We start from the raw sequence: 115,343 nt of genomic DNA, 5'->3' as shown, positions 1-115,343 counted from the left end.
CAGAAGCAGGCCGCGTCCAGCCCGTCGTCGGAGCCCGGCGTGCCATCCTTGCCGTCGAGCTGGCCCAGCATCTGCTTGACGCTGCGGTTCACCTGGCCCAGCAGCGCGGCCGGGTCGCGCGGGCCGTGCTCCTTGATGGCCTGGCTCAGGCTGCTGGTGGCGATCAGCGTCATGAAGGCGCCGGGCACGCCGTGGCCCGTGCAATCGGCCACGGTGGCAAACCAGCCGTCACCGTCCTGGCTGAACTGGTAGAAGTCGCCGCCGACCACATCGCGCGGCTCCCAGACCAGGTCGGCGCCGGGGCAGGCGCGGGCCAGGGCCTCGCGCGAGCTGCGCAGCAGCGACTGCTGGATCACGCTGGCGTATTCGATGCTGTGCATGATCTGGCGGTTGCGTGCCACCTGCATGTCCGCCACCGCGCGCATCAGCTGCAGACCGTTGCCCACGCCCGCGAACAGGCCGTCGCGCGTGATGATGAAGCCATCGGTCAGCGCCTTTTCGCCGTACTCCACGGTCTTCACGGTCAGGGTGTCTATGTCGGTGGAGGCATCGACCACCAGCGGCTCCTTGTCCATGAAGGCGATGCAGCTCTTCTTGCCGTACAGCTCCATGCGAAAGGGCTTGCTGAACTGGGACAGGAAGATGCTGCGGTTGATCAGGCCGATGGGGCGGTTGCCCTCCACCACGGGCAGGCTGATCAGGTCCCGGTGGCGCGTGAAGACCTCGAGCACCTTCTCGTTGGTCTCGTCGGCGGTCATGCAGGGAACGGGGGTACACAGGTCCGCAGCGCTGGGTGGGCGGAAACGTGGCCTGGAATCGCTCAGGTAGGCGCGGGACTCATCCATGGAAGGCACATCGCAAAATTGTTAAGGAATGTTACGTCTTCCTTGTTGCAGTTTTGTGACGCGCACGGCCCTGGTTGGCATGCACTTGTCTTGCGCATAACCATGCGCCAAAAGCTTCGTTGTGGCGTGGCAGGGCGGTTCCTAGCATGGGGGCTTCCACCCATGCAAGCACTGAGGAGAGACGCCGTGAACGCTGTCACCGAAGCCAGCCACCTGAGCACCGTGGCCCAAGACCTGGAGCAGGACCGGCAACAGCCGCTGCAGATCCAGCCCCTGTCCGGCCGCATAGGCGCCGTGGTCCACGGCGCCAGGCTGTCGGGCGAGCTGGCGGCCGAACAGTTCACGCAGATCCATGCGGCCCTGCTGCGCCACCGCGTGCTGTTCTTCCGGGGCCAGCACCATCTGACGGATGCATCGCACCAGGCCTTCGGGCGGCTGTTCGGCGAGATCGAATCGCACCCCACCGTGCCTGCCCCGGACGGCACGGCCTTTCTGGAGCTCAATTCCCAGCATGGCGGCCGCGCCGATTCCTGGCATACCGACGTCACCTTCAAGGCGGCCTTTCCCAAGGTCTGCGTGCTGCGCGCCGTCACGCTGCCCGGCCATGGCGGCGACACCGTCTGGGCCAATACCGTGGCCGCCTATGAGGGCCTGCCCGAGCCGCTCAGGCAACTGGCCGAGCAGCTGTGGGCCGTGCATGGCAACGACTACGACTACGCCGAGAACTTCCGCCACAACGCGGCCAGCCAGACCGAGACCGCAGGCCGCGCCAGCTACCGCAAGGTGTTCACGCGCAAGACCATCGAGTCGGAGCAGCCGCTGGTGCATGTGCACCCCGAGACCGGAGAGAAGGCGCTGCTGCTGGGCCACTTCGCCAAGCGCATCAAGGGCCTGCGCGCCAATGAATCGACGGCGCTGCTGCAGCTGTTCAACGAACGCATCATCCGGCTGGAGAACACCGTGCGCTGGCAGTGGGCGCAGGGCGACGTGGCCATCTGGGACAACCGCGCCACGCAGCACTACGCCATCAACGACTACGGCGATGCCCACCGCGTGGTGCGCCGCGTCACCGTGACCGGCACCGTGGCCACCAGCGTGGACGGCCGCCACAGCGTGGACATCACGGTGCCCGAGCCGCTGGCGGCCTGACTGCCCGTGCTATCGGGCAGCGCGCTGCCTGACCGCGTCTTCGTGCAGCGACTCGCTGAGCTGGTCCACGACGATGGACCACGACGCATCGGCCTTGAGCTGCTCGGCCAGGAACTGGCGCTGCGCATCGCTCCAGTAGGGCGCATCCACCACATCCACATCTGCGGCCAGCTGGTGCGCGCGGATGAAATAGGCAATGGCCTGGTCACTGGCATCCAGGCCCAGCTGCAGGAAGAGATTGGACATGCGTACGACGGAGTTGTTCATGAAGGCGTGTGGATGTGTGTGGGTTGAGAGGGCGCTATCTTCCCCGATTTGACCGGCCCTGCGGACCGGTTGTGTCGCGGTTGCGGCCCGATTGCGGCCCGGTTGCGGTCATTCGTTGCGCGGGTAGGTGCAGGCTGACAGCCTGCCGCGCTCCGGGCCAGCGTGCGCGCGGCGACCGCCCCACTAGCATGGGGCCATGAGCATTCCCGCCCCTGATTCCGCATGCCCGCCGACCTGATCGTGGCCCGCCCCGAAGGCCTGTACTGCGCGGCCGGCGACTTCTACATCGACCCCTGGCGGCCCGTGGACCGGGCCGTGATCACGCATGGCCACTCCGACCACGCGCGCGCCGGCCATGCCCATTACCTGGCCCATGACGACAGCGAGGGCGTGCTGCGCGCACGGCTGGGGGCGGACATCACGCTGCAGACCCTGCCGTATGGCGAAGCCATCGATCACCACGGCGTGCGCATCTCTCTGTACCCGGCCGGCCATGTGCTGGGATCGGCCCAGGTGCGGCTGGAGCATGGCGGCCAGGTCTGGGTGGCCTCGGGCGACTACAAGACCGAGGCCGACGGCACCTGCACCCCCTTCGAGCCCGTGCGCTGCGACACCTTCATCACCGAATCCACCTTCGGCCTGCCCATCTACCGCTGGCCCCGCCAGCCCGAGCTCATGGCCGACATCAACGCCTGGTGGCAGGCCAACGCCGCCCAGGGCCGGCCCTCGGTGCTGCTGTGCTATGCCTTCGGCAAGGCCCAGCGCATCCTGCACGGGGTGGACCGCCGCATCGGCCCCATCGTCGTGCACGGCGCGGTGGAGCCGCTCAATGCCGTGTACCGCGCAGCGGGCGTGGACCTGCCGCCCACGCTGCGCGTCACCGACCCCGGCGTGGATGCACAACTGCTCAAGACCGCCCTGGTGCTGGCGCCGCCTTCGGCGCAGGGCACGCCGTGGATGCGCCGGTTTCCCGGCCATGCCGATGCCTTTGCCAGCGGCTGGATGCAGCTGCGCGGCACGCGCCGGCGCCGTGGCGTGGACCGGGGCTTTGTCATGTCCGACCATGCCGACTGGCCCGGCCTGCAGTACGCCATAGGCGCCACGGGCGCCGAGCGTGTCTTCGTCACGCATGGCAGCGTGGCGGTGCTGGTGCGCTGGCTGCGCGAGCAGGGGCTGGATGCGCAAGCCTTCCAGACCGAATACGGCGATGAGGACGAGGCTGCCGCCGCCCAGGCTGCACCGGATGAGGCGCCCGCGCCATGAAGGATTTCGCCGCCCTCTACCGCGCGCTGGACGCCAGCACCGCCAGCCGCGACAAGCAGGCCGCGCTGCAGGCCTATCTGCGCGCCGCCGCGCCTGCCGATGCGGCCTGGGCCGTCTATTTCCTGGCCGGCGGCAAGCCGCGCCAGCTGGTGCCCACCAAGGTCTTGAAGGAGCTGGCGCGCGAGGCGGCCGGCCTGCCCGAATGGCTGTTCGACGAAAGCTACGAGGCCGTGGGCGACCTGGCCGAAACCATTGCGCTGCTGCTGCCGCCACCCGGTGACGCGCACGACCTGGGCCTGGCCGCCTGGGTCACGGACCACCTGCTGCCGCTGCGCGGCATGGCGCCCGAGGCGCTGGCGGACACGGTGCGCATGCAATGGGCACGGCTGGCGGCCGATGAGCGGCTGGTCTACTTCAAGCTGATCACCGGCGCTTTCCGGGTCGGCGTGTCGCGGCTGCAGGTCACGCAGGCGCTGGCGGCCGTCAGCGGGGTGGATGCCAAGCGCATCGCCCAGCGGCTCATGGGCTACACCCACATCGGCGCGCGGCCCGGGGCGGCCGACTACCTGCGGCTGGTGGCGGGAGAGGAAGAGGGCGATGACGCGCATTCGGGCGAAGCACGCGGCCACCCCTATCCCTTCTTCCTGGCCCATCCGCTGCAGTTGCCGCTGGAGCAGTTCGACGCCGTGCTCGGCCCGCCGTCCCAATGGGTGGTGGAGTGGAAGTGGGACGGCATACGCGCCCAGATCGTGCGGCGCGGCAGCGGTGACGCGCTGGGCACCTGGATCTGGTCGCGCGGCGAGGAACTGGTGAGCGAGCGCTTCCCCGAGCTGCAAGCCATGGGCGATGCCTTGCCTGCGGGCACCGTGATCGACGGCGAGATCGTCGTCTGGGCCGCGCAGCAGGGCGAGGCGCCCGCCCATGTGCGCCCCTTTGCCGACCTGCAAAAGCGCATAGGCCGCAAGACCCTGGGCCCCAAGCTGCTGCGCGAGCTGCCTGTGGTGCTGCTGGCCTATGACTTGCTGGAGGAGGGCGGCCAGGACCTGCGCGCGCTGCCCCAGCATGAACGGCGCGCAAGGCTGGAGCAGCTGGTGGCCGCCGTGGCGCATCCGGCACTGCTGGCCAGCCCCGTGCTGCAAGGCGACAGCTGGGCCGCCCTGGCCGAACTGCGCGAGCAGGCCCGTTCCCTGGGAGTGGAGGGCATGATGCTCAAGGCCCGCGATGCCGCCTACGGCGTGGGCCGCACCAAGGACAGCGGCGTGTGGTGGAAGTGGAAGATCGATCCGCTGAGCGTGGATGCCGTGCTCATCTACGCACAGCGCGGCCACGGCCGTCGCGCCAGCCTCTACAGCGACTACACCTTTGCCGTCTGGAACGCGCCGCCCGGCACCGAGGGCCGCGCCCTCGTGCCCTTCGCCAAGGCCTATTCGGGCCTGACCGATGCCGAAATGGCACGCGTGGACGCCGTCATCCGCAAGACCACGGTGGAGAGCTTCGGCCCCGTGCGCAGCGTGCGGCCCACCCTGGTGTTCGAGCTGGGCTTCGAGGGCATTGCGCGCAGCGCACGCCACAAGAGCGGCATTGCCGTGCGCTTTCCGCGCATGCTGCGCTGGCGCGAGGACAAGCCTGTGCAGGAGGCCGACTCCATCGACACGCTGGCGGCCCTGCTGCCGCATTCCGACCCTTGATCAACCCTTGACGCACCGCGCCATGGCCACCCGTTCCGCCCACCCCCTCGCCACCGCCTGGCTTGCCGCACGGGGCTGGAAGCCCTTTGCCTTCCAGCGCGCCGTGTGGAAGGCGCTGGCCCAGGGCCACAGCGGCCTGCTGCATGCCACCACGGGCGCAGGCAAGACCTATGCGGTCTGGCTGGGCGCGCTGCAGGCCTTTGCGCAGGCCTCCAAGGCGCCTGCCCAGGCCCCTGCCCAAGCCCCATCCAGCAGGAGAAAGTCCGCCGCCGCGCCCCTGACCGTGCTGTGGATCACGCCCATGCGCGCCCTGGCGGCCGACACGCTCAAGGCGCTGCAGACGCCCTTGGAGGCGCTGGCCCAGGGCCATCCCGCGCTGGCGCGCTGGACCGTGGGCGCACGCACGGGCGATACGGGAAGCGCCGAGCGCAGCGCGCAGTCGCGCCAGCTGCCCACCGTGCTGGTCACCACGCCCGAGAGCCTGTCCCTGCTGCTGGCGCGGGCCGATGCGCGCGAGCTCCTGGGCTCCGTGCGCCTGGTGGTGGCCGATGAATGGCACGAGCTGCTGGGCAACAAGCGCGGCGTGCAACTGCAGCTGGCCCTGGCGCGGCTGCGCGGCTGGAGCCCGCAACTGAGCGTCTGGGGCATGTCGGCCACGCTGGGCAATCTGGACGAAGCCATGCAGACCCTGCTGGGCCTGGACGACCATGGCCAGCCGCGGCCCGGCGTGCTGGTCCAGGGCCAGGTGGACAAGCGCCTGGTGGTGGACACCTTGCTGCCCGACCGGCCCGAGCGCTTTTCCTGGGCCGGCCACCTGGGCCTGGCCATGCTGCCGGCCGTGGTGCGCGAGCTGGAGGCCACGGCAGGCTCCACCCTGGTCTTTGTGAATGTGCGCTCGCAGGCGGAGCTCTGGTACAAGGCGCTGCTGGAGGCCCGGCCCGACTGGGCCGGCCTGCTGGCCATACACCATGGCTCTCTGGACCGGGGTGTGCGCGAATGGGTGGAGGCCGGGCTCAAGGCCGGCACGCTCAAGGCCGTGGTCTGCACCAGCAGCCTGGACCTGGGCGTGGACTTCCTGCCCGTGGAGCGCGTGCTGCAGATCGGCTCGGCCAAGGGCATTGCGCGGCTGCTGCAGCGCGCGGGCCGCTCGGGCCATGCGCCGGGCCGGCCCTCGCGCATCACCCTGGTGCCCACGCACAGCCTGGAACTGGTGGAGGCCGCCGCCGCCCGCGCCGCCGTGCGCGCGCAGCAGGTGGAAATGCGCGCCAGCCCCCGCCAGCCCGTGGACGTGCTGGTGCAGCACCTGGCCACCGTGGCCCTGGGCGGCGGCTTCGTGCCCGATGAGCTGTATGCCGAAGTGCGCCGCACCGTCGCCTACGCCGGGCTGGCGCCTGCGGTCTGGCAGTGGTGCCTGGACTTCGTGCACCGGGGCGGCCCCTCGCTGGCCGCCTATCCCGACTACCAGCGCGTGCGGCCCGACGCGGAGGGCATCTGGCGCATGCCCGACGCGCGGCTGGCGCGCAGGCACCGCGCCAACATCGGCACCATCGTCAGCGATGCCAGCATGAGCGTGCAGATCCTGCACGGCGCGCGGCTGGGCAGCATGGAAGAGAGCTTTCTGTCGCGCCTGTCGCCCGGCGATGCCTTTGTCTTCGCGGGCCAGGTGCTGGAGCTGGTGCGCATCGAGGACATGACCGCCTACGTGCGCCGCGCCGCCAGAACGCGGCCCACCGTGCCGCGCTGGGCGGGCGCGCGCATGCCGCTGTCCACCGTGCTGGCCGACTTCGTGGTGCAGCAATTGGCGCTGGCGGCAGCGGGCGACTACCACTCGCCCGAGCTGCGCTGCGTGCGCCCCTTGCTGGAGGTGCAGCAGCGCTGGTCGGCCCTGCCCACGCCCGGCACGCTGCTGGCCGAAACCCTGCGCACGCGCGAAGGCTGGCATCTGTTCCTCTACCCCTTTGCGGGCCGCCATGCACATACGGGGCTGGCCAGCCTGCTGGCCTGGCGCGCCGCGCAGGGCGAGACGGGCACCTTCTCCATCGCCGTCAACGACTACGGGCTGGAGCTGCTGAGCGCCACCGAGCGTGACTGGGCCGCCATGCTGCCCGAACTGCTGCGCGCCGAGCCGGTGCAGGCCGTGGCGGCGCCCGGACGTGTCTCTGCCACGGAGGCGGGCGCCACGCGCAATACCGCCAATGCCGACCGCCACTGGGACCAGGCCGCCGACGACGCCCACCTGGCGGGCGATGACGCCCGCCATGCCCTGCTGCACGAAGTGCTGGCCAGCCTCAACGCCACCGAGATGGCGCGGCGGCGCTTCCGCGAGATCGCCCGCGTCTCGGGCCTGATCTTCCAGAGCCACCCGGGCGAGCGCCGCAGCGCGCGCCAGCTGCAGGCCTCGGCCCAGCTGTTCTTCGAGGTCTTTCGCAAGTACGACGACATGAACCTGCTGCTGCGCCAGGCCGATGAGGAAGTGCTGAGCCAGGAACTGGACGTGGCCCAGCTGCTGGCCGCGCTGCGCCGCATGCAGGCGCAGACGCTGGTGGTGAGCGCGCTGCGCCGGCCCAGCCCGTTTGCCTTTCCGCTGATGGTGGAGCGCTTTCGCGAAAAGCTCACCAACGAGCACCTGGCCGACCGCATCGCGCGCATGCTGGCCCAACTGCACGAGGCGGCAGACGCCGGCGGTGCAGCCAGCGAGCCGCGCACGCAGGACCTGGTCCCGCCCGATCCGCCGCTGCGTCCACGGAAAAAACCCAAGGCAGACCAGCCCCCCGCCGTGGACGAGGATACGGCCGCCGTGCGCCGTACGCTGGATTTCTCGCTGCAGGCCACCGACGGCCCCGAGGCCGATGCCGCCAGCCGCCGCCCGCGCCGCGTGCGCAAGCCCTCGCGGCCCTTGCCGCTGCTGTAGAACCATTGCACCGCTGATGAAAGGCCACGCACCGTTGCCAAGTCCTTTTTCCCCCGACGCCCTGGCCGGCAGCCTGGGCATCCTCCTGGCGGGCGAGCCCGTCCACCTGCTGGCCCAGCACGCTCTGTGGTGGCCTGCCCAGGGCACGCTGTTCATTGCCGACCTGCACCTGGGCAAGGCCGCCACCTTCCGCGCGCGCGGCATTCCCGTGCCGGCCGGCACCACCCAGGGCAACCTGGACAGGCTGTCGGCGCTGCTGCAGGGCCTGCCGGTGCGCCGGCTGGTCGTTCTGGGCGACTTCCTGCATGCCGCGCAGGCCCGCACGCCGTCCGTGCTGGCCGCCCTGGCCGACTGGCGACTCCGCCACGCGGCGCTGGAGGTGGTCCTGGTGCGTGGCAACCACGACAGCCATGCGGGCGACCCCCCGTCCGCGCTGGGCATCGGCGTGGTGGACGAACCCTGGCGCCTGGGGCCATTCGCGGGCTGCCATTACCCCCAGGAGGCTCCTGCCTGCCATGTGCTGGCCGGCCATGTCCACCCCGCCGTCGTGCTGCGCGGCCCGGGGCGAGATGCGCTGCGCCTGCCGTGCTTTGCCGTCCATGCCGGCTTCACCCTGCTGCCGGCCTTCGGTCTGTTCACGGGCATGGCCAGCCTGCCGGCCGGTCCTGGCCTCCAGTGCTTTGCCGTGGGCGGCGGGCGGGTCTGGGCCGTTCCCGGTGGAGGGAGCGGGATGTAATCAGGCGTAATTTTCTGAAGGATCGTTGTTCCCTACAGTGCGCTTGCGCACGCACGGCGGGGCAGCAGAAAGCGCCGCAGCGCTTTTTTGATCCATCAGGGAGAGATGCATGGGCGTTCAACTCAACTTCGTCAATCAATCGAACGACGCAAACAACTCGCAGATCGTCATCTTCCAGAAAAACGTGGCCAGCGATTTCGAGGAGCTGGCCGTGGCCTGGCGGGTCATCAAGTACTGCGGCCAGGGCGACAACCACCCGTTCACCTTCCCGCTGGGCCTGCAGGTCGGTGCCAGCGACAGCTATGGCAACCACACGCCCCAGCTGGAGGCGCAGTTCGGCCAGCAGTTCCAGCTGTCCCTGAGCAGCAGCGGCGATCGCCTGGCGCCCGCAGGCTATGGCGCAAGCTCCAACGAAGTGCAGGTGCTCAACTCGCTGCCCCGGGGCGCCATCAATGCCAGTTGCTACAAGGACGGCCGGCTGCTGGCCGTCAAGACCGCGATTGCCCCCCAGCAAAAGGCCGTGTTCGAATTCAAGCCCACCATCTGGATCGGCGTGGTCTCGCAGATCGAGCAGGGCCAGGTCATGAACTCGGCCATCCTGGGTGACATCAACACCGAGATCTCCCTGCTGGGCATCTCGCGCGCCGACATCGTGATGCGAGGCGGCGGTGCGGGCGCCGGGTCCACGCCGTTCTCGTTCACGCTGGAGAACGTCGTGATGTGCTGAGGCCTGCCCCGCACCCCCGACTGGGGGGGGCAGACCCCCGGATGACGACTCCGTGACAGTTGTCACACCTCTGTCATGGAGGCGGCCAAGAATCCCGCACTTGTCCGGCCCGCGCAGGCCACTCCCCGCAGGTGCCCCACCCATCCATGACTGACGCAGCCTCCCCCCTGGCCCAGGCCAATGAAGACGCAGGCCTGATCTGCGGCTGGCGGTTTTTCTGCGACACGCAGCGGCGTGTGGAGGCCATGACGGCACAGTCGGCCGCGCAGTGGCTGGGTGCAGAGCGTCCGCTCACCGAGCCGGGCCGGCGCGACTTCCTGTGGCTGCACTTCAACCTGGCCAATACCCAGTCCCTGCGCTGGCTGCAGCGCCACGCCGCGCTGCCCGAAGTCTTCTACACCACGCTGCGCGAGGGCCTGGCCTCCACGCGCATCGAGCGCTCCGATGACTCCCTGGTCGCCGTGCTCAACGATGTGAATTTCGAGTTCAACTTCGAGTCGGCCGACATCGCCACGCTGTGGATCTGCCTGGACGAGCGCCTGGTCGTCACCGCGCGCACCCAGCCGCTGCGCTCGGTCGATGCGCTGCGTGCCGGGGTGCGCCAGGGCGACAGCCCCGCCAGCACGGCCGAGCTGCTGGAACACCTGATGCGCACCCAGGCCGACGTGCTGGTCAAGGTGGTGCGCGAGACCACGGCGCGCGTGGACGACATCGAAGACGCCATCATCGCGCAGCGCTACCACCATCCGCGCGCCCACCTGGGCCGGCTGCGCCGGCTGCTGGTGCGCCTGCAGCGCCTGCTGGCGCCCGAGCCGGCCGCGCTGTTCCGCCTGCTGCAGCAGCCCCCCGCCTGGATGGGCGAGGACGACCGCCGCGGCCTGGCCGCCGCCAGCGAGGAGTTCTCGCTCATGCTGCGCGACATGCAGACCCTGCAGGACCGCATAAAGCTGCTGCAGGAAGAAGTGGCCGCCGCCGTGAACGAGGACAACAGCAACAGCCTCTTCGTGCTGACCGTGGTCACCGTGCTGGCCCTGCCCATCAACATCCTGGCCGGCCTGTTCGGCATGAACGTGGGCGGCATACCCCTGGCAGAGCACGAGCACGGCTTCTGGATCGTGGTGTCCATCGTGATCGCCTTCACCGTCATCGCCGCCTGGCTGGCGTTTCGCAAGAAGCGGTACAGGGATTAGGGAGCGAGGGCCATCTGCCTGTGCGAAATGCGGTAGTTGCTGACCTATTGGGGTAATGAAAGTGCCGCGAACCCCAAACTCCAGGCCGAAGCGAAAGCATGGGTGAGACGAACCCAGGAAACGAAGGGTTGCGGCCTGGAAGCTTTGCTGTCAACCTCGCAACTAATCTCGCAAAGGAAGCCGGAAGATCCGGTTTTTTTCCTTATGGATCATTAGGTTGCCGTGGAGATGGATGTCGCAAGTACTGCCGCATGCAGGGCATTGCGAAGTCCCTCCCCAGTAGTCCGCGCCCTCAGGCCTCAACAGCTTTTGTTCCGGCCCCGAACGCCATCGCCCGCAGCCTGCCCAGCAGCGGCCACACCAGCATCAGCAGGGCCAGCGTGGTGATGGTGCCCGACAGGCCGTTGTGCCAGAAGATGCCCAGCTCGCCCTGGCTGGAGAGCATGCTCTGGCGGAAGGCGTCTTCCATGCGGTCGCCCAGCACGATGGCCAGGACCATGGGCGCCAGCGGATAGTCCAGCTTCTTGAACACGTAGCCGACCACGCCGAAGACCAGCATGAGCCAGATGTCCGTGGCGTTGCCGTGCACGGTGAAGGCGCCGATGGCGCAGACCATGAGGATCATGGGCGCGACGATGGAAAACGGCACGCGCAGGATGGCCGCGAACAGCGGCACGGTGGCCATGACGATGACCAGGCCGGCGATGTTGCCCAGGTACATGCTGGCGATCAGGCCCCAGACGAAGTCCTTTTGCTCGGTGAACAGCAGCGGGCCGGGCTGCAGCCCCCAGATCATCAGCCCGCCCAGCAGCACGGCCGCCGTGGCCGAGCCTGGAATGCCCAGGGCCAGCATGGGCAGCAGGGCCGAGGTGCCGGCCGCGTGGGCGGCGGTCTCGGGGGCGAGCACGCCTTCGGGGTTGCCCTTGCCGAAGCTGTCAGGGTCGCGCGAGAACTTCTTGGCCAGCCCGTAGCCCATGAAGCTGGCCGCCACGGCGCCGCCCGGCGTCACGCCCATCCAGCAGCCCACCAGGGCCGAGCGCAGCATGGTCAGCCAGTAGCGCGGCAGCTGGGCCCAGGTCCTGAACACCACCTTGAGGTCGATGGAGGCCTTCTTGCCCTTGAAGGCCAGGCCTTCCTCGATGGTCATCAGGATCTCGCTGATGCCGAACAGGCCGATCACCACCACCAGGAAATCAAAGCCGCGCAGCAACTCCGTTGAGCCGAAGGTCATGCGCAGGTCGCCCGAGATGGTGTCCATGCCCACGGCCGCCAGCAGCAGGCCCACGGCCATGGCGGCCACGATCTTGGCCTTGGGCTCCTTGCCCATGCCGATGAAGGAGCAGAACGTCAGGAAGAAGACCGCAAAGAACTCCGGCGGCCCGAACTGCAGCGCGAACGAGGCCACGACCGGCGCCAGGAAGGTGATCAGCATCACGCCCGAGATGGCGCCGATGAACGAGCCCGTGAAGGCCGTGGTCAGCGCCGCCCCGGCGTGGCCCTGCTGGGCCATGGGATAGCCGTCGAAGGTGGTGGCCACCGACCAGGCCTCGCCCGGGATGTTGAACAGCACCGAGGTGATGGCGCCGCCGAACAGCGCCCCCCAGTAGATGCAAGACAGCAGGATGATGGCCGAGGTGGGCGACATGCCGAAGGTCAGCGGCAGCAGGATGGCCACGCCGTTGGGGCCGCCCAGGCCCGGCAGCACGCCGACCACGATGCCCAGCAGGATGCCCGTGAGCATCAGCCCCGTGTTCTGCCAGGTGGTGACGGCCGCGAAGCCGTGCGCGAGGTATTGGAGTTCGTCCATGGTGTTGCTCCGTGGCGGCGACAGGGGTCAATAGCCGAGCCAGGCTTCAAGCGGACCCTTGGGCAGGGGCACCTTGAACTGGATCTCGAAGACGTAGAACAGCAGCACGCTGGTGAAGCTCGACAGCGCCACGGCCTTCCACCAGGGATAGCGGCCCGCAAACACCATGAAGCCCGTGATGAACAGCACCGAGGCCGCGTAGATGCCCAGCGGCGCGATCACGGCGATGTAGGCCGTCAGCGGCAGTAGCACCTGCGCCACGCGCCTGAGCTGCAGCCAGCTGGCGAACTGCTCCTGGCTGCGGTTGCGCAGCGCCTGCACGAAGACGGCGATGGCGCAGATGCCCAGCACGGCGCCCACGCGCAGCGGGAAGTAGCCGGCCTGCGGGCCGGTGTCGCTCCAGCCTGCGCCAATGCGCTGGTTGTCCCAGACCACGAGCACGGCCAGCGCCAGCAGCACGGCGGCCACGCCGTACTCCACATGGCGGCGTGACAGGCCGGGGGCCTGGGCTTCGGTGGCGGGGATGGATTCGGTGGCCGCGCTGGCGGGCTGGGCCGGGGCTGCTGCTGCTGCTGCCGCTGCATTGGAGGAGGGCGGGGCAAGGTGGATGGCGGTGTCCATGGCGCGGCTCCTCACTTGGCGGCGGCGGCCACGCTGGCCGACAGGAAACCGGCCTTCTTCATGATGTCGAGGTGGCGCGTCTCGTCCTTGGCCAGGAAGTCCACGAAGGCCTGCCCCGTCATGTACTCGGGCTTGAGCGCGTTTTTCTCCAGGTACTCCTTCCATTCGGGCGTGGCCACCACCTTGTGCATCACGCCCGCATAGAACTGCGCCTGCTCGGGCGTGGTGCCGGGCGGCAGGAAGAAGCCGCGCAGCATGGTGTATTGCACATCCAGGCCCTGCTCCCTGCAGGTGGGGATGTCCGACAGCGCCTGGCTGCCCGTGACCTTGGCCGTGTACTCGATGCGCTGCGTGTCGAACACGCACAGCGCCCGCACCTGGCCCGCGCGCCACTGCGCCATGGACTCGCTGGGGTTGTTGACGTTGGAGTCGATGTGCTTGCCCACCAGCTGCGTGCTGGCCTCGCCGCCGCCCTTGTAGGGGATGTAGGTGAACTTCACGCCGGCGGCCTGTTCCATGTTGGCCGTGATGATCTGGTCCTCGCGCTTGGAACTGGTGCCGCCCATCTTGAACTTGCCGCCGGCCTGCCGCGCTGCGGCCAGGTAGTCGGCAGGCGTCTGGTAGCCGGTCTCGGCATTGACCCAGAGCACGAACTGGTCCTGGGCAATCATGGCCACGGGATTCAGGTCGCGCCACTGGAAGGGCAGGGCCGTGGCCATGGGCAGGGTGAAGATGGCCGTGGAGGCCACCAGCAGCTTGTGCGGGTCGCGCGCCGAGGCCTTGACATCCAGAATGCCCTCGGCGCCGGAGGCGCCGGCCTTGTTGAGGATGACCACGGGCTGCTCGATCAGCTTGTGTTTGGTGACGATGGCCTGGATCACGCGCGCCATCTGGTCCGAGGCGCCACCGGCCGAGAACGGCACGACGAGTTCGACGGACTTGGCGGGCTTCCACTGCGCCCAGGCGGCAGGGGCTGAGAGGGCGCAGAGGGCGGTGGCGGCGAGGGTGGCGACGGCAGTTGCCGCCAGGCGGTTGCGGGGCGATGTCATGTCTCTTGTCTCCTGTTATTTCCTGGTATTGGTGCAATCCACGATCAAGGGGGCGAGCCATGTGCTCCGGCTCTGCCAAGGGGTTTCGGCGCGGGGCCGATGGGTTCAGGCGGCCTTGCGCAGCGCACCGGCTGCGGCGTGGGCAGCGAAGTAGTCCATGGACGCCTGCACGCCGCTGCCGGCCAGACGGATGCCGGACAGCTTCAGGCCCATCTCCACGCCCGCCACCATGGCCAGCAGCGTGAGGTCGTTGCTGTCGCCCAGGTGGCCCATGCGGAACATGCGGCCCTTGAGCTTGCCCAGGCCCGCGCCCAGCGACAGGTCGAAGCGCGTGTGGATCAGGCGACGCAGGGCGTCGGCATCCACGCCTTCGGGCGTGATCACGCCGGTGAGCACGGGCGAGTAGACCTGCGGATCGGCGCACTGGATGGGCAGGCCCCAGGCCTGGACGGCGGCGCGCACGCCGGCCGCCCAGCGCTGGTGGCGCGCAAACACCGTATCCAGCCCTTCGGCCAGCAGCATGTCCAGCGATTCGGACAGGGCGTACAGCAGGTTGGTGTTGGGCGTGTAGGGCCAGTAGCCGGTCTGGTTCATCTCCACCATCTCGTCCCAGGCCCAGAACGACTTGGGCAGCTTCGCGCTTTTGGCGGCCTCCAGTGCACGTGGCGACAGCGCGTTGAAGCTGATGCCGGGCGGCAGCATCAGGCCCTTTTGCGAGCCGCTGATGGTCACGTCCACGCCCCATTCGTCATGGCGGTAGTCGGCACTGGCCAGGCCCGAGATGGTGTCCACCAGCAGCAGGGCCGGGTGGCCCGCCGCGTCGATGGCGCGGCGCACGGCGGCGATGTCCGAGGTCACGCCCGTGGAGGTCTCGTTGTGCACCACGCATACGGCGCGGATCCGGCGCTCCGTGTCTTTGCGCAGCCGCGCCTCGATCAGCCCGGCCTGCACGCCATGGCGCCAGCCCGGCGCCTGGGGCAGGTGCTCGTCGGAGCCGCCATAGGACAGGAACTCGGTGGACAGGCCCAGGCGCGTGGCCATCTTCTGCCACAGCGAGGCGAAGTGGCCGGTCTCGAACATCAGCACATGGTCGCCAGGGCTGAGCGTGTTGATCAGGGCCGCCTCCCAGGCGCCCGTGCCGGAGGCCGGGTAGATCACCACCGGATGCCGGGTCTTGAAGACCTGCTGGATGCCAGCCAGCACCTTCAAACCGAGCTGGCCGAACTCCGGCCCCCGGTGGTCGATGGTGGGCAGGCTCATGGCCCGCAGGATGCGGTCGGGAACCGGGCTGGGGCCGGGGATCTGGAGGAAGTGGCGGCCCGTGGGATGGTTGTCGAGCGTGAGCATGGTGCGTCCCTTTCAAGGAAATGCCAGGTCGGTCTGCGGGGGAGGATGTTTGCGAATTTTTGCATTCAAAATTCATAAATGCCTTGGTGATAACCATGAATGCCTTGAGAAATGCTTGCGTAAAAATGAATGCAAAATTCATTCGACCAGGAGAGTCCATGGCGGAGATCATCGAGATTTCGCGGCTTGCCCTGCATGACCAGGTGGCGGCTCGGCTGCGCACCTGGCTGGTGGAGGGGCGCATACCGCCCGGTGCCAAGCTCAACGAGCGCGCGCTGTGCGAGCAGTTGCGCGTTTCGCGCACGCCGCTGCGCGAGGCCATCAAGCTGCTGGCCTCCGAAGGGCTGGTGGACCTGGTGCCCAACCGCGGCGCCGTGGCCGTGCGCCTGGGCGAGGCCGATGTGCTGCAGACCTTCGAGGTGCTGGCGGGGCTGGAGGGCATGTCGGGCGAGCTGGCCGCGCAGCGCATCAGCGAGCAGCAGCTGGCCGAGGTGCGGGCCCTGCACTTCGAGATGCTGGCCAGCCATGCGCGCCAGGACCTGTCCGGCTACTACCGGCTCAATGCGCTGATCCACTCGGCCATCAACCGCGCCGCCGCCAACCCCGTGCTGGCCGAGACCTATGGCCGCATCAACGCCCGCGTGCAGTCGCTGCGCTTTCGCACCAACCAGGACGCGGCCAAGTGGAAGCGTGCCGTCCAGGAGCACGAACGCATGCTGGAGGCGCTGCAGGCGCGCGACGCCGCCGCGCTGCGCCAGGTGCTGGTGGCCCACCTGGAGCACAAGCGCGACACCGTCATCGCCCTGCTCAAGGCAGGCCAGATCTACCCACGAACCATGAACGAATGAGAGCCGCCATGCTGATGGAATCCACGCACCGCCTTGCCGCTTCCCCCGACGACACCGTGCCCGCTCCCGGCACGATGCAGCCGCCCAACGAGGTCAGCCAGATGCTGGCGCGCCGCCTGCGCTCGGACACGCGCGGCCAGGTCCTGTTTGACGCGGCCTCGCGCGGGCGCTATGCCACCGATGCCTCCATCTACCAGATCATGCCGGTAGGTGTCTTTGTGCCCACCTGCGAGCAGGACATCGCCACGGCCCTGCAGATCGCCCGCGAGCTGAAGGTGCCCGTGCTGCCGCGCGGCGGCGGCACCAGCCAGTGCGGGCAGACCACGGGCGCGGCCCTGGTGATCGACAACAGCAAGCATTTGCGCAACATCCTCTCGGTGGACCCTGATGCAGGCATTGCCGAGGTCGAGCCCGGCCTGGTGCTGGACCACCTCAACGCCCGGCTCAAGAAGCTCGGCCTGTGGTATCCGGTGGACGTATCGACCAGCGCCCAGGCCACGCTGGGCGGCATGGCGGGCAACAATTCCTGTGGCTCGCGCTCCATTGCCTACGGCAACATGGTCCACAACGTGCGCGGCGCCCGCGCCTGGATGGCCGATGGCGAGCTGCTGGACTTCGGCCCCGTCGCCCAGGCCACGGGCCGCGCGGCGCGCATTGCACAGTTCGTGCACGGGCTGGCGCAACAGCACCGGGCGGAAATCCACGCGCACTGGCCCAAGGTCATGCGCCGCGTGGCGGGCTACAACCTCGACATCTTCGACAACCAGAGCGAGCGGCCCTACACGGCCGACGGCAGCGTCAACCTGGCCCATCTGCTGATAGGCGCCGAGGGCACGCTGGCCTACACGCGCTCGCTCACCCTGCAGCTCAGCGCGCTGCCACGTGCCAAGGTGCTGGGCGTGGTGAACTTTCCCACCTTCCACGCGGCCATGGACTCGGCCCAGCACATCGTGAAGCTGGGCCCCACGGCCGTGGAGCTGGTGGACCGCACCATGATCGAGCTGGGCCTGGCCAACCCGGCCTTCAAGCCCACCATAGAGACCGCGCTCATCGGCCGCCCGGCCGCCATCTTGCTGGTGGAATTCGCCGGCGACGACCGCGCCGCGCTGCTGGCGCGGCTGCGCCAGCTGGTGGAGCTGATGGGCGAGCTGGGCCTGCCCGGCAGCGTGGTGGAAATGCCCGAGGAAGCGGCCCAGAAAAACCTCTGGGAAGTGCGCAAGGCGGGGCTGAACATCATGATGAGCCTCAAGGGCGACGGCAAGCCCGTGAGCTTCATCGAGGACTGCGCCGTGCCGCTGCAGCACCTGGCCGAGTACACCGACGCGCTCACCGAAGTGTTCGCGCGCCACGGCAGCCGGGGCACCTGGTACGCCCATGCCTCCGTGGGCACGCTGCATGTGCGGCCCATCCTGGACATGCGCACCGACGGCGTGGTGCGCATGCGCGCCATTGCCGAGGAAGCGGCCGAACTGGTGCGCAAATACAAGGGCGCCTTCAGCGGCGAGCACGGCGACGGGCTGTGCCGCGGCGAGTGGATTGCCTGGCAGTTCGGGCCCGCCATCACCGAGGCTCTGCGCGCCATCAAGCAGCACTTCGACCCGGACAGCCTCTTCAACCCCGGCAAGATCATCGATACGCCGAAGATGGACGATGGCCGGCTGTTCCGCTTCGCGCCCGCCGACACCCCCCGGCCCTACCGGCGCATTCCCATCACGCCCGTGCTCGACTGGTCGGCCTGGAACGTGCAGGCCGACCCGGTCACCGAAGTCACCACGGCGCCCGGCACCGGCGGCGACGTCACGGGCGGCTTTGCCAAGGCCGTGGAGATGTGCAACAACAACGGCCACTGCCGCAAGTTCGACGCCGGCACCATGTGCCCCAGCTACCGCGTCACGCGCGACGAGCAGCACCTGACGCGGGGCCGCGCCAACACCCTGCGCCTGGCCATCTCGGGCCAGCTGGGGCCTGACGCCTTTACCAGCGAGGCCATGCACGACACCATGGACCTGTGCGTGGGCTGCAAGGGCTGCAGGCGCGACTGCCCCACAGGCGTGGACATGGCCCGCATGAAGGTGGAATTCCTGGCCCACTACAAGGCCCGCCATGGCCACACGCTCAAGGACCGGCTGGTCGCCCATCTGCCGCGCTACGCCGCCACGGCCAGCCGCATGCCCTGGCTGCTGAACCTGCGCAACCGCCTGCCCGTGCTGCGCCAACTGGGCGAAAAATTGCTGGGCCTGTCCGCCAGGCGCTCGCTGCCGGCCTGGCGCAGCGACACCTTCTGGCGCGCGCCCGAAGCACATACCTTTCTTGACCGCGACCAGGCCCTGGCCCGCGCGGCGGCCGGCGAGCGCGTGGCCGTGCTCTTCGTGGACACCTTCAACGGCACCTTCGAAAGCGAAAACGCCCTGGCCGCCGCGCGCGTGCTGCAGGCGGCCGGATATGCGCTGCACACCGCCAGCAAGTCCGCCAAAGAGGGCGGCGGCCACCACTGCTGCGGCCGCACCTACCTGGCCACCGGCATGGTCGAGCAGGCCAAGGCCAGCGCCGGTGCGCTGATCAACGCCCTGGCGCCCCTGGCCCGCGCCGGCATCCCCATCGTCGGCCTGGAGCCCTCCTGCCTGCTGACCCTGCGCGACGAAGCCCTGGTCATGGGCCTGGGCGAGCCTGCGCAGGCCGTTGCCGCCCAGGCCCTGCTGTTCGAGGAATTCATTGCCCGTGAAGTGAAGGCCGGCCGCTTTGCGCTGCCGCTGCGCGCCGCCGAGGCGCCCATCCTCGTGCACGGCCATTGCCACCAGAAGGCCTTCGGCGCCGTCAGCCCCATCCTCGACGTGCTGCGGCTGATTCCCGGCGCCCAGCCCGAGCTCATCGAAAGCTCCTGCTGCGGCATGGCCGGCAGCTTCGGCTACGAGGCCAGCCACCACCAGGTCTCCATGGACATGGCCGAGGCGGCCCTGCTGCCGGCCATCCGCCAGCGCCCCGAGGCCATCGTCGTGGCCGACGGCACCAGCTGCCGCCATCAGATCGCCGACGGCGCGGCGCGCGAAGCCGTGCATGTGGCGCGGCTGCTGGAAAGCCTGCTGGACGCCCGCTGACTGCCCGCTGACCGCCATCCTCCCTCCCGCACAACAAGGCACCCCCATGAAGCACAAGCCCTGCCTGGATCTCCAGGACATCAAGGCCATCGCCCAGGCCGCCGAGGCGCATGCCACGGCGCGCGGCTGGGCCGTCAGCATCGCCATCGCCGATGACGGCGGCCACCTGCTGTGGCTGCAGCGCCTGGACGGCGCGGCACCGGCCTCGGCCCACATCGCGCCGGCCAAGGCCCACGCCGCAGCACTGGGCCGCAAGGAAAGCCGGCTCTATGAGGAAATGATCAATGGTGGCCGCACCGCCTACCTGAGCGTGCCCGCGCTGCAGGGCCTGCTGGAAGGCGGCGTGCCCATCACCAGGGAGGGCCACTGCCTGGGCTCCGTGGGCGTCAGCGGGGTGAAGCCGGCCGAGGATGCGGAGGTGGCGCGGGCGGGGATTGCGGCGCTGGGGGCCGCGCCGCAGCGGTAGCGGCCCTGGGCTTCAGCGCGACTTGCGCGGCTGCAGGGCCTCGGCACGCAGCATGGCCAGCACGGCATCGCGCTTGTGGTGCAGGTGGGTGACCAGCAGCTCGCGCAGGGCCGTGGCGTCGCGTGCGCCCAGGGCCTCGATCATGGCCTCGTGCTCCTTGACGGCCTGCTTCCACTTGGCCGTGTCCAGGTTGGTGCGAAAGCGCAGGGACTGCACGCGGTTGTTGATGCGCTGGAAGGTCTCCGTCAGCACGGGGTTCTTGGCGGCGCTGTTCAGCGCCGCGTGGATGGCGGCGTTGAGCCGGTAGTAGGCAGACACGTCGGCGCGCGCCACGCTGGCCATCATCTCGTAGTGCAGGGCGCGGATCTCGGCGAATTCCTGGTCGGTGATGCGCTGCGCGGCCAGTTCGCCCGACAGGCCCTCGATGCCGGCCAGCACCTCGAAGGCGTGCATGACATCGGCCTCGCTCAGCTTGACGGCAATGGCGCCGCGGTTGGGCAGCAGGTCGGCCAGGCCTTCGGCGGCCAGCAGCTTGATGGCCTCGCGCAGCGGCGTGCGCGAGACGCCCAGCTGCTCGCACAGCTCGCGCTCGTTGAGCTTGGCGCCCGGGGCGATGCGCCCTTCGATGAGCATGGACCTCAAACGGTCCGCCACCTGCTCGTGCAGCGCCGCCCGCGATATCTCGATGATCTCCGCCATCTAGCGGTCTCCTTGGCTGTTCCTGGCTGGTGGATGCCCCCGCCACAGGCATTGCGCCATGCGGGGCGGCGCCGATGTTAGCCGAGTTTGCACCCCAGGCGGGCCTCCCGCCCGGCGCACGCGCTGTCCCTGCCAAGCACTACAGGCTTTTCAGCAGGGGCCTACGGCCTGCGGGCGTGGCTGCCCGCACCATGGTGCCGATCAGACACACCAACCAGGGACAACCAATGGCCAACGCAGCGATCCGGCTGCAGATCCAGGTGGATCTTGCTTATGACATCCGCGATCCGGCCGGGGCCGATTTCGTGTTCAACATCCATGCGGCCCACACCTCGCACCAGACGGTGGAGAACGAGCAACTGGTGCTCAGCCAGCCCGTGGAGCCCGACATTGCCACCGAGCCCGCCACCTCCACCCGCTTCATGCGCCTGCATGCCAACCCAGGCCCGCTGCACCTGACCTACACGGCCACCGTCTGCATCGCGCACCACCGCGAGGATCCGGCGGCGCTGGGCGAGGTTCCGGTGCGCTGCATCCCGCTGGAGGTCCTGCCGTACATCTACCCCAGCCGCTACTGCCAGTCCGACCGGCTGATGCAGCTGGCCTTCCGCAATTTCGGCCAACTGGCGCCGGGCTATTCGCGCGTGCTGGCCATACAGCAGTGGGTGCAGGAGCTGGTGACCTTCGCTTCGGCCACCAGCAACTCGTCCACCTCGGCCGTCGATACCCTGGTGGAGCAGGTGGGCGTGTGCCGCGATTTCACGCACCTGATGATCGCGCTGTGCCGTGCGCTGAACATTCCCGCCCGCATCGCCACCGGCACGGACTACGGCGCCGACCCTGCACTGGGCCCGCCCGATTTCCATGCCTACGTGGAAGCCTACCTGGGCGACAGGTGGTATCTGTTCGATGCATCGGGCACGGCCATTCCCATGGGCTTCATGCGCTTTGGCACGGGCCGTGACGCGGCGGACGTGGCCTTTGCCACCATCTTCGGCAACGTGGTGGCCATGGCCCCCATGATCCAGACACAGGCCCTGGAAGACGAGCACAGCCAACTGCCCCGGCTGTGCAGCGAGGCGCTGTCGACCACCGCGCCTTCGCCCGCCGTGCTGTCGGGCTGCGCATCGTTTGGCAGCACGGCGGACCGAAGGAGCTTCAGGCAGCTGCCTGCCTGAGCTGCCTGCGCTGTGAAAGGCGCGCGGCGGCGGTCCTCAGAAGCGGTGCGTTCCCGTCACCGCAAAGGTGCGCCGCTGGCCGTAGAAGCAGTCGCCGCGTGCCAGGCACTGCGTGATCTGCACCTTGTCGGTCAGGTTGACCACGTTGAAGGCCAGGCGCCATGGGCCGGCGTCATAGGACACCATGGCGTCCAGCAGGGTGGCCGAAGGCGTGTCCACCAGGCTGGTGCCCGTCCACTGCGAACCCGTGTAGCGCACGCCGGCGCCCAGGCTCCAGCCGCCGCGTCCTTCGCTGGCAAAGCGGTGGGTCAGCCAGGCCGATGCCGTGTGGCGCGGCACGCTGGTCACACGCTGGCCCTGGTCGCCGCCATTGCTGCGCGAAATGACGGCGTCGGTGTACGCATAGGCCAGGGTGGCGTCCCAGTGGCGGGCCAGGCTGGCGGTGAGCTCGGCCTCGAAGCCGTTGACCTTGACCTCGCCGATCTGCAGGCTGTTGAGCGGGTTGGCCGGGTCGGTGGTCTTGCGGTTCTTCTCGCGCAGCGTGTAGACGGCGGCAAAGGCCGACAGGCCCTGGCCCGGCGGCTGCCATTTCACGCCGGCTTCCCATTGCTCGCCGCGCTGGGCCTTGTAGGGCGTGCCGTAGACGTTCACGCCGCCCAGCGGCTGGAAGGACTCGGAGTAGCCCAGGTAGGGCGCCCAGCCACCGTCCATCTGGTAGGTGGCGCCTGCGCGCTTGGTCCAGGCCTTCTCGTCCACGGCGGAGGCGGGCCGGCCTTCGGTATCGGTCTGGGCGCTGTCGTGGCGCAGGCCCAGGGTGGCGGTCCAGCGGCCCCACTTGATCTGGTCCTGGGCGTAGAAGCCCAATTGCTTTTGCGACACGCCCGGCTGGCGCACCAGCTGCGAAGCCGTGGGCGGCGTGAAATTGCCGTAGACGGGGTTGTAGACGTCAAACGGCGCGGTCAGGCCGCGCCAGGTGGACTGGCTGGTGCTGTTGCGCTGCGCATCCATGCCGGCCAGCACGGTGTGCTCGGCCGTGCCCCAGCGCAGCCGGCCTTCGAGCTGCGTGTCGATCACCAGCATGCGCCCGCCGTTGACCTGCCAGGAGGCATCGCGGTAGACGCTGCGGTTGTCGGGGTTGAAGACCGGGCGCGCAGGGCGGCCCTGGCCGGGGATGGCGGTGAAGCTGGTGTAGATGGAGCGGTAGTCCACGTCGCTGATGGTGCGCCGCAGGTTCTGGCGCACGGTCCAGTCCGCGTTCAGGCGGTGGCTGAACAGGTAGCCCCAGGATTTGTTCTCTGTGTCGAACGAGTCCCAGCCGGGCTCGCCGATGAAGGTGCTGGTGGGAATCTGGCCGTAGGGGCTGGGCAGGCGCGTGCCCTGCCAGGGGAAGAAGCCGATCAGCGAGCCGCTCTTGTCCTTCTGGTAGAGCGCCTGCAGCGTCAGCGAGGTATCGGCGCTGGGCCTCCACGTCAGGCTGGGCGCGATCACCAGGCGGTCGTCGTTCACATGGTCCACCTGGGTGCCGCTTTCCCGGCCCACGGCCACCAGCCGGTACAGCCACTGGCCGTCTTCGGTGACGGCGCCGGTCAGGTCGGTGGCGATCTGCTTGCGCCCGTAGCTGCCCATCTGCACCTGAACCTCGCGCAGCGCCTCGGCCTGCGGGCGCTTGCTGGTCAGATTGAGCACGCCGCCCACGCTGCCCTGGCCGTAGAGCACGGAAGAGGGGCCGCGCAGGAACTCCACGCGTTCCAGCGTGTAGGGGTCGGGGCGGCTGGTGTTGTAGGTGCCGTAGGTGCGCAGCAGCCCGTCCTGGTACTGGCTCACGCTGCCGCCGCGTGCCGAGAAGCTGTCCACCCGGCTGTCAAAGTAGTTGGACACCACGCCCGCGCTGTAGGCCGTGGTCTGGCGCAGCGTCTGCACGCCCTGCGCCTCGAACTGGTCGCGCGTGACCACGCTGATGGCCTGGGGCGTCTCGATCAGCGGCGTGTCGGTCTTGGTGGCCGAGATGGCGCGCTTTGCGGTGAAGCCCACCACGGCTCCGGTGGGATTTTCCTTCTCGTTGCCTGCGTTCACGGTGACCGGGGCGAGCGTGGCCTCGGGAGCATTTTCAGGCTGGGCCTGCGCGTGGGCGGCGCCGCACAGGGCAAGCAGGGCGGCATGCGCAACTGCCGTGCGCGAGAGTCTTTGGATAAGCATGGTCAATGGTCGAGAGCTGGGAAACCTGTGCCGTGGGGCGTGCTCTGGGTGCGTCGGCGCTGCTGCCGGCCTGGGGCCAGCGGCGCAGCCTGTCATGGCGGGTGCGGATTTTAGAATGGCAATGAGAATGATTGCTTTTTCTTTTTAATTGTGTGTAGCATGCCACGCATTACTCTTGTTTTGATAGCAATGAATGCTTGTGGTGAAAGAGAGAAGAGGTCTTCTATGGACCACCCATGCCGCGTATGGATGTGGTTGCCGGCGGCGGCGGCACTGTGCTAACGATTCTTGCCTCAGCTTGCCAAAAGACCGTTGATTGCTCCGGCCACGGCCACAGTCCCAGGCGGGCCGTGGCGGGTGGTCTCTACACGCCCTGGCGCGCCAGCGTGATCGCCAGGCCGGCCAGCCCCGCGCCGACCACCACGGGGATCACGCCCACCTTCCAGCGCAGCAGCGCGGCCGCCGCTGCCAGGCCCAGCAGTGCGGACGGCCAGTCGAAGGGACCCGCCCATCCCTGGGGCCACAGCACGTGCCAGGCAAAGAACACGGCCAGGTTGGCGATGACGCCCACCACGGCGGCCGTGATGCCCGTCAGCGGCGCGGTGAAGCCCAGCCTGCCATGGGTGGACTCGATGAAGGGGCCGCCCAGCAGGATGAAGGCAAAGGACGGCAAAAAGGTGAAGAAGGTCACGACCAGGGCGGCGGCGGCGCCGGCAGGCAGCAGCGCATCGGGGCCGAACACCTGCGTGCTCCAGCCGCCCAGGAAGCCCACGAAGGACACCACCATGATCAGCGGCCCCGGCGTGGTCTCGCCCAGGGCCAGCCCGTCCATCATCTGCGTGGCCGTGAGCCAGTGGTAGTGGTCCACGGCGCCCTGGTAGAGGTAGGGCAGCACGGCGTAGGCGCCGCCAAAGGTCAGCAGCGCCGCCTTGGTGAAGAACCAGCCCATCTGGGTGAGCGCGCCCTTCCAGCCAAAGGTGGCGGCCAGCAGGCCCAGCGACAGCGCCCACAGCCCCAGGCTGGCCGCCAGCACCTGGCTGAAAAAGCGCCAGCGGAACCGTGCATGGGCCGGTGTGGGCGTGTCATCGTCGATGACGGCCGGGCCGTGGCTGCCCCCGCGCGGGCCGTGCCCGCCCGCAGGGGCGAAGTGGCGCGGCGCCAGCCTGCCCCCCAGGTAGCCCAGTGCGCCGGCCGCCAGCACGATCAGCGGAAACGGCAGCTTCAACGCGAAGATGGCCACGAAGGCCGCCGCGGCAATGCCCCACAGCCAGCCGTTGCGCAGGGTGCGCGAGCCCACGCGCCAGGCCGCCTGCACCACCAGCGCCGTCACGGCCGGTTTGATGCCATAGAAGATGCCGGCAACGGCCGGCACATGGCCGAAGGCCACATAGATCCAGGACAGGGCGATGAGCAGCAGCAGCGAAGGCAGCACGAACAGCCCGCCGGCCACGATGCCGCCCCAGGTGCGGTGCAGCAGCCAGCCGATGTAGGTGGCAAGCTGCTGGGCCTCGGGGCCGGGCAGCAGCATGCAGTAGTTGAGCGCATGCAGGAAGCGCCCCTCCGAGATCCAGCGCCGCCGCTCCACCAGGTCCTCATGCATGATGGCGATCTGCCCGGCCGGCCCGCCAAAGCTGATGCAGCCCAGCTTCAGCCAGTAGCGCAGGGCTTCGGCGCGGGTGGGCGGGAGGGGTGCAGCGGGTGCAGCGGGTGCATCAAGCGAACTGGGAGGCATGCCGCAAATGTCTCATACGGCAGCCGCCGCTGACGCCTGCCGGCACCCGCTCCGCACCTGTGCTGCGCAGACGCTACATCTGCCGGGCGGCCTGCTTGACCAGCTCCGGTTCGGCGCGGTAGCTGCCCGGGAACAGCTGCTTGAGCTGCTCCACCTTGGGCAGGTCGTTGATGACGATGTAGGGATGGCGCGGGTTCTCGGTCATGAAGTCCTGGTGGTAGTTCTCGGCCGGGAAGAAGCTGGGCTTGTCCTCCAGCCGGGTCACGATGGGCTTGCCGAAGACCTTGGCCGCGTCCAGCTGGGCCACGTAGGCCTGGGCGGTCTTGAGCTGCGCGGCGTCGGTGGCGAAGATGGCCGAGCGGTACTGCGTGCCCGTGTCCGGCCCCTGCCGGTTGAGCTGGGTCGGGTCATGGGCCACGGAAAAGTAGATCTGCAGCAGCTGCCCGTAGCTGACCTGGGCCGGGTCATAGGTGACCTCGACCGACTCCGCATGCCCGGTGCGTCCGCTGCTCACCGCCGAATACGAGGCCTGGGCCGCCGTGCCGCCGCTGTAGCCCGAGACGGCGCGCTGCACGCCCTTGACATGCTGGAACACGCCTTGCACGCCCCAGAAGCAGCCGCCCGCAAAGATGGCTTTCTGCGGCCCCTGGCCCGTGGCGGGCGCATCCTGCGCGGGTGGTGGAATGCGCACGGCCTGCTCGGCCGCCTGCAGGTTGCTGCCCTGCCACAGCAGGGCGCCGCCCAGCAGCACGGCGCTGCCGGTCAGCAGTTGGAGAAGGCCGCGGCGGCGGGGTGCGGCGGCGAGGGTGGAATCGTTGGTCATGGTGTCTCTCCGGTGAAAGTGAAGTGGCCAGGGATCAGCCAAAGGTGAAGGCATAGGCGGAGATGCCGGGGTCCAGGAATTCGATGCTGAAGGTGCGCTCGGCTGCGCCGCCGTCCTGGCGCACCAGCTGGTACAGGCGCTGCTCGGTCACGCTGCCGCTGCCGTCGGCGGCCACGTCCATGCCGCGCGAGGCGCCGGGCGCCTTGCCGTCGATCAGCACCTTGAAGCGCACGGGCTTGCCATCGCTGCCCGGGCCCAGCACCAGGTGCAGGTCGCGTGCCTGGAAGCGGTAGGTGATGCGGCCGTTAGCGCCGTCCAGCGTGGCGCTTTCCGGGCCCACCGTCCATTGGCCGCTCAGGCCCCAGGCGTTGAGCGGCAGGCGCTCGGGCGTGGCATAGGCGGTGGCCTGGTTGTGCACGGCGGCAGGCGTGGCGGCAAATTGCTCGGCGCGCTCATAGCCCAGGTAGGTCTCGTGCGAGCGCACGGCTGCCATGTCGGCGGGCTGCTGCACGCCCTTGGCCTGCACGTCGATCAGGCCCTGGTCCACCTGCTTCGATCCGGCTTCCTGCAGCAGTTGCTGGATCACGCGCTCGGACTCGGCATAGCCGCCTTCGCCAAAGTGGTGGTGCCGGATGCGGCCCTGGGCATCGATGAAGTAGTGCGCCGGCCAGTACTGGTTGTTGAAGGCGCGCCAGATCTTGTAGCCGTTGTCCACGGCCACGGGGTAGCTGATGCCCAGGTCCTTGATGGCCTTTTCCACGTTGGACAGCTTGCGCTCGAAGGCGAACTCCGGCGCATGCACGCCCACCACCACCAGGCCCTGGTCGCGGTATTTCTCGGCCCAGGCCTTCACATAGGGCAGGGTGCGCAGGCAGTTGATGCAGGAGTAGGTCCAGAAATCTACCAGCACCACCTTGCCGCGCAGTTGTTCGGCCGTCAGCGGGGTGGAGTTGAGCCAGTCGGTGGCGCCGTCCAGCGCAGGGGCCAGCCCTTCGTCCGGCAGGGCGGCGCGGGACGGGCCGCCGGCCATGCGCATGGCGCCGCCTGCGGCCATCATGGCCGAGCCCGAGCCCTCACCCCTGTCCACGGTGGCCATCATTGCGGGACCGGCCTGCATGGCCATGGCGCCACCCTCGGGCCTGCCGCTCAGGCGGTCCACCAGCCTTTGCTCCAGGCCGCCGGTGGAGGCCGTGGACACTTGCGCCAGCACGCCCGTGTCGAGCCCCAGCGCAATCGCGCCCACGCCGGCCAGCATGGCTGCGCCCAGCCCGCGCCGCACCCATTCGCCCGCACCCAGCATGCGCTTGAGCGCCGCAAACACCTTGCCGCCCAGCAGCAGGGCCGCCGCCATGGAGGTGGCCGCACCGGCCGCATAGGCCAGCAGCAGCAGGCTGGAGGTGGTGTTGGCGCCCTGCAGTGCGGCGCCCGTGAGGATCAGGCCCAGGATGGGGCCCGCGCAGGGCGCCCACAGCAGGCCCGTGGCCACGCCCAGCAGCAGCGAGGCGCCGGGGCGGGCGCCGCCGTCCGTGCCCTGCGCACGCTCGGAAAGGCGCGAGCCCGCCGCCACCAGCGGCCGCGTCAGCCGCTCGGACAGGCCGGGCCACAGCAGGGTCAGCGCAAACACGGCGACCAGGCCCAGGGCCAGCCAGCGGCCGTATTCATTGGCGGCCACCACCCAGCCGCCGCCCACGGCCGCCAGCGAGGCCACCAGGGCGAAGGTCAGCGCCATGCCCGCCAGCAGCGGCAGGCCGCTTTTGGCGAAGGGCTGGTCGGCGCGTGCAAAGACGAAGGGCAGCACCGGCAGGATGCAGGGGCTGACGATGGTCAGCACCCCGCCCAGATAGGCCAGGACGATCAGCAGCATGGCACGGCTCCCGGGTTCAGGCAGGCTGGGGCGTGAACGTCAGCGACAGGCCGTTCATGCAGTAGCGCAGGCCCGTGGGCTTGGGGCCGTCGTCGAAGACATGGCCCAGGTGTCCGCCGCAGCGGCGGCAATGCACCTCGGTGCGCAGCATGCCGTAGGTGCGGTCCTGGCGCGTGGCCACGGCCTTGTCCAGCGGCTGCCAGAAGCTGGGCCAGCCGGTGCCGCTGTCGAACTTGGTCTTGGACGAGAACAGCGGCAGCGTGCAGCCCGCGCAGGCAAAGGTGCCGGCGCGGTGCTCCTTGTTCAGGGGGCTGGTGCCGGCGCGCTCCGTGCCTTCCTTGCGCAGGATCTGGTACTGCTCGGGCGTGAGCCGGGCACGCCACTCGGCGTCGCTGTAGCTCACCTCGAAGATTTCGCTGGAGGCGGCGGCCGGTGCGCGGCGCGGGAACAGGCTGGCCGCCAGCACGGCGGTGGTGCCGGCGCCTGCAGTCCACAGAAGATGGCGTCTGGTGGTCATGGTGTGCTCCTGAAGGTTCTTTGCGTCTGAAAACGATGCGATGCCAGTCAGGTTAGGGCGGCGGCCTCCCGAAGTCTTCACGCAGAGTTCAAAGATTCGTGATAACTCCCGGTCCCGGTATTGCGCACAATGGCAGCCACTCCCGCCACTTCCAGGAAACCGCATCCGATGACCGCCACGCGCCGCGTACTTCTCGTCGAGGACGACGCCCATATCGCCGACCTGCTCACGCTGCACCTGCGCGACGAAGGCCTGGAAGTCATGCACTGCGCGCGTGGCGACGACGGCCTGCGCCAACTGGAGCGCGGCGGCTGGGACGCGCTGGTGCTGGACATCATGCTGCCCGGCGTGGACGGCCTGGAGATCTGCCGCCGCGCCCGCGCCATGGCGCGCTACACGCCCATCATCATCATCAGCGCGCGCTCCAGCGAGGTGCAGCGCATCCTGGGCCTGGAGATCGGCGCCGACGACTACCTGGCCAAGCCGTTTTCCGTGCTGGAGCTGGTGGCGCGTGTCAAGGCGCTGCTGCGCCGCGTGGAGGCGCTGGCCCAGAATGCCCGGCTGGAGTCCGGCAGCCTGACCATCGCCGGCCTGGCCATGGACCCCGTGGCGCGCGATGCCCGGCTTCATGGTGCCCGGCTGGACCTGACCCCGCGCGAGTTCGACCTGCTGTACTTCTTCGCGCGCCAGCCCGGCAAGGTGTTCTCGCGCATGGACCTGCTCAACGCCGTCTGGGGCTACCAGCACGAAGGCTACGAGCACACCGTCAACACCCACATCAACCGCCTGCGCGCCAAGATCGAGGCCGACCCGGCCCAGCCCGCGCGCATCCTCACCGTCTGGGGGCGCGGCTACAAGTTCGCCGAGGCGGGGGAGGGCGCCTGACATGAAGCTGCGCCTGACACTGACCCAGCGCCTGTCCCTGGTCTTTGCCGTGCTGCTGCTGGTGTGCAGCGGCACCTCGGCCTGGATGCAGTTGCGCGCCAGCCGCATGCACGAGCTGGAAGTGGTGCAGGGCCTGTCGCGCGACGTGGCCGAAAGCATTGCGCGCGACGCCCAGCTGACCGACGCCAACGGCCTCATGCCCGGCGCCGTGCGCAGCTTCTTCAACCAGCTCATGCTGGTCAACCCCAGCGTGGAGGTCTACCTGCTGGACGCCGACGGCCGCATTGCAGGCCATGCAGCCCCCGACGGCCGCGTGCGCCGCGAGCGCGTGGACCTGGCGCCCGTGCACCGGCTGCTGGAAGGCGGCACGCTGCCCATCCTGGGGGACGACCCGCGCAGCGTCGAAGGCCGCAAGGTCTTCAGCGCGGCACCGCTGCGCGTCAACGGCAAGGACGTGGGCTTCATCTACGTGGTGCTGCAGGGCGAGGCGCATGACCAGCTGGTGGCGCAGGGCTCCGCCAACTCGGTGCTCAGCACGGCGCTGTGGTCCATCGGCATGGTGGCGCTGCTGTGCCTGGTGGCGGGCCTGGTGGCCTTTGCGCTGATCACGCGGCCGCTGCGCCGGCTCACCGAAGAGGTGGCCGGCTTCGACATCCATGGCGCCCCCCCGGACATGCCGGCCCCCCAGCCCGGCGCCGCACAGGACAGCCGTGACGAGATCGCCGTGCTGGACGCGGCCTACCGCCGCATGGTGGCGCGCATCGGCGAGCAGTGGCGGGCGCTCACGCGCCAGGACCAGGAGCGGCGCGAACTCATCGCCAACGTCTCGCACGACCTGCGCACGCCGCTGTCGTCCCTGCACGGCTACCTGGAAACGCTGCTGCTCAAGGATGCCGTGCTCGACGCCACCGAGCGCCGCCGCTACCTGGGCATTGCCCTGGCCCAGAGCCAGAAGGTGGGCGAGCTGGCGCAAAGCCTGTTCGAGCTGGCACGCCTGGAGTACGGCTTTGTCCAGCCCGAGCCGGAGCCGTTTTCCATGCCCGATCTGGTGCAGGACGTGTTCCAGAAATTCGAGCTGCGTGCCGAGGCGCGCCAGGTGGCGCTGCGGGCCGACTTCCCGCCCCGCCTGCCCGTCGTCCAGGCCGACCTGGGCATGATCGAGCGCGTGCTGGGCAACCTGCTGGACAACGCGCTGCGCCACACGCCCGGCGGCGGCAGCATCCAGGTGGCGCTGGCGGCAGCGGGCAACGCCGTCGAAGTCACCGTGGCCGACACCGGCCCCGGCATCTCGGCCGATCTGCGCGAAGGCCTGTTCGAGCGGCCCTTCACCGTGGGCGGCGCCCGCCGCGGCGGCGGCCTGGGCCTGCGCATCGTCCACCGCATGCTGGAGCTGCACGGCTGCCGCATCGAACTGGTGGACCAGCCGGGGCAGGGGGCGAGCTTCCGGTTCGTGCTGCCCGCGGCCGCGCAGGCAACGGGCGCCGGCGCCCGGCCGCGCCAGGGCTGACGCGGATCGTGGGTTACCCTTGTGCACAGCGCGCCCTCGACGGCGCGGCATGCACAAGATCGTCAACACGCCCCCAAGGACCCACGCCATGTCAACGTCTGCCTCCCCGGTTCATCGCCTGCCTGCATGGGTGCCGCTGCGCTACACCACGTTCTGCCTGAGCCTGGTCGGCAGCGCGGGGCTGCTGGTGGCGGCGCTGGTGTGGGGAGGGCTGTGGTGGTGGCTGGGCTTTGGCGTGTGCGCCGCGCTGGCGCTGCTGGGCGTGCGCGACATGACCCAGGTGCGCCATTCGGTGCTGCGCAACTACCCCATCCTCTGTGGTCAAGATGTTTTTTGTAACATGAGGCTCGTACTGATTACTCAAAAGGTAAACCTAAAGAGTGCGCGAAGGCTACTCCCGGGCTGTGGAGCGGGTGTTGGGGATGCGCTACCTGTGGGTAACGCCGTGAGGCCCTAAGACTGCGTCGAAGTCGTATCGCTGACCAGCAAACCAGGCCGTGGCGTTCGCCAGGATGTCGCGAACATGCTGAATTGATGAGGTCGACGGCGCAGTCGGACCAAGTCCTCGCACTCGACGGATGGCAAGCCTTCTTTGCTGAGCAGCGGCTTGCCACTATCAATGTCGGGTTGACGGGCGCATCTGGTGAGGGACTGCGTGGTGTCATCGAACTTACTTCAGAGTTCGGACGGTACGCGTCCCACCCATAACAACTTTGCCATCTGCTGCCTGAGTCACACGGACCCGGTTAACTTTAAAACATAGTGGAATTGGACAGTTTTTTAGAGAAAATAGCTTGGTAAGAATTTCAGTTCATCAAAGGATTTTTTGGCTTATGGCGTGCTGCCTATCCATGCTTTAATCCTGCTATGCACGTAATCATTTGATATTCCTTCCTCAGCAGGGCAGATGATGAGATTAGTCCATGTATCTTTAAAAAATGCTGGCACGTCATCGAGGATGATGAAGTCCGATATTTTGTTGAGGGATATAAATTCTCGTATCGCTTCCTCGCGGCCCAGGCCAGGTTTTCCGATGGAACCTTCGTACCAATTTTCTATTGGTTTCAAAAGCTCGTGTAGTTCGGTATCGCTCAGAAATAATCGCCAGGAGCTTGATACGACTACCGATATATCCCCATGCCCGTTGAGCAGATTTGCAAGCAGATGAAGATGCTTAAACGTATCTGGCCAACCGAGGAGTATTTGCTTTGGCGTGAGTGGTGGTTTCGCTCCAGCTATCGCCTTTGGTGGGTGTAAAACTCCGTCGATATCTAGGAAAATGATTCTCCGCTTTAGCCGAGGATTTGGGGTCATTAAGCTCTCCTCGTTGCCTGTAGTTATTTTACTGATTGCTGGGCTCTGAGAGACGAGAGGGCCTTTAGAGCTGCTTCAATATATGTTCCTCCGCTTTCTCTAATGGTCGCGATTTCGCAAAAGCAAGTTCTGTCGATGACGGTGAATTTCGCGTTGTGCCTTTGTGCGTCGATGAGAACGTAGTAAGCCAGGCTGTCGAGAAAAGAGCCTGGGACGACCGTAGGGAGGTCCTGGCCGTCTGGGCCGAAGAAGAGAGCGAGTTCGTTGCTTGCACTGTCAAACATCGCGAACCGTCCGGGTCCGCACTCAACGTAGGGCAGCCCGCTGGACTTGACGTAAGCAAGTTCTAACGTTGCGAGGGCGCTTGCGGCAGGCGTGGCTGAGCCACCCAGGGAGGTGCAAGATTCCATGAGTAAATAAGTAACTGTTAATACATCAAAATAGTGTACACGTTTTTGGTGTAATCCTAAAACGTGTGCACGCTGGGCGCCCCTTAACTGTTAGACGCCGGACACCAGCGCATGCCTTTGCACACAACAGAGCACGAGTTCTTACTTGTCTTGCTTCGTGAGCGTCGAGCAAAGTCTGGAATGTCGCAAGTTGAGCTTGCAGAGCGTCTGGGAGTCACGCAGCAGTACGTCAGCAAGGTCGAGGGGGGGCAGCGCCGCCTTGATGTATTCGAGTTTTACCGGTGGTGCGAAGGTCTTGGGGTGAGCAGCCGAGAGGTCTACGAGGAGTTCAGCACTACTCTGGATGGACGCCGCACACTGAGGGATAGCTGGGATACCTGAGAAAGTTGCGCAGGGGTCTTAATAGCTATGGCTTGCTTTGTTCGCAGCCTAGTTAGCGTCGGGCGTCTCGACCGAGCCCTTGGAGCTTTGTATAGTCGACGAGGTGGCTGAACGCTTCGCCGTCTGGATGTTGGAGACGTCTGAGGGTGAGTTTTTACTTGCTGTCCTGCGCCCTGTCGCTCGCATTCGCTGCTCTGCGCGTGCAGTGAGCGTGAGAGGGTTGACTGTCGCAACCGGAGCCACGGTGTCCAACCAGGTCTCGCGCCCGAGAGCGCGGACGACACTCAGAAGCGTTTTTACGGTTGTACCGGCTCCGCCCTCAAGATTGCGCAAGGCGCGCACGCTTACGCCTGAACGAGCTGCAAGCGTCTTCTGGTCCAGGTTCTTATTCAATCGCACCCGCTTGAGCTTCTCGCCCAAGTCGACTTCCATCTCTTCAACGGTTCGAGTTACTAACATCTCTTGCTCCGTAACTGCCCTCAATCTGCCGCCTATCCCGTGAAATCCGAGATAAGTGCCCTTTTTGGGTGTTTTATTGTGCACCATGCCTTGGTCAAGCTGAAAGCTGCACGAAGGGTAGCTTAGCGATTCCTCCGCGGACATCCGTCGCTTAGATGCCCGTAACGCCTGAGCTGGTGGGGTAGCGTCTGCTGACGCTTCGTGGCGACGAAACTGGCAACCTGCCCGAGCGTCGGCGAAACGTTCGCTATAGACTTCGGCGCACCTTTCTCTCGAATTTGCCAGCTGGGCGACTGCCATGCCTTGGCATTCCCCATCATGCACACTCGTTCCCCGGTCCGAGGCATTGCAGCGTTGACCTTCGCGCTGACCTTGAGCCAGTTTTTCCGGTCATGTTTGGCCGTCATGGCGCCCGAGGTCCAACGCGACCTGCAGCTTTCGCAGGCAGGCTTTGGCATGCTGTCGTCGTGCTACTTCGTGGCCTTCGGCGTCGCACAGATACCTGTGGGCATTGCGTTCGACAAGTACGGAGTCGGTGCGCCCACGCGGATTCTTCTTGCTCTTGGCATTGCTTCGGCAGGCCTCTTTGCCCTTGCTCCCAACGGGTCGACCGCAATGCTTGCCCAGGTCGGTATGGGCTTGGCATGTGCGCCTGTCTTCATGGGATTGATGCACTATGCCTCTGAGGCACTGCCGCCTCACAAATTTGCTACCTCCGTCAGCCGCGCCAACGCTGCAGGCATGGTCGGTGCCTTATGTGCAACAGCTCCGCTTGGATGGGCAGTTCATGAGTTCGGATGGAGGCCGCCCATCTTCATTGCAGGCGTGTTGATGGCTGTAGCCTGCCACCTCGTCGCAACCCACGTTAAGGATGCCGGGCACGCCGATGCGCAGGAGGATGGCAGTGCTGCGATGCTTGCTTCGAGCGCACGCCTGCTGTTCGTCCCGGCAATGTGGACCTTAATTCCCATGTGTATTGCCTTGGCCGCAGGTACAACGTTCCGGAATGCGTGGGGAGGGCCGTACCTGGCAGATGTGTTCGGTATGCCTGCCGGAAGTCGCGGAGTTGCTTTGGCGGTGCTGAGCCTTGCGGCTTTGCTCGCGGCGATGGCGTTGCCTTGGTTCGTTCACCGCTTTTCCCTGCGCCAGACCGTGCTGGCCTGGGCTGCAGCTGCTCTGGTTGCAGGTAGCGCCTTGGCACTGATACCGAGCGTGGGCTTGTTCTTGGATGTGCCTCTAATGGCGGTGCTCGGCACCATCGGGGTTTTGCATCCATTGGTGATGGCCCATGGACGACTGCTGTTGGCTCCTGAGGTGCGCGGCCGTGGTCTGGGAATGCTCAATACGTTCGTTTTCTTGGGCTCAGGCGCCGCTGCTTGGGTGTTCGGACTTGTCGCTGATGCCAGCCTTGCGGCAGGCAGCTCGCCCTCCGCGGCCTACACCCGGATTTTTGCTCTAGCATCGGCCATGGTGCTCGTGGGCATCGTGGCCTACGCAGTCAGTCCGTCGCTAGCTCAGGGGGCAGCCTCACGACTCAAGTCTGCTTCCTGAGCGAGAAACACCTCATCCCGTTGGCAGAGATATGGTGCTTCGTAGTTCGGCAGGCGGAGGCTGATTAGGCTTTGCGCTTCTGACTGGCCTCAAACTGCCGCCAAGCCTGCTTCATCGCCTTAATTGCCGCCTCTGTAGCGAAGCGAGAGTTCAGGTAGGAGACGGCTTCGTCAGCTGACTGAACATTCACTGGGAATTTTGTGTCTCCTAGGACATCGGCTGCCAGGTCACCGACCGGAGAATCCTTGCCTTTGCGGCGTTCGAGCCAACGGTGGAATGTGCTCCGCGAGTTCTGAAAAATCACAGTCTCTCGGCGGGCTTCGTCCTCAAGCATGTTGTGAGCATTGGCAGGGCGCATGCGGGCTCTCCCGTTGGAAGGGAGATGCCATCGCGTCAAGGCCTCGAGTGCGCGTCCGAGTGTTTCCCTACGGTCATGCTTTTCGAAGAAGTGCTCCGGTGCCACGAACTCGTCGCAGCTGCGGCAGTAGAAGCGAGTCAGGTCGGCCTCGTGCTGGTCACCATGAAGGTACTGGCGATTTCTGCTTCCGACCACGACAGTTGGTGGCTCTGGGGTTGGGGGAGTAAGGGGTACGGGTGGAGCTGATGTCGCCCCCGTAGCCGCGGCTTTGCAGTGCTTGTGCATCAGTGACCAATTTGCATAGCCGTGCTTATTGGCCAAGCGGTCCTGAGCTTCGTACAAAGGGATGGACTCTTTGCGTTCAAGCCTTCTTGCTGCACGCCGCAGCTGTTCAAGACGAGCAAGAGTGAGAGGGGCAGCCATGGTTTAACTCCAGGGTCACCATAGAACGACGCGCCCACACATCGAGCCGTAGTGACCACAGGTCAAAACCAGGACTCAAAGAAGAAATTACGCTGTCGCGAACGACTTAGCCAGTGTGGGCGGGCGAGCCTGCGGAATGCTCATCCTATGAGTGTAGCCCTTGCTGAACCATCACAGCAAGTGGCTATACGACAGAGCTCATCCGTGATGAAAGGAGTCACTGCAATGGGAATATGGGCACACTGCAGTGCCCCCATGGCCTGGACCGAGGAAGTCAGACCTTCCCTCTCTGCCCTATTTGACGGTCTGCGTCAGCGCCTGGGCTGCCTGAGTGCTCTTTCCCGGCATCGGGCGCCACCTCTTCCAATCGCTTGATATGACCACTGCTGCCCAGCGGGTCATCGGCTTGGTTGGGTGGAAGTTCAGCCCCTGGACCTGCATCACGCATATTGCCTCCGTGGCCCAGCTTCTGCTCGATGTCGCTTGCCTCAGCTGCTCGCGACGTCTCGGTGGTAGTCGGCTTCATCGGTGAACTCACTCCATCATTTGTCGGTGGACTGCTTCAGGTGCTGCTCAACCGCCGCTGAACTCGTTCCCACTGCTTTCACCGCCGCCTTCAGCTGCTCCGGGGTCACGTTGAACTTCTTCGACCAGTCGCGCAGTTCGTAGTCTTCGTTCACATCGATGCGCGTGCGGTCTTGACCGCCGGTCTTGGTCTTGTCGTCAGACATATCGCTCTCCTAAGGCACGGGGCCCAATGCCACGCTGGAGTCGATGGTCGGTCTCATGCGTTCAGGGCAAGGCCAGTGTGGTCCCAAAGCGGCTGCCAGCCTGTTCCGACATGTGTGTTCCGAGGGGCAGTGACGTTTCAAAAACAGGGTAGCACTAGCACAGAGCCCCAGTGGTATGCCAGCTCATACAGCTGGTTCTTGGTGCCTGTTTGGCGCGTTATGAGGAGATTTTCTAGGATTAGATGCAGGCTTGACGCTAATAAATTCCTGAGATGTAACGGTGGTGGATGTGACGTCTTCCTTGCAGACAATGGTGCGCGCTTCGTGATACTGTATAAAAAAACAGTTCCCCAGCCATGCCCACCCTACCAAACTACGCTCAAGACGATGCTGCTGGCCGCAATGCTGCTTCCCTGCGTGCGTTGGTCCAGTCTTCCGGCCTCTCCCAGGTGGTCTGGTGCGGCAACGAGCTGGGTTCGCAGATTGTGGAGACGGTGTCTTCCGGGTGGCCCGAGTTGGACAAGGAGCTACCCGGTAGTGGGTGGCCGCGCCGCTCGGTCACCGAAGTGCTGACAGCCCAGCCTTCAGTTGTTGAGTGGCGGTTGCTTGCACCAGGTTTGCGCCCCATCATCGAAGCAGGTGGCCAGGTCGTTGTCATCGGACCGCCGCGCAATCCACACCTCCCTGGCCTGACCCATATGGGTCTGAACGACAGGCAGCTGGTGTGGATTAAGGCTGATGTCCCGTCTGAGCGGCTTTGGACCACCGAGCAGCTCATCAAGTCCAATTCTGCGGGGGCCATCATTGCGTGGTTGCCGAAAGCCCGACCCGACCAGTTGCGTCGACTCCAGGTGTGCTCTCAGGGCTGCGAAGCACCAGTTTTCTTGTGCCGTCCGGAGGCGGCACAGCACGAGTCGTCTGCTGCACCACTACGCGTGCAGGCATCAGCCGGTCTGGACTGGGAACTGAACGTGCAAATCCTGAAGCGCCGGGGCCCGCAGCAGGAACACTCCATGGTGCTTGCATCTGTGCCAGGTGGGCTTGCATCGGTCCTGACCCCAAGACTGCGCCGCCCGAGTTCACTCATCACTCCAGAGGTTCCCCATGTTGTGGGTCGCCCTGCTACTGCCTTCCGGCCCGCACACGTCGCCGCTTGATGACCAACTGCGTGGACTCTCGATGTATGCGCTGCAGTTTTCGCCGCGCACGGCCATTGTTGAGAACGCGGTAGTCGTCGAGCTGGAAGCGAGCGTTCGTTTGTTCCGTGGCAAGCGGGCCCTGCGAGACCGCATCGCTGCAGAGGTTCCCGCGTTGGGGGTTGAGCAGATAGCTTGGTCCTCCACCAGTCTGGCCGCATTGGCATGTGCTCGGGGTGGGCATGAAAACGGCATCAAGGGCGCGTTGACGACCCTTCTGGACCCACTGCCGATGGAGACATTGGCTGCGGTGAAGCCGCACCTGACAACGTTGACGCAATTGGGCTGCCGAACGCTTGGCGATGTCAGGGCATTGCCACGGGGCGGGATAAGCCGGCGTTTCGACAAGCAGCTTCTGACAGCGCTAGACCAGGCGTATGGGTTGCGCCCGGAAGCCCACAACTGGGTTGAAGCGCCGGAGGTTTTCAAAGCCCGTCTTGAACTCATGTCTCGTGTCGATTCCGCTCCGGCGCTTTTGTTCGGGGCCCGCCGACTGATGCTTCAAATGTGCGGATGGCTTGCTGCCAGAAATGCGGGTACGACCTCGTTCTGTCTGCGCTGGGTCCACGATGCCATGCGAGCACGCGACGCTGGAGACGGCGGCGAACTGACTGTGCGAACTGCAGAGCCCATGCGCGATGTGGAGCATCTATGCCGCCTGCTTGCTGAGCACCTCGCAAAAGTTGAGCTCGCTGCCCCCGCGGGCGACCTTGAGCTGGAAGCCTTGGATGTGCATCCTTTGGAAGAGCTCAGCCGGTCGTTACTGCCCGACCCGGTCCAGTCCGGTGAATCTCTCACACTGGTGCTCGAGCGAGTCGCCGCGCGGCTTGGCGCGGAGAAGGTCGTACGTCCTGTCGTTGTGGAAGACCACCGGCTGGAGTGGATGGCACAGTGGCAGCCCGCTCCCGAGCCACTTCCCAGGAAACGTGCACGCAGCAGCCGCTTCCCGCAGCCCAGCTTCATCCTGTCAGAACCATTGCGCTTGTCGATGCGCGGGGATAGGCCGATGTATCAGGGTGTGCTGCAGCTGCTTGCTGGGCCACACCGCGTCGAAGGCGGATGGTGGCAGAGGCTTGATAACGGCGGGGAGGAATACACAGGCAATGTCGCACGCGATTACTGGGTGGCTCAAAGTCCACATTGCGGCGTGCTTTGGGTCTTTCAGCAGCGGCTGGCCGGGGACCAGACCGCGTGGTACCTCCATGGAGCTTTCGCATGAGCAACAGCATCGATACGCGCGCGGGCATCCCGGCGTATGCAGAGCTGCGGGCTCTCAGCAATTTTTCTTTCCTCAAGGGAGCAAGCTGGCCGGAAGAGCTTGTGGAGAGAGCCAAGGCCCTTGGCTACAGCGCGATTGCGGTGTGCGATGAATGCTCTATGGCAGGGGCGGTTCGGGCCCATGTGGCCAGCAAAGAGCATGACTTGAAAGTGCTGCATGGAAGTCAGTTCCAGGTGGCTTGTGACGCTCCGTTCACTCTGGTCGTTATCGCCCGAAACATCGACGGATACGGCAATCTCTGCGAGTTCATCACCGCATTGCGGCGCAGCGCCGAAAAGGGCACTTACCGGCTGGAACTCGACGCCATTGAGCCATCGTCCCTCGAGGACTGCGTTGTGCTCGTCTCGCCCGACCGCGAATCGACCGACGCCCAGTTGGAGACCATTGCACGATGGCTGCTCAACAGCTTCATCGGTCGGTGCTGGCTGGCTGTGGAAATGCAGCGTGTGCTGGATGACGAGATGTGGCTGTATCGCATGCGTCTGGTGAGCGAACTGACAGCGATTCCGCTGGTCGCGTCGGGTGACGTCCGAATGCATCTTCGGTCACGCAAGATGCTCCACGATGTGATGACAGCGGCTCGGGTCGGACGCCCGCTCACTGACTGTGGCCTTGACCTCGAGCTCAACAGTGAGCAGCACATGCGCAGCCGTGTTTTGTTGGCACAGCGCTTCCCGGAAGACCTGCTCAACGAGACGTTACGCGTCGCGGAGCGCTGCACCTTTTCGCTCGATGAGCTGCGATACCAGTACCCCTCGGAGGTGGTGCCGGAGGGGCAGACCCCGGCGAGTTATCTGCGGCAACTCACATACGACGGCGCTGGCCGCCGTTGGCCAGGCGGCATGCCTGCGAAGGTCCAAGCCCAGATAGAACATGAGCTCGAGCTCATATGCGAGTTGAACTACGAGCACTACTTTCTGACGGTGGCAGACATCGTACGGTTCGCACAGTCTCAGGGCATCTTGTGCCAAGGCCGCGGGAGCGCTGCAAACAGCGTGGTCTGCTACTGCATAGGCGTGACGGAAGTGGACCCTGCTCGGATGAGCGTCCTCTTCGAGCGCTTCATCTCCCGCGAACGAAATGAGCCACCGGACATCGACGTCGATTTCGAGCACCAAAGGCGTGAAGAGGTTATTCAGTACCTGTATCGGAAGTACGGAAGAGACCGAGCCGCCCTGACCGCAGTCGTCATCAAGTACCGGGCGAAGATGGCCTTCAAGGATGTTGGTAAGGCTCTGGGCATACCGCTCGAGCAACTGGAAGCGCTAGCGTCAAACCTCGCCTGGTGGGATGGCAGCGAGGTCCTGGAGCAACGGGTTGCAGAGTCCGGCTTGGACCCCTCCAAGCTCGTGGTGCAGCAACTGATGAAGCTGACTTCCCAGCTCATCGGCATGCCCCGGCATATGAGCCAACACCCTGGCGGTTTCGTGCTCACGAAAGGGCCACTCAAGCGGCTCGTTCCCATCGAAAACGCATCGATGGAAGACAGGACCATATGCGAATGGGACAAAGATGACCTCGATGCGCTGGGGTTGCTGAAAGTGGATGTGCTGGCGTTGGGGATGCTGTCCGCTATACGGCGCTCCCTCGAGTTCGTCAGCATGCGAAAAGGCTACGCTTTCTCCATGCAGGACATCCCTGCGGAGGACCGCGCGACGTACCAGATGATTTCGCGGGCAGACACGGTGGGTGTGTTCCAAATCGAGTCGCGGGCGCAGATGTCTATGCTGCCCAGACTTAAACCGCAGTGCTTCTACGACCTGGTCATCGAAGTTGCGATAGTCCGGCCAGGCCCGATACAGGGCAACATGGTCCATCCGTACCTGAACAGGCGGCAGGGGAAGGAGCCTGTGGAGTACCCCAGCGATGCGCTGAAGGAAGCGCTCGGCCGGACCCTTGGGGTTCCCATTTTTCAGGAACAAGTCATGCAGGTAGCAATTCTGGCTGCAGGCTTCACCGCGGGCGAAGCAGACCAACTGCGAAGGTCGATGGCCGCTTGGAAGCGCAAGGGAGGGCTCCAGCAGTACTACGACAAGATAGTCACAGGCATGACGTCCCGAGGGTACGAGCGCGCCTTCGCGCATCAGATTTTTGAGCAAATCAAGGGCTTCTCCGAGTACGGGTTCCCTGAGAGCCACGCGGCCAGTTTCGCGCTGCTCGTGTATGCCAGCTGCTGGCTTAAAAAGCATCATCCTGCCGAGTTCCTCGCAGCTCTTCTTAACTCCCAGCCGTTGGGTTTCTATTCGCCGTCACAGCTTGTGCAAGACGCTCAACGACATGACGTGCAGGTGCGTGCGGTGGACGTGATGTACAGCGACTGGGACTGCACCCTTGAGGACCTTCCGGACCCTCCCGCCGTGCGACTGGGCCTTCGCCTCATAGATGGTTTCAAGGAAGCATCGGCCGCGCGCATCACGGCAGAGCGGGCACGGGGTCCGTTCGATGACCCAGAGGACTTGGCGCACAGGGCGAAGTTGGAACAACACGAGATGAAGTTGCTTGCGGGCGCTGATGCACTGCGAAGCCTCTCTGGCCATCGTCGCCAACAGGTTTGGCAAGCTTCGGCGTTGCGACGTGCGCCCGAGCTCCTGCAGGGGGCCCCGGTCGATGAAGACTTCCTTGAGCTGCCCGCTGCCCTTGAAGGCGAAGAGGTCGTCCACGACTACAACACCCTCGGTCTCACGCTGCGCAGCCATCCGATGCTGCTGTTGCGGCCCGAACTCGAAAAGCACCGCTTGGCCCGGGCCTCGGACCTTGACCGGGTACGTGCAGGGCAGATGGTTCGCTACGCCGGCATCGTCACGGTCCGTCAGCAGCCCGAGACAGCAAAGGGGACGGTGTTCATCTCGCTTGAAGATGAGACCGGCAATGTGCAAGTCATCGTCTGGCCACACCTCAAAGAGCGGCACCGAGCTGAAGTGCTGCGTTCAAAGTTGCTTGCGGTGTATGGGCGATGGCAACGCGAGGGCGATGTGAAGAACCTCATCGCTTTCAAGCTCAAAGACCTGTCGCACCTGCTGGGTGGGCTGTCCACGACCTCCCGCGACTTTCACTAAGAGAGGGGCGCGGTTAGCCGCGCAGCGTGACGATTTCTTCTGCGACAGTGGGATGCAAGGCGACTGTGTTGCGGAAGTCGCTCCACTTGGCGTTGGCAGTTAGGGCCACTCCAACCAACTGAACCATCTCGGCCACACCATCACCCAAGAGGTGTATGCCGACGACCCGGTCTGTGGGGCCGTCCACCAGGACCTTGATGAACACCTGGTCCTGAGAGCCAGCAAACGCCGGCCCCATTGCACGGAACTTGGATTTGAGGACACGCAGCTCGGGATACTTCTCTCGCGCGGCTTTCTCCGTGAGACCCACCACCCCAATCTCGGGCGTGGTGAAGACGGCGGTCGGCACCAGGTCGTAGTTCAATGGAGGCACGTCCAAACCGCCATAGAGGCGGTCGGCAAGCGCATGCCCTTCGCGGATTGCGACTGGTGTGAGGTTCATTCGGTTGGTGACGTCCCCGATGGCGTAGATGGACTCGACACTGGTACGCCCGAATGGGTCCACCATGATGGCGCCGTCAGCGCTGGTCTCCATGCCCACCGAATCGAGCCCCAGCCCTTCGGTTTTGGGCCGGCGACCTGTGCACAGGACGACCGCATCGACTTCCAGCATCTCTCCGTTGGATGCGGTGACCTTAAGCCCACCTGCCTGGAGTTCAATGCGCCGAACTTCCTGCCCATGCTGTATGCGGACATTACGTCGTGCGAGATGCTCGGACAACAGCGATGCAAGGTCTTCGTCAAAGCCTCGCAGCAAAGAAGGTCCGCGGACATATTGGGTTACCTGGCTTCCCAGCCCTGCAAAGATTCCAGCGAATTCCACGGCGATGTATCCACCGCCAACGATGAGCACCCGCTTGGGCTGCTCTGAGAGATGGAACAGCTGGTCGGAGGTGATGGCCAGTTCGTTTCCGGGGAAAGCCGGCACGTCAGGGCGTCCTCCTGTAGCCACCAGAATGGTGTTTGCTGTCGCGAGGCGATTACTCGAATGCAGCTTCACCGTGTGCGGGCCAACGATTTCGGCATGCTCAGAGAGTGTCTCTACGCCCGAGCCTTGGAGGTTGCGCTCGTACAGGCCTTCCAGCCGCTGGATTTCGACGTCCTTGTGGCCAATCAGGCGGCCCCATTGGAATTCGGGTTGTCCGGGGAGGGTCCAACCATAGGCCGCTCCCGAGGTGAACTGGTCAGCGTACCGACTGGCGTAGACCATCAGCTTCTTCGGAACACAGCCTCGGTTCACACAAGTGCCGCCAAAGTTCGCACTTTCTGCAATGGCTACGCGCGCACCGTGTTGAGCGGCGATGCGAGCGGCGCGCACACCGCCTGAGCCTCCTCCGATGACGAAGAGGTCGAAGTCTTTTTTATCCATGTCACTGTTCCTGTTTCGGTGGTGGCCAGGGCCGTCCGGTTCATTGGGGTCCGAAGACCTGCTGCATTTGTGCCCCTTGCGGGAAGCCGCTCAGCATTTCCACGGCACCCTGGGGTCCGCGATAGACAAGTGCTGGCGTACCTCTGAAGCCCAGCTCAGACATCAGCGTGACGTTTTCCCGCAGCACTTGCTTGGTCTCGTTAGAGATGGTTTTGAGGGCAGCGATGCCGCCCTTGTCGAAGTCACGTTCGTTCTGTTGAAGTGCTTCTTGCGGTTTCGGCGACGTGAGAATGGCCGCGGCCTTGGCTTCGCTGTCTGCACGGATAACGCCGACTAGGAGATGGCGCAGCTGAACCTTGCCGGATGACACCCAGGGACGGGCTGCAGCGGACAGCCGGTGGCACCAGGGACAGTTCGGGTCAGTGATGACGTAGATGACGCGCGGTGCATCCGCCTTGCCGTCCTGAATCCAGCGAGAGGACTCGAGACGCTTCAAGGCAAGCTCGCCTGCAGGTTTGCGCACGAGCTCATCAATGGCTTTCGTGTCCATCGGCTCGCCTGCTGCGGTGATGCGTGTGCCGACGATGGCATTGCCGTCCTTGCCGACATACACCGCTATCGGCTCCTGCCCTGCCAGCCCTGCGAAACCACGCAGTTCTCCGTTGACTTTGAATTCCTTGAGGCCGCTGACACCATTGGCTTCGATGGCGTTGAGAACGGGGGGGCGTGCCTGAGGGCCTGTAAAACTCCAGGCGGTGGAGGCGGCTGCAATGGCTCCGCATATCAGTGCGGAAATGACGTACTTTTTCATTTGAATTTGAAACCTTGTTGTTGGAACTCGATGTGCGCCAGCTGGTCAGGCGCCGGCTTCATCCAGCGCCTCGAGAAGCTGCTGTTCAGTCAGCTCTCCAATGAGCCGCTGTGCACGCCGTTCTTTTCCGTCGGGTCCTACCAAAAGCATGGTGGGAGGTCCCTGAACACCCCAGCGTTGCAGGAGCTCCTTGGAGGTTGCGTCATTGGCGGTGACGTCAGGCCTGAGCACTTGGAGCTGTGAAAGCCGTTCGACGACCTTGGGTGCCCTCAGGGCGTTCTTTTCGTTGACGTGGCAACTGATGCACCAGTCGGCATAGAAGTCGATGAGAGTCCATTGGCCTTGGGCGCTCGCCGCCGCCAGATGCCGGTCCACATCCGATATGCTTTGTGCGGCAATGAACCTCATTCCGGGCGCTGGGACGGCCGTTTGAGCGCCCAATTGGCTCAAGGGTGTAGCCAGCGACTGGGAGCCCATCGACGCTCCAATGAGCACCAAAAGTCCCCAGATGCCAGACAGCATGCCCAGAGAGCGAAGCATGCCCAACGCCCTCCCGTCCAGGGTGGGTGCGCTTGACGCCCAGCCAAACAGGCCCACGGCGGTGGCGACCAGCAAGCTCCCCCAGAGGGCCATACCAATGGACTCTGACAAGAAGCGCGACAGCATCAGAATTGCCATCCCCAGCATGACGTAGCCGAACGCTGTGCGAACGCGCTCCATCCATGGACCCGGCTTTGGCAACAGGCGGGCTCCGAAGCTTGCAATCAGAACCAAGGGCACACCCATGCCGATGCCCAACATGAACAAGGCGATGCCCCCCGTGGCAGCACTGCCGCTTTGGCCAACGTAAAGCATGGCGCCGGCAAGGGGCGCAGTCATGCAAGGTCCGACCAACAAGGCCGACAAGACCCCTAAGACCATGGCTCCAGGCAGGCTGCCGCCTTTCTGCCCTTGGCCCGCTGTATTCAACCGCTGTTGAACAACTGCGGGCATACGGAGCTCGAAGGCTCCGAACAGCGATATGGCCAGGACGACGAACAATGCGGCAAATGCAGAAAGCAGCCACGGCGTTTGCAAGGCAGCCTGGAGATTGGCTCCCAGCAAGCCAGCCAGCACGCCCATACCGGCATATACGGCGGCCATCGACACGGTGTATGTGCAGGCCAGTGCAAGAGCCCGTCGAGCCGACGCACCGCCAATCACGATGGTCGAGACGATGGGAATCATCGGCAGGCTGCAAGGGGTGAAGGCCAGGAGCAAGCCGAAGCCTAAGAAGACGGCTGCGCTGACGATGGGGTTCAGTGAGGTGAGCTTTTCAGCAGCCTCCTGCTCTTCGCTGAGCCTCGTGGGCGCGCTCTTTATTTTCGCTACGCTGTTATTGGCGGAAGGCGTAGCCGTCGAAGTATGGTCAGCCAAGGCCACCGTGGCCACTTGGGGTGGGTAGCAGATACCCGATGTGGCGCAGCCCTGCCAGTGGATGGTGACCTCTTGCGCAGCCGTGTTGACGAAGCCGATGCTTATCGATGGTGACTTGTAAACCTCGGTCTTTCCAAAGAACTCATCTTCATGAATCACCCCTGCCGGCAACTGCAGCTCGACCGGATTTCCGGCAGCATCCTCGGCCTTCAAGGAAGTCCGGTAGATGTAGTGGTTGGATGCGATATTCCCGGTTACCGTGGGCTTGGAGCCCACGGTTTGCACTGGCGTCAATGTGAATACATGCTCGGCGCTAAGCGGTTCTGGCGCACGCGATTGATGCGGCCAGCTTGACCAGTTGCTTGCGATTGACCCTGTGGTTCCCACCAGAAGCAGCAGTGAAAGCAGTGCGCTACGCAGCACCGAAATGCTCATGTGTTTTCCTTTGCTTAGGGCGGTTTGCAAGACGAGCTACTGTTGGATTACTTCAAGAACTCCATGAGCTGCCGCTCAAGGGTCTGTTTCGGCATCGCACCGCTGAACTGCTTGGCGACCTGACCGCCTTTGAACACCAGCAGCGCAGGGATTCCACGGATTTGGAAAGCTGCTGCCAGCTGAGGGTTCTCATCAACATTCACCTTGTAGACCGCCAGCTTGTCTTCGTTTTCAGCCGCCACTTCGTCCAGTACAGGGGCCAGCATTCGACAAGGGCCACACCAGGCAGCCCAGAAGTCGACGAGCACAGGTTTTTCAGATGCCAGAACGTCCTGAGCGAACGTGGCAGCGGTGGTTTGCTTTGCAGACATGGTTGTTCCTTCTGTTTACGGGAGGGGAGAGGGTGACAAGCGTTCGCTTACTGCGCTGGTCGGGTGGTACGCATAGAGATAAGGGCGACGCCAACTAAGGTGACGCCAGCAGACATAAGGCTCCAGGCAGATACGTGCTCGCCAAGAACCAGTGCCCCGAGCACTACGCTGAGCACCGGTACAGAAAGCTGAACAGCCCCTGCGCCGGTGGCGGTCATCTGGCTACGGACCCAATACCAGAGGACATAAGAAAGAGCCGATGTGATGGCTCCAGATAGAGCGGCGTACGCCAATCCGCTGAGGTCACCCTTTATGAAGCTCCAGGTCGGGAGAAGCCAAAGAACGGCCATCGGAACTGCGTAGATGAAGCTGTCTGCCGTCCACTGGACCGCATTGCCCGTGGCTTTGCCGCGCAGCGAATAGAGGCCCCATGCGATGCCGGCAACGGCCATCAACGCAGCGGAACCGAGCGTGGCGGACGAGCGCCACGGTTGAAGGAATGCAATCAGGCCCCCTAGTGCGAGCACGATGCCAAGCGAGCTGGTCCGCTCGCCCTTGCGGTATCCGGACAAAGCCATGGGAACCTGCGCCGCGGCGAAAAGAACGAGTGCACCTGCCCCAGTGCCTATGCCTCGGTAGGCGTATGACATAGCGATGGCGTAGCCGAAGAGAATTGCTGCCGAAGTCCATGCTTCACGCGCACCAGCTGCATGCATCAGGCGCATCTTCTTCATTATCAGAAGTACGACTGCACCTGCACCAAGACGTGCCGCAGTGAACGACGCTGGGTCGATGTGGGTCGTCTGAAAGGCAAGCCGAGTCAACAAAGAATTGGCTGCGAAGGCCATCATGGTGACCACCGTCAGCACGGTGAGCATTGGCAGGTCTTGCTTCAGCTGCTTCATGGCGTTGCCGGTCGCGCGCTCAGTTGCTCATGCTCAGGACCATGCGGAACTTGACGTCCCCAGACTTCATTTTTTTGTAGGCCTCGACGGCGTTCTCAAGCGGCATGGTTTCAACCATTGGGTGCACATCCGCCATGACGCTGAAGTCCAAGGTGCGTTCCGACTCAAAGGGCGTTCCGGTGATGGCTCCCTCAATAGAGCGCTCACCGACAACCATGAAACCCGGAGAGACGGTCAGCGGGTCTTTGCCCGCGCCCACTACCAAGAACTTGCCCTGTGGAGCCAGCGCTCCAACGAGCTTGGATGCCTCGGCACTGTGGGTGAGGGTAGTGAGAATCAACTGCGCGCCACCCATTTCCTGCAGTCGTTGCACAGGGTCTTCTTTGTGGGTGTCGATGTAGGCGTGCGCACCCAGACGTTTCACGTCGTCGGCGATGTCATCGCCACGGCCTACCGCGACAACGCGAAAACCCATTCGCCGTGCATATTGCAGGGCCAAGTGGCCGAGTCCGCCTATGCCTTGAATGGCGACCAGGTCTCCGGCCAGGGCGCCGGATTTGCGCATGGCGTTGAACGTGGCGATGCCGGCGCACAGAAGAGGCGCTGCCTCGACAGAATCTAGCTCTTCAGGGATGGAGACCAACCCTGTGCTGCGCGCAAGCATCATTTCCGCATAGCCACCATCGCAGCTGCTGCCAACAAAATGCTGGTTACTACACAGCTGGAAGATGCCGCGACGGCACATGCTGCATTCGTTGCAATGCCCGCCCAGACGGCCAACGCCCACGCGACGGCCTACAGACCAGTTGTCCGAGACATTGGGCCCCACCGCGACGATGCGACCAACGACTTCATGGCCTGGGATGCGAGGGCTGGGCAGGTCCGTCTTGGCGCCTTCAATGTCTGCTACGTCTGCGCCGCAGATACCGCAAGCTTCGACCTTCAGCAGAACCTCGCCGCTACCTGGATTCGGAATGGTGCGCTCTACCAATTCAAGCACTCCAGGTCGGGAAATTTGCATGGCCTTGAATGTGTTGCTCATAGGGGTCTCCAGGGAGTGAAGCTGTTGGGATGACTCAGAGAGGCGAAGCCGACTCGATTGACGAAGAGGCTTGGCTTGAAGGGGTGCGTGCAGCTAGCAGCGCGTGCACAGCGACTTGCGCGGCTTGGACGGCGCCGGCAACGTAGCCCGGGTAGGTCTGGGACCACTCGCTTGCGACTCCCGAAATGCGGGTTCGCCACGGACCTTCGTCCACCCGTGGGCTAGGCGGCATGGGATGTTGACCATCGGACTGTTCATCTGCGGATGTAGCCGTCAACGAAGACTGCGACCAGTCCACGAGCCACTCGGCTACGGGGTGGGCTGCCTTGGCTCCAAACAACCTCACAAATTGCGCGCGGCACAGACGCTGCAGGGCCTGCGATGAAACACGTTTGCGTGTGTGGGCAGGAACACCCAGAAAGCCAAACAAGGCGCCTGTTCCTTCGGGCAAGGATGCATCGTGGATTTCACCCATGGGCCCCGAGAAGCTGCGGGCCTCTCCGGAAAGGCCTTCGTCTCGCCAGAACGGTGTGGAATAGACAGCGAGGTATTTGGCGTGCGGAGCCATCCAAGTGGCAGTGTTGTGCCACTGGTCGAGTACGTTGGAAGGAAGCTTCGGCGTGAACTGGATGGTCGTCGCGGCAAGCCGAGGGGGAATCGCCAGCAGCACATGGTCGGCCGACAGGTATTCGATTTCGCCTGAGCCGGTTTGCACTTCAAGCGTGACGCCTGCGTCGGTGGCACTGATGGCTGTGACACGACGGTCCAGGTGAATGCGCTCGGAAGCAATGCTTGTGCTCAGTCTGTCTACCAAGGCAAGCATGCCGCCTTCGATGCGCATGGAAGGTGGGGAGCTTAAGTAGCCGGCATGACGTGTTGGAGCGGTCTCTGGTGAGCGTTCGACCATCATCCCCCCTTGTTCATGTTGGGCGTAGACCTTCAAGCGAAGACTTCGGACCAAGTCGTCGAGCTCAGGCTGCATGTGTGGCCAGAACCAGGCTGCCCCGAGGTCCAGACGCTCGCTGCTGCTTCGGGAAGAACGGTATTCTTCAGACCGGATTCGTCCACCCAGACGTTCGCTGGCTTCCAAGACCTGGTAGTTGGACACTCCAGCTTTTTCCAGCAGGTAGGCCGCGTAGATGCCGCTCAGCCCCGCACCCACGATGGCAATCGATTGGGTATTCATGACATCACTCGATGAAAGGAAGGTCACCCAGATGCCCTGTCTTGAGGTAGACCGTTGTGTCAGGGGCTTGGGCGTGGAGCTGGCAGTTTTCGCCTGGGGCAAGGCGTATCCAGCTACTCGGGCCGTGCAGCTGTGAGCCTTCGCGCAGGGCACCCGAGAGGACCAAAATCTCAGCCCCACCTCGCGTTTGGGTGGGCAGCAATGCGCCTTCGTCGAGTCGCACGAGACTCACTTGTTCCCCGTAACTGCAGTAGAGGTTGCAGACGCTGTGGTCAGCGCGTTGTTGCCAGTTTTTCGAAGAGCAGGTGTTGATGCGCAACGTGTCCTGCGTGACATGCATCTGCCGCAGCTTCACGAAAATCAGCGCTCCCTCGTCGCTATGAGGGCGGTGGGATGAGCCCGGAGGGTTTCTGAGATACCAGCCGGCTGGATAGTCGCCGCTGTCGTCAGAGAACGTGCCAGCCAGAACAAGAATTTCCTCACCCTGGGGATGGGCGTGCCGCGGGAATGAGGAGCCCCTGGCGTAGCGGACCAGCGATGTGGCGCGTGCATCCTCCGCTCCAATGCGGTCCAGCATGACGCGCTCTACACCGGATTGCGGCGAGGCAATCCAGTGCTGCTCATCGCTGGAGATGCGCACGGAGCGGGAGAAGTCGGAGTTGATTTGCATGGCGTCTTCGCGGCCGGCCTTGGTTCGAGGCCGGCTGCCCACTGGTTTTCAGGCGGCAGTCAGTGCGTCGTGCGCATCCAGCACACGTGCCGTGTAGGTCAGGGCTGCGCCGGCATTCAGGGAAATGGCCACGCTCAGCGCTTCGGAGATTTCGCCGCGCGTCGCACCGGCCTCGACAGCCTTCTTGGTATGGGTGGCGATGCAGCCATCGCAGCGGGTTGTCACCGAGACTGCCAGTGCGATGAGCTCGTGGGTCTTGGCATCGAGCAGGCCAGACTTGGCGACGCCTGCATCGATGGCCGACAGGGCGCGCATGACATCGGGATTGAGCTTTGCGAAGTCGCCGACGCGAGCGTGCAGGTCCGTGCGGAAGTTGTTCCAGTCTTTCATCATGATGGGTCCTTCAGGTTCGATGAGGGGTTAAGCAATTTGATAAATGCGGACTTCGGGCGCCGCATCGAGTAGGGGACCAAGCGCGCCCACAACGTCGGTGGTGAAGAGGGACGATTGGAGGTAGGCCTGAGCGTTCTCCACCGAATCGAAGCCATGGAGGACCTGGACGTCTTCATCGCGAACTAGGAGTTGTTTGGATTGCGCTCCCTTGATGTCTTTCAGGAACGCTGCTTTGAAGTGCTGATACACACCAGCAGCCGCGGGGCGGTTCGTAGCGGCGACTTTGAGAGTGATTTGCAGGTATGCCATTGCCGGTGTGCCTTTCGTCAGAACGAGTCCGAATGCTGTTGCTTTCAAATAAAGTAAAACTATCTGTAAAAAGTCTGCCCCTTCTTGAGTGGGCTGTCTTCTTGCAGAGGTCTACAGGAGGAGTACGTATTTTTCTTCCATTGGGAAGTTTGCGCAAATGTGATATTCTTTGCGTCTATTAAAGAAAAACTTTCTATACATGTCTTCGCCTGTCTATCTAAATGCGCTGCGCGCCTTCGAGGCTGCAGCGAGGCACCAAAGCTTCGCTGGAGCAGCCAAGGAGCTCAACGTCACCTCTGCTGCGGTAGGGCAGTTGGTGCGTGGGCTTGAGGATTGGGTAGGGGCTCCGCTGTTTACTCGAGCTCCAGGTGGAAAGGTTCGGCTCGTTCCTACGGAGGCTGCGCAACTTGCTTTGCCGGATATCCGCGCGGGGTTCGACCGACTAAGTCTGGGAATATCAAAGCTTCAGGAGGCGTCAGCACAAGGAACGTTGACCGTCACGGTGAGCCCGGCATTTGCCGCCAAATGGTTGCTGCCTCGCATCGAGAGATTTCATGTGGCATGGCCAGAGACTGATGTGCGTCTTGACACCAACCACAAGGCGGTAGATTTCGTTGCGCAGGGCATCGATATCGGTGTGCGCTACGGCTTAGGAAGCTGGGATGGGTTGACCGCTGAGAAGCTCATGGAAGAAGAGGTCTATCCCGTGTGCTCACCTGCGCTGCTGCGCAAGTCGCGGCTCAAGGCTCCTCAGGACTTGGCTGGACAGATGCTCATACATGACCTATCCATCGACTCAAGCACCGGCTTTGCTACATGGGAAGCCTGGTGCAGACACGCAGGCGTTTCCGGCGTGTCGACTGAGCGAGGCATGCGCATCAACAACTCTGCTGCGGTGCTCCAAGCAGCGGTCGATGGGCAGGGCGTGGCGTTGGCGCGTAGCGTTATGGCGTGCGATGACGTCGTTTCAGGCAGGCTGGTACGACTCTTTCCGGAGCAGCGCTTCCATTCCCCTCTTGCGTATTACGTCGTCTACAGGCCCGAGTGCATCTCCAAGCCGAAGCTGGTCGCATTCCGTGATTGGCTTTTTGCGGAGGCCAAATTTCGATGCCCGGATGATAAGTAAGACGGCATTAGCGCTGCCAGCTTGCTAGTAGTGCGCAGGCGATGCTTTCCGGTGTTGGGCCTTGGTAGGTTCCGCCGACCAGCAGTGCCCCTTCCTGTGCACTTAGCCAGAGTTGGGCCAACTGAGCCGCAGGTACTGTGTCTATCAGCTGGCCCTGCTTTTGACCTGCCACGATGACGTTCTCCAGCCAGGTCACGTTGCGCGTGAAGAAGTCCTTCACCTGCAGCCGAAGTGACTCAGGCAGCGAATTGCGTTCAGCTCCCAGGATGCCGCATGCGCAGAGTCGCCCTTCTTTACCTAGCGACTCTGAGAACAGGGCCGCGTGTCCTTGCAAACGTTCGGTCGCTCCGCCGAAGCTCGCTTCGATGTCCTCTAGCCGAGCACAGAAGCGATGTGTGTAGCGCTGTGTCATCACCGCTACTAGCTCATGCTTGGAAGGAAAGTGGTGGTAGATGCTCGGCTTGCGGATGCCCACCACTTGCGCGATGTCTTCAAAAGAAAAGCCGTTGAAGCCGAACTGCTGCACCAAGTCTTCAGCTGCATTGACGATGCGCTCTGCAGAAGGGGAGAGTTCGGAAAAGTGCTTCATTCTGGTGTGAATCTTGACAAGGGCGGTGGCTGCATTCTGCAGGAGCAGGCCTTCTCCGCCACTCGCCTAGTGCTTCAGGCCTGGTTACGACCGGCCATCACGCCGCCATCAACGTCCCATACCGCACCAGTGACCCAGCCAGCCTTGTCGGACAGCAGGAACGTGACGGCCTCTGCAACGTCCCGTGGCGTGCCGACTCGACCGATGGGGTGGAAGCTGTTGAATCCTTGCAGTGCGGTGTGGACCTGCTCCTTCGGGATGAATCCCTCGTAGATGGGGGTCTGTACCACTGCAGGTGCGACAGCATTTACGCGGATGCCGTGCTGCGCCAGTTCCATTGCCAGATGCTGCGTCAACGAATGCAGGCCGGCCTTGGCCATGGAGTAAGCCGACGACGGCGTGGCCTGAATGGCTTGCTTGCCCCACATTGAGCCGATGTTTACTATCGCGCCCTTGCCGCCAGCCGCCACCAACTTCTTCACCACGTTTTGGGTGATGAAGAAGAACGCTCGATTGAGCTGCTGGTACATGTCGTAGTCGTGGTGAGTGTGCTCCAGGAAGGACTTCGGGAAGAAGACTCCCGCAGCGTTGACCACGTGGGTTACGTCTGCGTGCTTGCCGTCAAGAAACGCAATCACGTCTTTAACGCCACTGTCGGTGGTGAGGTCAGCAGTCAGCGAGTCCACTTCGCCTACCGTTGCCAGTTCTTTGCCAGCGGCCTCTGTCTTGTCTGCTCGATGGCCAATGATGACCACCTTGCCGCCCCGCTCAAGGAACATGCGTGCTGTTTCAAAACCCATCCCACTGGTACCACCGACGACCAAGAGCTTCTTGCCTTCAAAAATTGCGTTCATATTTCTTCCAAACCTACTAGTAGGTAGGTGATGCGTGTCTGAAAAATGCGGCCGGGCCGCAGGGGCCAACTGATTTTGCGAACTGCTCAGTTGGTACGATGAACTTTAAAGAAAGACATGGTTTGTGTGTTAGCCAGTTTTTCTTCTTGAGATGGAAAGTTTTTGTTTCTTGTCTGCGGATGCAAATACATCCCTGGTTGCAAGGCCTGTTGAACTGAACTCCCACGCAAGTAACAGCTCGTGCTGAATGCAGTGTCCAGTGCATTTTGAGCTATTTTCTTTTTTATAAATTGTTTGGCAAGTTTGTGCTTACTTTCAGTTGCAGATAAGTGTGACTAAGCAGACACAAGTATGGAGCCAAGTTCATAGCAATCGAGTTGTCGTTTTCTAAAGAGACTACATTGTGAGCAAATGAATCGGTCGAGCATAATGTTCTGAACATCTACTTCAGAGGACCGATGTATGACGGTGAAAGTAGGGCCTCTGCCCCATGTCAGGTGGCTAAAAAAGCAAACTTCGATACAAACTGGTGAAGGTCGCGAAGTCCATTTGTATCATCTCACACATGATGTTCTTGATGCAGGAACAATGTCAGCTTGGGCAAAGCATTTCCGCCAGCATTACTGCCTAGACCGAGAAATTTCTCGAAGGCGTAGAGGAACTACAGCGAAGACGAATGGAGAGTACCTCATAGACTTTAAGTTCCCAGACCAGCACTCTGGATTTGGACCAGGAATACGAGCCGGCGATTTCGCAGAAATTTTAATCTCTGACCTTCTTGAGTCAATCTTGAAATACTTTGTTCCTCGGACTCGTTACTCAGATAAGAAAGTGCGTGATGAATCATCTAAAGGTAGCGATGTAATTGGCCTGCTAATTCACAGCAATAACCCGCAGGACCATTCTCCTGGCGACGAACTGCTTTCTGTTGAATCCAAGGCGAAGCTTAGTAAGGGTAATGTAAACAGATTGCAGGATGCGGTTACCGATTCCGCAAAAGACCACTTTCGCATAGCTCAGTCACTTAATGCGATGAAGAACCGACTTCTCGACATTGGTGAAGAGGAGCAAGCTGATTATGTCGAAAGATTTCAAGACCCTCCAGCCAGACCATTCGTACAGAAGTATGCGGCCGCGGCGGTCCTGTGTTCCACAGCTTCCGCATTTAATGCCAAAACCATTGCTGCGACCGTATGCGCAGGCCACCCTTACGTAAACCAGCTTGACCTACTATGCATACGCGGAGATGATTTAATGACCTTCGTTCACGCGCTATATCAAAGGGCGGCTGATGAATCCTAGTAAAGCAGCCCAGCGCTATGCTGCAATCACGCTTTCCAAGGGAAAGATGTATGAGTTTGATATACCAGAGGAAGACCATCTACAGATTCCCGAGGGCGTCAACTTAGAGCACCAGTTCCCTCTCGCACTGGGAATAATTGGCGACCGTGCAATAGAAGTTCTAGCAACAGAATTCGATGAGTTGACCAGCCGCTCGACGGAGCCAGCCAGCGTACTCTTCGCCTCTCAAGTATTGTCTGGAATTGCAAATTCCAAAGCCACGCCTGAGCTATCGGAGATGTTACGTCTCCTCGCGGCAGCTGGTTTTTATTTGGCGGGCTCACCTGGCACGTCGATGGCTGTCTACAAAGATATTAACGTAGACATGCTCGGAAATGACTCCAGCGCTCGACTACTCCTACATGTACTTAAGGAGCCTTGGACTTCCCCCTCCAAATCCGATGAAGTCTCCACTGCCCATCTACCTCGACTGCTTCAGCATCTCCATGCGCATTACCACGAAGGTGAAACTTCAACACTTGCGCGCGAAAGTCTCTTGGGACTTTGGCTGCACATCTTAGAAGATGCCTCACCGCAAGATTTCCTGCTTCTCTCGCTGTTGGCAGCCATCGTAATTCGGCGGTACCAATGTTCCGCTTGGACTATGTTGCCCGCATCTACAGACTTAGCAGCAGAAGTTTGGGCATCGTTCCTATCGCGCAAGGATTCACTCAAGGAGTTCTGGCCCTCGCAGAGAGCACTCGCTGAAGCTGGCGTTCTAAGAGGTGAGTCTGCTGTCGTGCAAATGCCTACTAGCGCGGGTAAAACCAAGGCGACCGAGCTTATCATCCGCTCTGCGTTCCAAGCATCTAGAACTAGAACGGTCATAGTGGTAGCCCCTTTCCGGGCGCTGTGTCACGAAATTGCGAATAGTTTGCATGAAGCGTTTGTAGAAGACGGTTATGCAGTTAACCAGCTCTCAGATGCTCTGCAGCGAGATTATTTAAGGACGCGACCCGAAACAGATGCTGATTCAGAGGAGCAAAAGGTTTTGGTGGTCACTCCGGAAAAGCTTCTATATGCCATCCGGCAGGATGGAGGATTTCTCGAGGGGGTGGGACTTCTTATTTACGATGAGGCGCATCAATTCGACACTGGCAAGCGCGGAGTTACATATGAGCTGCTGTTAACGGCCATAAAACGCAGTACACCAATAACAACTCAGAGTGTTTTGGTGTCTGCAGTCGTAGGCAATGCGGACGAAATTGCGGAGTGGCTATTTGGGGACGACGCTCGCACAGTCCATGACGATGCACGGCAAAGCCGTCGAATGATTGCCTATACCAGCTTCCCTTCTAAGGCAGCGGGAGGGTTGGGGCAATTACAGTTCATTTCGGCAATTCCAGGGCAGCGGGGCTTCTTTGTACCCAGAGTGATATCTCCTATTCGGCTGGAATCTCTTGCGAAAGAAAAAAAGACTCGTGTCTTTCCGGACGAATCCGATGCAGCATCGGTCGCTCTTTACTTAGGTCTCAAGCTCGCGAAAAAAGGACCTGTGGCGGTCTACTCACGACTGCCCGCCTCTGCAAGTAAGGTCGCGAACGAGGTAATAGATAACCTTGTGAAAAGGGGCGCTGAGTACGCCTACCCAATCGATTACAGCGATGCCGTCGAGGTCAAGCGACTGCATAATCTTTACACTCTGAACTTCAGCGAAGGAGCCAATCTCTCGAAGGCTGCAAAACTAGGTGTTTTCGTTCATCATGGAGAGACGCCTCATGGCATACGCTTGGCTATTGAGCACGCAATGAAGGAGTCTCACATTCGCTTCATTTCATGTACATCCACATTGGCGCAGGGGGTGAATTTGCCCATTCGCTATCTGATTGTTAACAGCTCTCTAGTCGGCCCTGATGAAATAAAATCTCGCGATTTCAATAACCTCATAGGCCGCTCTGGCAGAGCCGGGATGCACGAGGAAGGTACCATCATTTTTGCTAATGCGAGCATCTACGATGAAAAAGAAAGAGCTTGGGATGCAAGTGTTGAACTCATTGAGCCGACAGAAACTGCCAAGACAGGAAGTTCACTGCTTGACTTGCTAGTTCCACCAAACGTTAACCGGAATTTGAAGGCGAAGCTGAAATGGGACTTCGACGATATTGTATATAGGCTTATTGATTCTCCGGATGACTACCATAAGGAACTCCGTGGCATCAATAGCAAAATACTGAAGCCACATGCTGCCCGTCTACTTAGACTTCTGCAGCGCAAGCGTGAGGCTATAGAGGCGGTTGAGAGTTTCCTGATGAACTATCGCCCAGCCGATGATGAGGATGTCGAGATAGTCGAAATGGCGAAAACGCTGGCTCATTCCACCTATGCTTATTCGCTGGCAACCGAGGAGCAAAGAGGTGAACTAGAGTCCGTTTTTGAGTATATAGCAAAGCGATTAGAGGCCAAAGTGCCCGATGCAGAAACGCAAAATCGGTATGGTAAAAATCTGCTGGGTGTTGATTTGTCTGCAAGGATTGATGAATGGGTGATGCAGAACGATTTTGAGTTGGAGCTTTGTGACTCTTCAGAATCTTTGTTCGATACGGTTTGGAAGATACTACGCCCCATCACTGAGAACTCGGACCTCCGCAAGCTCGAGCCCGCCAATGCTGCGAAAGATATTGCAACTATGTGGATTAATGGAGACTCGTACTATCAGATGATGAGTGCGCTTGATAATAAATCTGCAGTTATCCAGCATAAGACGCGACGAGAAAGAATTACCTATGACACTCTTGTGAGCATGTGTGAGAAGGCTTTCAGCTTTGAATTTTGTCTACACCTTGCAGCAATTAAGGAGTCATATAGGGCATGCCGTGGAGAAGGCGGGCTAACGGTAAAACAGGACGGAGATTTTGACTTTTTGCTTAAAAGACTGAAATACGGAGTGCCTTCATTAAAGGCGATTGGGTATTTTGAAGCGGGTTTCGCTGACCGAGTTATCGCTCAATCGCTAACAACTATAGAGACTAGATTTAGAATACATTCGGCTTTTGATGCAAAGAGAGTTATTAGAAGGCATAGAGATGACGCTTTAGTTATTCTTAAAAATATGCCGGCATACTATCGGTCTGTGCTCACCAGAATATTGGCATAGCTCAAGCATAAATTCGCTCGGACATTCGGTTGACCACCATTTTTTGGGAATTTGTGCTGAGTGCCGTAGGGCGCCTGAGGTGATGGACTTACAGCATCCGTTGATTTCAGCTCGAGGTGAGGAGCCTCGCGGGTAAGAGACTTCCCGAGCGTTCGCCCGTACACATACGTGAACTGACAGCTGCTTTCGGTGCCGAAGTCATGTGTGGTGTGCGTCACGGTCTGCAAATATTCCTGGCTATCGCAAGACAAGGTCGCATCGGGCTTGAACGCGTTGCCCGGTCGCACCAAGATGGCAGAAGGCTTAATGTGCAAGGGTTCAACCGCGCGCAAACCAAAGGTGTCGGGCAGAGATTTGTAGAAGGCGCTCATCATGTTTTCGGCGCTAATGGAGATGACATCGGCATCGCTGAGCGCCTTTGCCGACCACTGAGACGTGGTCCCCGACGTCACCTGCACAGTTACTCATGTTCTGCATCAAACCGCTCACCGGCTTCTTTCATGGCCGGTGCGTGGTCTCACCCTGGTCTAGTGCACGGACCATGAAACTTGCGGGCCACACTGCACGCACGTGCACTTGCACCTCAGGGTGCTCGCCATACCAAGTCTCTGCTAGACCCTGTTCGCTCTCTTCGCCTTGGGTTTTGCGCATCGCGAATGGCAATGATGGATTTCAGCCGTGAGGGGAGACTTCTGGCTAGCAAGCATCACGATGTCCGCCGGGCGGCAGCGAGAGCGTCAGAGCTAGCCAAATGCCAAGAGCGCTAAGCATGCTTGTGGCTCTAGATATTGCAGTCAATGACAGAAGTCGACCGAGTACAACCCACGTGGCGCAGAATGCCCCGAGGGCTACGGCCCACTGCGTTGCTACCGGGCCTCTTGACACAGGCTCCATCAAAATAGAAGGTGCGGCGCCCACTGCAGACACCGCCCAAATCGCCAGCATGCACCATCCAAAGACCGCGACCAAGATGGGCTTGAGGCAGTGAGAAGACTGGGCCCGGAGAAACCCCATTTTTTCCTGATTCTCGCTCCTCCTGCAGCAGGCCTGCCCATAGCACAAGGGCAACAAGAGGAATGACGAGTGCGGCCAGTCAGCAGGGCGCTATCTTCGGCATCGCTCTGCGTTGCTTGGGAGCGGCCCAGACGGCTGTGGTTGGAGCGCATTCATTCCGGCATGAAAATTTGCGTCACGGAACCGAGGGGGTGCCACGGTGGCATGAGGGACGCCAACTGGCCATCAGCCAAGAGCCGGTGATGCGCAGCACCCGGCAGCATTGCAGGCGACAGCGGATGCAGTGCATTGGGATTGTGGAAAACCTCCATCCCTTCCACCCATGCCTCGCTGTAGTCGGCAGCGGACACATCATGAACGAACGTTAGAGGCATATCCGCGTTAGGGTCCGGGTTCACGGCCTTTCCTGCTCTAAGCATTCGAACTTCCTTAGAGCCGAAGCCAGCGAGCACTCCCATACGATTGAACTTCGACACGGTGGCGCTCGCATTTGCAATCACCGCGCTGATGTTCTCGGCCCCTGGCAGTGAGAAGAAGTCCGATGCGACGACCTTCGTCCCCCACACATGCTCCTTAAGCTTCTTCGGCGTGATGACAAGCGTTCCATCGGTCGCCCTATCCCCATTCCACTCCATGCCGTAGAGATACATTGGTAGCGCAGTCCGCCCTAAGCTCATCAAGTTAGGGGCGTGGAAGTCTTGAATGGCAATGGCCAGAGGGCGTCCCTCCACATGTGCCTTCTCCCAGTACTTCTTCGCCAGCTTGGTCGTCAACGGGCCAGCGTATCGAGTCGGCATGTACTTGCGCTCGTACTCGAGCATCTGTTCTTCGGTATCGTGAGGCGGTGGAGGTATCAATGCACCCGCCCGTGTTCGAGATGGGTTTATCGTTGTAGCCTCAATGCAGAGTTCGCCCAGCGCATTTCTTGCGCAATAGTCGGGCATGGGCTCAGTTTTGTCGAAGATGTAGCCGGCCTCGACCAGTGCCGCGAAGAGGTAAAGCTCCCACAGCCGAGTGTTGAATCCTGTGGTTTGGAACTGCTCAACAAAGTTACCGTCTGCATCCTCGTACCAGCGCATCATCGGCTTCATCAGCTCCACGGCCGGCGAGTACCCGCCGAGCGTGGTGATTTTCACGAAGTCAGGATTGAGTTTCACCGCTGCCACAACGGGGGTAAAGAAGTCGACCGGCTCGCCCTTCTCATCACCCTGAACCCGCTGGGTCTCGAGGTCTGAGAACACGCGCTCGACGCGCTCAGGCGCTGCGGCAAGCGCTTCTTCGACAGTGTCGAGGAACGGCGTCATCTCTACCCAACGGTAGCGTTCCTTCAAGTCGCGCGCGAGAAGCATCGCCGAGTAGTCGTCGTCCGTGATGTCCCGAATCACGACCACCAGAATTGCCTCGTTATGAGCTTGTAGCCATCGAACCTCCTCTGCGGCGAGGAGTGCTTCCGGCTGCCGGCAGTAGGCGGCGAGCGATTCAAAGCGGACTTTTGATATGTCTTGCATTGCCAATGCGTCTCCCGATTTATTTTCAGTTGCCGCTCGAGCAGCCTAGGCAACTGTCCGTTTCACTTGCTGGTCGAACCCTCTCACACTCATGGTCAAGAGTAGTTCGCTTGACCGCAAGCGGTGACATCTCAGCAAAGCTATCGCCAAATCAAAACGTCTCACCATGGCCATCAAGCTGCTGGCGGCCATCCCATGATGGCAAGTAGCCGCCTCCCGTTCGACACCAAGATGGCTTGGGCTTCGCCAGCAGAACAGTCCCAAATCGGTGAAAAAAGCGCCGCGGTTTTCTCTATGCTCCATGGCGGTAGAGGTACTCCATCTGAGGAGGCAAACGGCCCATCGGTTTCAGGAAGGACTCTGTCGCGCGGTAGCTTGGTCATCAACGAGCGTCCAGCAGCACTTGCAAATGCAGCCGGTCCAATGCTGAACCAACACCCCATACGGTGCGCCGTCGCCATCTCTGAAGCAGTCCCGCTAAACCAGTGGAGTACAGCTGTTCCAAAGCCTGGGTATTTAAGCAAAATAGGCAGGACCTCTTTCACCGCCCCACGAGAATGGATGCTAAGGACCCGCCCTCCAAGCTCCTTGCTTCTTGCCACGACGGCTTCAAACACCCTGCGCTGGTCTATCAAAGTGGGCTTGAAGCGGTACGTGCCGTCGATGCCAACCTCCCCAACCGCTCGGCAGCGCACCATCTGCTCAAGCAACAGCGTCAGCTCGCCAGCACGTTCACCGACAAGTTCAGGATGCAAGCCCGGCGAAATGAGTACACGAGGAAGACACCCAAGAACCCTCGAAGTAGCTTCGTAGGCGCGTGGGCTGGTGGTTACTAGCCAAGTGAACTCGTTGCGACGTGACGCCTCACGGGAGACTTCCTTCGCTCCCGGGTAAAGGTCGAGGTGGCAGTGAAAATCCATCAGAGAACGCCGTCCCTCCGTAGTATCGCCTCAACCTCAGATAAGCCGTCGCCCAGGACTTTGCGATAGGAGGCGCGCTCAGCTGCGTCCGCGAAGCCGAGGGTAGCGCCAAGGAAGCGGTCGAGTCCTTGCTTCTCCACGCTGAGCACCGCCAGAGCTGCTGCCATTGCATCATCGGGTCCAGACGACTTGTCTGATTCTGCAAGGGATTCATGGACATAAGTTGTTCTGTCGCGCCCTGGTCCCCAAGCGTGGAAGGCACCTTTACGAATCATGCAAGGTACACATCGGCCGCAGTGCGTTCTGTTGTACGTACGAAAGCGTCCACAGCTTGTTGTAGTGGAAGCAAGCTCATCCAGGAGGTCCTTATCCAGGCACCCTTCAAGCATTTGCCCCTTGGTCTTAAACCGATAAGGGAGCTCTAGAACAACCTTGACGCCCAACCCATCCAGCAGCGTCTGCATCATGGCGATGAACTGAGGGTGAGTTGTCTTCGTGCTCAAGCTCGAGACACGACCAGGTACCAGGGGCGGGTTGATGCAGATGAAACCATTCTCAGGAACGAAAATTTGTACGCGTTCACCCGAAAGCCGAGACGCCGCCAAAACCGCGAAAGCATAGAAGGCAAGCGACCGGGCTCGCGTTGACGGCTCGCGCTGCCCCTTGAACGTGATGCCATGACTCCATTGCCAATGCGAGTTGGGCCCTCCCAGTCTTTTGGCATAGGCTATCTGCCGTGGCGAGTCGTCATGGGCAAGCTGCGACACAAAGACAGGGCGCCGTTTTTCGGTAACCAGGTCGATGCCACCCACCAAGCTATCGAGTCCTCCTGAGAGCAGGCAAACACAGTCGTGAGGAACAGCGGTCGCTGTACCTGCGGGGAGAGCTTCCCCGCCCCCCAGTAAGCGAATGGTCCAGTGGTCGCCTGTGAGGAGCTTTAGCATGTTGGCCAGATGCTCTTCGTAGCCAATCCACCGCAACGGCTCATGCAAACCGACGGTAAGCTCGATGACACGAGTCCAGCCATCTGCGCTCGTAGCTCTGGGGCATGCCAAGTCTGCTGCGCAGGCCGCCAAGCAGAACTGTACGAAGTCCCACGTTGCTGCATCGGGTGCGAAGCCATCCCGCTTCAGCGCGCGCTTCCAAGTGTTGGCAATGTTTCCGACGCCTTCCCGACCTGCACTCTTGAAGAACGAGAACGCTTGCTCATCCGGCTGAAATTTCGCTGGCAGGCTGTCAGCGCTGGTGCAGAGTATTTTCATTCGCCAAACACCTCCAAAGTTGCAGCGAGAACATCACGAGCAAGGCCATGAGCATCCATGGGACGCGGCCCCAGCTTGTCCAATTCAAGTCGGACCAGGCCATGCACGTATTCGCGAATTTCGTTCCGAACAAGCTGTACATCCTGGGGTGTGTACTTCAACTTTTCATAGGTCTGACCCAGCAGCAGGTCGACGCGGTTGCAGATGTCATTTCCTATCGTGAAGCCTATGACGTCTGCGATTTGCTGGTCGGTCAGGTTGAAAAGGTCGACCTCTGGTGAAGTTTCGAACAGCATGGAAAAAGTTTCAGCTGCAGCATTGCGCAGCGAGTCTTCATCAATGCTTCCTGAGTCAGGAATGACAGCTTTGATGACCTCAAGAACGAGGTCATCGGGTGCCAGACTTGCAGCCCGAATACGCTGAACCCAATTGACAACGGACTGGTCTGAACCGTCGCGAGCTTGGGCCAAGAATTGACCCAGTGCGCCAGCTCCTTGAGCTGTTGCTCGCATTGTTCTAGCAGCCCGTGCTGGACCTCCCATCCCTCTGCTAACCATCCTCTTGGCCGCTGACCTGATATCCCCACCGCCACCGCCTCGCAACGCTCCCGCCAAGGCGCCTCGCGCCCCCGCCAAGCGCCTCGCTGGGTTCATCGGGGGGTACTGCGATTCCGGTGCTGCATTGCCGTCTGGTGCGTCGCTGGCGCCATCACTTTTCCCGCCTCCATCGCCGGTGCCTCCTCCGCCACCTCCGCCGCCGCCCCCGGCGCCGCCAGCAGGACTATCTAACCACTCAGGGTCGAAAGGTGAGCGTGGGCCGCCGCCTTTGCATGAAGTAGAAGTTCCCATCAGTTCCCTCTTTTGTCCATTTGCTCAAGAGCACGCTTCAATCTTGGGCTGCTATCCGCATGTGCTGCCCAAGACGCGAGCACGGGTTTAGCCCACAGCTGATTCGAAAGCACTGGAACCATTCCGGCGCCAACGGAGCCAGGCGGTGCTGTACCCAGTAGCTCGGCTGCCAATGCACCATGCTGAGGGAACACCTTGCAAGTTTCGATGAGCACTAGCACGTCAGCTGCCCCGGCCCAAGTGCGCTTGGACGATTGAAGATTCCAGGCTCTGGCCATCGCCAAGCCAGCTTGGATTTGCCCGGCTTTAAAGATGTTTTCTGACAGCGGTGCGTTGGCTGCAGTAGCCGCTGCCAGTGCGTCGCGTAGCGCTCTACCGACAGCAGTCAACTCATCCACCCCAAAGTCCCGTGTATCAGTGTCTCGACTCAGATGGAGTAACGGACGAAGGTCGACATCCCCGAGCGGGGGCTCGAGCTGCAGCCACTGCATAACGAACGGGTCCGGCGAGTCAAACGGGGTCGGCAGTTCTTTCTGAGCCGCACTCGCTTCCTCCGCAGCCTTCAAGATGGGTACTCGCCCATCAGACTCGGATGTCACCAAATTCGATAGTGCTGCAGCAAGTTCAGGTGCACAGCGCTCGACCAAATGCCACTTGGCCAGTGCTTTCAGGTCCAGTTCAATGCCTTGAGGTTGGGCTAGGCTGGCACGAAGGAAGACGGTGTTGAGGAACCTCTTCATCAGCCGTGGATTGCCGTTGACCGCGAGTGACCTTGTCAACAGTGGCGCGAGTCCATCGGCCAACTTCATCAGGTCCACCATGTGCTTGTCGCCCACGCCCACCAGGGACTCCAAGAAGTCGAGCGTCACAGCGTCGCCTCGCCAAGCTTCGCGAAGCCTTGCCGACACGGCTTCCAGTGCGATATCGAACGCCTGCTTGGTAAAAACCTCGTCATCCCTTGCTCGCTGCATGAGCAACAACGCGATGTATGCCTTCGACTCGTTGACACCCAAACGAGGAACTTGCAGCGGAACCTGAATAAGTTTGTCGAAGTAGTTCGTTGCGACTTCATCTTTGATGCCAGTGCCGGCAAAGTGGACTCGAACGGCGCCTTTGATGAAGTCGTTATCAGCGGCTACAACGAAGGCGCTGCGCTTGATGAACAGCAGCAGCCGAATGGACTCAAGAGTCGAGATGGCGGTCTTGGGAAGGCATCGGTCTAGGTCGTCGACGAAGACCACCAAGGTTATTTTCAACTCCTCAAGCAGTGCTTCCAGCGCCTGACGGAAAGCCTGAATTTCGCCTGGCAGTGACAGCGGCTCGGCAGGCTTGATGAGTCCAATGTCAGCCTCTTTTTTTCCTGCCTCGGCAGCTTCGCTCCCTTCTCCGATGAGGCCAAAACGCTTCATCGCACGTCCAACCAAGCCAACCGGCACCCCGGTGAAGTACGTGGCTGCTGCCTCGCCACCAAGCTGCACAAGTCGTAAAACGTTTATGCGCTTTAGAAGTGCCTTAGCCTTGTCGTAGAGTTCCTGGTTGGCTCGTGCCTGAGCAAGAACCTCGTCACCCACTAGCTGTAGCAGCGCGTTTCTGGCGCTATCGAAGTCCTGGTACAGCCAAGGATTGAAAGTGACAACTACATAAGTGTTTTTTACGGGATTGTTAAGAGCCTCAAGACGCGCTGCCACCATCTTTACCAGCGAGGTCTTCCCAGCTCCCCAGCCACCGGAGACGCCTACCGAGATAGGTTCTCCTCGGGCTTGCTGGAGCAGCTTGGCACACGCGTCTGCTACGACGCCAAAGTTCAAATAGTCGACGGTTGTCTCGTTGTCGTGCCACACCTGTTTTTCCTCCCGATTAGGCTTTTCCCGAAGTTGAGAAATTTGATTGTTTATGCTGAAGGGCTGACTTCGCATGAGCTTACAGGTGTCAGGGATACTTTCAATTCCGTAGAAATACGTGTAACTCGAAATTTTGTAGATTTGGAGAAATTGTGAGATGCCTGTCCAGTCACGTACAAAGGTAATGCAAGCTTGGCGCTTTCTCTAATGGGCTTCCAAGGACAGGTGTTTTCCAGGAAGAAATGTTTGCGAGTGCTTGCTAGAAGGTGGGGGGGTTTTACGGTGCTTATTGATAATAAAGAGCCAAGAAGGACTGGATGGCCATTATTGGTTCGATTCGCTGCGCGCAAAAAACTGTCAGAAATGCGGCAGCAGCCCAAGACTTCTTTGTTCTCTCTCTTCCTGTACCAAGCCTGCGCGTAGCACGAGGGTCACAAGAGGAATGAGGCGTGCAACCATCGCCGGTAGGCCAGGAGGCCCCGTCTCAGAGAGCATCGGGTTTTTGCCAACGGCCTAGGGTCACGAGCAACTAGAGCGTCGACTGTGGCTAAACACTTGTCCAGGCAGCTACCTGCCCGCTTTCGCGCACAGTGGCCCTAAACTCCCGACCTGCTTGTAAATTTAGAAAGCGACGAACCACATGCACGCCTCAGAGACCTCCCCGCGCGGGCTGCTGCTTCTCGATATTGATGACGTACTGTGTCTCTCGAACCCGTACGGTGTTTACCACGCACGCGGTGCGCTATCGCGGCCTAACGATGAGCCCAAGGACATTTGGAAGAAGCTGTTCCAAGCTACGGCAGTTGGAGCACTGCAAGAGTTGATGACGCAGTGCCGACCTAACGTTGTGCTCACGAGTAGTTGGCTCGAAATTTTTGACCGGCAGCATTTTGTTGAGGTCTTCAAACGTACAAGCCTTGGCGCGGTGGCCGACAACTTGCACATTCACTGGGACGCACCAGCAGACCTAGGCGTCTCCCGCCAGGTCGCGATTGCTAGGTGGCTTGAGGCTCATCATCAAGGGGAGCCGCTCCTGATTCTCGATGACCTGCGGAGCGGAGAGAGTTTGGTCGAATCAGAATGGGCTGCCGCCGGTCATCAGATTCTGTGCGAAGTCGACCAAGGCTTCCATCGGGGGTTGCTGCCCGCTGCAATTAGTGCGCTGCGAACCCCATACGTGAAGCCACCATACTGGTGACCGTGGCCGAGCGGATGTGCGCGAGCCCGTAGGCCCAAGCAAATGATGAAAAGAGCCAGCCCATCTGCACAGGGGCCAGATTCAGCTCCTTGGCCATTCCAGAGCCAGCCACGGACAACGTTGCTCGGTCCCCTGTACTGAAGGCCAGAACGACGGTAATGAGTGCAAGGATGAGATAAAGCTGTCGGTTCCGCAGCATGAGACATGTCTCCATTGGGATTGTTTGTTGAGAGCGGCGGACGGAGCGACATGCGCGGCGAAGCCAGTGCGTCTAGGCGCAAACCAGAGACGTGACTGGTCTTCGCCAGCTTGGGGGAAATTGTGAGATGAGCTACCGCTTGGCTCAAGAAGGCCCGAGAGACAACCGATTCAGATGTCCCAGATGGTGAGACGAGGCTTTGCCTTTACGTGGAAGTACATACCGCCTGTACTTACCCGGAAACGTCTTGCCCTCGGCGATGTTTTCATCATCGACGTGGCTGGGCGTTCACCGCGTCAGTGAACGACACATCGATAGGAGGAGACCACCACAGACCAAGTACGCCCCACCCAACCACTTGAGCGCGGTCAGCCAGTGCGCTGATGACTCCAGCAGCGTCCCTATGCCTAAGGTACACATGGCGATGATTCAGATGAATCCCAGAAGCCCGCCCGCGATGGTCACAAGTGCACGGCGCAGCAATTTTTCCAACGCAAGCAGCTCGATGCTCTGGTGCTGGGCTTGCCGTGGCAGCGCTTCAGTGAGGCCGGGGTTATCACCCTCATCTGACGCGTGACGTGGCGGTGGCCATCAATCGGGAGATGTGCCAATAGCTGCGCAGGGTTGATTGGGCAGACTGTGCCCCATGGACGTTGCGACCAACACGCTCTTGCATCTGAAAGCAGAAGAACTGCGTGAGATGGTGCAGTCGCTGCGCCAAACGGTCTACCAACCCAACGGGATAGCTGGTACATGAGCTGTGGCCGCATCCCTAGCAGCCGCTAGGCTAGCCCCCGCACCCCCTTGTCAAGATGAGTTTGCCGCTGGCTTAATAGATGAGAATGGTTATGCGAACTCTCGGCGCTCAAATCAACGACATTGTGTCGGGGGCTGCCCGCCAAGACTGCAAGAGTTGAGGGTAAATGCCAGGGTATTGAAATGACCCTGAAAACAGCGTGCATCCTCACACCATTCGGGTGAGTGGGTTACGTCACGAAGGGGAAAAATCCATTCGTACTTCTTCAGCTTTAATTCCAAAGTAGAGGGAAAGAATGATGCTCAAAGTTCTAGCCATAGCCGTGCTAGCCACGCTTTCTTTGAGGGTGTCGGCTCAAGATTGTGGGCCGACTCCGTATTCCGTCGCACTCAAACAAGCCAAAGGACAAATCACAGTTACAGTTCCCGAGGGACTGCAAAGCATTTCCCCTGGTGACGCCAGACTGACTGCAGATTTTGTTCGTCGGATGTTCTCTGCGACGGCACCAACAGTGCTGGACGAAGTTTTGAGCGCCTACGACTGTCATGTCACGAAGGCCATCGACAAAAGCAAGCCGAGCGAAGAGAGGCGGGCGGCGCTGTTGGATGCTTGGTCTGAGGTTAAAGCACAAATGAATGATGCTGCCGTCAGGTTTGCGGATGCGTGGAATAAGAGTACGGATGCCGGGCTGGCAGCGAGTCCTCTCAATGACAAGAAGGACCTCACCGCCGACGAGAAGGCGCTAGCCAGCTTTGTCCAAAAAATTCCGACGGATAACTTTCTTGTAGCGACCAGCGGAGGGCTATACGCCACCGCAACATACAACGGACTACCAATCAACGCGTGCGCTGGTTTCGTTCGCTCAGCTCTGATGGACAATGAAGCAGGCATTCAATACTACGCGGCGGCCCTCCGGCCAGCCTTGGTGGCCTACGTCTCATCTGTCAGGAATGGCTCTCGCGATGCAAAGATGAAGTTATGGACTCAAGCCAGAAACGTCCAAGCTACGCAGTATTCAAGTTCAAAGACAAGTACGGAGATGGAGATTTGCAAGACAACTGTACCAACTCCAGTATCACCAGCCATGCCTGCATCCGAGACGGCTTCTGCCGCGACGTTGGCAGGTGAACAATGAGCGGCATCTATTTCAGCCGAATAAGCAAGGTTTGGCAGTTTTCCTTTGCATCCGTTGCTACGCTGGTGTTGACCGGATGCGGCACGTTATGGGGACCTACAGAGGCAGAACGGCGTGTTCGCGAACAATGCACAGATATCACAAGCCTCATCCGGAAGAACTACAACATTGGTGGAAACTTCGCGGCTGTGGTCGCCAAACTTGGATTTCATTGGGCATCCACTGGAGTAGTGCTCAGTGGAGAGGCGAGCGAGAGGCTCATTCAGTTGGACTATCTCTGCCGACAATACGCGACCGGCAAAATTTCGTCCGATGACTGGGCTAATTTACAAAATTCGTACATTATTTCCAGCGTCAAGTCAGCGCAGGGTAATACATCGCCTGAGGCACAAAAACAGTTGAAAGAGAATCTGGAGAGTCTCAGAAAATCGACTGAACAGCTTTCAAAACTGCGTGGAGGCGCCTCCTCGCCGGTTCCGACGACAGAAGAGATTTTGAAAGCTGCGGCTAAAACTTCTAATGACGACCTTCGTTTCAAACTTGACGCGATATTCATCAATTACAGCAAAGTTTTGTCTGTGGACAGTGAGCTGCTGTCGGCTCAGCTTAAAAGTACGCAGCAAGAGATGGCGCTTTTACGCGCCATGCTTGAGCGGACTCTGGAAATATTGCCAAAACCGCCTGTTGTCGAAGGTTTACCGAAAGTTCAGCCACCTACTTGGACTGCTGTTGCGGGCTTTAAGGTGCAGTTCGCCTTGAACGATTCGGAGTTGAGTGATGCTGCGAAAGCATCGCTGAAAGCGCAACTCAGTGGCCTCATGAACGAACTCGATTATCGAGTCCAACTGACCGGCTACACCGACGCATCGGGCTCCGCAGTGCTGAACGAACGTTTGAGTGTTGCTAGAGCTGAAGAAACGCGTGATTTTCTTGTGGATGACCTCGGGCTAGACACCTCGAAGGTGTTTTTGCGTGGGAGTGGTCACACACCAAGCCGGCTGGTGCAGGGAAATGCCGGTCGTGTCGTTGAAGTGCGTGTCCAAGTTCTCGCAGTTACCAAGTAGGCAGCTTGCACTATTGCTCACGGCTCGGTGCGTGCACGAGGTCTGCCTTTTGCAGAGTGGGCGTGAGATAGAGGTCGTAAGCGCGTCCAGCCGCCCAGCACACCAGCCCCATCAACTCGATGCCAGCGTTCATCGCGTTACGCCTGCCCAACGCCGATGCTGAGACCGTTTGGACCAAGCTCAAGGTCGAACTGCGCAAGGGGCCACTGTCCATGGCCAACCCAACGGGCAACCTTGGTACATGACCTGTTGCCGTATCGCTGGCGAGGTGCCTGGGAGGGCCTCACCAAGGGCGTGAAGTATGGCCGCCCGACAGTCTGCTCGCGTCCTGCAGGTGTGACGAGGTTGTGTGATTCCTGCCCCTCGTGGGCCTGTGCTACGCCTGTGTGAGCGTTGATGGTGATTTGCTTAGCGTGCATCCGTTCAGCGGTTAGAAGGCTCGATAATTCATGATTGAGTGCAACGAAGTGCTCACAAACATACAAGGTAGAAACATGAACTTGAAAGAGCTGCTCGCGGCCAAGGCTGCGCTCGACGCAGAAATTGCAACAGCAAGAAAAGGTGAGTCGGCCGCCGCGCTGCGACGCGTGCAAGAGCTCGTCAGCGAGTTTGGGTTCACGATGCAGCAAGTCTTCCCGCTCGTCCCGCTCAAAGATAAAAATGCAGGTGAGGCAAAGTACCAAGACCCTGACACGGGGAAAACGTGGACAGGCCGCGGGAAGCCTCCAACGTGGATTGTTGGCAAGAATCGCGAGGACTTCTTGATTGTCCAGCCCGAACACGAATCACACCAGCGGGCGCCTTACCTGGCTGAGATGGCTGCAGCTGCAGGTCGCAACGAGCGGCCATGCTAAAGGTTTGCACTTGGGTCGGCTAGGAGCTCACGCAAAAGTGACTTGCCTGCTTGAAGTGCTGCAGCACGGTACGGGCTGCCTAAGTAGGACTTAGCTGTCAGGAAAGGGCTTGCCTATCTGAGATAGTCCCTGGTTCTCCGGCTGAGGCGGCCCACTGGGTCTCCGGCTCCCTCCTATCGCTTATCTTTGAAGATAGGGGCAGGACTGTGTATATGACTAGGCATAGCGAGTCAGAACAGCTAGTCGTGAACGACCAGTGTATGCGGTGCCGGGGCGTCAAACCTAAGACCGTGGCATGAGCGTGTCATTGGTAGCTCGGTAGGACGGCGTCTCGGCTGGACCGGCTGCCCATGCGCTGGAATTCTTGAGCGATAACGGCGGTGCCTACATCGCCGCCGAAACGAGTGCACTGGCACGCGCGCTGGGCCTGAAGCCCATCAACACGCCCCCCGTCTGCAGACCGCAGAGCAAAGGCATGGCCGAGAGCTTCGTCAACACCTTCAAGCGCGACTATGTGGCGCGCATGGACCCGCGTGACGCGCAGAGGATGCTGGCGCAATTGCCAGCAGCCTTCGAGGACTTCAACGAGGTGCATCCGCATTCCTCGCTGAAAACGCGTTCGCCTCGGGAGTTCAGGCGGCAACATGCTGCAGGGGCTGAGCAGGCGCTTTATTGCGAATAGTGCGGGGCCGGAAATACGGGGGCAACATCAAAAAAACAAAGAACTTTTTTGCCCGTGTTGCTCGAGCATGGTGCGGATAAAGTAGAACTCTAGTGGAATCGTCAGTAGCAACGAACTGCTGTTAAATCTATCGTGGTTACCTTACGAATGCATGAAACCAACTGCTTCCGATGCAGACATGTTCAAGGAACGCTCAGCGTTCGAACTTAAGAGTCCGACCCAGATTCACTGATTTGTTTTCGCAATCTTCGATTCTCTTCCTGCAGTTCTAAATTTTTTATTCTGATACGCTTCATTTCTCCTTCTTCGGCAGAGGTAATGCGGTTGAGAACTTCAGAAGTGGCGGTCATTACATATGGCATAGCTGATGCGGGGTTTGATTGCCCTAAAGCCAAAGCCGTATCTGCGAGAACCGCTTCCGCTCGTAAATCAAGCCCGTATTTAATCCGTTTGTGAATATCGACCTGTGCTGTATCTGTGCCGAACACCTTCCTAATAAAGTGTATGGAAGTTCCTTTTTTTAGACCCGATTGCTTCATAACATCGCTAAAAATGGCTGTAATTGCCCTATTGGTCAAAGGCGCTGCATCTCTAGAAGACAAAAATAGCATCCCTTTACTGATGTCTTTGCCACCATTCTTCCTCATAATCAGTGGTGCACGCTGGTCCTGTAAGAAATTAACCACTTCAATAGCAACCTCTAATGGGATAAGAACCTCGTTGTTATAATTTCTTTTCTGCGCAGATGGGCTTACGCGATGAATGTAATCGTTCTCTGCGTTAAGAATAGTATTAGGGAACTGGCTTGCAGTCAAAGAATTCAATGACCCCACCCGAAATCCGGCTTTATGCACTAAAGATGCCATGAGCATATTGCGGCGTGCGGCAAAGTCATCTATCGCAGAAAGAGAAACGTCGTCAAGAATCTTCGCCATACCGGCAGCGGTTGGAGCTATTTGCACATTGTGTTTGGAATTTGCTTCAACGCCTTCGAAGAATAATTGTGAACCTTTCCGTTTCCAGCCGTCACGATTCGTGCTGGATGCCTTGGACTTAGTAGGAAACAGAAAATGCTCAAGGGACCATCTCTTTTCTTGCTTCATCCACCACAGAAAATCCAGAATGCTTACCAACTTTGCATTCACTGTGCGCTTAGCAGTAGGTTCATGGCCTCGATGAGAATGGTCTGCTCTAGTTGCTTTCAACTCCCAGTCGCGATATAGCCGAAGGACCGAAATTGTCAAAGAACGTACATCATTTCCAGTCGCTCTACAGAATTCGAATATTCTGATGATGTGAAATAACTGTTTCTCCACGGTAAGAGGGCTTATGGTTTCCTTGCTTCGACCATAGTCCGTCACATCTCGAATTTCTCGCTCAGATGCCGTATCGAAAACATAAAATCTAGTATTTTTATTGACCACTATTTTTTCAATGCGAATATTCGCTGCTGTAGTTCTTGCTCGTCTCATTATGATTTCTTTCTCTTGGTTAAGTCCAGCAGTAAAATTTTTGCTTTGGAGCTCGGGAATGAGATATCAATTCCTAGTTTTCCACGCATTTCTAAATTTTCTTCAAGCAACCCTTCAAGCGCAGACGCAGCTTCCTTTTGAAGAGTATCGTATCGAGCATTAAGGGCTTCAAGCCTTCCCCGTAGCATAATGCTGATTTCGCGTTCAGCATCGAGTTCTCGTATGGCAATTCGTTTCAAAATTTGAGCCTCTCTGGCTTCCTGCTTAGACGATGCTATTGTCTGTAGCTTTTTTGGCTTGGTCTGAACAGATAGCGCATCTAGCACCTTTAGTGCCTCTACCAGCAATTCAAGTTGTTCTGCATTCTTGTTTAACGTCCTTTGAGTATTGCTTCGAAAGCCAGGCATCAAATTTACCAACTCTGGAGGCAGAAGCTCGCTATGCCAAAGATTGAATTGCCGCATCGTCCGTGGTAAATGATAAAGAAGGCTAGCCCTATCTACACCGGCAATAGGGCCAGCCAATTCAAGACCAGTCCTTAGCAAAGATACTTTGGTCATCAAATTCCGCAATGCCGCATCTGCGTTCCTATCCGCAACCGCTGGCTTGACTCGGCGCTTAATATTATTGCTCTTACCGTTCATCCTATGCACCTACCTCTGGTTTCACAGCGAGTCTGAATAACTCGGCGAACCGCGCTCAACGACTTCTGCAATTGGCTTGCGAGCAATGTGTGTGGTGGCAATTTTTCGAGTCTTTGAATAAGACCTGCCTCATCAGCAATAAGGTTTGCAGTGTGCTCATTAAATGATGTATGGAAAGCACAGCTGTTGCAAAGTTCTGCTGTAGCGTTCTCATGTCTAGCACCTACGGCACCAGGTTCTTGACACCTCCCCAAATGTCGTGAATTGGAGATGCCACGCCAACAGTCTCCATCAGATTTGGCTTCAACAGCGTGCCCACGACGCTTGAGCGCTTGCGCGATAGCCCGAGCCTTTCTGAGGTTATCCATCTCGGCATACGAAACATACGAGAGCATGCTTCGATGATATCTTCTAATAATCTTGCTAAACCCACCAACGACTGTCGGGTCATCCTCAATAACCAGTTGCACTAGTTCAATCAGTCTCTCGTGACCTACTACCTCCAGTTCTTCCGCAAGCTCTTGAAGGTCATTTGCATATCCAGCTTGCTGGAACGCATCTAGAGGTCCGAACAGTTCTTCTATTTTTTCGACAGGCTCACACGCATTTGTGATGTACGCGAACGTTTCCTGTGCCCGCTGATGCCCGAGCTGCTGCTGGAGTGCGGGAATCGATGGGTAGATATATCGGTATTGATACATCATGGCATAGCCTCTTCGCATCGAACGTGGTTCGTGTGGCCGTGCATACGCGGGGCACAAATTCTCAAGCGCTGCTCTACGCGCTAGATTGCCAGTTTTAGGGTTATTACCTCTTGCAGCAAAATGGCCTACATAATGCGGGCGTTCACGATAATCAATATATGAAAATACTGATTTGCTTATTTTGGTTTCTGTGCCGCATATTGATATTTTCAAGAGGTCATTAAGAATTTGATATGTCAACTTGTTAACAAAATATGGAACTCTTATTTTCGCACCTTTCTCAATGTAAAAAAACACTCTGTACAAGTCCTGCTGTGCACTTATGCAAACAATGTCGGAATCCCGTACACCTACAGTTTTATGAACAAGCTCATCAGGTCGACGTGCATTCATAAAGCCTACCATGTAGAAGCTCGCCGCATGAAAAGCATTTAATATGGCGTAGATGATATTAAAAATCTGCGTCCCACTATTGAGTTCCTTATGTGTTGCAATAGGCACTACACTGAGCAACGAGTGTAATTCCGGACTGGCTAGCAGAAGGCTCGCAGCATCTATTAACTTGAATTCTGGATTTTGTAAGAAAATCTTACTCTGTAATTGCAGTGTCGCCAAAAGTGGCTCGCGAATTTTTATATAAAATACGTAGGATGTTTGCATCAAACTTGCGAGATTTTTTGCACTGACTGTTTCGCTCCTTCTTGAGGCTCTCCCGAGCTCCATTGCAATCTTTTTGGCCGCAGGAAATGGTTTGTAGCTTAGATTCGCGCCATCAGCGAAATCATTGCAAGCGATAATAAATACCATAATTGTTCCATAGGTATATCGCTTGTTTTTCTCTGGCGGCCTACCCTGTAATTCCTCGTTAGGTAATATGCCTGCAATGGTTTGAGTATCTTCTAGTGCTAGCGTCTCCTTTTTAGAAGCGCGGATTCCTTTGCCGCTAGGGCTGACGTCCATGGGTCCAGGTATTCCAAATATTTCCCCCTTATCATGCATGTAAACATTTTTTGAATTAGTTCCAAAAACATATGCCCAGCCACCAGTGTTGTACTTGTTAAGGAAAAGAGTAAAATCATCCATTCTCCACGCGTTCGGATGATAAATTCCATTCATCCAGCCGTACTGAATAATTCTTATGTTGAATTGGAGTCTACTATATAAAAATTTGACGACACTCTTTGTTTCTATCGACCTTTCTGCAAGAGAGTTGGATATTTTCACAACAGTTTCAACTACTGCCGGATAAAATGTAATAGGGCGTGCTTCTGGATACAAACCGGACGGTGGCATCAAAATTCTTTCCAAGTCAACGCATAGCTTATCTCCATAAGCTTCCGAGAAGAATACTATTGTGTTGCCAAGTCGTGCGGTCAGTTTGCGACCCGGTTTAGCTTGCTCTTTAAATTCCTGTGGGGGAATGTCTGGATGACTGGATTTCTTTTTTCCTACTATTTTTGTTTCTACTAGTGGTTTCAAGATAATTCCTTGTCAATCGTGGTTTTCACCTGAGCATATCTAGCGGCGTATGGACCCGTCGTGCATACCTGCTCCAAAATTCTACTGAAGACCATTCTGGGTAAGTGAACTTTCTCAAACCTTGCTGGATTTTCTGACATTAATCGACCCCAAGAAATTTTATAGTAAGCAACTGTCAGTGCAACCTCTCTCATAGTTGTTATGGTTATTATTATTTTTCGATTTGGACAACCATGATTTGCGTGGCAATTTTCCGCTTTGCAGACGTTACCATCTAACCAATCCATATCTGGTGGAATTTCTGGATTGGAGCAACTTGCGCCGTCACCGATATTTCTTAAGGTAGGCCACAGCCTCTCGCGGTGTTCACTGTAGGCGGTTTGTTTCTCAATGTCTGCTGCCAATGATTTTTGAAACTGCAAATTTAGAGCAGAGTTGAGTTCCTTTTGACTATGGTCTTCTGAATATGTACTAATCACTGCCATATTCGCATGCCCCGCCATCCTCGCGGCAGCGATTGGGCCGGCTTTAGCGGATTCATAGGCTAATATTTCATTGCGAACTTGTTCGGATGTGTAAAGCGGGAGGTTGTTATACTTTTGGAAATTCTTGATTACAAGGCCCCAACTAAAATACATCTTACCCGTGTAATAGTTGATAAATAGCCTGTCGTCATTGACTATGACACCACTTCGGTTTAGGTAATCATGTCGTGTCAAAAGAAAATTAATCGCAAAAACTGCGTCCTTATCTTGACGGGAGACTAGATAAGGTGGGGTTTTGTCCTCGGTTTTCCCTTTGGCCCCCTGAATGAGAATTCCGCCTTCTAATTGCAGTATGTTGCTTTTTCTTAACTCTAGTACAGAAGATATATTCCAGGCAGTTCTAATTTGAATGGTAAGTATGCATGCATACAAAATGTCCGTATTCCCAATATGTTTGTGAGTAATAACCTGCCAAAAGCCTTGTCGGATTCCATGAATTTTCTCAAATATAAGACGCTGCACATCGTCGAAGAGTATTGGTCTATAGTTGCTTTGCTCTTCTCTTGTGATTAGGCGGGGCTCGTTGCTCACGGATTGAATTAAAGCGCTTAGCTTAATTTCGGTCGGGTAATCGTAGGCAAAATGCCTCCGCTTGTCATTAGTCCTCTGCGGTGTGCCAATCAAAAGGCTTAATTTCGATATTGTCTCTGGAGAAATATCCATGGTCCGCAAAGCTTCTATCCACGCGCACTCGTTCTTGAAACGCTCAAAACAAGTTGAACAGCTTGTCTTCAGTCGCTCGATAGTTGCCTCGCGTTTTAGTATTGACCTCGTTATTAGGTCTTTAGGGCTTGAGTGATTTAATGCGGATATCGGTTCGGGAATAGGGCTGTGACTGTCGAGCATGTCGCTGATAGTGCCTCTTCCTTTTTGAACAACTGATAGAGATTTCTTGTGCTTCTTGTCAAGCTTAGTGGATTCTGAGAACTGTCCGGTGGCTCTTAACGCATCTCGGACAACAGCACGGAAGCTAATAAGCTGACTGTTAATTGCCGTCGAAACAGTCAGGGGGTACTGGTTTTCTACTACTCTGAAAAGCTCTAACACTGCCTTAGCGGTTATTTTTTCTGGGGAAGTTTTCTGAAGAACCCTCCATTCTTTGAGATGTTTTATTCGGGGCAGCACCGCCTTGAGGTGAGGAACGATGTGGGCGTTGATGGGCGCTGCGCGACTGCTGCTATCGGCGATGGCCTTAACGGCCTCGAAAAACCATCCAGTACCCCAAACCATGTCGTCTTTTGTGAACACTGAACAGCTGTATTTCTCCGCGCCACCATGCTTCCGGCGGAGGTGAACCTCCAGTAGTGTTAGCTCTGGTGCTCGTGGCGGCTGTGTATAAGTCATAGATAACAAAGGTAGTTTTTACTAGCTTCATAGTCAAGGCTACAGCGTCGATGATCGGCCACCTGCGGTTTCTGCTGGAGTTCATCCGGCCCGAGATGCGCCAGTACTTCATCGAGTCCGACCATGAGGCGCTGCCGTTCTCGCGCGCCCAGCGCTCCCTGGTCTACCAGCGCGCCAAGGGCGACCCGGACAGCCGCCCCTTGGGCACGCAGCTCAATGTCACGGCCCAGGGCTACGAATGGGTGAACCATTCCATGCAGCCCACCAGGCTGGCCTCGCATGATTTCCGCATCACCATCGGCTGCGCCGATGAAGGCACCTCGCCCTGCACCCAGCCCTACAGCGCCAGCATCTTCAACATCTCGGCCATGAGCTTCGGCGCGCTGTCGGCCAATGCCATCCTGGCGCTGAACAAGGGCGCGAAGATGGGCGGCTTTGCGCACGACACGGGCGAGGGCTCCATCAGCCAGCACCACCGCGTGCACGGCGGCGACCTGATCTGGGAGGTGGCCTCGGGCTACTTCGGCTGCCGCAACGACGATGGCAGCTTCAACGAAGAAAAATTCATCGCCAACGCCACCGACCCGCAGGTCAAGCTCATCGAGATCAAGCTCAGCCAGGGCGCCAAGCCCGGCCACGGCGGCATGCTGCTGGGCGCCAAGGTCACCCCTGAGATCGCCGCCGCGCGCGGCGTGCCCGTGGGTGTGGACTGCATCAGCCCGTCCAGCCACAGCGCCTTCAAGACACCGGTGGAGATGATGCATTTCATCGCCCGCCTGCGCGAGAAGTCGGGCGGCAAGCCCACGGGCTTCAAGTTCTGCGTGGGCCATCCCTGGGAGTGGTTCGCCATCGTCAAGGCCATGCAGGAGACGGACATCACGCCGGACTTCATCGTGGTCGATGGCGCCGAGGGCGGCACGGGCGCGGCGCCGGTGGAGTTCACCGACCACGTGGGCGTGCCGCTGCAGGAAGGGCTGCTGCTGGTGCACAACACGCTGATCGGCGTGGGCCTGCGCCACCGCATCAAGATCGGCGCGGCCGGCAAGGTGATCACGGCCTTCGACATCGCGCGCATGATGGCGCTGGGCGCCGACTGGTGCAATGCCGGGCGCGGCTTCATGATGGCCCTGGGCTGCATCCAGGCGCAGAACTGCCACACCGGCCACTGCCCCACGGGCGTGGCCACGCAGGACGCGGCGCGCCAGAAGGCCCTGGTCGTGCCCGACAAGGCCACGCGCGTGGCCAACTTCCACGACAAGACCCTGCATGCGCTGCAGGAGCTGGTGCAGGCTGCGGGCCTGGAGCACCCTTGCGACATCACGTCCCACCACATCGTGCGGCGCATCTCCGACACCGAGGTGCGGCAGCTGGCCAACCTGGTCCTGCGCGTGGAGCCCGGCGCGCTGCTGGGGCCGCTGGACAAGCAGCACAGCGTGTTCAAGCTCTACTGGCCGGGCGCCAGCGCCCACACCTTCCAGTTCGCGCCGCCCACGCTCAAGCCTTCTGCGCCGCAGGCCAAGGCGCAGGCGGCAGGCCAGCCTGCATAGAGACGCCACGCACAGAAGACAGGCGCCACAGACCACAGCCGATTACAGGTTTTAACAACCCTCGGGGATAATGCGCCCCGAGAACTTGGTGCACAACTGTATTTTTCTGTGTAAATGAAAACTATTTTGGTTCGCATTGCAGCTGCCGTCTTCGGCGGCTATGCCTTCACCTGGGGCTTCATCGCCCTGGGCGTGGTGCTGATGTTTGCCGCCGGAATGGAGTTCCACGATGCCGAGCATCTGGGCTACATCCTCGGCTTCCTGGTGTTTCTGACGGTGTTCCTCTGGGCCTTTGCCGCCCAGAGCCTCCCTCGCGTCTGGGCCGTGCTGGCCGGTGGCGGCATTGTCATGACCGGCTGCGCATCGCTGCTCCAGCAGATGCTGCTGCCCTGATCCGGAGATTGCTTCCCATGTTCCAGAATTTCCGCCTTTCCATGGCCTGGCTGCACACCTGGTTCGGGCTGGTGCTCGGCTTCGTGCTCATGGCCGCGTTCTTCTTTGGCGCGCTGTCGGTGTTCGACCGCGAGATCGACCGCTGGGCCATTCCGGCCTCGCGCTTCGAGCCCACGCCCATGCCCTCGTACGACCAGATCCTCAAGCCGGTCTTCGAGTCCATGCAGCCCAACGCCCAGGCGCGCGAGGCCATGCGCGGCGAGGTCAACGGCCCGCTGCCCGAGCGCTTCGACACGCCCCAGCGCTGGGGCGCCTACACCACGCACCGCGACCCGGTGCTGGGCCTGTTCGCCGGCTACGAGGTGGCCAACGCCAAGAAGCCCGAGACCCTGATCTGGGCCATGCGCACCATCGACCCGCGCAATGGCGAGTCCCTGCCGGACGACCACCTCAAGATCGGCAGCCAGTTCTTCTACCCGCTGCACTACAGCCTGACGCTCAACTGGATGGGCCTTGGCTACTGGATCGTGGGCTTTGCCGCACTCATCATGCTGGTGGCCCTGGTCAGCGGCGTGGTCATGCACCGCAAGATCTTCCGCGAGCTGTTCACCTTCCGTCCGAAGAAGGCCACCCAGCGCAGCGTGCTGGACCTGCACAACATGACGGGCGTGGTGGCGCTGCCCTTCCACTTCTTCTTCGCCTTCACGGGGCTGGTGATCTTTGCGGGCATCTACTTCCCCATCACCCACACCCAGCTGGAGCCGCTGCACGAGCTGCACGAAAAAATGGAGGCCGAGGAAACCGGCCTGCCGCATGACCGCGCCGGCGTGGCCGCGCCCGTGGCCTCGGTGGACGCCATGGTGGCCGAGGCGCAGCGCCGCTGGGCCGCCAAGGGCATGGCCGGCGACGTGGGTTTCCTGTCCGTCACCCATGTGGGCGATGCCAATGGCTACGTCAGCGTCTACCGCGCCGGCACCGACCGCATCGCGCTCACGGGCGAGGGCATCCACTTCAAGGCCAGCACGGGCGCGCTGCTACGGGAAGACCCGCCGCGCACGGCCGTGGACAGCCTCAACACCTTCCTCACCGGCCTGCACCTGCAGCACTTCCGCCACTGGCTGCTGCGCTGGCTGTACGTGCTCGGTGGCCTGGCCGGCTGCGCCTGCATTGCCACCGGCTTCGTCTTCTTCGTGGAAAAGCGCAAGAAGCAGCACGCCAAGCAGGGCGTGCAGGGCGCGCGCGTGGTCGATGCGCTGGCCGTCACCACCGTCACCGGCATGCTGGTGGCCGCCCTGGGCATGCTGATTTCCAACCGCCTGCTGCCCGAGGCCATGCCCCAGGGCTGGCCGGGCCGGGGCGACATGGAGCGCTATTTCTTCTGGGCCGCCTGGCTGCTGGCCATGGCGCATGCCTTTGTGCGCAGCGCCCCCGTGGCCCGGGGCCTGCCCAATCCCGCCTGGCGCGAGCAGTGCTGGGCCGTGGCCGCCATGGCCGTCACGGCCGTGCTGCTGAACTGGCTGACCACGGGCGACCACCTGTTCAAGACCCTGGGCGCGGGCTACTGGCCCGTGGCCGGCGTGGACCTGTTCATGCTGGCCAGCGCCGTGCTGGCCGTGGTGGTGGCGCGCAAGCTCAAGACGCGCGCCGTGCCCGCCATGCCCTCGCGCGCCGCGGAGGTGGCCCATGTCTGAGGGACTGATGGACGCACTGCTGCTGGCCGCCGCCTTTGCCGCCTCGCTGGCAGGCATGGGCTGGTTTGCCCTGGCCAAGGACGTGCACTGGGAGCAGGTGCACGGCGACACGCCCCAGCCCGATGGCAAGGTCAGGCTGCTGCGCTGGCTGGGCGCCTCAGGCCTGGCCGCCTCGCTGGGACTGTGCCTGGCGGTGGACCATGCCTCCATGGCCTCCCTGGTCTGGATCATGACGTTGGCCGCTGCCGCCCTGGCCATTGCCTTCACCCTGACCTGGCGGCCGAGCTGGCTGCGCTGGCTGCCGGCCTGACGTTTGCGCGGGGACCTCTGCGCCCGCTGCAGGCTCAGGCCTGCCTTTTCCTCATCCTGCGGCTGGCCAGATAGGCCATGCCGCACAGCAGCGCCAGCATGCCGCCCTTGCCCAGGCCGGGAACGGCCTGGACATTTCCGGGGCCGGCACCGGGCCCTGGGTCCGTGCCCGGACCTGGATCGGGATCGGGATCGGTGCCCGGGCCCGGGTCGGGAGGATCGGCAGCGACCACCTCGATGGACACGGCTGCCGGTGCGGCAGCGCTCTGGTGCCCGTCGGATACCGTGAAGGCGAAGGTATCGGGCCCGGAGTAGCCGGCCGCCGGCGTGTAAACCAGCGTGCCCGTCTGGGGATCGAAGCCGCCGATGCCGCCATGGGCGGGGCCGGTGGTGATCTCGAAGCGCAGCGGGTCCGACTCGAAGTCCGTGCCAGCAAGGGTGATGGACAGCGCCGTATCCTGCGGCGTCGTGACGGCTTGCGGCAGCGCCACGGGGGCGGCGTTGGCCGCCATCGCGTTGGAAAAGCGCGAGGTGTCACCGGTGGAAATCCGGGTGGCGGTCGCCGTGACAGCGGCCTGGTCGCCCGGGGGCATGGCGCCCTTGAACGCCAAGGGCGCATGGCCGGAGGCATCGGTGGTCACGGTCTGCGAGCCCAGCAGAACCTTGCCGGCGGCGCGCTCCACCAGCCCGTCGGGCAGCCTGGGCGTCGAGAAATACTCGATGCGCATGCTCTCATTGGCGACGCTGTCCAGCGTGCCGGACAGGCCGTCGGGCGTCACCGTGAGCAGCACCGGATCGGCAGGATCTCCGTTGGCCAGGCTGGTTCGTGCGATGCCTCCCTCGGTATTGCCGTAGATGGCATTGCCGAGCATGGAGACGCCCTTGACTTCGTCCCCCCGCAATCCCACGCCGAACAGCCTGTTGTGCGCAATCACGTTGGCATGTGCCGCGTCGTCACCGCCGACCAGGGTGTCATGGGCCTTCTGGAAAAAGGAAACGCCTTCCCCATTGGGCAGGGCGGTTCCCTGGGGACTGACGCCCACGTAGTTGCCCTGCACGAGGTTGTTCTTGCCGGCGCCCTGGAACTGTATGCCGGACGCCTTGCTGCCACCGACGATGTTTCCGCGCACGGTGACCTCGTCTGAATCCTTGATGACGATGCCCCATTGATTGGGCAGCATGGTGCTGGCATCCAGGCTGGTTCCCACGATATTCCCGGCAATCAGGGTATTCGAGTTGCGTGCGGCGTAGTTTCCATTCAATTCAATGGCCGTTTCCTTGTTTCCGGCAACCAGGTTGCCGTCTTCAGGGCCTGTGCCAATGCGATGTCCGCCTTCCGGCGAAAAGAATACGGCAATGCCTGGCCCATTGTTGGCAATCATGGCCGTGCCGGCTGCATTGGTTCCGACGCGGTTGCGGGTCACCAGCGTGTGCGAGCCGGAAATGGAAATCCCGGATGAACCACCGGTTTCCCTGACGTTGCCGGAGACGAGGTTGCTGTCGATCAGCGTGCCGGTAAATCCGGATGCCACGCTGATGCCGTTTCCCTGGTTTCCCAGCGCCACATTGCCGGTGATATCGGTGCCTATGTAATTTCCCTGAATAATGTTTTCTGTACCGACGCCCGGCCAGGAAAGCCATACTCCGGAATTTTCCGCCGCGGAAATGACATTTCGCCCGCCAATATCCAGATTGCCGATGCGGTTGCGGTTGCCGGAGTTGACAATAATGTTGCTGCGATTGCCCATGGCGACCGTTCCCGATGCGTCAACGCCTATATGGCAGCCCAGCACGGTGTTGCCGTCGCCGGTCACCGTCAGGGCCGTGCTGAAGCCGCCTATCGCCAGACCGCGCACCGTGATGGCGCCTGCCAGCTCAAGCCCTATACCGAACTCGGAGCTGCCTGCCTGCAGCGTGATCAGGGGGCGGCGTGGCAAGTGGTCCTCATAGCCGGGTTGCGTGCTGGCGTCCACCGTCAGCGATGTGGCCGGTGCAATGGGCTGCATGAGGCTGCCATTCCAGTTGCTTTGGGTGACGATGGTCTGCTCTCCCCCCGCACCGATGCTGAACTCGATGCGGTTGTCGCCCCCTTTGTTGCGGTTGGCGTTGGCGTAGGTGATGGCGTCGCGCAGGGAGCAGGGTCCCAGGCCGGTGCTGGCGCACGGGCCGCTTGCGTCGGCGGCGCTGTCCACCACGACGGTCCATGCATGGGCCGTGGCGACACAGCCTTGCAAGAGCAACGCCAGGGCGAGCAGGCGCAGCGGCCTGCTTGCCGGCCTGGTAGTGAATCGTTGCCTGTATATCCTCATTGCCATTTTTACTTTCCCTGAAAGAGGCTGCCGAAACGCATTCTGGATATTGCACAATACAGGACGTGAAATAGCGCTGGCATTCTGCATGCGCGACGTCTGTGTTCAATATCACAGGGGTGGTCAGAAACGGAGCAGCCTTTGTCGATGAATCAATCCGGCAATGATCTCCAGGGCATCGGAATATTGGTTTAAGAATTTTCTTAAAGTGACAGGAATAATGGCATTTTCAAAGAGATTTGACGATTTTCCGATGGCGGATCGATGCTTGAAATCGCTCTTTGGCGAGGCGGCGTGCAAGAGGTTTCAGCATTAAGAAAATTCTTAGTCCAAATTCGCCCTTTGATTTCTAAGATTCGGCAATGCGCCAGTTTCAAGCTCTCTTGTTTTCTTCCAGATCGATACATCACAGGCTGTCCCTGGCACGGCGTGACTTGATGGCATTTGCACTGGCGATCATGGCCATGCTGGCCTGTGCCGGTCACGGCGGCAGGGACGACGCCGCCCCGGCGACGCCATCGCGCAGCCTCGGTCATGTGCCCGTGCGAGACATTCAGTTGTTTTTCATGGACCGATGCTTCCTGCTGCTGGACGCTGCGGTGGGGGCCACGCACGCAGCCATCCACACGCAAGCCGGTTATGCCTGGCCGTGGCGCGCCAGCGCACCGCAGGGCCAGCCCGGGCCGCTCCATTCACTGATGCAGGCAGGCCGGGCGCTTCCCGAATCCCTGTTGCTGCGCAAATCCGCGAACAACGCCGGATGGCTTGCAGGCCGCTGGGAGCCCGCGCGGCAGCTGGTCAGGGCCCATGTCTGGCTGCTGCTGTGGTCCGTGGCGCTGGGACTTGCCTTCATGGCTGTACTTGCATGGTGCGTGCGCCGGCTGCGCCGCAGCGTGCCGGCTTCGGCCTGGAGCCGGGCAGGCGCCTGCGCCGCCGGTGATGCGCTCTGCCGAAAGCTGCTGGACACGGCCCCTGTGGGCCTGGCGCTGGTGCGGTGCAGCGATCGCAGCCTGCTGCTGTCCAACGGACTGGCGCGGCAGTGGGTGTGCAGTGATTCTTCGTGGTTCGAGCATGCCGTTGCCGAGGGCGCGCAGCAGGCCCGGCGCGAGCTGGTGCTGGGAGACGGCCGGTTGGTGGAGGTCCGCACCACGCACACCAGCCACGCAGGCGAGCCGGTGGTTTTTTGCCTGGTCAGCGATGTGACGGCGCTCAGGCAGGCGCAGGCAGCGCTGGTCGATGCCAAGCTGCGCGCCGAATCGGCAAGCCAGGCCAAGACGCAGTTTCTGGCCACCATGAGCCACGAAATACGGACGCCGCTCTTTGGCATCCTGGGAACGCTGGAGCTGCTGGCGCTGTCCAGGGCTCCTTCCGAACAGACCCGCTACCTGGGGGCCATGCAGCAGGCGTCGGCCTCCTTGCTGCGCATCGTCAACGACAGCCTGGACCTGTCGGCCATCGAGGCGGGCCGGCTGCAACTGGAGGCCCATGCGTTCTCGGCCACCGAACTGCTCGACAGCGTGGCCGCGGGCCTGCTGTCGCGTGCCGAGCAAAAAGGGCTGCAGCTGTATGCCGTCTCCGATGTGAAAACGCCGCCGCTGCTGGTGGGCGATGCCTTGCGGCTGCGGCAGATCCTGGACAACCTGGTGGGCAATGCCATCAAGTTCACGTTCTCCGGCCATGTGGCCATCCGCCTGCAGGTCATGGGCGACAGCGAGGAAGGCACCGACCTGCGGTTCCAGGTGCAGGACACCGGCATCGGCATCGAGCCGGAGCAGCAGCCCTTCCTGTTCGACCCGTACTTCCGTGCCCATGCGGCCACGCAGCAGCAGGTCCAGGGCGCGGGCCTGGGTCTGTCCATCTGCCTGCGCCTCAGCCAGGAGATGGGCGGGCGGCTGACGGCCGCCAGCCAGCCGGGACTGGGGACCTGCGTGTCATTCGAGCTGCGCCTGCCGCGCGAGAGCGCGGCAGGCTATGAGGCGGTGCCCAGTCTGTTGCCGCACACCGTCTACGTGGATGGCGCCATTCCGGAAGTGGTGCACAACCTGTGCGCCTGGCTTCGGCATTGGGGCGCCATGGCCCAGCCCTACCGGGAGCAGGTGCAGGGCCCCAATGAACAGGCGGTGCTGGTGCAAGCCTGGCCACGGTCGGTGCGCCGTCCGCAATGGACGGGCAAATGCGTTCTGGCGCTGGCGCCTGGCGAGGTCCCCCGCGAAACCCTGCAGGCCCGTGTGTGGGAAACCAGCGTGCCTGGCGTGCTGGCCGTGGGCCAGGCGCTGGGCATGGCCCAACAGGGCATTGCGCCGGGCGCGCGCCCTGACCTGTACGCCGCCGTTTCCCAGGTCCACGAGCCGATGGGGCTGAGCGTGCTCATCGTCGAGGACAACCCCATCAACAGAATCATCCTGCGAGAGCAACTGCAGGTGCTGGGCTGCGAGGTCCAGCAGGCCAGCAATGGACAGGACGCGCTGTCCATGCCCGGCCTGCTCGAATTCGACGCCGTTCTCACCGACCTGCACATGCCGCTGCTGGACGGCCTGGCCCTGGCGCGTGCGCTCAGAAAGCGTGGCTACGGCCGCCCGATCGTCGGGCTGACGGCCAATGCGCAGACGCAGACGCAGACGCAGACGCAAACGCAGGCGCAGGCGCAAGGGCAGGCGCAAGGGCAGGGCGACGGACTGCCGGCCGGCTTCGACAGCCTGCTGTGCAAGCCATTCACGTTGGCGGTGCTGCGCACCACCCTGAACCACATCAAGCAATGCAGGAACTGATCCCATGCTGTCGACATTCAAAGTACTCATTCTTGACGACCACGCCCTGTGCTGCGAGCACACGCGCAGCCTGCTCATGGAGGCGGGAATCGTGGACACGCACATTGCCTGCAACGCACGAGATGCCCTGCAAATGCTGCGCGATGGCGGATTCCACCTCGTCATTACCGACCTGAAAATGCCCGACATGGACGGCCTGCAGTTCATCAATGAACTGAGCCAGCGCGGCCTGCATCCCATGCTCGTCATATCCAGCTCCTGCTCGCGCCGGTTGATGACCAGTGTCAGTCTCATGGCCAAGGAGTCCGGCTTTTCCGTCGTCGGGATGTTTCAAAAGCCGTTCGGTGCGGACCATGTCCAGGTCCTGGCCAGCCAACTCAGGTCCTTGCGTGCCTACGAGAGGAAAAGCGCTCCAGGCATCAAGGAACGGCCGATTTTCGCCAAGGCACACCTGATCCAGGCGCTGGAGGAGAAAACCATACAGGCCTGGTTCCAGCCCAAGAAATCCCTGCTCACGGGGCACACCGTCGGTGTGGAAGCGCTGGCACGCTGGAACGATCGGCAGTTCGGCTTCATGATGCCGGGCTCGTTCATGTCCGCCATCCGGTTCCATGGCCTGGACCATGCCTTGCTGGTGCGGATGATGGAAGACGCCATGGCAGCGCACCTGGCCTGGCGCAGTTCGGGATATGTGATTCCCGTATCCGTCAACCTGCCGATACCGTTGCTGGACGACATCGGGCTGCCGGATGAGTTGCACGGCATGGCGGCCCGGTGCGGCATCGCTGCGGAGAACATCACGTTCGAGCTGCTGGAGGACCAGGCCGTCGGCATACCCGCCAACTACTACATGTGCGCGAGCCGCCTGCGGCTCAAAGGCTTTGGCCTGGCCCAGGATGACTACGGGCGGGGTTACAGCTCGATGTACAGCCTCATCTCCACGCCCTTCACCGAATTGAAGATCGACCGGGCCTTCGTGGCCGGCGCCGCGGGTGACGAGGTGCGCACTGCGGCCTTGACGTCGTCGGTGCAGCTGGGGCGGCAACTGGGCCTGACGGTGACGGCGGAAGGGGTGGAGACCACCCAGGACCTGGAGTTGCTGCGCAGCATCGGCTGCGATTGCGTGCAGGGATATCTGCTGTCCGCCGCGGTGCCCGCCAGCGAATTTGCCCTTATGCTGGCATCCGAACCCCGACACCAAGGCAACCCCACCTGACCCAAGCACGCAAGGCGTCCATGCCCGACTCCCCGTTCAGCAAGATCACACGCACCACACGCTGGCAGAACCGGGTACTGTTTGGAGTGCTTCCCCTTGCGATCTTCCTCATCGCCGTGCTGCTGTGGGGCTCTGAGAGGATCTTCGAGCAGGAGCAGGGCCGCCTGGCCTTGAACTTCTCCGCCATCGTCGGCTCGCTGGACGAGCAGGAGATCTTTCTTCGGCGGCTCAAGGGCCGCAACGAGTCCTGGAAAGCGCTGCCGGACCAGAGAGTAGCCACCATCGTCGACGTGCCCGCTCCTGCGCAGGCGGACTACCGCATGTTCCGTGGCCGCGAGGCCATCGGCGGCATTCCCTTTTCACTGCAATGCTCTGCGCGCGCGGCCTGCGACACGCTCCCGGACCGGCTTTTCTCGCTGGGCAGCTCCCTGGCCGCAGGCTATTCGTCCTTCTGGGCGGGCTCCTACTTCCCGGCAGCCGCTGCCTTCTTCACCAAGGAGAACGGGGCGATCAGCATCGGCGTGCCGGCCATCGACGTGCCCATCGGCAACGAGAGCGTCACGCAGGAAATGTTCGACAGCACGATTGCCGCCGTCAAGGCGCATCTGCGGGCCAGGGCCGCCGATGCCCGGCCGGGCGCCGGCTCCACGGCGCCGGCGCAGGAGATCGTCTGGTTCCGGTCGCCCCAGTTCCCGGAAAAGATGATCGGCATGGTCGCAGCCGGCTTTTCAAGCCATATCGATGCCGGCGACGAAGCCGCCACAAGCCCGATCTACGCCGCCATCCTTTTCAGCCGCCAGCGCATCAGCGCCATAGAAAGATCCATCCATACGCTGCCCAGGCATCTTTTCTGGCTGGAGCACCGGGATTTCGGCGTGCTCATGGGCACCGGCCCGGTGCCGCAGGTGGACGAGGCGGGGATGCGGTACACGCGCAATGGCCTGATCCTCAAGACCGAGGATGCCTCCGGCCGGTGGACCGGCTACTACCAGGTGGACTACGCCACCTTTTTCCAGGGCAGGCTGTTCGCCCCTTCTGCCGGCCTGGTCCTGGCCCTGCTGCTGAGCCTGCTGGCCGGTATCGCCTATACCCGCTGGTTCAACCGCAAGGTGATTGCGCCTGCCCAGGAAGCGCAGCGGGTCATCGTCGAGAGCAATCAATTCAACAGGACGCTGATCGAAACCGCCCCCGTGGCTGTCTGCCTTGTGGCCTACGGCAGTGGAAAGATCATCTTCAGCAACTCGCTGGTGCAGGAGTGGCTGCACTCGGCCGATGGCTACCTGCGCCCCGGCTCGCCGGAAAACAGGGCAGCGCTGGATGAAATTGTCCACGCCAGGGCCGCAGGAACCATGGAGCAACTGGTCACCGCGCAGGGCCGAACGCTTTACGTGGCCTACGCGCCCACCCGCTACCTGGGCCAGGATGTGACGCTGTGCGTGTTTGCCGACGTCAGTGCGCGCGCAGAAATCGAGAGCAATCTGGAGCGGGCAAGAATCGCGGCGGACGAGGCCAACGAGGCCAAGTCCACCTTTCTGGCGACCATGAGCCACGAGATCCGCACGCCGCTGTATGGCGCGCTGGGCACGCTGGAGCTGCTGGGCCTGACCGAGCTCACGCAGCTGCAGCGCAAGTATGTGGACCGTATCGAAGCTTCCTCGTCCATCTTGCTGCAGATCATCAGCGACATCCTGGACACCAGCAAGATCGAGGCGGGCCAGTTGCAACTGGAAAAGGCCCCGTTCAATCCCCGGGAGCTGGTGCAAAACTGCACCAGCTCCTATGCCGCCATGGCGCAGCAAAACGGCCTGCTGCTGTTTTCCTGCGTGGACGCGCAGGTGCCCGAGTCGGTGCTGGGCGATGCGGTGCGCATCCGCCAGATCCTGGGCAATCTCATCAGCAATGCCATCAAGTTCACGGAGGCCGGCCATGTGATCGTCCGCCTGCGCAGCGTGCCGAGCACGGCCTCCCAGGTCCGGCTGGTGTTCGAGGTCTGCGACACGGGCGTGGGCATAGAAAAATCCCTGCATGGCGAGCTTTTCACGCCCTTTTATCTCGTCAAGAACAGCAGCCGCACGGCCCGTGGAGCGGGCCTGGGCCTGTCCATCTGCTGGAGCCTGGCCCGGATGATGTCCAGCTCCATCGAGGTCTGGAGCGAGCCCGGCCTGGGCAGCCGGTTCTGGTTCGAGCTGGGGCTGGAGACCGTCGCGCAGGAGGAGGAGGCGCCCGAGCTCAAGGGTGCCCGGATCGCGGTGCGCACTCCCCACCCCGAGCTGACGGACAACATCTGTGCCTGGCTGCAGCGCTGGGGCGGCCAGGCCCGCGTGGCGGGCGCCGCTCCGGTGGCCGCAGACAAGGATGAGCTGCTGCTGGACGTCCTGTTGCCGGCGGACAGCCCCGCGCCCGGATGGATGGGGCCGCACCTGAACCTTTCCTCGCCGGACAACCGGGGCATCGACGGGCACAACGTTCTGAGCATCGGCTTGGGCATTGCGCAAGTGCTCGGCGGCGCACAGCGCTCGGCCGGCTCCGGCTCCGATCTGCCCCTGTTCGACCTGCGCGTGCTGGTCGCCGAGGACAATCCCGTCAACCAGGTGACGCTGCGCGGCCAGCTCGAGAGCCTGGGCTGCGAAGTCACGGTCGCCGACGATGGGGAGGAGGCGCTGGCGCTGTGGGACATCAGCCCGCACGATCTGGTGCTGACGGACGTGAACATGCCCTACCTCAACGGCTACGAACTGGCGGAGCGGCTGCGTGCGGAGGGCGTTGCCTGCCCCATCGTCGGCGTGACCGCCAATGCCATGCTGGACGAGGAAAACCGCTGCCTGAATGCCGGCATGAATGCCTGGCTGGTCAAGCCCATCCCGTTGCGCACGCTGGTTCGCACCCTGGAGAAATTCGCGCCGAAAAAGCGGCTCCGTCCGGCGCCTGCGCAGGCCGATACCCCGGTGGGGGATACCCCGCAGCCTGCGGCCCTGTCGGAGCCCAACGTGCTGCAGACGCACCGGCAGGTCTTCGTGCAGTGCATGAACGACGACATCGCAATGCTGGCCCGTGGCCTGGATGAGCGCCGGCCCGACCTGGCCGCGCAGGCGCTGCATCGCATGCGCGGCGCCTTGTTGCTGGCCAGGATGCACGAGCTTGCCGCCCGCACCCAGTCGCTGGAGGACCAGCTTCCGAACGGCACCCGGGAGCCCGGCCTGCAGGCCGCGCTGTCAGTCCTGCTCGACGACCTCTTGGCCGACCTTCGCGCCATGATGGCGCAATTGCCCCAGCCCTAACCCTTTGCTTGCGATCCCATGAAACTGAAACTGCGCATTGCTGTCGTGGACGACCACGCCGTGGTCCTGCTTGGCGTCAAGGACTTCCTGGAGCAGGACCCCAATCTCCAGGTCGTGGCCACGTTCAGCACGCCATCGTCCTTGATGCAATACGCCAGATCGAACCCGCTGGACGTGGTTCTGACGGACTACTCCATGCCGGGCGACGATGTCTATGGCGATGGCCTGCGCTACGTGGACTATCTGATACGCCACTTCCCGGACATCAAGGTGCTGGTGCTGACGACCGTCTCCAACCCCATGATCATCTCGGCCCTGTATGACGCCGGCGTCGCCGGTGTGCTGCTCAAGGAAGAGCCGCTCACCCAGATCATGGCGGCGCTGCAGTGTGTCCGCCTCAATGCCCGCTACTATTCGCCCTCATTCCAGGCCGACACGCCCAGGCAGGAACGGTCCGTTTTCCTGGCCGAGCGCGCCAACAGCCTCTCGCCGCGCGAGTTCGAAGTCCTCAGGCATTTCGCCAATGGTGAGTCCATCACCGAAATCGCCGCACGGCTGCGGCGCAGCGTCAAGACCGTCAGCCTCCAGAAGAACTCCGCCATGCGCAAGCTGAACGTGGACAGCAACCAGGACCTGGCGGCCTTCTGCGCCGAGCACCATCTCTTCGACTGACCGGCCTGCGGGCTACACAAGCCGGTCATCCTTCCAGCGCCTGGCCTTGCGCCGGACCGCCGTCCTCGATGTCCCCCTCACCCAGGGGATAGTACGGTTCGGACGACATCAGGCGAAACCCCAGAAGTGCCCCGCGCCGGCTTGTCTTCATCGCCAGGGGCGCCTGGCAATGCACGCAGCCATAGTTCACGAAATTGGCGTCCTGCTCCAGTGAATAAAAGCGGAACCTCAGTCCGGGGTGGGGCGTTGACAGGCTCGTATTGCTCAGCAATTCGTAGCACGGGTCGCACAGTTTCTGGGACGTTCTCTTTGGCTGCATTTCTGGAAAAAACGGATCGATATACCGCTTTCCAGTCTTGCCCGGCCTTGCGCAGCCAAGGTTAAGACGATTCTTATTGCCGCACGGCGCGCATCAACGCGGCTGCTGCTGCGTCGTGCAGTGGATGCCGCCACCCCCGGCGGCAATCGCATCGATGTCCAGCTGCACCACCTCGCGGCGGGGAAACAGCTCGCGCAGCAGGGAGCGGGCGTTGGCGTCCGCGCGGGCATCGCCAAACTGCGGGGCGATCACGGCGCCGTTGCACACATAGAAATTGATGTAGCCGGCCGCGAACTCCCTGGACTCCAGCTTGCTGCGCACCGACGAGGGGCCCTTGAGCACCTGCACGTCGAGCTTGCGGCCGCGCGCATCGGTGGCCTGGCGCAGTATGTCCAGGTGGCGCCGCGTGACGGCGTAGTCGTAGGAGTCCGGGTCGTCGTCCAGGCCCGCCACCACCACGCCGGGCGAGGCAAAGCGCGCATAGAAGTCGGTGTGCCCGTCCGTGATGTCGCGGCCTGCAATGCCGGGCAGCCAGATGATCTTGCGCAGGCCCAGCAGGCGCTTGAGTTCGGCCTCGCAGGCGCTTTTCGACAGGCCCGGATTGCGGTTGGGGTTGAGCACGCAGCTTTCGGTGATGAGGGCCGTGCCCTGGCCGTCCACCTCGATGCCGCCGCCCTCCAGCACCAGCGCGGTCTCCAGGTAGCGCACGTTGGCGGCTTCGGTGACAAAGCCTGCCACCTCGGCATCGTTGTCATGCGCCTGCTTGTCGCCCCAGCCGTTGAAGTTGAAATCCACGCCCGCCAGTTCGCCCTTGCTGCTGCCAGTGCCGCTGCCCAGCTTGCGCACGAAGACCGGCCCGGTGTCGCGCATCCAGAGGTCATCCACGGGCTGCACATGCAGCTTGACGCGGTTGCCGCACAGGCGCGCGGCCAGGTCGTAGTCGCGCTCGCGCACCAGCATGTTCACGGGCTCGAAGGCGGCAATGGTGCGCGCAATGCCGGCCAGGTGCTCGCGTGCGGGCTCCAGCAGGCGGCGGCCCCAGACCCTCTCGCTGGGGCCGAAGGACATCCAGGTGGACTGGTGCGGCTCGCCCTCGTCGGGCATGTGCCAGGTCGCCAGGCTGTCCGGGTCCTGGCGGCTGCCTTCGGCACGGGCTGCCGTGGAGCGGGCAGCGGCGGTGCCGGCCAGGACCGCCACGGGCGACAGGCCCAGGCAGTTCAGCAGGCAGCGGCGGGAAAGGGCGTAAAGCATGGTGTCTTCAGCAGGTGCTTGGGGGAATGCTGCGATTGTCCGAGCCCGTATTCATTCTGAAAATTGATATCTTTTGCCGTAATCAATCAACCCAGCTCATGCTTTGGCAAGCGGCACCGCCTGCTCCACAAGGTAGTCAAACACCTCGCGCACCAGCGCCATGCGCGGCTCGCCCTCGATGCGCGACATCCACAGGCGGCCCAGCGCAAAGGGTGGAATGCCTTCCACCAACTGCAACCGGCCCGTGCCCAGTGCCTCGTCCGCCAGCAGGCGCGACACCACGGCGCAGCCACGACCGCGCAGCGCCGCGTCCAGCAGCAGGCGTGCGTCGTCGTAGATGGCGGTCTTGCGCAGCCGGCCCAGGTGCTGGCGGATGAAGGGGCCGGTGCGGTCGCTGGTCAGGTCTTCCTCCAGGCACAGCAGGCCGTCGCCTGTGTGCGGCCCGGGCGCGCGCACGGCCACCAGCTCGTCGGCCAGCAGCGGCACCTGCAGCACATCGGTCTGCCGCAGCGGCTCGCGGGTGATGGCGATGTCCACATCCAGCTCGTCGATGTAGCGCGCCGTCTCGTCGGTGGAGATGATGGGGCACAGCTGGGGGTGGCGCTGCAGCAGGCCGTCCAGGCGCGGCTGCAGCCAGCCGCTGGCCACGGGGGCGGGGCAGACGACGGTGACCAGGCTGTCGTCCATGTAGGTCTCTATGCGGCTGAGCCCGTGGCGGATCTGGTCCAGCGACTTGCCCACGCTGTCCAGCAGCAGCCGGCCCGCCACCGTCAGCTCCACGCCGCGCCCCTTGCGGCGGAACAGCGGCTGGCCCAACTGCTGCTCCAGCTGCGCAATCTGGTGGCTCACGGCGGATTGGGAAACGCACAGCTCCTCTGCCGCGCGCGAGTAATTGCCCAGGCGGGCTGCGGCCTCGAAGCCGATCAGGAACCGGAAGGAGGGGAGGCGGGCATTGGACATGGGACACGGCAGACAAAGCGGTGGAACCGGAATTGTCGACGCACCCAGCCGAAGCCGGGCGCGATGGCCGGACGCTGCCGTTGCAACACTTGGTTACTTCCTTGACCCATCTCAAATCCCGCATGCGGCAGCGTCGATACGCTTCGGCCCATGAATCACCAGGGCTTGACTTTGGTCAGCATGGCTTGGCACGCAGGCATTCCCCGCCTGTGCGCGCACAACAGCGGCGCACAACGCCGCACAGGAGATGCATCAATGCACATCGGTCAACGTTTCTGGCGCCGCCAAGGATTGGGCGCAAAGCTGTCACTCACCAATTTTGTCTGGGTCGCCGCCATCCTGGCGCTGCTGGTGCTGGGCATTGCCTGGGATGTGAGCAAGTCCCTGCAGAAAAAAATGCACAACGAGATGCAGCAGGGCGTCCAGATGCTGCACAACTTCGTCGAGTCCACCGACAAGGAGCTGCGCCAGCGCACCCAGTTCCTGGCCGATAGCCTGGCGCGCAGCCTGCAGGGAACGCTCAGCCTGGACACCAGCGGCGGCGAACCCGTGCTGAGCCTGGACGGCCAGCCGCTCAACGGCAACGATGCGCATCTGCAGGCCTTCACGCGCAGCACCGGCGCCGTGGCCACCGTGTTTGCGGCCCAGGGGCAGGGCGACTTCGTGCGCATTGCCACCACGCTCAAAAACGAGAAAGGCGACCAGAGCACGGCCGTGCTGGGCAGCCGGCTGGACCGCGCCCATCCCGCCTATGCCGCCATCCAGGCCGGCCAAAGCTACATGGGCCTGGCCCACCTGTTCGGCCGCCAGTACATGACGCAATACCGCCCGCTCAAGGACGCCTCCGGCGCCACCGTGGGCATCGCCTTCGTGGGCCAGGACTTCTCGCAACTGCTGGAGCACTTCAAGGACTCCATCCGCGCGCTCAAGGTGGGCCAGACCGGCTACTACTACGTGCTCAATGCCGAAGACGGACCCCAGCGCGGGCAACTGGTCGTGCATCCCGCCCTGGAAGGCCAGAACATGAGCGATTCCAAGGACGGCGATGGCCGCTTCTTCATCCGCGACATGCTGGACCGCAAGCAGGGCAGCATGGCCTATCCCTGGACCAATCCGGGCGAAACCCAGGCCCGCGACAAGCTGGTCGTCTTCAGCCAGTACGCACCCTGGAACTGGGTCATTGCCACCAGCGCCTACGTGGACGAAGCCGTGTCCGAGACCCGCAGCCTGGTCCTGCAGTTCGCCCTCATGGGCCTGGGCGCCGTGCTGCTGCTGTCGGCAGCATGGTTCTGGCTCATCCGCCGCATGATCGTGCGCCCCTTGAAGCAGGCCAGCCACATGGCCTACGCCATTGCCGATGGCGACCTGACCGTGCGCATCGCCAGCGACCGCCAGGATGAAATCGGCCACCTGCTGGAAGCCATGAACACCACTAGCACGGGCCTGACGCGCGTGGTCGGCAGCGTGAACGAACAGGCCCACAGCGTGGCCCTGGCCAGCGCGGAAATCGCCCAGGGCAACCAGGACCTGGCCGCCCGCACCGAAAGCGAAGCCAGCGCGCTGGAGCAGACCGCCGCCGCCATGGAAGAGCTGGGCTCCACCGTGGCCCACAACGCAGACCACGCGCAATCGGCCGACCGCATCACGCGCGAAGCCCAGCGCGTCGTCACCGAAGGCGGGCAGGCCGTGCGCAAGGTCGTGCAGACCATGCAGGGCATAGACGCCAGCAGCAAGAAAATCGCCGACATCATCGGCGTCATCGACTCCATTGCCTTCCAGACCAACATCCTCGCCCTCAACGCCGCCGTGGAAGCAGCCCGTGCGGGTGAGCATGGCCGGGGCTTTGCCGTGGTCGCCGAGGAAGTGCGCGCCCTGGCAGGCCGCAGCGCCGAGGCCGCCAAGGAAATCAAGCAGCTCATCAGCCACAGCGTCGCCGAAATCCACACCGGCAACCAGGAGGCCGCGTTTGCCGGGGAAACCATGGAACAGGCCATGGAGGAAATCCGCAAGGTCACCCAGCTCATCTCGGACATCAGCCACGCCAGCGCCGAGCAGAACAGCGGCGTCGCCCAGGTGGCCGAGGCCATCACCCACATCGACCAGACCACGCAGAAAAACGCCGCCCTGGTCGAAGAAATGGCCGGCGCCGCCGCAGGCCTGCGCCACCAGTCCGATCAACTGGTGCGCGTGGTCTCGGTCTTCAGGCTGCCGGGCGGCAGCGGTGCGCCGCCGCAGACTGCGGCCCGCGCAGCGAGCGCCACGCAAACAACCAGCGACGCAATCCACCGTGCCCCGGCGCTGGCGCCCAGCGCTGCCGCGGCCAAGCCCGCAGCCCCGGCGGCCCCGGCAAAAACGGCCGCCGCCAAGCCCGTCGCCATGGCCTCCACGGCCGATGACGACTGGGACAGCTTCTGAGAGCCACCGCGTGAGGCCAGGGGAGCCTGGTGCCCCTGGTGCCCCTGAAGCCCCTGGCTCCAGCGGCCCGCCCTCTCAGGCCCGCGGCGCTCTGGCATGCTCTGCAGCCACTCCATGAGCCGGTTGAATCCCATTGACGCCCCTTGAATACATCGATCGCGCCCTGGCGCTGGTGGCCCAACGTGCCCTGGCCCTGCCAGGTCACGATGTCTTCCAGCACCTGGCGCAACAGCTGCAATACGTGCGTGCGGTGCTGCTGGACCGGGGCCTGGATCGCTCCTGGCTGCACCAGATCACCATCGGCAGCGTTGCGGTGAAGGAGTTCGACGAGACCGATCCAGAGCTTGCCGGGGCCCTGAAGCATGCGCACCACGTGGCCGTGCAGACCGCGCGCGGGCTGAAGATCGATTTGCCCTGAGCGCCCCCAGCACAGGAAATGGCGGGGGCAGTTTGGCGCTACGCCAGCGGAGTCTCGAAGGCCACCCGGCCCAGGCGGCTCTTGGCGATGTAGCTGTTGCCGCTGATCTCGGCGGTCTTGAAATAGTCGCGGCGGTCAATGAAGCCGGGCACATCGCTCATCCACAGCCTTTGCGGGGTGCTCTGGCCTGCCCTGGTCACTTCGCAATACCAGGCTTCACCCACTGCGGAATCAAGGCGCCGGAACACTTCCACCCGGGACTTTCTGTCCTTGCTGCGCTTGCCCAGCTTCTTGATGGGCAGCGTCAGCTGGAATTGGCGCTGCACCACCGCATCCGCTGCCGCGTTGATGGCCTGCACGGCTTGCGGGTTCGGTCCCTTGCGGTTGGCGATGTCCATCAGGCACTCGCGCAGGAGCTCCAGCAACTGCTGGTTCTGGGCAGTGCGGTCCTGCGCCAGAAAATGCGCAAAGTCGAAATCCTCAACAAAAACCGCAGTCACTCCAAGAACGTTGTCGAACGCCTCCGCTTCGCCCTGGGGGCCAAGAACCACGGCAATCTTGCTGCTGCCATTGATCTCAACCGCAGGCAGCAGGGCCATGAACATCTCGGTGATGGGGTGGGTCAGGCGGCGAATGTACACACCATCAGGCAGCGCGGCCAGGTCACTTTCGTGCAGGGTGAGCAGGTTCAATTTCATGGGAGTCTCGCTATATGCGCCATTGTCCCTGCCCGAGTCACTGCTCGGTTCACTGCCCGGCCAGCCGCTGGCCACTCCTGGGGCAAAGGAGTGGCATTTGACGCCCGCGTCAGTCGTGCCGCGCCATCAGGTCACGGCGGCGGCGCTCGTAGTAATGCCGCTGGCACTCGGCCGCCTCCTGCCAGGCCTGCCTGTCGATGGCCTCCTGCACATGGTCCGGCAGCGGCCGGGGCGCAGCCGCAGTCGCCAGCATGGCCTCCATGCCCTCCAGCGGCGCAAAGCCCAGGCAGGGCAGCTCGAACGGCAGCATGGGCTCCTGCGCATTGGCAAGAATGGCCCCCAGCGCCCAACGTGCCATGCGGTCAAAGAAGCCGTCAGGGTGCCCATGGTTCCAGTACCGCGCCATCTCCGGCCCCGCAAACCGCATGGCGTCATAGGCATGCCTGGGGTTGTGGCGCGCCAGCTCCACCACCTCGCTGAACCAGATCTCTCCAATCCCGTAGTGCTCATGCCCGCTGTTCACGCGCGGCGGCACAAACCACTGAATGCGCTCGCCCTTCGCATTGCGCCGTGTGAAAGACAGGTCATCGCAGGTGCGGATGCGGCGCAAGACCTTGGGCGCAGGCCCCGGGATCAGGCTCTGGGGCGGGTGCATGGCATCGTGCCCGGGCCGGGTCTTGCGCTTCGTTTTGCTGACTTTGGCCGATGCATCCATGCTGGCCAGGACCCTGTCCTTCACCCAGCGCCTGAAGCGCTTTGCCTCAGGTGAGGGGCTGGCCTGTATCAGTGCATGCAGACCCTCCACGCTGATGGCCACCACAGCTTCGCGCCTGGGCTTGCGGCCGGGTTCGCTGGCAAGGCGGACGGTGCAGCGCTGGTCCTCGTCGAGTTGGCCCGTAGCCACCTTGTGGCGGGAGATTCCCAGGGCGGTGCACACATCCTTGGCAAGGAACCAGGTCACGCCGTTCTTGGAGAACGTGCGGATCGGGATGTCGCCGAAGTGGAGGGTTTGGGGGGTGATGTCGTCTGCGGGGACGGCACGGGAGGGGGATCGCAAAGCCATGAATGGCCTCCTATGTCAACACGGTCATAGGGTTGCCCGTCTGTCTTTGCCGCAATGGCTTTATGCAGCGGCGGGCAGCCCGGCCATAAACAAGACTTGCCCTGGATTGCAGGGCAAGACAAAGCGTATGGGCGAAATGCCACTGACTTTCGGGAGTGACTTCCGCCTATGAAGGTGTGTTGAGCACCGGGGGGATCGTAGCAGGTGTGGGCGTGCTGAAGCTGCCAAAGCGGTTGCGTAGGCGTGCTGGTTGAAGGGTGCAGGGACGTGTTGAATGAGGGGCTTTGCAGCGAATTGCGAGGGCAACGTCACCTGTTTTGCTTTCTTTGCAGATCAGTTGTTCAAGGCCTGTGTGTCAGCAGTAGGCCACCGCAGACGTTTGAACGACGGCTTCATGCTGGGAGCCGCCGGTCGAGTCAAACTAAACGATTGGCAGCGATCTTATTAGTTCTGTCATCGGCACAACCGATCTTCGATACCAGAAGGGATGCGTAAAGCGTGCAGTCGGAACTTTCGGCCTCTTGCAGAAGGCAATTGCCTTAGGTCGATGCCAAGTGAGTGCCTATGGCTAAAAATTTCACCCCGGATATAGTCATCGTAAACGGAACAAAAATGGAGGACGGATGACACTCAGTGACTTCTGGAACGGGACGAAGCACCGGGTTCGAGCCGAACGACTAGAGCAAGAGCTGAAGGCTTCCCAGTCGTCTGCCGAAGAACTTCGAAAGCGCTGTGAGGTGCTGGAGGGCCAACTGCAGGAAAGCGGCCTACTGAGTCTGGGTGAAATCAAAGGCTTAGTAAAAATGGAAGAAGACCGGCTTGCACAGACCAAGGCGCATGTGGCAGCCGCCCAAGCCGAAGTGGACGCCGCCTTTCGAAATTTGAAGGACATCCAGAAGGAAATCCTGGTTGCAGAGGAGACGGTGGAGCTCGAATCGTTCGCGCTGTACGTGCCCAAGTATCAATTCACCAACAGCGCCGACTACAAGAGCCGTCTGGATGCAATCCGTGAGGAGCAAAAAGAGTCGGCCCGGAGATTGAGCAAGGAAGTCGAAAGTTGGGACCACACGGGGGTCACGCTGACAAAGACGGAGTGGAAACAGTTGCGCAAGGATGTCTTAAAGCTCTCGCTGCGCGCATTCAACAGCGAGTGTGAGAACTGCATCGACAACGTCAAGTTCAATAACTTCGACCGCATGGAAGAACGTATCCGCCGGTCTTTCGACGTCTGCAACAAACTGCTCAAGCGGACTGAGTGCTGGTGGACGGAAGTGGTCCTTCAGCGCAAGTTGGCAGAGCTGCACCTGGCTCACGAATTCCAAGTGAAGCGCGCCGAGGAGAAAGAGATGGCGCGCCAGGCTCGCGAGGACCAGCGTGAGCAGGAAAAGCTGGAGCGCGAAATCCGCGAGGTGCGGGTCAAGATCGACAAGGAGCGTCGGCACTTTGCCAGTGCAATTCAGAAGCTACAACTTCGGTTGGCAAGCGCCCAGAACGAGCAAGAGCGTGAAGACTTGCAGGCACGCCTCTCTGAAGTGGTGCAGCAAAACCTGGCGCTTGACGAAGAAGAGCGAGTCTTGGATTACCGCGAGCAGAACGCTCGAGCCGGCTACGTATACGTGATCTCGAACATCGGCGCGTTCGGCGAAGGGATCTACAAGATTGGAATGACCCGACGTCTGGAGCCCATGGATCGAGTCGACGAACTAGGCGATGCCTCTGTGCCATTTCGGTTCGATGTGCACGCCCTGGTGTTCTCCAACAACGCACCGGCACTCGAGGCAAAGTTGCACGCGCACTTTGCATTAGGGCGCATGAATAAGGTCAACGGGCGCAAAGAGTTCTTCCGCGCCGACCTCAAAGAGATCGAAGCGGTGATCCGGGCGAACTACGACGCAGTGGTAGAAGTTGAGCATGTGGCGGCGGCAGAGCAGTACCGCGAGAGCCTTCGGATGGTCATGCCGGCAGAGTCCATTCAAGCGGCGGAACTGGCTGTGGCCGCAGACGCGCAGGGGTGATCTTTTGGTTGTCAGCGGAGTCGATGATTCAGGGCGCGATTTTTTCGAAGATAAAGCGCCTCGCGCGCAGCAGGCTGGTGAACCTTCTGATCGCTGCGCTGATTGACCGCTCGTTGCCAGCGAGCGTGAATACGCCTGTCGGCATCGACATATGGCTCACGCTGCAGGGCAGTCGGCGACCGAGGTGCTGCGAATGACTTCAACGGGCTAATCTGCGACCGCCGCGAGGGCTACGAAGGGAGGCTGCCGACCTCGCTGATGCGAGATGCAGGGCCCAAGGTGTCGCGCTGACCGGCATGCGTTCCGGCTGAGGATGCAGTCGTGAGCTGATTAAGGACATGAAGTAGCCATTTCATCACTGGTCTTTGGCGGCTCACAAAGATCTTCAATCTCGAAATTTTTTTGATGTCTAAAAAGATCGGATGCGATTGCTTATACGCATAATTGCGGATAAATTAAATATTTTAGTGGTAGGGGTATTTTAAAATTCCTTCTCAAATTGTTTTTACCTTACAAGGATTAGAAAGTGAACGAAAAAAAAGAGTTGAAATTTAAATATAAAAAACCGTCGACCAAAGAAGAGTACTTGGCTGCAATTTATGAAGAGATTTCTGAGAACGAAAAATCAAATGGCGGGATTAGTACATTGAAGACCTATGTGTATGAAATACTTGAAAGGCAGAAGAACGAAGACTGGAAAAGAAAAACTTCGACGGAAAAAAAAGATCTCGAGCTTAGCTGGTCGCTTGGTTTATTGGCATTTGTGGCATTTGTGCTAATTTTCAACGGTATTAAAGAGAACCATGAATTTGGTTGGTTGCACAAGAATAGTTTTACTATTAAGATTTGGGGTATTGCTCTAGCGACACTGTATATTGGGATTTCAACTGAAAGAATTTCAATTTTTCGCAATCTGTGGCAGTTTGGGATTTCGAAGCTAGTTGCATCAATTGCAGTTTCAGGTTTAATTGTATTTTCTACAGGGAAGGCGGCAGGCTCTATAAATTCTGTTTTTGGTGTTGATGCATCTGCATTTCCATTTACTTTGACATTTACAGCGGGTTTGTTTTTCTTTTATTACGTGCTCCCATTTTTAGCTTTAGTGGGAGTCATTGCGGTATTTTTTGCATTTGATGCTGCTGGATATATTTATTCTAAGTTCAACGATGAATGGAATTACAAATTACCACCCGTTCACTCATTTGTTTTTCCAATAATGGCAACTATAGTATTAGTGGTCTTTTGGGATTGGTCAAAAAATCATCTAAGCGAGGAGGTTTTGCCATCGAAGATATACAAGCTGGCTCACACACTGGACTTCAATGGTAAAAACGAATGCGCCAATATCAAGCCTGATGTGCCGGTTGTTTACCTGGGGTCAGCACAATCAATAGTGCTGGCAGATTTAAAGGCTGCAAGGGTAGAGGACCTAAAGTCATTTTTTGAAAGAGAGGTTGAGGTTCCTGAAAAATTTTACCGATTAAGCTGTGAATTTAAAAATCATCAAAGCAAATAAATATAACAAGTTCGTTTACAAGATGCCAAAAAGCGAGACCCTTCATCAACTTGGCAAAAGTGTCAGCCTGTTTTGGCCGTCTATTTCTACCGATGAATATGCAATCTCCATTTATCTTCGCGAGCTCTTATTCCTTGGGTATTTGGTATTGCACAGGCTTCGCACGCGGATGGTAGTGGTGCTGTTGAGGTAGTTATGTCTATTTTGGGGTTAAATTAATTATTTAAATAGTCCGCCCTGAACAAACCGCAAGCCGTTGATTTGGTGAAGAAGGCTTGGAGACGCTGCAGGACAGGGGTCGACAGCACCTGGTCAGGGCGGCCCGGGACCACGGCCTGCAGCTGCGCCAGAGCTACATCTGTGTGGTACCACGACTGGCCAAGCGGATCGGACGCTACGCGCCCGCCAAGCAGTTCAAGCGCATGAAGAAGTCCGTGCGTACGCTGCGAACCCGTGTCGGCTTCGTGCACCGCGAGGTGGCTCGCCAATTGCACATGCTGCCCCAAGCCGCCAAAGCCAAGGTCCAGGATCTGCTGCAGCGCACTGGCCGCATCCTGAGACAGCGCACGAAGGACAAGAACAAGTTGTACGCCCTGCACGCGTGCGAAGTGGAATGCTTCAGCAAGGACAAAGCCCGTACGCCGTATGAGTTCAGCGTGAAGGTCAGCATCGCCATTACCTTGAAAGAGGGCTTGGTGGTGGGCATGCGCTCCATGCCGGGCAACCCGTTCGACGGCCACACGCTGGCCGAGGCGCTGGAACAGGTGGGCATCTTCGCCGGAACGGACAAACGGCCCGCAGCAGCCATCGTGGACAAGGGCTATCGGGATGTGGACATCGACGGTGCGCGCATCCTGCGCTCAGGTAGATACGGGGCTTCACCAAAACCCTCAAGGCCATGATAAAGCGAAGAAGCGCCATCGAGGCGGCCATTGGGCACATGAAAATGGACGGGCGCTTGGAACGCAATCCGCTCAAGGGCGCGCTGGGAGATGCGTTGTACGCGGTGATGTGCGGCGCCGGGCATAACCTGCGTCTGATCCTGGCCGCGCTGCGGGCTATAAGTGACTTCTGTGGCTGAGAGCGGTACTCTCCGAATCGCCAAGAGCACGCGCTGCAGCCTATAAGGCTGCCGCTATAGTACGCCGCATGACAAACACACGGCTTTCAAGGGCGCTCTGCAAGGTGGTAGGCGACGTCATCCAAGGAACGGGAGGGCACGCCACGCTTGATGCTTTGTTTTCGAGCTCTGGCGCCCCAGGCGAACCGCCTGCATTGGCACACCACTCAAAATGGAAGGAGTGGTTGTTTCGAGCCGGTCAGGACCCAAACTCGGATAGCCTGCAGATTCTTGGCAATGTGCTTGAAGAGTATATGGACACGAGGCCTGTACTCCAGGCAGAAGTCGAGTCTTGGAAAGAAGCTAGGGCAAGAATCGAGGCCGTCCTGGCTGAAGACGGACTTCGCTATTATCGACATGGACGAGTTCTACCGGTCGGGCGTGCCGTTGATATCGATGAGTTCGGGCAATTAGCGGCGCGGATGGTTCCTGCTAAGCCTAGCACCGTTGATGAGGTAGTGAAAGTCGTCATTCAAGGCCTCCGCCGTGCAATGCACCCACTCACTTATCGACGAAAGGGTGCGGAAACAATGCACTTCGTCAACGAGTACGATGTTCAAGATCTGCTTCATGCCCTGCTTCGACCTTGGGTAGTGGACGTGCGAGCTGAAGAATACACACCGAGCTATGCGGGAAGGAGCACGCGCATGGATTTCTTCCTTCCGGCGCACGACCTTGTCATTGAGACCAAATGCGTGCGGGACAGGTCACATGCAAAGGCGGTCGGCGATGAGCTTGTGCTCGATATTGCGCACTACGCAATACACCCGGGCTGCAAGAAACTTTGGTGCGTGGTCTACGATCCAGAGCACTACCTCACGAATTCAGCAGGTCTGAAAGATTTAGAGGGTGATCACAAAAAAAGCGACCGTAGCGTCAACGTCAAGGTTTTCATCGTGCATAAGTGAACAGCCAAACGCAATAGCCGATTGGCAACTACCTGAGGTTTGAAGACGAGGATTTCAATATACGCGTTGATGCAAATGGAACGGAGCTAGCAAAGGTCTCTTCCGGTCCACAGCGGCCTGTAGGCAGCATCGGTCCAAGGTCAGCAATCGCTGCGTGGGCACCCGTAGGTACTAGAAAAACGTCTGTACCGGGTCGGCTTGTGACAGTCGAGCCATTCTCGGTGAGATCCACGTGCCGCACGTTGCGGTTGCTGGCCGCGCTGTTGGGCTGCACGCGTCCGATGTGGTCGCGCTGATGCGGAATGTGTGACCACCAAGTACCCGCCAATGAAGATGCCCAGAGGCGTATGGGCAATCTTTTGCATCTGCGGTTTAGAACATTGTTGTAATTTCGTTGGACTGAGCGTGGACGCGAATGCTCTTTGCGTACACTGGCGGATCACTCCATTCCATTGGGCTAGCGATGATTGGTGTGATAACCATGAGTGCCATGCCTTTTGGAGGGTCTGCAACGAAATCAAGATCCTGTATCCCATCTTCTGGGAAATTGATGTACTACCTTGGTTCAAGTCGAGCATTTGTCCATCCGGATGTGGATACTGATCCGGCAACTTCGATGACGTATTGAGGTGGATTGGGTTTTACATCTGCAGTTGTGACTGACATTACGGGCTTGCTCATGTCTTCTCCTGTCAAGTGGTTTGGCTTTAATGCCGGGAACGACAGGGAGGATTACTCCCTGATTTTTGATGCCAGTGTTTCTGCAAAGGGTAAATACACTTCTCCAAAGTTGAATAGGGGTATCCCTAGTGGTGTAGCAACAACCGCGATCCTGACTGCACTTCAGAGCATCGGCTGGAGGCGAGATGCTGTTGGTGCGCACGTCGCCAAATAGCCCGATCGGTGAGGTAGCGAAAGATGATAATGTTTTCTCAAAAAGAACATCCACGGAAGGCATTGGGCTGATCGGTCTTTGTTGGATGTGCGCCAACAAAAATTTGGCAAAGTTCTTTGCGGAGTTGCAGTGGAGGGAAGTAACAGCTACTATGCACAACACCAATTTAAAGGAGATTCCTCATGAACCTTAAGCCGGGACCAAAACCGATTGCAAAATCGACGGGCAAGCCTGACCAACGTCGCCGTGATAACAAGGAGACTCCTGGAAATAATCCTGCTCTGAAGCCTGCAGTACCAAAAAAGAAGTGAGGCATGCCCTGGTCACAAGTTGCGATCGGCGCCAATAGATGGCGGTGTGTGATTCATACATGAGCAGCGGAAGATTAATTCCCATCTAGGACATTATCGCCAACTGCATGGTGGTGATAATGTCTATTTTAATTTCGCGGCCCCATTGTAGTACGTACTGTTCTAAGCTATGCACCACGATAGCGAGGCGCTGGCGGTCTTGGTAATCGGATTACCGCCATGCGGCTGTGATCGAAAGCTGACGATGCGGGCGGGAGCGGCAGCAATGGGGGATTGGCGCCTGTGGACAAGGGCATGCCAGCGACCGCTTTGCGGTGTTTCTAAAATTGCAGCTCATGACGTATGAGGCCCCTCTGGGACCAGAAGCGTACGTTGGCTCTCAAACCACGAAAGACGGTTACTGACTAGCTGGCGGGCCTTGGCATCGCATCAAATGATGGTGACGTGATACGACCTATGAAATTAGAGACTTCGCCCCACGCCTATTTTTTTATTTCTGTCTATTTGATAGGGTTGCCTAGGTAGTCTATGCTGCGCCATTTCCCCGAAAGCACAAAGGTCGTTTTCTTCGATCTAGAGTACTACGTTCCGGTTGAGGACCGTACCCGCAAGGCGCCTTCAAGCATGAAGTTTTCGCCGTACTTGCCCGGGCACAAAATTTTGGGCGGAACGTTTCAGACGTATCTCCCCATGACGAATGATCTGAGGCCGCCAGTTCAGATCTGGGAGTGGACTGCAGGCTCAGAAAAGCGAGTTCTTGAAGAGATTCTTGCCCTGCTGAAATGTGAATGGAAGGGATTGGAGCGAGGTGATCGAGGGTCCTTGATCCTATGCGGTATCGGCATTTCGCACAGCGACGTGCCTGCACTCCTTGCGAAGATGAACATGTCGCTCGTAGACCTTCCGACGCGAATTTACGACTATCTCTGCGGCTGCCGGCAGATTGATCTTTCGACCGCCACCTACTGCCAGTTCTCATCGAAGATGCGCTACTTCTCCTATCCCAAGAGCAAGGCCATGCTGTACAACAAATACTTGGCTGAGCCCGCCAACGTGGCCTCGGGCACATCTGTCTGGGATGATTACGAGACTGGCAGGTTAAGTGCCATCGAAGCACGCACGCAGCTTGAGGTAGACCACACCGTTTCCATCTACAAGCGGATGTTCGATATTCGTCGGGAAACAGAAGGCATCGTGGCGCGGCTTAAAAAACTGCAAAAGCTTGGAGTGATTCCCCCCTACATTCCGAAGAGCGCTAACGGCGATGCCGATGGACTCGCGGCCGACGCCTCCACAGACGCTCTGGAGAGCTGATGGGCGTTGTAAGAAATCACCGTAGCGGGACTGCTTTCTGAGGTGGAGACGCGCATCCTCGTAGGTTCCGGTGCCATGGAACTCATCACGTCTTGCTCGGGATGACGGTGACAGGCTTCATAGTGATATCACGCCGCTTGAAAGAGCGCAGTCAATTCTTCATACGTAGTCATTGACCAATGACAAGCATTGGGGATGACTGCAGCGCGCGAGCTTGCAGTCATTCGCGACGACGTGACTTGAGGACCGCTTTCGCTGCAAAGCCGACACCTGACGGCTAAGGTCCAACGCCTGCAGCGGGTAGTGAATTCAACCAGCCAACCCAACACATTCGTCAAACCTCAACCGGCTTGAGTCGCTTTACAGCGCCCGCACTGGAATGCAGATGTCGCAGCAGAACTCGCCTGTGTCGGCATCCATGGCAGTGGCCGCAGAAAACATCTCAAAGCAAGGCCGGTCGTCACATTGCATGCCGCTGGACGGCATCCATTCGCGCGTCAGCCACATCCAGGCATTGGCCAAGCCCTCGGGTTTTCCTTTGAACCTTGCCACGGCGTAGCGGCCGCCCGGCAGGGATTGGGTGTCCACCTGGCCGCTGGCGACGAAATGCGCGGGGACTTCCACGCAGGCGTCATAGCGGCATTTGCTGGCGGGCGTGAGAGAGGGGTCGTCATAACCTATGCCGTAGCACGTTTGATCTCTGAGGCCATTGGAATGCATCCACGGCGCAATGGTGCCTCGCCAGAATTGGCCTATGGCTGGCCCATAGGGGCCGATCAAGCGTTGATAGGCGACATGTGCTTTGGGTAGATCAATGATGCGGACGTCCATGGCGATTTCTTCCTTCAGGTGACAAGAGCCCTGAGGTTCGCCGAACGCGCGCGGGTCTTCCTGATGGAGATTGCCGAAGACCTGATCAGGATTGCTCTCCTGGCTGCCAGGCGGCTGCCCGATGGCGGCCGCCTGGGTTTTCAGCCGCTCAAGCGTGGTGGAGCGCCAGGCCGATGGCGTGCAGCCAAACTTGAGCTTGAAGGCGCGCGCAAATGCTTCGCCCGATTGGAAGCCGGTGGCCAAGGCGGTTTCAAGCACGGTTTCCTTGCTGCCGCAGGACAGCCGGAACGCCGCTTTCTCCAGCCGTCGGCGCTGCGCATAGCTGCCCAGCGTTTCTCCCATCCATGCCGCGAAAATTCGGTGAAAGTGGAAGCGCGAGAAATTGGCGATGTCGGCCAGATGCGCACCATCCAGAGGCTGATCCAGGTGGGCATCGATGTAGTTGAGCACGCGATTGATCCGTCGCGCGTACTCGGCGCGGGATGCCTGCTCGGAAGGCTTGTTCGTCATGGTCGTTGTTCTGGAAATCACCGTTCATGCGGCGATGGGGCCTGCCTGTCAGCAGGGGGCGGATGGAGACAACCAGCCGGCGCAGTTCTCCTCAGGCCGGCGCCTTGCCCTTCACCCACAACCCAAACTCCTTCATCACCCCCACCACCGGCTTGAGCCGCTCCCCATCCGGGGTCAATTCGTACTCCACCTTGATCGGCGCCGTGGGGTAGACCGTGCGCTTGACCAGGCCCGCTTCCTCCAGCGCGCGAAGGTCCAGGGTGAGGGAGCGTTGGGAAATGCCGGGCATGTCGCGGCGCAGGTCGTTGAATCGCCGGGGGCCGTCGATGAGGTAGGAGGCGATGAGCAGCCTCCAGCGGCCGCCCAGCAGGCGCATGGCTTCTTCCACGGAGCAGCCGGAGATGTTGGATTTCATAGCACATTCATCATAGGCAGGCGGCAGGTATATTTTTTTAACCTATGGGCAGTTTTATTGCCTTCTTCCAGATTTATCCCTGGTGCATGACATTGGCCAGGGGCTGTGCCTGAACGCGCAGGCCCCTTGTTCCATCACCAGAGAAATTGCATGAAGCTGTATTACCTGCCGGGCGCCTGTTCGCTGGCGCCGCACATTGTCCTGAACGAGCTGGGGCTTGATTTCCAACTGGTCAGGGTGGACCACAAGACCCACCAGACGGAAGACGGCAGGGACTTCCGTGCGCTCAGCCCGTTTGGCTATGTACCCCTGCTGGAATTGGACGACGGCAGCCTGCTGCGGGAAGGGCCCGCCGTCCTGCAGTACCTGGCGGACCTGCGGCCTGCGTCGCTTCTGGTGCCAGTCCAGGGCAGCCTGGAGCGCTATCGGCTGCTGGAGTGGCTGGCCTTTCTGAACTCGGAGATCCACAAGGGCTTCATCCCGCTGCTGTATGCGGTGGCGGCGGGAAAGTACGGCGTGGAGACGGCCAAGCCCAAGCTGGAGCAGCGGTATGCCTGGGTGAACGCGCAGCTGGCCGGCAAGCCCTACCTGATGGGCGATGGCTTCACCGTGGCCGATGCCTATCTGTACGCGCTCACGCAGTGGGGGCAGGCGCCTTGGCTGGAGTCGGTCTACAAGACGGGCATTCGCTTTGATGGCCTGGAGCATCTTGCAGCCTGGTACGCGCGGATGCGGGAGCGGCCTGCCGTGCGCAAGTCGCTGCAGGCGGAAGGTTTGCGGTAGGGTGGGGCAGGGCACATGGCGGTGCGCTGGAGTGGCTTGGCCGTATCCGCCGCACCGTTGCCCGCCGGTCCATGCCTGCCACCGCGCCCGTTGTGGCCACGCCGCAGACTGATACGCATGCGTTCTGTCTCGATAGAATGCGTTTCATTCTCAATTCCGCCGCTGCGGCTGCCGCCTTGCCCCGGGCGCAGCGCAGAAGAAACCGTGTCTTCCACCGAATCCGCGCTGCAGCAACGCATGGCTGCCCTTTATGCCGACCACCATGGCTGGTTGCGCGGCTGGCTGCGGCGCAGGGTGGGCAATGCGTTTGATGCGGCCGATGTGGCGCATGACACGTTTGTGCGCATCCTGGCGTCGCGCGATGCGTTGCTGGGCATGGCGGAGCCACGCGCCTACCTGACGACCACGGCCAGGCGGCTGCTGGTGGACCGGGCGCGGCGCCAGGCCATGGCGCAGGCCTATCTGGATGAGCTGGCGCTGGTGGCGCAAAGCCTGCCCGGCTATCCGGCGCCCGAAGAAATCCTGATGGCGGTGCAGGCGCTGGAGCAGATTGGCGCTGCGCTGGAGGGGCTGGCCGAGCGCCCGCGCGAGGCGTTTCTGCGCCACTACCTGGACGAGCAGCCGCAGGCCGAGATTGCACAGGGCCTGGGTGTTTCCACGCGCATGGTGCAGAAGTACCTGGTGCATGCGCTGCTGCACTGCCGCGCCCATTGCCCTGCCGTGGCCGAGCATGTCCGGTAGAGCGGAGCGCATGCCCGGCGCAGGGCCGGATGACGATGCCCTGGCCGAGCAGGCGGCGCAGTGGCTTGTGGCGCTGACGGGCGATGACGAGTCCGAATGCGCCACGGCCCGCGCGGGCTTTGAAGCATGGAAGCGTGCCGACCCGCGCCATGCGGCCGCCGCCCTGGACATGGAGCAGTTTCTGGACCGCCTGCAGGCTGCGCGCAGCGGCCCGGCCGGCAGCCGGCCAGCCCGTGCGGCGCTGGATGCGTCGGGCAGCGCTGGAAGAAAGCAGGATGGGCAGACACGCCGGGCTCGGCGCACGCGGCGTGCCGGTGCAGCCCTGATGCTGGCTGCCGTGCTGGCCTTGCCGGCCTGGGTGGCATTGCAGGCCTGGCCACCGGGCTATCTGATGGCGGACCTGCGCACGGCCACAGGCCAGTGGCAGACCCGGGCGCTGGCGGATGGCACGCGCATCACCCTGGCCAGTGGCAGCGCGGTGAACCTGCGTTATGACGAGCGGCGCCGCACGGTGGAGCTGGTGCAGGGCGAGATTCTGGTCGATGTGGCCCGTGATGCATCGCGCCCCTTTGTGGTGGAGACCGCGCAGGGCAGCCTGCGTGCGCTGGGCACGCGCTTTGTGGTGGACCGGCAGGCCGATGCCACGGTGCTCAGCGTGCTGGAGTCGCGCGTGGCGGCGCAGGCCGCTGCGGGCGGCCAGGACTCCGCCACGGTGGATGCCGGCCAGCGCGTGCGCATCACGGACCACGGCCTGGGGCCCGTGCAGGCCATGGACGCCTGGGGCCTGGCGGATGCCTGGCGCAACCACCAGTTGGTGGTGAGCGACCAGCCCCTGGCCGAGGTGCTGGATGCGCTGGCCCGCTACCGGCCCGGCCATATCCGCTACGACAGCGCACAGATCCACCACCTGCGCGTGAGCGCCGTGCTGCCGCTTGACGATACGGACCGCGCGCTGCAGCTGCTGATGAGCAGTTTTCCCGAGCTGCGCATTCGCACGTTGACACCGTGGCTGGTGCTGGTGGATGCGCCCGGGCCCTGAGGGGACGATTTCAAAATTTTTTTGCCGATCCGGTTCGCCTTTCCGCAGTTCGTGCGTCAAGCCCTGGAAGACACCAACGAACCAAGGAAGGAATCCTCCGCCATGCCATTGCCGATCAACGCAGGCCGCAGCCGCCCCCCGTCGCTGCCCGGGCGGTTCGCCAGGATCGCCATCGCCGCTGCGGTGGCGGCGCTGGCTGCCACGGGAACGGGGGCCGCGGTCGCGCAGGCCCCCGCGCAGCCCATTGCCTATGACGTACCTGCCGGCCCGCTGGCCGATGCGCTCAACCGCTTTGCGCTGCAGGCGGGCGTGGCCATTGCCATCGATGCCAATCAGTTGCGCGGCCTGCGCTCCCCCGGGCTGCAGGGCCGCCATGGCGTGGAAGAAGGCTTTGGCGTACTGCTGCGCGGCAGCGGCTATGTGCTGGCGAGGACGACCGGCGGCTATGTGCTGCGGGCCGCACCGCAGCCCGCGCCTGAGGCAGTGTCTCCGGCAGCCAGGGAGATTCCGCGCCTGCCCACGGTGACCGTGAGCGGGGCAGTGGATGCCGAGACGGCCACGGGGCCGGTGCCCGGCTATGTGGCCCGGCGCAGCGCCACGGCCACCAAGACCGATACGCCGCTGGAGGAGACGCCGCAGTCGATCTCGGTGGTGACTTCGGATTTCATCAACGCCAGCGGGGCGCTGCGGCTCAAGGATGCGCTGGCCTATACGCCGGGCATCAATGTGTCGCCCTGGGGTGCGGATTCGCGCTTCGACTGGACCATCATTCGGGGCTTCGACGCGCAGACGCCCGGCTACTACCTGGACGGCCTGCCGCTGCGCAACAACAACGGCTGGGCCGTGTGGCAGACGGAGAACTACGGCACGGAGCGCATCGAGGTGCTGCGCGGCCCATCCTCGGTGCTGTATGGGCAGACGGGGCCGGGCGGCATGGTCAACGTGGTCAGCAAGCGGCCCACGGGCGAGCCGCTGCGTGAGCTGCAGGTGCAGGTGGGTAACCATGGGCGGCGCCAGGTGGGCGGGGATTTTGCGGGGGCGCTGGATGCGCAGGGCACGCTGCAGTACCGCGTGACCGGCATGGTGCGCGATGCCGAGCTGCAGGCCAGCGGCCTGCCCAATGACCGGGTGTACCTGGCGCCTTCGCTGACGTGGAAGCCCTCCACCGATACCTCGCTGACCGTGCTGGCGCACTATCTGCGCATACGCGATGGCAGCTCCTACGGCAGCTTTCCCGAGGTGGGCACGCTGCTGCCCAATCCCAACGGCAAGTTCTCGCCGGGCACCTATGTGGGCGAGCCGGGATTCGACCATTTCAATCAGGACCAGTGGATGCTGGGCTATCTGTTCGAGCACCGCCTGAACGACACCTGGACGCTGCGCCAGAACGCGCGCTACGGCGCCATCAAGGTGGACTACCAGCAGGTCTACAACCAGAGCGATTTCGCCATCGTCAACCCTGCCGATCCGCTGGACCCGGCCAATTTCCGGCGGCTCAACCGCTTTCCGTTCGGCAGCAAGGAGCGGGCGCGGCTGCTGACCATAGACAACCAGGCCCAGGCCAAGCTGCGGCTGGGCGATTGGCAGCACACGTTTCTGGCGGGGCTGGACTACCAGGGCTCGCGCAATGACCAGCGCACCTACAACGCGGGCACGGTGTCGGGCATCGACGGCTATGCGCCGGTGTATACGAACGATGTGGTGCCCGGTGATCCCTGGTTCGACGCCCGCACGCGGCTGACACAGACGGGCATCTACCTGCAGGACCAGATCAAGTGGAACGATTGGGTGGCCACGGTGGGGGGCCGGTACGACAGCGCCTCGGCCACGGTGAGCAGCCATATCGACGGCAGCCGCACGCGCATCAACGACCACAAGTTCACCAGCCGAGCGGGACTGGTCTATCTGCACCCCAGCGGCTGGGCGCCCTATGTGAGCTATTCCGAGTCGTTCTCGCCCACGGTGACCATGGACCCGGAGACCAATACGCCGCTCAAGCCCGAAACCGGGCGCCAGTACGAGGCCGGCGTGCGCTATGTGCCGACAGATGGAAAAGGCCGCTACAGCGCCGCCATCTTCGATCTGCGCCGCAGGAACTACATCACCTACACGCCGGAGTTCCTGCCCCGGCAGACCGGCGAGATTGCGGTGCGCGGGCTGGAGCTGGAGGCCGCGTTCCAGCCGCTGAAGAACCTGAACGTGATCGCGGCCTATACCTATACGCCCAAGGCCATCGTCACGGCCAGCAGCACGCCTTCGGAGGTTGGCAAGCAGATGCAGGCGGTGTCGCGCAACCAGCTGTCGGTATGGGCCGACTACCGCTTTGCAATCGGCCTGCGGGTGGGGGTTGGAGCGCGCTACATGGGCTCCAACCGCGGCTACCAGGAGTCGGCAGCGGCCCCGCTGCCTTCGTACACGGTGGTGGATGCCCTGGTCGCCTACGACCTGCAGCGCTGGAGCCTGGCGCTGAACCTGCGCAACCTGGGCAACAAGGCCTATCTGAGCAACTGCAGCGCAGGCAGCTGCCGCTACGGCGAGCTGCGGCAGGCAGTGGCCACGGCCACCTACCGCTGGTAGGCGGGGGCTGGGGTGACGGTGGACATGACGGTGGATATGGCGGTGAACGTGACGGTGGACGTGACGAATCACGCCAAGGTTTCAAGGCTCACGGCCACGATGACGGGGGCAGGGTCCGTGTTCACGAGGCGCAAGGCCTGGTTTGGCTGCCCGTCTCCGTTTGCTCGCTGAACCGTCACACCCATGGCCTGCACGGTGTCAGCTTCATCCAGCGTCTGGCGCAGCGAGGCGGGGATCGGCGCTGCGGCAGTGAAGTCGAAGCGGGGTTTCAACGCGACGTAGAAAGTTGACACACGGCACGCCATCAGTCCGCCAGGCCCGAAGAACACGCCCGCATCCGGCACCAGGCCGCGACCCAGCGCCACCATCGAGGCGTCGTACCAGCTGCCGGGGTAGATCGGCACCTGGTCCCAGCATTCAGAGGTGATCGTGACCGTCTCCAGCGAAGCGGCGGGTAGCGCAAGGACGCGGCCGGAAGCGTCCAGGGCCTGCAGGGAAGCCGGAGCCTGCGGCCCTGCGCCGGATGTGTCGTTGAGATTCAAGCGCAAGGTGCCGGGGTTTGCGATCGTGCCGACAGCCACTGCTGCGCTCCACTCCGACGAGCTCTTGGGCAGTGTCCAGATCGGTTTCCACTGGAGGTAGCCGGTCTCGTACACCTTGGTCCATCCCACCGGAGTGGGCGAGTATGCAGGTTCGCCCGCAGGCGTTGCCATCTTCTGCATGGCGCCTGCAAGCATCGACTGATAGGGAAATTTGCAGGCTTCGAGTACCTGCAGAAAGGTCTTGTATCCCTGCGAAAAGCTGCGCCCCGACGCTTGGTACAGCGCGCCATTGGCAGCGGACTGGGGCACCGTATCTGCAAAGAGGAACTGCGCGTCGGCCATGGTGCCGGTCACTGGATCCGGCCAGTTCCACGCGGTCACCGGCATCAGCATCTGCCCCCGCACCAGCGGCGCCGAAATGGATGCCGAGCGCTTGAACACCATGCCGGTTTTCGGCCCGCTCGATACGCTTGGGGCCCTTGGGGGCGGAGGCACCAGATCAGCCAGGCCGCCGAGGAACTGATGGATCACGTTCATGAACGCTGTCTCCGGTTGACGGGGGTGGGCGGG

90 protein-coding genes and 3 pseudogenes (1 of these 93 running past the window's edge) are annotated in these 115,343 nt (G+C 61.5%); 47 read left to right on the top strand and 46 right to left on the bottom strand.

Annotated features, from left to right (window positions below):
- Positions 1-845, bottom strand: the 5' portion of a protein-coding gene (locus ACM14_RS08690; protein WP_065345935.1) for a SpoIIE family protein phosphatase. 388 nt of this gene lie to the left of the window's left edge; only the first 845 of its 1,233 coding nucleotides appear in the window; the start codon lies at positions 843-845; its stop codon lies off the left edge, out of view.
- Positions 846-1,067: 222 nt separating this feature from the next.
- Between ACM14_RS08690 and ACM14_RS08685 the strand changes: the two genes are divergently transcribed.
- On the top strand, positions 1,068-1,994 hold the full coding sequence (locus ACM14_RS08685; RefSeq protein ID WP_333906981.1) for a TauD/TfdA family dioxygenase: 927 nt from the start codon (positions 1,068-1,070) through the stop codon (positions 1,992-1,994).
- A gap of 9 nt (positions 1,995-2,003) precedes the next feature.
- Here the strand turns inward: ACM14_RS08685 and ACM14_RS08680 are convergent, their stop codons facing one another.
- Entirely contained in the window at positions 2,004-2,261 is a 258-nt protein-coding gene (locus ACM14_RS08680) for a DUF2789 domain-containing protein (RefSeq protein ID WP_065345933.1), read from the bottom strand.
- A gap of 222 nt (positions 2,262-2,483) precedes the next feature.
- Between ACM14_RS08680 and ACM14_RS08675 the strand changes: the two genes are divergently transcribed.
- The 6 genes from ACM14_RS08675 to ACM14_RS08650 all read left to right on the top strand — a co-directional run bounded on the left by ACM14_RS08675 (position 2,484) and on the right by ACM14_RS08650 (position 10,776).
- Positions 2,484-3,524 (top strand): ligase-associated DNA damage response exonuclease, encoded by a 1,041-nt coding sequence (locus ACM14_RS08675; protein ID WP_065345932.1) that lies wholly within the window; start codon positions 2,484-2,486, stop codon positions 3,522-3,524.
- Positions 3,521-5,212 (top strand): ATP-dependent DNA ligase, encoded by a 1,692-nt coding sequence (locus ACM14_RS08670; protein ID WP_065345931.1) that lies wholly within the window; start codon positions 3,521-3,523, stop codon positions 5,210-5,212. Before ACM14_RS08675 ends, ACM14_RS08670 begins: the two co-directional genes overlap by 4 nt.
- A gap of 22 nt (positions 5,213-5,234) precedes the next feature.
- Positions 5,235-8,123: a ligase-associated DNA damage response DEXH box helicase gene (locus tag ACM14_RS08665; protein WP_065345945.1), complete on the top strand. Its 2,889-nt coding sequence runs from the start codon at positions 5,235-5,237 to the stop codon at positions 8,121-8,123.
- A gap of 34 nt (positions 8,124-8,157) precedes the next feature.
- A complete protein-coding gene (gene pdeM, locus ACM14_RS08660; protein ID WP_084027336.1) occupies positions 8,158-8,859 on the top strand; it encodes a ligase-associated DNA damage response endonuclease PdeM in 702 nt (233 codons plus the stop codon).
- A gap of 109 nt (positions 8,860-8,968) precedes the next feature.
- Positions 8,969-9,586 carry a hypothetical protein gene (locus ACM14_RS08655; RefSeq protein WP_013802965.1) on the top strand — a complete coding sequence of 206 codons (618 nt, stop codon included), beginning with the start codon at positions 8,969-8,971 and terminating at the stop codon, positions 9,584-9,586.
- Between the two features lie 146 nt (positions 9,587-9,732).
- Positions 9,733-10,776, top strand: a complete 1,044-nt coding sequence (locus ACM14_RS08650; RefSeq protein ID WP_012204892.1) for a transporter — start codon at positions 9,733-9,735, stop codon at positions 10,774-10,776.
- A gap of 292 nt (positions 10,777-11,068) precedes the next feature.
- On the opposite strand, the gene ACM14_RS08645 is transcribed toward ACM14_RS08650, so the two are convergent.
- From ACM14_RS08645 to ACM14_RS08630, 4 genes are all read right to left on the bottom strand, one after another.
- Positions 11,069-12,583 (bottom strand): tripartite tricarboxylate transporter permease, encoded by a 1,515-nt coding sequence (locus ACM14_RS08645; protein WP_065345929.1) that lies wholly within the window; start codon positions 12,581-12,583, stop codon positions 11,069-11,071.
- Positions 12,584-12,610: 27 nt separating this feature from the next.
- On the bottom strand, positions 12,611-13,204 hold the full coding sequence (locus ACM14_RS08640) for a tripartite tricarboxylate transporter TctB family protein (protein WP_084027335.1): 594 nt from the start codon (positions 13,202-13,204) through the stop codon (positions 12,611-12,613).
- Positions 13,205-13,215: 11 nt separating this feature from the next.
- A complete protein-coding gene (locus tag ACM14_RS08635) occupies positions 13,216-14,253 on the bottom strand; it encodes a tripartite tricarboxylate transporter substrate binding protein (RefSeq protein ID WP_034392278.1) in 1,038 nt (345 codons plus the stop codon).
- A 105-nt stretch (positions 14,254-14,358) separates the two neighbouring features.
- Positions 14,359-15,600, bottom strand: a complete 1,242-nt coding sequence (locus ACM14_RS08630) for an alanine--glyoxylate aminotransferase family protein (protein ID WP_065345928.1) — start codon at positions 15,598-15,600, stop codon at positions 14,359-14,361.
- A 158-nt stretch (positions 15,601-15,758) separates the two neighbouring features.
- On the opposite strand from ACM14_RS08630, the gene ACM14_RS08625 reads away from it, so the two are divergent.
- Genes ACM14_RS08625 through ACM14_RS08615 form a run of 3 tightly spaced genes read left to right on the top strand, consistent with a single transcriptional unit; the run spans position 15,759 to position 20,009 of the window.
- Positions 15,759-16,448, top strand: a complete 690-nt coding sequence (locus tag ACM14_RS08625; protein WP_012204897.1) for a GntR family transcriptional regulator — start codon at positions 15,759-15,761, stop codon at positions 16,446-16,448.
- Between the two features lie 8 nt (positions 16,449-16,456).
- A complete protein-coding gene (locus ACM14_RS08620; protein WP_065345927.1) occupies positions 16,457-19,543 on the top strand; it encodes an FAD-binding and (Fe-S)-binding domain-containing protein in 3,087 nt (1,028 codons plus the stop codon).
- Positions 19,544-19,589: 46 nt separating this feature from the next.
- Positions 19,590-20,009, top strand: a complete 420-nt coding sequence (locus tag ACM14_RS08615; protein WP_065345926.1) for a heme-binding protein — start codon at positions 19,590-19,592, stop codon at positions 20,007-20,009.
- A 12-nt stretch (positions 20,010-20,021) separates the two neighbouring features.
- On the opposite strand, the gene ACM14_RS08610 is transcribed toward ACM14_RS08615, so the two are convergent.
- Complete coding sequence (locus ACM14_RS08610) at positions 20,022-20,708, bottom strand: GntR family transcriptional regulator (protein WP_013802958.1); 687 nt, start codon at positions 20,706-20,708, stop codon at positions 20,022-20,024.
- Positions 20,709-20,935: 227 nt separating this feature from the next.
- On the opposite strand from ACM14_RS08610, the gene ACM14_RS08605 reads away from it, so the two are divergent.
- Positions 20,936-21,886: a transglutaminase family protein gene (locus ACM14_RS08605; RefSeq protein WP_065345925.1), complete on the top strand. Its 951-nt coding sequence runs from the start codon at positions 20,936-20,938 to the stop codon at positions 21,884-21,886.
- 36 nt (positions 21,887-21,922) lie between these two features.
- On the opposite strand, the gene ACM14_RS08600 is transcribed toward ACM14_RS08605, so the two are convergent.
- From ACM14_RS08600 to msrB, 5 genes are all read right to left on the bottom strand, one after another.
- Positions 21,923-24,082 carry a TonB-dependent siderophore receptor gene (locus ACM14_RS08600; RefSeq protein WP_065345924.1) on the bottom strand — a complete coding sequence of 720 codons (2,160 nt, stop codon included), beginning with the start codon at positions 24,080-24,082 and terminating at the stop codon, positions 21,923-21,925.
- A gap of 364 nt (positions 24,083-24,446) precedes the next feature.
- On the bottom strand, positions 24,447-25,814 hold the full coding sequence (gene chrA, locus ACM14_RS08595; protein ID WP_065345923.1) for a chromate efflux transporter: 1,368 nt from the start codon (positions 25,812-25,814) through the stop codon (positions 24,447-24,449).
- A 73-nt stretch (positions 25,815-25,887) separates the two neighbouring features.
- A complete protein-coding gene (msrA, locus tag ACM14_RS08590; RefSeq protein WP_065345922.1) occupies positions 25,888-26,637 on the bottom strand; it encodes a peptide-methionine (S)-S-oxide reductase MsrA in 750 nt (249 codons plus the stop codon).
- Between the two features lie 34 nt (positions 26,638-26,671).
- Positions 26,672-28,501 carry a cytochrome c biogenesis protein DipZ gene (locus ACM14_RS08585; protein WP_065345921.1) on the bottom strand — a complete coding sequence of 610 codons (1,830 nt, stop codon included), beginning with the start codon at positions 28,499-28,501 and terminating at the stop codon, positions 26,672-26,674.
- Positions 28,502-28,517: 16 nt separating this feature from the next.
- Positions 28,518-29,018, bottom strand: a complete 501-nt coding sequence (gene msrB / locus ACM14_RS08580; RefSeq protein ID WP_065345920.1) for a peptide-methionine (R)-S-oxide reductase MsrB — start codon at positions 29,016-29,018, stop codon at positions 28,518-28,520.
- 168 nt (positions 29,019-29,186) lie between these two features.
- Here msrB and ACM14_RS08575 point away from each other — a divergent pair, with 168 nt between their 5' ends.
- From ACM14_RS08575 to ACM14_RS32400, 3 genes are all read left to right on the top strand, one after another.
- On the top strand, positions 29,187-29,903 hold the full coding sequence (locus tag ACM14_RS08575) for a response regulator transcription factor (protein WP_012204915.1): 717 nt from the start codon (positions 29,187-29,189) through the stop codon (positions 29,901-29,903).
- 1 nt (position 29,904) lies between these two features.
- The gene (locus ACM14_RS08570) at positions 29,905-31,410 is read left to right on the top strand and encodes a HAMP domain-containing sensor histidine kinase (RefSeq protein WP_065345919.1); all 1,506 of its coding nucleotides are present in this window, start codon (positions 29,905-29,907) and stop codon (positions 31,408-31,410) included.
- An 88-nt stretch (positions 31,411-31,498) separates the two neighbouring features.
- Positions 31,499-31,867 carry a hypothetical protein gene (locus ACM14_RS32400; RefSeq protein WP_254662026.1) on the top strand — a complete coding sequence of 123 codons (369 nt, stop codon included), beginning with the start codon at positions 31,499-31,501 and terminating at the stop codon, positions 31,865-31,867.
- A 374-nt stretch (positions 31,868-32,241) separates the two neighbouring features.
- Here ACM14_RS32400 and ACM14_RS31485 read toward each other — a convergent pair whose 3' ends face one another.
- A complete protein-coding gene (locus ACM14_RS31485; protein WP_139093404.1) occupies positions 32,242-32,724 on the bottom strand; it encodes an HAD domain-containing protein in 483 nt (160 codons plus the stop codon).
- A gap of 521 nt (positions 32,725-33,245) precedes the next feature.
- Here ACM14_RS31485 and ACM14_RS08565 point away from each other — a divergent pair.
- A complete protein-coding gene (locus ACM14_RS08565; RefSeq protein ID WP_065345918.1) occupies positions 33,246-33,515 on the top strand; it encodes a helix-turn-helix domain-containing protein in 270 nt (89 codons plus the stop codon).
- Positions 33,516-33,563: 48 nt separating this feature from the next.
- Here ACM14_RS08565 and ACM14_RS30565 read toward each other — a convergent pair whose 3' ends face one another.
- On the bottom strand, positions 33,564-33,947 hold the full coding sequence (locus ACM14_RS30565; protein ID WP_084027340.1) for a helix-turn-helix transcriptional regulator: 384 nt from the start codon (positions 33,945-33,947) through the stop codon (positions 33,564-33,566).
- Between the two features lie 228 nt (positions 33,948-34,175).
- Here ACM14_RS30565 and ACM14_RS08560 point away from each other — a divergent pair, with 228 nt between their 5' ends.
- The gene (locus ACM14_RS08560; protein ID WP_254662024.1) at positions 34,176-35,525 is read left to right on the top strand and encodes an MFS transporter; all 1,350 of its coding nucleotides are present in this window, start codon (positions 34,176-34,178) and stop codon (positions 35,523-35,525) included.
- Between the two features lie 64 nt (positions 35,526-35,589).
- On the opposite strand, the gene ACM14_RS32030 is transcribed toward ACM14_RS08560, so the two are convergent.
- Positions 35,590-35,883, bottom strand: coding sequence for a YozE family protein (locus ACM14_RS32030; protein ID WP_175403256.1), 294 nt, complete (start codon positions 35,881-35,883; stop codon positions 35,590-35,592).
- A 965-nt stretch (positions 35,884-36,848) separates the two neighbouring features.
- The gene (locus ACM14_RS08550) at positions 36,849-37,037 is read right to left on the bottom strand and encodes a DUF3606 domain-containing protein (protein WP_065345915.1); all 189 of its coding nucleotides are present in this window, start codon (positions 37,035-37,037) and stop codon (positions 36,849-36,851) included.
- 356 nt (positions 37,038-37,393) lie between these two features.
- Here ACM14_RS08550 and imuA point away from each other — a divergent pair, with 356 nt between their 5' ends.
- Genes imuA through ACM14_RS08540 form a run of 3 tightly spaced genes read left to right on the top strand, consistent with a single transcriptional unit; the run spans position 37,394 to position 42,568 of the window.
- Positions 37,394-38,194, top strand: a complete 801-nt coding sequence (gene imuA, locus ACM14_RS30555) for a translesion DNA synthesis-associated protein ImuA (protein WP_139093403.1) — start codon at positions 37,394-37,396, stop codon at positions 38,192-38,194.
- The gene (locus tag ACM14_RS08545) at positions 38,142-39,452 is read left to right on the top strand and encodes a DNA polymerase Y family protein (RefSeq protein ID WP_065345914.1); all 1,311 of its coding nucleotides are present in this window, start codon (positions 38,142-38,144) and stop codon (positions 39,450-39,452) included. Before imuA ends, ACM14_RS08545 begins: the two co-directional genes overlap by 53 nt.
- The gene (locus ACM14_RS08540; RefSeq protein ID WP_065345913.1) at positions 39,449-42,568 is read left to right on the top strand and encodes an error-prone DNA polymerase; all 3,120 of its coding nucleotides are present in this window, start codon (positions 39,449-39,451) and stop codon (positions 42,566-42,568) included. The genes ACM14_RS08545 and ACM14_RS08540 overlap by 4 nt, the downstream gene beginning before the upstream one ends.
- Before the next feature lie 13 nt (positions 42,569-42,581).
- On the opposite strand, the gene gorA is transcribed toward ACM14_RS08540, so the two are convergent.
- From gorA to ACM14_RS08490, 10 genes are read right to left on the bottom strand one after another with little or no spacing between them, the layout of a single operon-like run.
- A complete protein-coding gene (gene gorA / locus ACM14_RS08535) occupies positions 42,582-43,937 on the bottom strand; it encodes a glutathione-disulfide reductase (RefSeq protein ID WP_065345912.1) in 1,356 nt (451 codons plus the stop codon).
- Positions 43,938-43,977: 40 nt separating this feature from the next.
- Positions 43,978-44,748, bottom strand: coding sequence for a thiol:disulfide interchange protein DsbG (gene dsbG, locus ACM14_RS08530; protein WP_065345911.1), 771 nt, complete (start codon positions 44,746-44,748; stop codon positions 43,978-43,980).
- A 45-nt stretch (positions 44,749-44,793) separates the two neighbouring features.
- A complete protein-coding gene (gene dsbD, locus ACM14_RS08525; protein WP_065345910.1) occupies positions 44,794-46,599 on the bottom strand; it encodes a protein-disulfide reductase DsbD in 1,806 nt (601 codons plus the stop codon).
- Between the two features lie 47 nt (positions 46,600-46,646).
- On the bottom strand, positions 46,647-46,970 hold the full coding sequence (gene trxA / locus ACM14_RS08520; RefSeq protein ID WP_065345909.1) for a thioredoxin: 324 nt from the start codon (positions 46,968-46,970) through the stop codon (positions 46,647-46,649).
- 47 nt (positions 46,971-47,017) lie between these two features.
- Positions 47,018-47,875, bottom strand: a complete 858-nt coding sequence (locus ACM14_RS08515) for a DMT family transporter (protein ID WP_065345908.1) — start codon at positions 47,873-47,875, stop codon at positions 47,018-47,020.
- A gap of 19 nt (positions 47,876-47,894) precedes the next feature.
- Positions 47,895-48,917, bottom strand: a complete 1,023-nt coding sequence (locus ACM14_RS08510; protein WP_065345907.1) for an alcohol dehydrogenase — start codon at positions 48,915-48,917, stop codon at positions 47,895-47,897.
- Positions 48,918-48,951: 34 nt separating this feature from the next.
- Positions 48,952-50,103 (bottom strand): FAD-dependent oxidoreductase, encoded by a 1,152-nt coding sequence (locus tag ACM14_RS08505; RefSeq protein WP_065345906.1) that lies wholly within the window; start codon positions 50,101-50,103, stop codon positions 48,952-48,954.
- Between the two features lie 4 nt (positions 50,104-50,107).
- Positions 50,108-50,773, bottom strand: a complete 666-nt coding sequence (locus tag ACM14_RS08500; RefSeq protein ID WP_065345905.1) for a cupin domain-containing protein — start codon at positions 50,771-50,773, stop codon at positions 50,108-50,110.
- Positions 50,774-50,821: 48 nt separating this feature from the next.
- Positions 50,822-51,166 carry a carboxymuconolactone decarboxylase family protein gene (locus ACM14_RS08495; RefSeq protein WP_065345904.1) on the bottom strand — a complete coding sequence of 115 codons (345 nt, stop codon included), beginning with the start codon at positions 51,164-51,166 and terminating at the stop codon, positions 50,822-50,824.
- A gap of 27 nt (positions 51,167-51,193) precedes the next feature.
- Positions 51,194-51,475: a hypothetical protein gene (locus tag ACM14_RS08490; protein ID WP_065345903.1), complete on the bottom strand. Its 282-nt coding sequence runs from the start codon at positions 51,473-51,475 to the stop codon at positions 51,194-51,196.
- Positions 51,476-51,674: 199 nt separating this feature from the next.
- Here ACM14_RS08490 and gcvA point away from each other — a divergent pair, with 199 nt between their 5' ends.
- Positions 51,675-52,601, top strand: coding sequence for a transcriptional regulator GcvA (gcvA, locus tag ACM14_RS08485; protein WP_065345902.1), 927 nt, complete (start codon positions 51,675-51,677; stop codon positions 52,599-52,601).
- Between the two features lie 7 nt (positions 52,602-52,608).
- Here the strand turns inward: gcvA and ACM14_RS08480 are convergent, their stop codons facing one another.
- Positions 52,609-53,190, bottom strand: coding sequence for a TetR/AcrR family transcriptional regulator (locus tag ACM14_RS08480; protein WP_065345901.1), 582 nt, complete (start codon positions 53,188-53,190; stop codon positions 52,609-52,611).
- A gap of 74 nt (positions 53,191-53,264) precedes the next feature.
- Entirely contained in the window at positions 53,265-54,044 is a 780-nt protein-coding gene (locus tag ACM14_RS08475; protein WP_065345900.1) for an SDR family NAD(P)-dependent oxidoreductase, read from the bottom strand.
- 462 nt (positions 54,045-54,506) lie between these two features.
- Between ACM14_RS08475 and ACM14_RS08470 the strand changes: the two genes are divergently transcribed.
- Both ACM14_RS08470 and ACM14_RS08465 read left to right on the top strand, forming a co-directional pair.
- Positions 54,507-55,346, top strand: coding sequence for a Hachiman antiphage defense system protein HamA (locus ACM14_RS08470; protein ID WP_065345899.1), 840 nt, complete (start codon positions 54,507-54,509; stop codon positions 55,344-55,346).
- A complete protein-coding gene (locus tag ACM14_RS08465) occupies positions 55,336-58,479 on the top strand; it encodes a DEAD/DEAH box helicase (RefSeq protein WP_084027333.1) in 3,144 nt (1,047 codons plus the stop codon). Before ACM14_RS08470 ends, ACM14_RS08465 begins: the two co-directional genes overlap by 11 nt.
- Here the strand turns inward: ACM14_RS08465 and ACM14_RS31480 are convergent.
- The 6 genes from ACM14_RS31480 to ACM14_RS08445 form a co-directional block, all read right to left on the bottom strand.
- A complete protein-coding gene (locus tag ACM14_RS31480; protein WP_139093402.1) occupies positions 58,446-58,850 on the bottom strand; it encodes a hypothetical protein in 405 nt (134 codons plus the stop codon). The genes ACM14_RS08465 and ACM14_RS31480 overlap by 34 nt on opposite strands.
- Positions 58,851-59,645: 795 nt before the next feature.
- Positions 59,646-61,001, bottom strand: a complete 1,356-nt coding sequence (locus ACM14_RS08460) for a hypothetical protein (protein WP_084027332.1) — start codon at positions 60,999-61,001, stop codon at positions 59,646-59,648.
- A 173-nt stretch (positions 61,002-61,174) separates the two neighbouring features.
- The gene (gene qatD / locus ACM14_RS30550) at positions 61,175-61,921 is read right to left on the bottom strand and encodes a Qat anti-phage system TatD family nuclease QatD (RefSeq protein WP_084027331.1); all 747 of its coding nucleotides are present in this window, start codon (positions 61,919-61,921) and stop codon (positions 61,175-61,177) included.
- Positions 61,921-63,183 carry a Qat anti-phage system QueC-like protein QatC gene (gene qatC, locus ACM14_RS08455; RefSeq protein WP_065345896.1) on the bottom strand — a complete coding sequence of 421 codons (1,263 nt, stop codon included), beginning with the start codon at positions 63,181-63,183 and terminating at the stop codon, positions 61,921-61,923. Before qatC ends, qatD begins: the two co-directional genes overlap by 1 nt.
- Positions 63,180-63,653, bottom strand: coding sequence for a hypothetical protein (locus tag ACM14_RS32240; RefSeq protein WP_217284927.1), 474 nt, complete (start codon positions 63,651-63,653; stop codon positions 63,180-63,182). The genes qatC and ACM14_RS32240 overlap by 4 nt, the downstream gene beginning before the upstream one ends.
- A gap of 377 nt (positions 63,654-64,030) precedes the next feature.
- On the bottom strand, positions 64,031-65,947 hold the full coding sequence (locus ACM14_RS08445) for a P-loop NTPase fold protein (RefSeq protein ID WP_254662023.1): 1,917 nt from the start codon (positions 65,945-65,947) through the stop codon (positions 64,031-64,033).
- Between the two features lie 565 nt (positions 65,948-66,512).
- Here ACM14_RS08445 and ACM14_RS32025 point away from each other — a divergent pair.
- The 5 genes and pseudogenes from ACM14_RS32025 to ACM14_RS08425 all read left to right on the top strand — a co-directional run.
- Entirely contained in the window at positions 66,513-67,070 is a 558-nt protein-coding gene (locus ACM14_RS32025) for an HAD domain-containing protein (protein WP_175403255.1), read from the top strand.
- A gap of 1,251 nt (positions 67,071-68,321) precedes the next feature.
- Positions 68,322-69,161 carry a hypothetical protein gene (locus ACM14_RS31465; protein WP_139093400.1) on the top strand — a complete coding sequence of 280 codons (840 nt, stop codon included), beginning with the start codon at positions 68,322-68,324 and terminating at the stop codon, positions 69,159-69,161.
- The gene (locus ACM14_RS30535) at positions 69,158-70,225 is read left to right on the top strand and encodes an OmpA family protein (RefSeq protein WP_084027328.1); all 1,068 of its coding nucleotides are present in this window, start codon (positions 69,158-69,160) and stop codon (positions 70,223-70,225) included. Before ACM14_RS31465 ends, ACM14_RS30535 begins: the two co-directional genes overlap by 4 nt.
- A 494-nt stretch (positions 70,226-70,719) precedes the next feature.
- Complete coding sequence (locus ACM14_RS08430; protein WP_065345942.1) at positions 70,720-71,079, top strand: H-NS family nucleoid-associated regulatory protein; 360 nt, start codon at positions 70,720-70,722, stop codon at positions 71,077-71,079.
- A 355-nt stretch (positions 71,080-71,434) separates the two neighbouring features.
- Positions 71,435-71,761, top strand: a pseudogene (locus tag ACM14_RS08425) (integrase core domain-containing protein); the annotation flags it as partial.
- Between the two features lie 206 nt (positions 71,762-71,967).
- On the opposite strand, the gene ACM14_RS31460 reads toward ACM14_RS08425, so the two are convergent.
- The 4 genes from ACM14_RS31460 to ACM14_RS31445 are packed head-to-tail and all read right to left on the bottom strand — an operon-like array spanning position 71,968 to position 77,853.
- A complete protein-coding gene (locus ACM14_RS31460; protein WP_139093399.1) occupies positions 71,968-73,233 on the bottom strand; it encodes a tyrosine-type recombinase/integrase in 1,266 nt (421 codons plus the stop codon).
- Positions 73,233-73,877 carry a hypothetical protein gene (locus tag ACM14_RS31455; protein ID WP_139093398.1) on the bottom strand — a complete coding sequence of 215 codons (645 nt, stop codon included), beginning with the start codon at positions 73,875-73,877 and terminating at the stop codon, positions 73,233-73,235. Before ACM14_RS31455 ends, ACM14_RS31460 begins: the two co-directional genes overlap by 1 nt.
- On the bottom strand, positions 73,874-76,060 hold the full coding sequence (locus tag ACM14_RS31450) for a hypothetical protein (RefSeq protein ID WP_139093397.1): 2,187 nt from the start codon (positions 76,058-76,060) through the stop codon (positions 73,874-73,876). Before ACM14_RS31450 ends, ACM14_RS31455 begins: the two co-directional genes overlap by 4 nt.
- Entirely contained in the window at positions 76,057-77,853 is a 1,797-nt protein-coding gene (locus tag ACM14_RS31445) for a hypothetical protein (RefSeq protein ID WP_139093396.1), read from the bottom strand. The genes ACM14_RS31450 and ACM14_RS31445 overlap by 4 nt, the downstream gene beginning before the upstream one ends.
- A gap of 146 nt (positions 77,854-77,999) precedes the next feature.
- Here ACM14_RS31445 and ACM14_RS08420 point away from each other — a divergent pair.
- From ACM14_RS08420 to ACM14_RS08405, 4 genes and pseudogenes are all read left to right on the top strand, one after another.
- Positions 78,000-79,496: pseudogene (locus ACM14_RS08420) on the top strand (FMN-binding glutamate synthase family protein); the annotation flags it as partial.
- Between the two features lie 114 nt (positions 79,497-79,610).
- The gene (locus ACM14_RS08415) at positions 79,611-79,889 is read left to right on the top strand and encodes a hypothetical protein (RefSeq protein ID WP_013802944.1); all 279 of its coding nucleotides are present in this window, start codon (positions 79,611-79,613) and stop codon (positions 79,887-79,889) included.
- Between the two features lie 17 nt (positions 79,890-79,906).
- Complete coding sequence (locus tag ACM14_RS08410) at positions 79,907-81,580, top strand: PepSY domain-containing protein (protein ID WP_013802943.1); 1,674 nt, start codon at positions 79,907-79,909, stop codon at positions 81,578-81,580.
- Positions 81,573-81,890 carry a DUF3325 domain-containing protein gene (locus ACM14_RS08405; RefSeq protein WP_065345892.1) on the top strand — a complete coding sequence of 106 codons (318 nt, stop codon included), beginning with the start codon at positions 81,573-81,575 and terminating at the stop codon, positions 81,888-81,890. The genes ACM14_RS08410 and ACM14_RS08405 overlap by 8 nt, the downstream gene beginning before the upstream one ends.
- A gap of 34 nt (positions 81,891-81,924) precedes the next feature.
- On the opposite strand, the gene ACM14_RS08400 is transcribed toward ACM14_RS08405, so the two are convergent.
- Positions 81,925-84,288 carry an Ig-like domain-containing protein gene (locus tag ACM14_RS08400; RefSeq protein ID WP_254662021.1) on the bottom strand — a complete coding sequence of 788 codons (2,364 nt, stop codon included), beginning with the start codon at positions 84,286-84,288 and terminating at the stop codon, positions 81,925-81,927.
- A 476-nt stretch (positions 84,289-84,764) separates the two neighbouring features.
- Between ACM14_RS08400 and ACM14_RS08395 the strand changes: the two genes are divergently transcribed.
- Genes ACM14_RS08395 through ACM14_RS08380 form a run of 4 tightly spaced genes read left to right on the top strand, consistent with a single transcriptional unit; the run spans position 84,765 to position 92,132 of the window.
- Complete coding sequence (locus tag ACM14_RS08395) at positions 84,765-86,966, top strand: ATP-binding protein (RefSeq protein WP_254662020.1); 2,202 nt, start codon at positions 84,765-84,767, stop codon at positions 86,964-86,966.
- A 4-nt stretch (positions 86,967-86,970) separates the two neighbouring features.
- Positions 86,971-88,182: an EAL domain-containing response regulator gene (locus tag ACM14_RS08390; protein ID WP_065345890.1), complete on the top strand. Its 1,212-nt coding sequence runs from the start codon at positions 86,971-86,973 to the stop codon at positions 88,180-88,182.
- A 20-nt stretch (positions 88,183-88,202) separates the two neighbouring features.
- Positions 88,203-91,460, top strand: coding sequence for a hybrid sensor histidine kinase/response regulator (locus tag ACM14_RS08385; RefSeq protein WP_065345889.1), 3,258 nt, complete (start codon positions 88,203-88,205; stop codon positions 91,458-91,460).
- Between the two features lie 18 nt (positions 91,461-91,478).
- Positions 91,479-92,132 (top strand): response regulator transcription factor, encoded by a 654-nt coding sequence (locus ACM14_RS08380; protein ID WP_034392317.1) that lies wholly within the window; start codon positions 91,479-91,481, stop codon positions 92,130-92,132.
- A 412-nt stretch (positions 92,133-92,544) separates the two neighbouring features.
- On the opposite strand, the gene ACM14_RS08370 is transcribed toward ACM14_RS08380, so the two are convergent.
- Positions 92,545-93,702: an agmatine/peptidylarginine deiminase gene (locus ACM14_RS08370; protein ID WP_065345887.1), complete on the bottom strand. Its 1,158-nt coding sequence runs from the start codon at positions 93,700-93,702 to the stop codon at positions 92,545-92,547.
- A 96-nt stretch (positions 93,703-93,798) separates the two neighbouring features.
- Positions 93,799-94,662, bottom strand: a complete 864-nt coding sequence (locus tag ACM14_RS08365; protein ID WP_065345886.1) for a LysR family transcriptional regulator — start codon at positions 94,660-94,662, stop codon at positions 93,799-93,801.
- Between the two features lie 255 nt (positions 94,663-94,917).
- On the opposite strand from ACM14_RS08365, the gene ACM14_RS08360 reads away from it, so the two are divergent.
- The gene (locus tag ACM14_RS08360) at positions 94,918-97,077 is read left to right on the top strand and encodes a methyl-accepting chemotaxis protein (RefSeq protein WP_065345885.1); all 2,160 of its coding nucleotides are present in this window, start codon (positions 94,918-94,920) and stop codon (positions 97,075-97,077) included.
- Between the two features lie 133 nt (positions 97,078-97,210).
- Positions 97,211-97,495, top strand: a complete 285-nt coding sequence (locus ACM14_RS08355; RefSeq protein WP_065345884.1) for an immunity protein Tsi6 family protein — start codon at positions 97,211-97,213, stop codon at positions 97,493-97,495.
- Positions 97,496-97,533: 38 nt separating this feature from the next.
- Here the strand turns inward: ACM14_RS08355 and ACM14_RS08350 are convergent, their stop codons facing one another.
- The gene (locus ACM14_RS08350; RefSeq protein WP_254662019.1) at positions 97,534-98,268 is read right to left on the bottom strand and encodes a hypothetical protein; all 735 of its coding nucleotides are present in this window, start codon (positions 98,266-98,268) and stop codon (positions 97,534-97,536) included.
- Positions 98,269-98,302: 34 nt separating this feature from the next.
- Entirely contained in the window at positions 98,303-99,256 is a 954-nt protein-coding gene (locus tag ACM14_RS08345) for a Bro-N domain-containing protein (RefSeq protein ID WP_065345882.1), read from the bottom strand.
- 623 nt (positions 99,257-99,879) lie between these two features.
- Between ACM14_RS08345 and ACM14_RS08340 the strand changes: the two genes are divergently transcribed.
- The 6 genes and pseudogenes from ACM14_RS08340 to ACM14_RS08320 all read left to right on the top strand — a co-directional run bounded on the left by ACM14_RS08340 (position 99,880) and on the right by ACM14_RS08320 (position 107,335).
- Entirely contained in the window at positions 99,880-101,271 is a 1,392-nt protein-coding gene (locus ACM14_RS08340; RefSeq protein WP_065345881.1) for a DUF4041 domain-containing protein, read from the top strand.
- A gap of 526 nt (positions 101,272-101,797) precedes the next feature.
- Positions 101,798-102,787, top strand: coding sequence for a hypothetical protein (locus tag ACM14_RS31440; RefSeq protein ID WP_139093394.1), 990 nt, complete (start codon positions 101,798-101,800; stop codon positions 102,785-102,787).
- A gap of 284 nt (positions 102,788-103,071) precedes the next feature.
- Positions 103,072-103,832: pseudogene (locus ACM14_RS08330) on the top strand (IS5/IS1182 family transposase); the annotation flags it as partial.
- Positions 103,833-103,936: 104 nt separating this feature from the next.
- Positions 103,937-104,815: a transposase gene (locus tag ACM14_RS08325; RefSeq protein WP_065345879.1), complete on the top strand. Its 879-nt coding sequence runs from the start codon at positions 103,937-103,939 to the stop codon at positions 104,813-104,815.
- Between the two features lie 1,077 nt (positions 104,816-105,892).
- A complete protein-coding gene (locus tag ACM14_RS32620; protein ID WP_257221300.1) occupies positions 105,893-106,021 on the top strand; it encodes a hypothetical protein in 129 nt (42 codons plus the stop codon).
- Positions 106,022-106,549: 528 nt separating this feature from the next.
- The gene (locus ACM14_RS08320; RefSeq protein WP_099733995.1) at positions 106,550-107,335 is read left to right on the top strand and encodes a hypothetical protein; all 786 of its coding nucleotides are present in this window, start codon (positions 106,550-106,552) and stop codon (positions 107,333-107,335) included.
- Between the two features lie 360 nt (positions 107,336-107,695).
- Here ACM14_RS08320 and ACM14_RS08315 read toward each other — a convergent pair whose 3' ends face one another.
- The gene (locus ACM14_RS08315; protein ID WP_065345877.1) at positions 107,696-108,676 is read right to left on the bottom strand and encodes a GyrI-like domain-containing protein; all 981 of its coding nucleotides are present in this window, start codon (positions 108,674-108,676) and stop codon (positions 107,696-107,698) included.
- Positions 108,677-108,767: 91 nt separating this feature from the next.
- Positions 108,768-109,091 carry a helix-turn-helix domain-containing protein gene (locus tag ACM14_RS08310; RefSeq protein WP_065345876.1) on the bottom strand — a complete coding sequence of 108 codons (324 nt, stop codon included), beginning with the start codon at positions 109,089-109,091 and terminating at the stop codon, positions 108,768-108,770.
- A gap of 150 nt (positions 109,092-109,241) precedes the next feature.
- Here ACM14_RS08310 and gstA point away from each other — a divergent pair, with 150 nt between their 5' ends.
- The 4 genes from gstA (at position 109,242) to ACM14_RS08290 (ending at position 114,231) form a co-directional block, all read left to right on the top strand.
- A complete protein-coding gene (gene gstA / locus ACM14_RS08305) occupies positions 109,242-109,874 on the top strand; it encodes a glutathione transferase GstA (RefSeq protein ID WP_065345875.1) in 633 nt (210 codons plus the stop codon).
- A gap of 204 nt (positions 109,875-110,078) precedes the next feature.
- The gene (locus ACM14_RS08300) at positions 110,079-110,615 is read left to right on the top strand and encodes a sigma-70 family RNA polymerase sigma factor (protein WP_217491957.1); all 537 of its coding nucleotides are present in this window, start codon (positions 110,079-110,081) and stop codon (positions 110,613-110,615) included.
- Positions 110,605-111,654 carry a FecR domain-containing protein gene (locus ACM14_RS08295; protein WP_254662018.1) on the top strand — a complete coding sequence of 350 codons (1,050 nt, stop codon included), beginning with the start codon at positions 110,605-110,607 and terminating at the stop codon, positions 111,652-111,654. The genes ACM14_RS08300 and ACM14_RS08295 overlap by 11 nt, the downstream gene beginning before the upstream one ends.
- A gap of 102 nt (positions 111,655-111,756) precedes the next feature.
- The gene (locus ACM14_RS08290; protein WP_065345873.1) at positions 111,757-114,231 is read left to right on the top strand and encodes a TonB-dependent siderophore receptor; all 2,475 of its coding nucleotides are present in this window, start codon (positions 111,757-111,759) and stop codon (positions 114,229-114,231) included.
- A 68-nt stretch (positions 114,232-114,299) separates the two neighbouring features.
- On the opposite strand, the gene ACM14_RS08285 is transcribed toward ACM14_RS08290, so the two are convergent.
- Positions 114,300-115,310 (bottom strand): hypothetical protein, encoded by a 1,011-nt coding sequence (locus tag ACM14_RS08285; protein WP_065345939.1) that lies wholly within the window; start codon positions 115,308-115,310, stop codon positions 114,300-114,302.
- Between the last annotated feature and the right edge of the window lie 33 nt (positions 115,311-115,343).

Source organism: Delftia sp. JD2 (assembly GCF_001682645.1).
Classification (GTDB): domain Bacteria; phylum Pseudomonadota; class Gammaproteobacteria; order Burkholderiales; family Burkholderiaceae_C; genus Comamonas; species Comamonas acidovorans.
Note: the sequence above shows the minus strand (reverse complement) of the source record. Positions and strands in the feature narration are given on the sequence as shown.

What these genes read in the sequence shown, in the direction of transcription:
- ACM14_RS32400 (WP_254662026.1), top strand. Translation starts at nt 31,499, where the DNA reads ATGTCAACGTCTGCCTCCCCGGTTCATCGCCTGCCTGCATGGGTGCCG.
- ACM14_RS08385 (WP_065345889.1), top strand. Translation starts at nt 88,203, where the DNA reads ATGCCCGACTCCCCGTTCAGCAAGATCACACGCACCACACGCTGGCAG.
- trxA (WP_065345909.1), bottom strand. Translation starts at nt 46,970, where the DNA reads ATGTCTGCAAAGCAAACCACCGCTGCCACGTTCGCTCAGGACGTTCTG.
- ACM14_RS08310 (WP_065345876.1), bottom strand. Translation starts at nt 109,091, where the DNA reads ATGAAATCCAACATCTCCGGCTGCTCCGTGGAAGAAGCCATGCGCCTG.
- ACM14_RS08565 (WP_065345918.1), top strand. Translation starts at nt 33,246, where the DNA reads ATGCCTTTGCACACAACAGAGCACGAGTTCTTACTTGTCTTGCTTCGT.
- ACM14_RS08540 (WP_065345913.1), top strand. Translation starts at nt 39,449, where the DNA reads ATGAGCAACAGCATCGATACGCGCGCGGGCATCCCGGCGTATGCAGAG.
- ACM14_RS08295 (WP_254662018.1), top strand. Translation starts at nt 110,605, where the DNA reads ATGTCCGGTAGAGCGGAGCGCATGCCCGGCGCAGGGCCGGATGACGAT.
- ACM14_RS08390 (WP_065345890.1), top strand. Translation starts at nt 86,971, where the DNA reads ATGCTGTCGACATTCAAAGTACTCATTCTTGACGACCACGCCCTGTGC.
- ACM14_RS08605 (WP_065345925.1), top strand. Translation starts at nt 20,936, where the DNA reads ATGGCCAACGCAGCGATCCGGCTGCAGATCCAGGTGGATCTTGCTTAT.
- ACM14_RS08475 (WP_065345900.1), bottom strand. Translation starts at nt 54,044, where the DNA reads ATGAACGCAATTTTTGAAGGCAAGAAGCTCTTGGTCGTCGGTGGTACC.
- ACM14_RS08345 (WP_065345882.1), bottom strand. Translation starts at nt 99,256, where the DNA reads ATGGCTTTGCGATCCCCCTCCCGTGCCGTCCCCGCAGACGACATCACC.
- ACM14_RS08550 (WP_065345915.1), bottom strand. Translation starts at nt 37,037, where the DNA reads ATGTCTGACGACAAGACCAAGACCGGCGGTCAAGACCGCACGCGCATC.
- ACM14_RS08470 (WP_065345899.1), top strand. Translation starts at nt 54,507, where the DNA reads ATGACGGTGAAAGTAGGGCCTCTGCCCCATGTCAGGTGGCTAAAAAAG.
- ACM14_RS08380 (WP_034392317.1), top strand. Translation starts at nt 91,479, where the DNA reads ATGAAACTGAAACTGCGCATTGCTGTCGTGGACGACCACGCCGTGGTC.
- ACM14_RS30535 (WP_084027328.1), top strand. Translation starts at nt 69,158, where the DNA reads ATGAGCGGCATCTATTTCAGCCGAATAAGCAAGGTTTGGCAGTTTTCC.
- ACM14_RS08510 (WP_065345907.1), bottom strand. Translation starts at nt 48,917, where the DNA reads ATGAGCAACACATTCAAGGCCATGCAAATTTCCCGACCTGGAGTGCTT.
- ACM14_RS08495 (WP_065345904.1), bottom strand. Translation starts at nt 51,166, where the DNA reads ATGATGAAAGACTGGAACAACTTCCGCACGGACCTGCACGCTCGCGTC.
- ACM14_RS08610 (WP_013802958.1), bottom strand. Translation starts at nt 20,708, where the DNA reads ATGGCGGAGATCATCGAGATATCGCGGGCGGCGCTGCACGAGCAGGTG.
- ACM14_RS08290 (WP_065345873.1), top strand. Translation starts at nt 111,757, where the DNA reads ATGCCATTGCCGATCAACGCAGGCCGCAGCCGCCCCCCGTCGCTGCCC.
- ACM14_RS08665 (WP_065345945.1), top strand. Translation starts at nt 5,235, where the DNA reads ATGGCCACCCGTTCCGCCCACCCCCTCGCCACCGCCTGGCTTGCCGCA.
- ACM14_RS32025 (WP_175403255.1), top strand. Translation starts at nt 66,513, where the DNA reads ATGCACGCCTCAGAGACCTCCCCGCGCGGGCTGCTGCTTCTCGATATT.
- qatC (WP_065345896.1), bottom strand. Translation starts at nt 63,183, where the DNA reads ATGAAAATACTCTGCACCAGCGCTGACAGCCTGCCAGCGAAATTTCAG.
- ACM14_RS08680 (WP_065345933.1), bottom strand. Translation starts at nt 2,261, where the DNA reads ATGAACAACTCCGTCGTACGCATGTCCAATCTCTTCCTGCAGCTGGGC.
- ACM14_RS31455 (WP_139093398.1), bottom strand. Translation starts at nt 73,877, where the DNA reads ATGAACGGTAAGAGCAATAATATTAAGCGCCGAGTCAAGCCAGCGGTT.
- ACM14_RS08465 (WP_084027333.1), top strand. Translation starts at nt 55,336, where the DNA reads ATGAATCCTAGTAAAGCAGCCCAGCGCTATGCTGCAATCACGCTTTCC.
- ACM14_RS31485 (WP_139093404.1), bottom strand. Translation starts at nt 32,724, where the DNA reads ATGACCCCAAATCCTCGGCTAAAGCGGAGAATCATTTTCCTAGATATC.
- ACM14_RS08315 (WP_065345877.1), bottom strand. Translation starts at nt 108,676, where the DNA reads ATGACGAACAAGCCTTCCGAGCAGGCATCCCGCGCCGAGTACGCGCGA.
- ACM14_RS08630 (WP_065345928.1), bottom strand. Translation starts at nt 15,600, where the DNA reads ATGCTCACGCTCGACAACCATCCCACGGGCCGCCACTTCCTCCAGATC.
- ACM14_RS08670 (WP_065345931.1), top strand. Translation starts at nt 3,521, where the DNA reads ATGAAGGATTTCGCCGCCCTCTACCGCGCGCTGGACGCCAGCACCGCC.
- ACM14_RS08490 (WP_065345903.1), bottom strand. Translation starts at nt 51,475, where the DNA reads ATGGCATACCTGCAAATCACTCTCAAAGTCGCCGCTACGAACCGCCCC.
- ACM14_RS08645 (WP_065345929.1), bottom strand. Translation starts at nt 12,583, where the DNA reads ATGGACGAACTCCAATACCTCGCGCACGGCTTCGCGGCCGTCACCACC.
- ACM14_RS08570 (WP_065345919.1), top strand. Translation starts at nt 29,905, where the DNA reads ATGAAGCTGCGCCTGACACTGACCCAGCGCCTGTCCCTGGTCTTTGCC.
- ACM14_RS08675 (WP_065345932.1), top strand. Translation starts at nt 2,484, where the DNA reads ATGCCCGCCGACCTGATCGTGGCCCGCCCCGAAGGCCTGTACTGCGCG.
- ACM14_RS08340 (WP_065345881.1), top strand. Translation starts at nt 99,880, where the DNA reads ATGACACTCAGTGACTTCTGGAACGGGACGAAGCACCGGGTTCGAGCC.
- ACM14_RS08365 (WP_065345886.1), bottom strand. Translation starts at nt 94,662, where the DNA reads ATGTCCAATGCCCGCCTCCCCTCCTTCCGGTTCCTGATCGGCTTCGAG.
- ACM14_RS32620 (WP_257221300.1), top strand. Translation starts at nt 105,893, where the DNA reads ATGAACCTTAAGCCGGGACCAAAACCGATTGCAAAATCGACGGGCAAG.
- ACM14_RS08400 (WP_254662021.1), bottom strand. Translation starts at nt 84,288, where the DNA reads ATGCAGAATGCCAGCGCTATTTCACGTCCTGTATTGTGCAATATCCAG.
- ACM14_RS08600 (WP_065345924.1), bottom strand. Translation starts at nt 24,082, where the DNA reads ATGCTTATCCAAAGACTCTCGCGCACGGCAGTTGCGCATGCCGCCCTG.
- gcvA (WP_065345902.1), top strand. Translation starts at nt 51,675, where the DNA reads ATGTCTTCGCCTGTCTATCTAAATGCGCTGCGCGCCTTCGAGGCTGCA.
- ACM14_RS08415 (WP_013802944.1), top strand. Translation starts at nt 79,611, where the DNA reads ATGAAAACTATTTTGGTTCGCATTGCAGCTGCCGTCTTCGGCGGCTAT.
- ACM14_RS08325 (WP_065345879.1), top strand. Translation starts at nt 103,937, where the DNA reads ATGACAAACACACGGCTTTCAAGGGCGCTCTGCAAGGTGGTAGGCGAC.
- imuA (WP_139093403.1), top strand. Translation starts at nt 37,394, where the DNA reads ATGCCCACCCTACCAAACTACGCTCAAGACGATGCTGCTGGCCGCAAT.
- ACM14_RS08640 (WP_084027335.1), bottom strand. Translation starts at nt 13,204, where the DNA reads ATGGACACCGCCATCCACCTTGCCCCGCCCTCCTCCAATGCAGCGGCA.
- ACM14_RS08500 (WP_065345905.1), bottom strand. Translation starts at nt 50,773, where the DNA reads ATGCAAATCAACTCCGACTTCTCCCGCTCCGTGCGCATCTCCAGCGAT.
- ACM14_RS08395 (WP_254662020.1), top strand. Translation starts at nt 84,765, where the DNA reads ATGGACCGATGCTTCCTGCTGCTGGACGCTGCGGTGGGGGCCACGCAC.
- ACM14_RS32030 (WP_175403256.1), bottom strand. Translation starts at nt 35,883, where the DNA reads ATGCGCCCTGCCAATGCTCACAACATGCTTGAGGACGAAGCCCGCCGA.
- ACM14_RS08460 (WP_084027332.1), bottom strand. Translation starts at nt 61,001, where the DNA reads ATGCAAGACATATCAAAAGTCCGCTTTGAATCGCTCGCCGCCTACTGC.
- ACM14_RS08585 (WP_065345921.1), bottom strand. Translation starts at nt 28,501, where the DNA reads ATGCTGCTGATCGTCCTGGCCTATCTGGGCGGGGTGCTGACCATCGTC.
- ACM14_RS08515 (WP_065345908.1), bottom strand. Translation starts at nt 47,875, where the DNA reads ATGAAGCAGCTGAAGCAAGACCTGCCAATGCTCACCGTGCTGACGGTG.
- ACM14_RS08360 (WP_065345885.1), top strand. Translation starts at nt 94,918, where the DNA reads ATGCACATCGGTCAACGTTTCTGGCGCCGCCAAGGATTGGGCGCAAAG.
- ACM14_RS30565 (WP_084027340.1), bottom strand. Translation starts at nt 33,947, where the DNA reads ATGGAAGTCGACTTGGGCGAGAAGCTCAAGCGGGTGCGATTGAATAAG.
- ACM14_RS31480 (WP_139093402.1), bottom strand. Translation starts at nt 58,850, where the DNA reads ATGAGCGCCTTCTACAAATCTCTGCCCGACACCTTTGGTTTGCGCGCG.
- gstA (WP_065345875.1), top strand. Translation starts at nt 109,242, where the DNA reads ATGAAGCTGTATTACCTGCCGGGCGCCTGTTCGCTGGCGCCGCACATT.
- ACM14_RS08635 (WP_034392278.1), bottom strand. Translation starts at nt 14,253, where the DNA reads ATGACATCGCCCCGCAACCGCCTGGCGGCAACTGCCGTCGCCACCCTC.
- ACM14_RS08285 (WP_065345939.1), bottom strand. Translation starts at nt 115,310, where the DNA reads ATGAACGTGATCCATCAGTTCCTCGGCGGCCTGGCTGATCTGGTGCCT.
- gorA (WP_065345912.1), bottom strand. Translation starts at nt 43,937, where the DNA reads ATGGATAAAAAAGACTTCGACCTCTTCGTCATCGGAGGAGGCTCAGGC.
- ACM14_RS08445 (WP_254662023.1), bottom strand. Translation starts at nt 65,947, where the DNA reads ATGCGAAGTCAGCCCTTCAGCATAAACAATCAAATTTCTCAACTTCGG.
- ACM14_RS08320 (WP_099733995.1), top strand. Translation starts at nt 106,550, where the DNA reads ATGCTGCGCCATTTCCCCGAAAGCACAAAGGTCGTTTTCTTCGATCTA.
- qatD (WP_084027331.1), bottom strand. Translation starts at nt 61,921, where the DNA reads ATGGATTTTCACTGCCACCTCGACCTTTACCCGGGAGCGAAGGAAGTC.
- ACM14_RS08620 (WP_065345927.1), top strand. Translation starts at nt 16,457, where the DNA reads ATGCTGATGGAATCCACGCACCGCCTTGCCGCTTCCCCCGACGACACC.
- ACM14_RS08615 (WP_065345926.1), top strand. Translation starts at nt 19,590, where the DNA reads ATGAAGCACAAGCCCTGCCTGGATCTCCAGGACATCAAGGCCATCGCC.
- ACM14_RS08625 (WP_012204897.1), top strand. Translation starts at nt 15,759, where the DNA reads ATGGCGGAGATCATCGAGATTTCGCGGCTTGCCCTGCATGACCAGGTG.
- msrA (WP_065345922.1), bottom strand. Translation starts at nt 26,637, where the DNA reads ATGACCAACGATTCCACCCTCGCCGCCGCACCCCGCCGCCGCGGCCTT.
- ACM14_RS08370 (WP_065345887.1), bottom strand. Translation starts at nt 93,702, where the DNA reads ATGCTTTACGCCCTTTCCCGCCGCTGCCTGCTGAACTGCCTGGGCCTG.
- dsbG (WP_065345911.1), bottom strand. Translation starts at nt 44,748, where the DNA reads ATGAAAAAGTACGTCATTTCCGCACTGATATGCGGAGCCATTGCAGCC.
- ACM14_RS08480 (WP_065345901.1), bottom strand. Translation starts at nt 53,190, where the DNA reads ATGAAGCACTTTTCCGAACTCTCCCCTTCTGCAGAGCGCATCGTCAAT.
- chrA (WP_065345923.1), bottom strand. Translation starts at nt 25,814, where the DNA reads ATGCCTCCCAGTTCGCTTGATGCACCCGCTGCACCCGCTGCACCCCTC.
- ACM14_RS08505 (WP_065345906.1), bottom strand. Translation starts at nt 50,103, where the DNA reads ATGAATACCCAATCGATTGCCATCGTGGGTGCGGGGCTGAGCGGCATC.
- ACM14_RS08410 (WP_013802943.1), top strand. Translation starts at nt 79,907, where the DNA reads ATGTTCCAGAATTTCCGCCTTTCCATGGCCTGGCTGCACACCTGGTTC.
- ACM14_RS08430 (WP_065345942.1), top strand. Translation starts at nt 70,720, where the DNA reads ATGAACTTGAAAGAGCTGCTCGCGGCCAAGGCTGCGCTCGACGCAGAA.
- msrB (WP_065345920.1), bottom strand. Translation starts at nt 29,018, where the DNA reads ATGACCACCAGACGCCATCTTCTGTGGACTGCAGGCGCCGGCACCACC.
- ACM14_RS08650 (WP_012204892.1), top strand. Translation starts at nt 9,733, where the DNA reads ATGACTGACGCAGCCTCCCCCCTGGCCCAGGCCAATGAAGACGCAGGC.
- ACM14_RS31465 (WP_139093400.1), top strand. Translation starts at nt 68,322, where the DNA reads ATGATGCTCAAAGTTCTAGCCATAGCCGTGCTAGCCACGCTTTCTTTG.
- ACM14_RS08655 (WP_013802965.1), top strand. Translation starts at nt 8,969, where the DNA reads ATGGGCGTTCAACTCAACTTCGTCAATCAATCGAACGACGCAAACAAC.
- ACM14_RS08575 (WP_012204915.1), top strand. Translation starts at nt 29,187, where the DNA reads ATGACCGCCACGCGCCGCGTACTTCTCGTCGAGGACGACGCCCATATC.
- ACM14_RS31460 (WP_139093399.1), bottom strand. Translation starts at nt 73,233, where the DNA reads ATGAGACGAGCAAGAACTACAGCAGCGAATATTCGCATTGAAAAAATA.
- dsbD (WP_065345910.1), bottom strand. Translation starts at nt 46,599, where the DNA reads ATGAGCATTTCGGTGCTGCGTAGCGCACTGCTTTCACTGCTGCTTCTG.
- ACM14_RS08405 (WP_065345892.1), top strand. Translation starts at nt 81,573, where the DNA reads ATGTCTGAGGGACTGATGGACGCACTGCTGCTGGCCGCCGCCTTTGCC.
- ACM14_RS08545 (WP_065345914.1), top strand. Translation starts at nt 38,142, where the DNA reads ATGTTGTGGGTCGCCCTGCTACTGCCTTCCGGCCCGCACACGTCGCCG.